At 70.4% G+C, this 110,505-nt stretch carries 117 protein-coding genes, 1 tRNA gene and 1 pseudogene (1 of these 119 only partly in view); 55 read left to right on the top strand and 64 right to left on the bottom strand.

Translation table 11 applies throughout. From position 1 onward, the window contains the following. On the bottom strand, positions 1-1,465 hold the 5' portion of the coding sequence (locus tag ACZ63J_RS21960) for an FAD/NAD(P)-binding protein (protein ID WP_465406477.1). Its footprint begins 413 nt before the window's first position; only the first 1,465 of its 1,878 coding nucleotides appear in the window; its start codon is at positions 1,463-1,465; the stop codon falls past the left edge of the window. Positions 1,466-1,649: 184 nt separating this feature from the next. Here ACZ63J_RS21960 and ACZ63J_RS21955 point away from each other — a divergent pair, with 184 nt between their 5' ends. From ACZ63J_RS21955 to ACZ63J_RS21945, 3 genes are all read left to right on the top strand, one after another. Further along, on the top strand, positions 1,650-1,940 hold the full coding sequence (locus ACZ63J_RS21955; protein WP_465406479.1) for a hypothetical protein: 291 nt from the start codon (positions 1,650-1,652) through the stop codon (positions 1,938-1,940). 312 nt (positions 1,941-2,252) lie between these two features. Then, the gene (locus ACZ63J_RS21950) at positions 2,253-3,512 is read left to right on the top strand and encodes an MFS transporter (protein WP_465406481.1); all 1,260 of its coding nucleotides are present in this window, start codon (positions 2,253-2,255) and stop codon (positions 3,510-3,512) included. Positions 3,513-3,830: 318 nt separating this feature from the next. Continuing rightward, the gene (locus ACZ63J_RS21945; protein WP_465313117.1) at positions 3,831-5,000 is read left to right on the top strand and encodes a sensor domain-containing diguanylate cyclase; all 1,170 of its coding nucleotides are present in this window, start codon (positions 3,831-3,833) and stop codon (positions 4,998-5,000) included. Here the strand turns inward: ACZ63J_RS21945 and ACZ63J_RS21940 are convergent. Both ACZ63J_RS21940 and ACZ63J_RS21935 read right to left on the bottom strand, forming a co-directional pair. Beyond that, the gene (locus tag ACZ63J_RS21940; RefSeq protein WP_465406483.1) at positions 4,997-5,641 is read right to left on the bottom strand and encodes a TetR/AcrR family transcriptional regulator; all 645 of its coding nucleotides are present in this window, start codon (positions 5,639-5,641) and stop codon (positions 4,997-4,999) included. The genes ACZ63J_RS21945 and ACZ63J_RS21940 overlap by 4 nt on opposite strands. A gap of 88 nt (positions 5,642-5,729) precedes the next feature. Continuing rightward, entirely contained in the window at positions 5,730-6,140 is a 411-nt protein-coding gene (locus ACZ63J_RS21935) for a DUF3151 domain-containing protein (protein ID WP_465312890.1), read from the bottom strand. A 235-nt stretch (positions 6,141-6,375) separates the two neighbouring features. Here ACZ63J_RS21935 and ACZ63J_RS21930 point away from each other — a divergent pair, with 235 nt between their 5' ends. Both ACZ63J_RS21930 and ACZ63J_RS21925 read left to right on the top strand, forming a co-directional pair. Next, complete coding sequence (locus tag ACZ63J_RS21930; protein ID WP_465406485.1) at positions 6,376-7,563, top strand: hypothetical protein; 1,188 nt, start codon at positions 6,376-6,378, stop codon at positions 7,561-7,563. 414 nt (positions 7,564-7,977) lie between these two features. Then, complete coding sequence (locus ACZ63J_RS21925) at positions 7,978-8,643, top strand: hypothetical protein (RefSeq protein WP_465406487.1); 666 nt, start codon at positions 7,978-7,980, stop codon at positions 8,641-8,643. Between the two features lie 48 nt (positions 8,644-8,691). Here ACZ63J_RS21925 and fbaA read toward each other — a convergent pair whose 3' ends face one another. Next, positions 8,692-9,723, bottom strand: coding sequence for a class II fructose-bisphosphate aldolase (fbaA, locus tag ACZ63J_RS21920; RefSeq protein WP_465406489.1), 1,032 nt, complete (start codon positions 9,721-9,723; stop codon positions 8,692-8,694). 118 nt (positions 9,724-9,841) lie between these two features. Beyond that, positions 9,842-10,666 (bottom strand): LLM class F420-dependent oxidoreductase, encoded by an 825-nt coding sequence (locus ACZ63J_RS21915; protein ID WP_465406491.1) that lies wholly within the window; start codon positions 10,664-10,666, stop codon positions 9,842-9,844. Positions 10,667-10,729: 63 nt separating this feature from the next. Here ACZ63J_RS21915 and ACZ63J_RS21910 point away from each other — a divergent pair, with 63 nt between their 5' ends. The 6 genes from ACZ63J_RS21910 to ACZ63J_RS21885 all read left to right on the top strand — a co-directional run bounded on the left by ACZ63J_RS21910 (position 10,730) and on the right by ACZ63J_RS21885 (position 16,498). Beyond that, the gene (locus ACZ63J_RS21910) at positions 10,730-11,641 is read left to right on the top strand and encodes an aldo/keto reductase (RefSeq protein ID WP_465406493.1); all 912 of its coding nucleotides are present in this window, start codon (positions 10,730-10,732) and stop codon (positions 11,639-11,641) included. A gap of 70 nt (positions 11,642-11,711) precedes the next feature. Next, positions 11,712-12,623 carry an SDR family oxidoreductase gene (locus ACZ63J_RS21905; RefSeq protein WP_465406495.1) on the top strand — a complete coding sequence of 304 codons (912 nt, stop codon included), beginning with the start codon at positions 11,712-11,714 and terminating at the stop codon, positions 12,621-12,623. 2 nt (positions 12,624-12,625) lie between these two features. Beyond that, the gene (locus ACZ63J_RS21900) at positions 12,626-13,099 is read left to right on the top strand and encodes a pyridoxamine 5'-phosphate oxidase family protein (protein WP_465333595.1); all 474 of its coding nucleotides are present in this window, start codon (positions 12,626-12,628) and stop codon (positions 13,097-13,099) included. Positions 13,100-13,182: 83 nt separating this feature from the next. Then, entirely contained in the window at positions 13,183-14,655 is a 1,473-nt protein-coding gene (locus tag ACZ63J_RS21895) for a flavin-containing monooxygenase (RefSeq protein ID WP_465406497.1), read from the top strand. Further along, positions 14,652-15,509, top strand: a complete 858-nt coding sequence (locus tag ACZ63J_RS21890; RefSeq protein WP_465406499.1) for a metal-dependent hydrolase — start codon at positions 14,652-14,654, stop codon at positions 15,507-15,509. Before ACZ63J_RS21895 ends, ACZ63J_RS21890 begins: the two co-directional genes overlap by 4 nt. Further along, a complete protein-coding gene (locus tag ACZ63J_RS21885) occupies positions 15,506-16,498 on the top strand; it encodes a PDR/VanB family oxidoreductase (RefSeq protein ID WP_465406501.1) in 993 nt (330 codons plus the stop codon). Before ACZ63J_RS21890 ends, ACZ63J_RS21885 begins: the two co-directional genes overlap by 4 nt. Here ACZ63J_RS21885 and ACZ63J_RS21880 read toward each other — a convergent pair. Next, positions 16,493-16,777 (bottom strand): YciI family protein, encoded by a 285-nt coding sequence (locus ACZ63J_RS21880; protein WP_465406503.1) that lies wholly within the window; start codon positions 16,775-16,777, stop codon positions 16,493-16,495. The two genes, ACZ63J_RS21885 and ACZ63J_RS21880, sit on opposite strands and share 6 nt — an antisense overlap. A gap of 201 nt (positions 16,778-16,978) precedes the next feature. On the opposite strand from ACZ63J_RS21880, the gene ACZ63J_RS21875 reads away from it, so the two are divergent. The 4 genes from ACZ63J_RS21875 (at position 16,979) to ACZ63J_RS21860 (ending at position 19,960) form a co-directional block, all read left to right on the top strand. Beyond that, positions 16,979-17,551, top strand: a complete 573-nt coding sequence (locus tag ACZ63J_RS21875) for an RNA polymerase sigma factor (RefSeq protein WP_308677894.1) — start codon at positions 16,979-16,981, stop codon at positions 17,549-17,551. A gap of 91 nt (positions 17,552-17,642) precedes the next feature. Next, entirely contained in the window at positions 17,643-18,794 is a 1,152-nt protein-coding gene (gene nagA, locus ACZ63J_RS21870; protein WP_465406606.1) for an N-acetylglucosamine-6-phosphate deacetylase, read from the top strand. Between the two features lie 23 nt (positions 18,795-18,817). Further along, positions 18,818-19,213, top strand: a complete 396-nt coding sequence (locus ACZ63J_RS21865) for a hypothetical protein (protein ID WP_465406505.1) — start codon at positions 18,818-18,820, stop codon at positions 19,211-19,213. Between the two features lie 45 nt (positions 19,214-19,258). Further along, entirely contained in the window at positions 19,259-19,960 is a 702-nt protein-coding gene (locus tag ACZ63J_RS21860; protein WP_465406507.1) for a DedA family protein, read from the top strand. 13 nt (positions 19,961-19,973) lie between these two features. On the opposite strand, the gene ACZ63J_RS21855 is transcribed toward ACZ63J_RS21860, so the two are convergent. Further along, positions 19,974-21,365 (bottom strand): FAD-binding oxidoreductase, encoded by a 1,392-nt coding sequence (locus ACZ63J_RS21855; protein ID WP_465406509.1) that lies wholly within the window; start codon positions 21,363-21,365, stop codon positions 19,974-19,976. Positions 21,366-21,424: 59 nt separating this feature from the next. Next, the gene (locus ACZ63J_RS21850) at positions 21,425-21,850 is read right to left on the bottom strand and encodes a PPOX class F420-dependent oxidoreductase (RefSeq protein ID WP_465406511.1); all 426 of its coding nucleotides are present in this window, start codon (positions 21,848-21,850) and stop codon (positions 21,425-21,427) included. Positions 21,851-22,044: 194 nt separating this feature from the next. On the opposite strand from ACZ63J_RS21850, the gene ACZ63J_RS21845 reads away from it, so the two are divergent. The 4 genes from ACZ63J_RS21845 to ACZ63J_RS21830 all read left to right on the top strand — a co-directional run bounded on the left by ACZ63J_RS21845 (position 22,045) and on the right by ACZ63J_RS21830 (position 26,791). Beyond that, positions 22,045-22,575: a MarR family winged helix-turn-helix transcriptional regulator gene (locus ACZ63J_RS21845; RefSeq protein WP_465333583.1), complete on the top strand. Its 531-nt coding sequence runs from the start codon at positions 22,045-22,047 to the stop codon at positions 22,573-22,575. Next, on the top strand, positions 22,572-25,172 hold the full coding sequence (locus ACZ63J_RS21840) for an MFS transporter (RefSeq protein ID WP_465406513.1): 2,601 nt from the start codon (positions 22,572-22,574) through the stop codon (positions 25,170-25,172). The genes ACZ63J_RS21845 and ACZ63J_RS21840 overlap by 4 nt, the downstream gene beginning before the upstream one ends. Then, complete coding sequence (locus ACZ63J_RS21835) at positions 25,169-25,990, top strand: YceI family protein (protein WP_465333579.1); 822 nt, start codon at positions 25,169-25,171, stop codon at positions 25,988-25,990. Before ACZ63J_RS21840 ends, ACZ63J_RS21835 begins: the two co-directional genes overlap by 4 nt. Positions 25,991-26,122: 132 nt before the next feature. After that, entirely contained in the window at positions 26,123-26,791 is a 669-nt protein-coding gene (locus ACZ63J_RS21830; protein ID WP_465406515.1) for a DedA family protein, read from the top strand. Between the two features lies 1 nt (position 26,792). On the opposite strand, the gene ACZ63J_RS21825 is transcribed toward ACZ63J_RS21830, so the two are convergent. From ACZ63J_RS21825 to ACZ63J_RS21795, 7 genes are all read right to left on the bottom strand, one after another. Next, the gene (locus ACZ63J_RS21825; protein WP_465439596.1) at positions 26,793-27,206 is read right to left on the bottom strand and encodes a VOC family protein; all 414 of its coding nucleotides are present in this window, start codon (positions 27,204-27,206) and stop codon (positions 26,793-26,795) included. A gap of 176 nt (positions 27,207-27,382) precedes the next feature. Beyond that, positions 27,383-28,111: an SDR family oxidoreductase gene (locus tag ACZ63J_RS21820; RefSeq protein ID WP_465439594.1), complete on the bottom strand. Its 729-nt coding sequence runs from the start codon at positions 28,109-28,111 to the stop codon at positions 27,383-27,385. Next, positions 28,108-28,743 carry a nucleoside/nucleotide kinase family protein gene (locus ACZ63J_RS21815; protein ID WP_465306954.1) on the bottom strand — a complete coding sequence of 212 codons (636 nt, stop codon included), beginning with the start codon at positions 28,741-28,743 and terminating at the stop codon, positions 28,108-28,110. The genes ACZ63J_RS21820 and ACZ63J_RS21815 overlap by 4 nt, the downstream gene beginning before the upstream one ends. After that, complete coding sequence (locus ACZ63J_RS21810; RefSeq protein WP_465439635.1) at positions 28,740-29,567, bottom strand: PfkB family carbohydrate kinase; 828 nt, start codon at positions 29,565-29,567, stop codon at positions 28,740-28,742. The genes ACZ63J_RS21815 and ACZ63J_RS21810 overlap by 4 nt, the downstream gene beginning before the upstream one ends. A gap of 2 nt (positions 29,568-29,569) precedes the next feature. After that, the gene (locus ACZ63J_RS21805; RefSeq protein ID WP_465439592.1) at positions 29,570-30,379 is read right to left on the bottom strand and encodes an ATP-binding cassette domain-containing protein; all 810 of its coding nucleotides are present in this window, start codon (positions 30,377-30,379) and stop codon (positions 29,570-29,572) included. Next, positions 30,376-31,371: an ABC transporter permease gene (locus ACZ63J_RS21800; protein ID WP_465406519.1), complete on the bottom strand. Its 996-nt coding sequence runs from the start codon at positions 31,369-31,371 to the stop codon at positions 30,376-30,378. Before ACZ63J_RS21800 ends, ACZ63J_RS21805 begins: the two co-directional genes overlap by 4 nt. Further along, entirely contained in the window at positions 31,368-32,384 is a 1,017-nt protein-coding gene (locus ACZ63J_RS21795; RefSeq protein WP_465439590.1) for a substrate-binding domain-containing protein, read from the bottom strand. Before ACZ63J_RS21795 ends, ACZ63J_RS21800 begins: the two co-directional genes overlap by 4 nt. Positions 32,385-32,491: 107 nt before the next feature. Here ACZ63J_RS21795 and ACZ63J_RS21790 point away from each other — a divergent pair, with 107 nt between their 5' ends. The 3 genes from ACZ63J_RS21790 to ACZ63J_RS21780 all read left to right on the top strand — a co-directional run bounded on the left by ACZ63J_RS21790 (position 32,492) and on the right by ACZ63J_RS21780 (position 35,008). Next, on the top strand, positions 32,492-33,529 hold the full coding sequence (locus tag ACZ63J_RS21790) for a LacI family DNA-binding transcriptional regulator (RefSeq protein ID WP_465306946.1): 1,038 nt from the start codon (positions 32,492-32,494) through the stop codon (positions 33,527-33,529). 69 nt (positions 33,530-33,598) lie between these two features. Next, entirely contained in the window at positions 33,599-34,465 is an 867-nt protein-coding gene (locus tag ACZ63J_RS21785) for a substrate-binding domain-containing protein (RefSeq protein ID WP_465439588.1), read from the top strand. 18 nt (positions 34,466-34,483) lie between these two features. After that, positions 34,484-35,008 (top strand): GNAT family N-acetyltransferase, encoded by a 525-nt coding sequence (locus tag ACZ63J_RS21780; RefSeq protein WP_465439586.1) that lies wholly within the window; start codon positions 34,484-34,486, stop codon positions 35,006-35,008. Here ACZ63J_RS21780 and ACZ63J_RS21775 read toward each other — a convergent pair. Continuing rightward, positions 34,973-35,995: a glycoside hydrolase family 76 protein gene (locus ACZ63J_RS21775; RefSeq protein WP_465439584.1), complete on the bottom strand. Its 1,023-nt coding sequence runs from the start codon at positions 35,993-35,995 to the stop codon at positions 34,973-34,975. The genes ACZ63J_RS21780 and ACZ63J_RS21775 overlap by 36 nt on opposite strands. 51 nt (positions 35,996-36,046) lie before the next feature. Between ACZ63J_RS21775 and ACZ63J_RS21770 the strand changes: the two genes are divergently transcribed. Next, positions 36,047-38,182: a molybdopterin-dependent oxidoreductase gene (locus ACZ63J_RS21770; protein WP_465439582.1), complete on the top strand. Its 2,136-nt coding sequence runs from the start codon at positions 36,047-36,049 to the stop codon at positions 38,180-38,182. Here ACZ63J_RS21770 and ACZ63J_RS21765 read toward each other — a convergent pair whose 3' ends face one another. The 12 genes from ACZ63J_RS21765 to ACZ63J_RS21710 form a co-directional block, all read right to left on the bottom strand. Beyond that, on the bottom strand, positions 38,183-38,839 hold the full coding sequence (locus ACZ63J_RS21765; RefSeq protein ID WP_465406534.1) for a TrmH family RNA methyltransferase: 657 nt from the start codon (positions 38,837-38,839) through the stop codon (positions 38,183-38,185). Between the two features lie 34 nt (positions 38,840-38,873). Beyond that, the gene (locus ACZ63J_RS21760; protein ID WP_465406536.1) at positions 38,874-39,227 is read right to left on the bottom strand and encodes a VOC family protein; all 354 of its coding nucleotides are present in this window, start codon (positions 39,225-39,227) and stop codon (positions 38,874-38,876) included. Positions 39,228-39,241: 14 nt separating this feature from the next. Then, positions 39,242-39,634, bottom strand: a complete 393-nt coding sequence (locus ACZ63J_RS21755) for a DUF2784 domain-containing protein (RefSeq protein WP_465406537.1) — start codon at positions 39,632-39,634, stop codon at positions 39,242-39,244. A gap of 292 nt (positions 39,635-39,926) precedes the next feature. After that, positions 39,927-40,484 carry an alkaline shock response membrane anchor protein AmaP gene (gene amaP, locus ACZ63J_RS21750; RefSeq protein ID WP_465406539.1) on the bottom strand — a complete coding sequence of 186 codons (558 nt, stop codon included), beginning with the start codon at positions 40,482-40,484 and terminating at the stop codon, positions 39,927-39,929. Further along, positions 40,481-40,981 carry a DUF6286 domain-containing protein gene (locus tag ACZ63J_RS21745; RefSeq protein WP_465406540.1) on the bottom strand — a complete coding sequence of 167 codons (501 nt, stop codon included), beginning with the start codon at positions 40,979-40,981 and terminating at the stop codon, positions 40,481-40,483. Before ACZ63J_RS21745 ends, amaP begins: the two co-directional genes overlap by 4 nt. Before the next feature lie 17 nt (positions 40,982-40,998). Beyond that, entirely contained in the window at positions 40,999-41,298 is a 300-nt protein-coding gene (locus ACZ63J_RS21740) for an Asp23/Gls24 family envelope stress response protein (RefSeq protein WP_465333551.1), read from the bottom strand. 3 nt (positions 41,299-41,301) lie between these two features. After that, positions 41,302-41,484: a hypothetical protein gene (locus tag ACZ63J_RS21735; protein ID WP_465333550.1), complete on the bottom strand. Its 183-nt coding sequence runs from the start codon at positions 41,482-41,484 to the stop codon at positions 41,302-41,304. A 2-nt stretch (positions 41,485-41,486) separates the two neighbouring features. Next, positions 41,487-41,930: an Asp23/Gls24 family envelope stress response protein gene (locus ACZ63J_RS21730; protein WP_465406542.1), complete on the bottom strand. Its 444-nt coding sequence runs from the start codon at positions 41,928-41,930 to the stop codon at positions 41,487-41,489. 109 nt (positions 41,931-42,039) lie between these two features. After that, positions 42,040-42,336: a hypothetical protein gene (locus ACZ63J_RS21725; protein WP_465306920.1), complete on the bottom strand. Its 297-nt coding sequence runs from the start codon at positions 42,334-42,336 to the stop codon at positions 42,040-42,042. After that, positions 42,333-42,695, bottom strand: a complete 363-nt coding sequence (locus ACZ63J_RS21720; protein ID WP_465306918.1) for an Asp23/Gls24 family envelope stress response protein — start codon at positions 42,693-42,695, stop codon at positions 42,333-42,335. The genes ACZ63J_RS21725 and ACZ63J_RS21720 overlap by 4 nt, the downstream gene beginning before the upstream one ends. After that, positions 42,692-43,258: an Asp23/Gls24 family envelope stress response protein gene (locus ACZ63J_RS21715; RefSeq protein ID WP_465406544.1), complete on the bottom strand. Its 567-nt coding sequence runs from the start codon at positions 43,256-43,258 to the stop codon at positions 42,692-42,694. The genes ACZ63J_RS21720 and ACZ63J_RS21715 overlap by 4 nt, the downstream gene beginning before the upstream one ends. Then, positions 43,249-43,803, bottom strand: a complete 555-nt coding sequence (locus ACZ63J_RS21710; protein WP_465306914.1) for an RNA polymerase sigma factor — start codon at positions 43,801-43,803, stop codon at positions 43,249-43,251. The genes ACZ63J_RS21715 and ACZ63J_RS21710 overlap by 10 nt, the downstream gene beginning before the upstream one ends. A 160-nt stretch (positions 43,804-43,963) precedes the next feature. Between ACZ63J_RS21710 and ACZ63J_RS21705 the strand changes: the two genes are divergently transcribed. Continuing rightward, on the top strand, positions 43,964-44,149 hold the full coding sequence (locus ACZ63J_RS21705) for a CsbD family protein (RefSeq protein WP_465306912.1): 186 nt from the start codon (positions 43,964-43,966) through the stop codon (positions 44,147-44,149). 42 nt (positions 44,150-44,191) lie between these two features. On the opposite strand, the gene pyrE is transcribed toward ACZ63J_RS21705, so the two are convergent. From pyrE to ACZ63J_RS21685, 4 genes are all read right to left on the bottom strand, one after another. Next, a complete protein-coding gene (gene pyrE, locus ACZ63J_RS21700) occupies positions 44,192-44,755 on the bottom strand; it encodes an orotate phosphoribosyltransferase (RefSeq protein WP_465306910.1) in 564 nt (187 codons plus the stop codon). 27 nt (positions 44,756-44,782) lie between these two features. After that, positions 44,783-47,230, bottom strand: a complete 2,448-nt coding sequence (locus ACZ63J_RS21695) for an ABC transporter permease (protein ID WP_465406610.1) — start codon at positions 47,228-47,230, stop codon at positions 44,783-44,785. Beyond that, on the bottom strand, positions 47,230-47,964 hold the full coding sequence (locus tag ACZ63J_RS21690) for an ABC transporter ATP-binding protein (protein WP_465306908.1): 735 nt from the start codon (positions 47,962-47,964) through the stop codon (positions 47,230-47,232). The genes ACZ63J_RS21695 and ACZ63J_RS21690 overlap by 1 nt, the downstream gene beginning before the upstream one ends. A 75-nt stretch (positions 47,965-48,039) precedes the next feature. Further along, entirely contained in the window at positions 48,040-48,798 is a 759-nt protein-coding gene (locus ACZ63J_RS21685) for an SDR family NAD(P)-dependent oxidoreductase (RefSeq protein ID WP_465333542.1), read from the bottom strand. Between the two features lie 71 nt (positions 48,799-48,869). Between ACZ63J_RS21685 and ACZ63J_RS21680 the strand changes: the two genes are divergently transcribed. Next, positions 48,870-49,457, top strand: coding sequence for a hypothetical protein (locus ACZ63J_RS21680; RefSeq protein ID WP_465406546.1), 588 nt, complete (start codon positions 48,870-48,872; stop codon positions 49,455-49,457). Here the strand turns inward: ACZ63J_RS21680 and ACZ63J_RS21675 are convergent. Next, positions 49,454-50,215 (bottom strand): hypothetical protein, encoded by a 762-nt coding sequence (locus ACZ63J_RS21675; RefSeq protein WP_465306902.1) that lies wholly within the window; start codon positions 50,213-50,215, stop codon positions 49,454-49,456. The two genes, ACZ63J_RS21680 and ACZ63J_RS21675, sit on opposite strands and share 4 nt — an antisense overlap. Before the next feature lie 101 nt (positions 50,216-50,316). Beyond that, on the bottom strand, positions 50,317-50,751 hold the full coding sequence (locus ACZ63J_RS21670) for a MarR family winged helix-turn-helix transcriptional regulator (protein ID WP_465333539.1): 435 nt from the start codon (positions 50,749-50,751) through the stop codon (positions 50,317-50,319). A gap of 57 nt (positions 50,752-50,808) precedes the next feature. Between ACZ63J_RS21670 and ACZ63J_RS21665 the strand changes: the two genes are divergently transcribed. Continuing rightward, positions 50,809-51,489 (top strand): SDR family oxidoreductase, encoded by a 681-nt coding sequence (locus ACZ63J_RS21665; protein ID WP_465406548.1) that lies wholly within the window; start codon positions 50,809-50,811, stop codon positions 51,487-51,489. 3 nt (positions 51,490-51,492) lie between these two features. Here the strand turns inward: ACZ63J_RS21665 and clpB are convergent, their stop codons facing one another. From clpB to ACZ63J_RS21650, 3 genes are all read right to left on the bottom strand, one after another. After that, positions 51,493-54,087, bottom strand: a complete 2,595-nt coding sequence (gene clpB / locus ACZ63J_RS21660; RefSeq protein ID WP_465406550.1) for an ATP-dependent chaperone ClpB — start codon at positions 54,085-54,087, stop codon at positions 51,493-51,495. Positions 54,088-54,196: 109 nt separating this feature from the next. After that, positions 54,197-55,384: an MFS transporter gene (locus ACZ63J_RS21655; RefSeq protein WP_465406552.1), complete on the bottom strand. Its 1,188-nt coding sequence runs from the start codon at positions 55,382-55,384 to the stop codon at positions 54,197-54,199. A gap of 99 nt (positions 55,385-55,483) precedes the next feature. Then, a complete protein-coding gene (locus tag ACZ63J_RS21650) occupies positions 55,484-55,966 on the bottom strand; it encodes a MarR family winged helix-turn-helix transcriptional regulator (RefSeq protein WP_465306892.1) in 483 nt (160 codons plus the stop codon). A 379-nt stretch (positions 55,967-56,345) separates the two neighbouring features. Here ACZ63J_RS21650 and ACZ63J_RS21645 point away from each other — a divergent pair, with 379 nt between their 5' ends. The 5 genes from ACZ63J_RS21645 (at position 56,346) to ACZ63J_RS21625 (ending at position 61,152) form a co-directional block, all read left to right on the top strand. Beyond that, on the top strand, positions 56,346-57,521 hold the full coding sequence (locus ACZ63J_RS21645) for a globin domain-containing protein (protein ID WP_465406553.1): 1,176 nt from the start codon (positions 56,346-56,348) through the stop codon (positions 57,519-57,521). Positions 57,522-57,876: 355 nt separating this feature from the next. Beyond that, positions 57,877-58,980, top strand: a complete 1,104-nt coding sequence (locus tag ACZ63J_RS21640; RefSeq protein WP_465406612.1) for a globin domain-containing protein — start codon at positions 57,877-57,879, stop codon at positions 58,978-58,980. A gap of 18 nt (positions 58,981-58,998) precedes the next feature. Next, the gene (locus ACZ63J_RS21635; protein ID WP_465406555.1) at positions 58,999-59,715 is read left to right on the top strand and encodes a dienelactone hydrolase family protein; all 717 of its coding nucleotides are present in this window, start codon (positions 58,999-59,001) and stop codon (positions 59,713-59,715) included. A 145-nt stretch (positions 59,716-59,860) separates the two neighbouring features. Then, positions 59,861-60,616, top strand: coding sequence for a lytic polysaccharide monooxygenase (locus tag ACZ63J_RS21630; RefSeq protein ID WP_465406557.1), 756 nt, complete (start codon positions 59,861-59,863; stop codon positions 60,614-60,616). Next, complete coding sequence (locus ACZ63J_RS21625; RefSeq protein ID WP_465333526.1) at positions 60,613-61,152, top strand: DUF305 domain-containing protein; 540 nt, start codon at positions 60,613-60,615, stop codon at positions 61,150-61,152. Before ACZ63J_RS21630 ends, ACZ63J_RS21625 begins: the two co-directional genes overlap by 4 nt. Positions 61,153-61,204: 52 nt before the next feature. Here the strand turns inward: ACZ63J_RS21625 and ACZ63J_RS21620 are convergent, their stop codons facing one another. The 6 genes from ACZ63J_RS21620 to ACZ63J_RS21595 form a co-directional block, all read right to left on the bottom strand. Further along, positions 61,205-61,630, bottom strand: coding sequence for a heat shock protein transcriptional repressor HspR (locus ACZ63J_RS21620; RefSeq protein ID WP_465306881.1), 426 nt, complete (start codon positions 61,628-61,630; stop codon positions 61,205-61,207). 5 nt (positions 61,631-61,635) lie between these two features. Further along, complete coding sequence (gene dnaJ / locus ACZ63J_RS21615; RefSeq protein WP_465306879.1) at positions 61,636-62,808, bottom strand: molecular chaperone DnaJ; 1,173 nt, start codon at positions 62,806-62,808, stop codon at positions 61,636-61,638. A gap of 36 nt (positions 62,809-62,844) precedes the next feature. After that, positions 62,845-63,552, bottom strand: coding sequence for a nucleotide exchange factor GrpE (gene grpE / locus ACZ63J_RS21610; RefSeq protein ID WP_465333523.1), 708 nt, complete (start codon positions 63,550-63,552; stop codon positions 62,845-62,847). Then, positions 63,549-65,423, bottom strand: a complete 1,875-nt coding sequence (dnaK, locus tag ACZ63J_RS21605; protein WP_465333521.1) for a molecular chaperone DnaK — start codon at positions 65,421-65,423, stop codon at positions 63,549-63,551. Before dnaK ends, grpE begins: the two co-directional genes overlap by 4 nt. Before the next feature lie 227 nt (positions 65,424-65,650). Then, the gene (locus ACZ63J_RS21600; protein ID WP_465306873.1) at positions 65,651-65,824 is read right to left on the bottom strand and encodes a hypothetical protein; all 174 of its coding nucleotides are present in this window, start codon (positions 65,822-65,824) and stop codon (positions 65,651-65,653) included. A gap of 30 nt (positions 65,825-65,854) precedes the next feature. After that, positions 65,855-66,625 carry a DUF4097 family beta strand repeat-containing protein gene (locus ACZ63J_RS21595; protein ID WP_465306871.1) on the bottom strand — a complete coding sequence of 257 codons (771 nt, stop codon included), beginning with the start codon at positions 66,623-66,625 and terminating at the stop codon, positions 65,855-65,857. 172 nt (positions 66,626-66,797) lie between these two features. Here ACZ63J_RS21595 and ACZ63J_RS21590 point away from each other — a divergent pair, with 172 nt between their 5' ends. From ACZ63J_RS21590 to ACZ63J_RS21570, 5 genes are all read left to right on the top strand, one after another. Next, positions 66,798-67,331: a YbhB/YbcL family Raf kinase inhibitor-like protein gene (locus ACZ63J_RS21590; protein ID WP_465406559.1), complete on the top strand. Its 534-nt coding sequence runs from the start codon at positions 66,798-66,800 to the stop codon at positions 67,329-67,331. A gap of 93 nt (positions 67,332-67,424) precedes the next feature. Next, positions 67,425-68,264: a helix-turn-helix domain-containing protein gene (locus ACZ63J_RS21585; RefSeq protein ID WP_465406561.1), complete on the top strand. Its 840-nt coding sequence runs from the start codon at positions 67,425-67,427 to the stop codon at positions 68,262-68,264. Beyond that, the gene (locus tag ACZ63J_RS21580; protein WP_465406563.1) at positions 68,265-68,426 is read left to right on the top strand and encodes a DUF397 domain-containing protein; all 162 of its coding nucleotides are present in this window, start codon (positions 68,265-68,267) and stop codon (positions 68,424-68,426) included. Next, positions 68,423-68,854 carry a GNAT family N-acetyltransferase gene (locus tag ACZ63J_RS21575; RefSeq protein WP_465406564.1) on the top strand — a complete coding sequence of 144 codons (432 nt, stop codon included), beginning with the start codon at positions 68,423-68,425 and terminating at the stop codon, positions 68,852-68,854. The genes ACZ63J_RS21580 and ACZ63J_RS21575 overlap by 4 nt, the downstream gene beginning before the upstream one ends. A gap of 59 nt (positions 68,855-68,913) precedes the next feature. Beyond that, the gene (locus ACZ63J_RS21570; protein ID WP_465406566.1) at positions 68,914-70,290 is read left to right on the top strand and encodes a purine-cytosine permease family protein; all 1,377 of its coding nucleotides are present in this window, start codon (positions 68,914-68,916) and stop codon (positions 70,288-70,290) included. On the opposite strand, the gene ACZ63J_RS21565 is transcribed toward ACZ63J_RS21570, so the two are convergent. The 4 genes from ACZ63J_RS21565 to ACZ63J_RS21550 form a co-directional block, all read right to left on the bottom strand. After that, entirely contained in the window at positions 70,248-70,682 is a 435-nt protein-coding gene (locus tag ACZ63J_RS21565) for a GNAT family N-acetyltransferase (RefSeq protein WP_465333511.1), read from the bottom strand. The genes ACZ63J_RS21570 and ACZ63J_RS21565 overlap by 43 nt on opposite strands. 28 nt (positions 70,683-70,710) lie before the next feature. Then, positions 70,711-70,857 carry a cyanase gene (locus ACZ63J_RS21560; protein ID WP_465406614.1) on the bottom strand — a complete coding sequence of 49 codons (147 nt, stop codon included), beginning with the start codon at positions 70,855-70,857 and terminating at the stop codon, positions 70,711-70,713. A 220-nt stretch (positions 70,858-71,077) separates the two neighbouring features. After that, complete coding sequence (locus ACZ63J_RS21555) at positions 71,078-71,638, bottom strand: TetR/AcrR family transcriptional regulator (protein ID WP_465333509.1); 561 nt, start codon at positions 71,636-71,638, stop codon at positions 71,078-71,080. Then, the gene (locus ACZ63J_RS21550; protein WP_465306857.1) at positions 71,635-71,964 is read right to left on the bottom strand and encodes a DMT family transporter; all 330 of its coding nucleotides are present in this window, start codon (positions 71,962-71,964) and stop codon (positions 71,635-71,637) included. The genes ACZ63J_RS21555 and ACZ63J_RS21550 overlap by 4 nt, the downstream gene beginning before the upstream one ends. A 153-nt stretch (positions 71,965-72,117) precedes the next feature. Between ACZ63J_RS21550 and ACZ63J_RS21545 the strand changes: the two genes are divergently transcribed. The 4 genes from ACZ63J_RS21545 to ACZ63J_RS21530 all read left to right on the top strand — a co-directional run bounded on the left by ACZ63J_RS21545 (position 72,118) and on the right by ACZ63J_RS21530 (position 76,991). Further along, on the top strand, positions 72,118-74,346 hold the full coding sequence (locus ACZ63J_RS21545) for a (Fe-S)-binding protein (protein ID WP_465406568.1): 2,229 nt from the start codon (positions 72,118-72,120) through the stop codon (positions 74,344-74,346). An 89-nt stretch (positions 74,347-74,435) separates the two neighbouring features. After that, positions 74,436-75,368 carry a hypothetical protein gene (locus ACZ63J_RS21540; RefSeq protein WP_465406569.1) on the top strand — a complete coding sequence of 311 codons (933 nt, stop codon included), beginning with the start codon at positions 74,436-74,438 and terminating at the stop codon, positions 75,366-75,368. Positions 75,369-75,642: 274 nt separating this feature from the next. Next, positions 75,643-75,969, top strand: a complete 327-nt coding sequence (locus ACZ63J_RS21535) for a DUF742 domain-containing protein (protein WP_465306851.1) — start codon at positions 75,643-75,645, stop codon at positions 75,967-75,969. A 17-nt stretch (positions 75,970-75,986) separates the two neighbouring features. Beyond that, complete coding sequence (locus tag ACZ63J_RS21530) at positions 75,987-76,991, top strand: cation diffusion facilitator family transporter (protein ID WP_465406571.1); 1,005 nt, start codon at positions 75,987-75,989, stop codon at positions 76,989-76,991. Between the two features lie 5 nt (positions 76,992-76,996). On the opposite strand, the gene ACZ63J_RS21525 is transcribed toward ACZ63J_RS21530, so the two are convergent. From ACZ63J_RS21525 to ACZ63J_RS21515, 3 genes are all read right to left on the bottom strand, one after another. Beyond that, the gene (locus tag ACZ63J_RS21525) at positions 76,997-77,686 is read right to left on the bottom strand and encodes a CAP domain-containing protein (RefSeq protein WP_465333501.1); all 690 of its coding nucleotides are present in this window, start codon (positions 77,684-77,686) and stop codon (positions 76,997-76,999) included. 154 nt (positions 77,687-77,840) lie between these two features. Then, positions 77,841-82,574, bottom strand: a complete 4,734-nt coding sequence (locus ACZ63J_RS21520) for a DUF7507 domain-containing protein (RefSeq protein WP_465406616.1) — start codon at positions 82,572-82,574, stop codon at positions 77,841-77,843. Between the two features lie 106 nt (positions 82,575-82,680). Continuing rightward, positions 82,681-83,151, bottom strand: coding sequence for a MarR family transcriptional regulator (locus ACZ63J_RS21515; RefSeq protein WP_465306844.1), 471 nt, complete (start codon positions 83,149-83,151; stop codon positions 82,681-82,683). Positions 83,152-83,224: 73 nt separating this feature from the next. On the opposite strand from ACZ63J_RS21515, the gene ACZ63J_RS21510 reads away from it, so the two are divergent. Further along, positions 83,225-84,421, top strand: coding sequence for an FAD-dependent oxidoreductase (locus ACZ63J_RS21510; RefSeq protein ID WP_465406618.1), 1,197 nt, complete (start codon positions 83,225-83,227; stop codon positions 84,419-84,421). Here the strand turns inward: ACZ63J_RS21510 and dcd are convergent. Together dcd and ACZ63J_RS21500 are read right to left on the bottom strand one after the other, a co-directional pair. After that, on the bottom strand, positions 84,418-84,999 hold the full coding sequence (gene dcd, locus ACZ63J_RS21505; protein ID WP_285477534.1) for a dCTP deaminase: 582 nt from the start codon (positions 84,997-84,999) through the stop codon (positions 84,418-84,420). The two genes, ACZ63J_RS21510 and dcd, sit on opposite strands and share 4 nt — an antisense overlap. 23 nt (positions 85,000-85,022) lie before the next feature. Next, the gene (locus ACZ63J_RS21500; RefSeq protein WP_465406574.1) at positions 85,023-86,216 is read right to left on the bottom strand and encodes an oxygenase MpaB family protein; all 1,194 of its coding nucleotides are present in this window, start codon (positions 86,214-86,216) and stop codon (positions 85,023-85,025) included. A gap of 110 nt (positions 86,217-86,326) precedes the next feature. Between ACZ63J_RS21500 and ACZ63J_RS21495 the strand changes: the two genes are divergently transcribed. Together ACZ63J_RS21495 and ACZ63J_RS21490 are read left to right on the top strand one after the other, a co-directional pair. Then, positions 86,327-86,397 (top strand) — tRNA-Gly (locus ACZ63J_RS21495). Between the two features lie 93 nt (positions 86,398-86,490). Further along, complete coding sequence (locus tag ACZ63J_RS21490; RefSeq protein WP_465406576.1) at positions 86,491-87,021, top strand: S1 RNA-binding domain-containing protein; 531 nt, start codon at positions 86,491-86,493, stop codon at positions 87,019-87,021. Here ACZ63J_RS21490 and ACZ63J_RS21485 read toward each other — a convergent pair. Further along, entirely contained in the window at positions 87,018-88,205 is a 1,188-nt protein-coding gene (locus ACZ63J_RS21485) for an RNA polymerase sigma factor (RefSeq protein WP_465406577.1), read from the bottom strand. The two genes, ACZ63J_RS21490 and ACZ63J_RS21485, sit on opposite strands and share 4 nt — an antisense overlap. After that, positions 88,202-88,552, bottom strand: a complete 351-nt coding sequence (locus ACZ63J_RS21480) for a YciI family protein (protein WP_465406579.1) — start codon at positions 88,550-88,552, stop codon at positions 88,202-88,204. The genes ACZ63J_RS21485 and ACZ63J_RS21480 overlap by 4 nt, the downstream gene beginning before the upstream one ends. Before the next feature lie 118 nt (positions 88,553-88,670). Between ACZ63J_RS21480 and ACZ63J_RS21475 the strand changes: the two genes are divergently transcribed. After that, the gene (locus ACZ63J_RS21475; protein WP_465406581.1) at positions 88,671-89,870 is read left to right on the top strand and encodes a cytochrome P450 family protein; all 1,200 of its coding nucleotides are present in this window, start codon (positions 88,671-88,673) and stop codon (positions 89,868-89,870) included. Here the strand turns inward: ACZ63J_RS21475 and ACZ63J_RS21470 are convergent. Further along, on the bottom strand, positions 89,867-90,517 hold the full coding sequence (locus ACZ63J_RS21470; protein ID WP_465406583.1) for a hypothetical protein: 651 nt from the start codon (positions 90,515-90,517) through the stop codon (positions 89,867-89,869). The two genes, ACZ63J_RS21475 and ACZ63J_RS21470, sit on opposite strands and share 4 nt — an antisense overlap. A gap of 87 nt (positions 90,518-90,604) precedes the next feature. Here ACZ63J_RS21470 and ACZ63J_RS21465 point away from each other — a divergent pair, with 87 nt between their 5' ends. Further along, positions 90,605-90,982, top strand: coding sequence for a nitroreductase family deazaflavin-dependent oxidoreductase (locus ACZ63J_RS21465; protein ID WP_465406585.1), 378 nt, complete (start codon positions 90,605-90,607; stop codon positions 90,980-90,982). An 8-nt stretch (positions 90,983-90,990) separates the two neighbouring features. Beyond that, on the top strand, positions 90,991-91,521 hold the full coding sequence (locus ACZ63J_RS21460) for a GNAT family N-acetyltransferase (RefSeq protein WP_465406586.1): 531 nt from the start codon (positions 90,991-90,993) through the stop codon (positions 91,519-91,521). On the opposite strand, the gene ACZ63J_RS21455 is transcribed toward ACZ63J_RS21460, so the two are convergent. The 4 genes from ACZ63J_RS21455 to ACZ63J_RS21440 form a co-directional block, all read right to left on the bottom strand. Further along, on the bottom strand, positions 91,514-91,840 hold the full coding sequence (locus tag ACZ63J_RS21455; RefSeq protein WP_465333487.1) for an MmcQ/YjbR family DNA-binding protein: 327 nt from the start codon (positions 91,838-91,840) through the stop codon (positions 91,514-91,516). The genes ACZ63J_RS21460 and ACZ63J_RS21455 overlap by 8 nt on opposite strands. 37 nt (positions 91,841-91,877) lie before the next feature. Then, on the bottom strand, positions 91,878-93,572 hold the full coding sequence (locus ACZ63J_RS21450; protein WP_465406588.1) for a bifunctional metallophosphatase/5'-nucleotidase: 1,695 nt from the start codon (positions 93,570-93,572) through the stop codon (positions 91,878-91,880). A gap of 114 nt (positions 93,573-93,686) precedes the next feature. Beyond that, positions 93,687-94,466, bottom strand: a complete 780-nt coding sequence (locus ACZ63J_RS21445) for an alpha/beta fold hydrolase (RefSeq protein WP_465406590.1) — start codon at positions 94,464-94,466, stop codon at positions 93,687-93,689. 51 nt (positions 94,467-94,517) lie between these two features. After that, entirely contained in the window at positions 94,518-95,597 is a 1,080-nt protein-coding gene (locus ACZ63J_RS21440; protein WP_465406592.1) for a Gfo/Idh/MocA family protein, read from the bottom strand. 394 nt (positions 95,598-95,991) lie between these two features. Here ACZ63J_RS21440 and ACZ63J_RS21435 point away from each other — a divergent pair, with 394 nt between their 5' ends. Then, a complete protein-coding gene (locus ACZ63J_RS21435) occupies positions 95,992-96,621 on the top strand; it encodes a VanZ family protein (protein ID WP_465406594.1) in 630 nt (209 codons plus the stop codon). Here ACZ63J_RS21435 and ACZ63J_RS21430 read toward each other — a convergent pair. Further along, positions 96,562-96,738: a hypothetical protein gene (locus ACZ63J_RS21430; RefSeq protein WP_465306816.1), complete on the bottom strand. Its 177-nt coding sequence runs from the start codon at positions 96,736-96,738 to the stop codon at positions 96,562-96,564. The genes ACZ63J_RS21435 and ACZ63J_RS21430 overlap by 60 nt on opposite strands. Positions 96,739-97,242: 504 nt before the next feature. Between ACZ63J_RS21430 and mug the strand changes: the two genes are divergently transcribed. The 5 genes from mug (at position 97,243) to ACZ63J_RS21405 (ending at position 101,815) form a co-directional block, all read left to right on the top strand. Then, complete coding sequence (gene mug / locus ACZ63J_RS21425; protein WP_465406596.1) at positions 97,243-97,794, top strand: G/U mismatch-specific DNA glycosylase; 552 nt, start codon at positions 97,243-97,245, stop codon at positions 97,792-97,794. A gap of 392 nt (positions 97,795-98,186) precedes the next feature. Then, complete coding sequence (locus ACZ63J_RS21420) at positions 98,187-98,972, top strand: response regulator transcription factor (protein ID WP_465333476.1); 786 nt, start codon at positions 98,187-98,189, stop codon at positions 98,970-98,972. Between the two features lie 158 nt (positions 98,973-99,130). Continuing rightward, the gene (locus tag ACZ63J_RS21415) at positions 99,131-100,966 is read left to right on the top strand and encodes an acyl-CoA dehydrogenase (protein ID WP_465406598.1); all 1,836 of its coding nucleotides are present in this window, start codon (positions 99,131-99,133) and stop codon (positions 100,964-100,966) included. A gap of 134 nt (positions 100,967-101,100) precedes the next feature. After that, on the top strand, positions 101,101-101,376 hold the full coding sequence (locus ACZ63J_RS21410) for a GlsB/YeaQ/YmgE family stress response membrane protein (RefSeq protein WP_465306806.1): 276 nt from the start codon (positions 101,101-101,103) through the stop codon (positions 101,374-101,376). A 145-nt stretch (positions 101,377-101,521) separates the two neighbouring features. Beyond that, positions 101,522-101,815 carry a GlsB/YeaQ/YmgE family stress response membrane protein gene (locus ACZ63J_RS21405; RefSeq protein ID WP_370969631.1) on the top strand — a complete coding sequence of 98 codons (294 nt, stop codon included), beginning with the start codon at positions 101,522-101,524 and terminating at the stop codon, positions 101,813-101,815. On the opposite strand, the gene ACZ63J_RS21400 is transcribed toward ACZ63J_RS21405, so the two are convergent. Further along, positions 101,805-103,184 carry an MFS transporter gene (locus ACZ63J_RS21400; RefSeq protein WP_465406600.1) on the bottom strand — a complete coding sequence of 460 codons (1,380 nt, stop codon included), beginning with the start codon at positions 103,182-103,184 and terminating at the stop codon, positions 101,805-101,807. The genes ACZ63J_RS21405 and ACZ63J_RS21400 overlap by 11 nt on opposite strands. Before the next feature lie 122 nt (positions 103,185-103,306). Here ACZ63J_RS21400 and ACZ63J_RS21395 point away from each other — a divergent pair, with 122 nt between their 5' ends. After that, positions 103,307-104,146 carry a helix-turn-helix transcriptional regulator gene (locus ACZ63J_RS21395; protein WP_465406602.1) on the top strand — a complete coding sequence of 280 codons (840 nt, stop codon included), beginning with the start codon at positions 103,307-103,309 and terminating at the stop codon, positions 104,144-104,146. Next, positions 104,143-104,849 (top strand): annotated as a pseudogene (locus ACZ63J_RS21390) (leucine-rich repeat domain-containing protein). Before ACZ63J_RS21395 ends, ACZ63J_RS21390 begins: the two are co-directional and overlap by 4 nt. Before the next feature lie 4 nt (positions 104,850-104,853). Here ACZ63J_RS21390 and ACZ63J_RS21385 read toward each other — a convergent pair. The 3 genes from ACZ63J_RS21385 to ACZ63J_RS21375 form a co-directional block, all read right to left on the bottom strand. Continuing rightward, on the bottom strand, positions 104,854-106,707 hold the full coding sequence (locus ACZ63J_RS21385) for a VanW family protein (protein WP_465406619.1): 1,854 nt from the start codon (positions 106,705-106,707) through the stop codon (positions 104,854-104,856). An 825-nt stretch (positions 106,708-107,532) separates the two neighbouring features. Then, on the bottom strand, positions 107,533-107,865 hold the full coding sequence (locus ACZ63J_RS21380; protein ID WP_465306795.1) for a GroES family chaperonin: 333 nt from the start codon (positions 107,863-107,865) through the stop codon (positions 107,533-107,535). Between the two features lies 1 nt (position 107,866). Next, on the bottom strand, positions 107,867-109,684 hold the full coding sequence (locus ACZ63J_RS21375) for an NHL domain-containing thioredoxin family protein (protein WP_465406621.1): 1,818 nt from the start codon (positions 109,682-109,684) through the stop codon (positions 107,867-107,869). A gap of 154 nt (positions 109,685-109,838) precedes the next feature. Here ACZ63J_RS21375 and ACZ63J_RS21370 point away from each other — a divergent pair, with 154 nt between their 5' ends. Further along, positions 109,839-110,414, top strand: a complete 576-nt coding sequence (locus tag ACZ63J_RS21370; RefSeq protein WP_465406604.1) for a hypothetical protein — start codon at positions 109,839-109,841, stop codon at positions 110,412-110,414. Positions 110,415-110,505: the final 91 nt, after the last annotated feature.

Genomic DNA, 110,505 nt, shown 5'->3' with positions numbered 1-110,505 from the left:
CGGCGAACGAGACCACACCGGCCTCGTGCAAAGCCAGCAGCTCCTCCAGGCGACGCGGCGGCGGACCGCTGGCGTAGTAGGAAAAGAACCCGTGGAACCAGCCGTCCATGTCGGACACCTGGGACGCCGCGTTCAACCGTCCTTTTTGGACCAACGTGGGCAGCTGGGCGTACACCGACAGCAACGCCATGAACGCGCCCAGGTCGGCGCTGAACTCCCGGTCGGCCCGCCGCGCCAGGTCGGCCTCGACGTACTCGCGCAGCTCCTTGCCGAACTCCTCCGCCGAGCCGAACTCGCGGCCCGCCATCGGCCGGTCCAGCCGGTCGAGGTCCAGGCGGTCCGCTTCGGCAGGCACCGCCCGCTGGACGAGGTCGCGCATGCCCGGCGAGTCCCAGTCCAGGTCCGCGAAGGCGTCGGCGAACACCGCGAAGTCCATCCGCACCCGGTCCGGGTGGCCGGTGAACAGCTCGCTGTAGAAGCCCCAGGCCAGCTCCTTCGCGACCAGTGGCCAGACGTCCGCGCGGAAGTCGAGCGCCGCGCCGGGGAGCTCGTCCATCGTGTACGCGTCGAAGAACCTGGGCAGCCGCAACGGTTTCCCGCGCAGCCGGTAGCCGATCTTCGCGTGGTAGGGCACCCCGCGCCGGGAGCCGACGTGCAGCACCGGCTCGGCTCCGCTCGGGTGGTAGCGGAGGCCGCCGCCGGCCAGCTCCTCGAACCGGCCGCCGCGGCCCTCGGTCAGCAGCAGCATCAGGTCGACGAACGCCAGCCCGAACCCGCGCACCAGCACGGTTTCGCCCGGGGTGATGCCGGAGTAGTCGACGTCGGCGGTGTACCCGGCCGGGTAGTAGGCCAGCCTGTGCCCCGCGGCGAACGCCGCCAGCTCCCGCTCCCGCTCGTCCGGGTCCGCGTCGAGGTGGCCGACGGTGAACACCACGGCGTCCGCGCGCAGCGTCGTGCCGTCGGACAGCTCCACCGCGCCACCGTCGACCCGCACCGCCCGCGCCGCGTGCTCGACGACGTCGACCTCGCCGGGCAGGTCGGCGACGACCTTGCGGTACACCCAGGTCAGGTAGGCGCTCTGCAGCCGCCGGGTCGGGAAGTCGAAGCTGTCCAGCGCGGTCAGCTCGGCGACGACGTCCGGGGGCACCTCGGCGTCGAGCGCGCCGTCACGCACCTGGCGCGCCCACTCCAGCAGCGACGGTCCGGGCAGCACCGGGCCGGCCATCTTCACCGAGTCGTCGGTGAACATCGTGACGTCCTCGGGCATGGAGTTCATCCGCAGCAGCGGCGACTGGTCGTGGCGCCAGACCCGGCCGGGCCCGGGCGGGAACGGGTCGATCAGGTGCACCTCGAGCCGGCGGCCGCCGAGCAGCTCCGCGGCGTTCGCGCCGAGCCGTTCGAGGACGCCGACCCCGCGGGGTCCGGCGCCCACGACGGCGAGGCTGAACGGCGGGAGATCGGCCACAAAACCGAAGCTACGCCCGCGTCTGAGCAGGAGAAGGGCGTCCCACAGGGCGGAATTCCGGGTGCGACCAATCAGCACCGGCACCGGCGCCGAATGCCTCCCGCACACCGGTGAAAGGAGTGGCTTTTGTCCTTCGTCCACCCAGGCGCCCGGGCCTTCGCAGCACGTCCCCGGCCGGGAAGACTTGGCCGGTGAGATCGGCCCGCCGCACCGCGTCCACACCGCGCAGGACGTCGTCGGCACCCTGCTCAGAGGGAACTGGGCGATCTTCGCCCACGAATGGGCCGATCCGGACGGGATCGACCCGAAGCACTGGCGTGACGTCGTCGAGGCCGCTTCGGAGGCGGCCGGGGTCGACGTCGAGTTCGTGGTCATCCCGCGCCGGTCCCTGACCGTCGTGTTCAACCGGGCGGCCCCGCCCACCTTCGAGCAGGTCCGCGCGTCGATCGAAGTGATCGAAAAGCACCGGCGCTAGTCCCGCCACCCCGGTAGCCACCTCACCCCGCGCGAGGTGGCTACTTTTGCCTCTGGTCCTGCGCCAACGGGTACGGAATGATCCATTGGTGACTCCTGGGCGACCGGTCAGACACTGCGGGCTATCGTCTGACCCGTTCGGGAAAGCTCCGTGACACCTTCGATACCGGCGAAAGAACCTAGGAATTCACCAACAGTCACGGGACACTGGCTGAGGTAACTCACGTACCGTGACTGCCTCATGACCGACTGGTCGTCTCGTCACCGGCGGTCATGAGAAGGGCGCGGTCTGCACGAGGTCGGGAGAAAACGCATGGCAGCACCGCCGGACCGGGTCACGTTCCGCGAGGTGTTCGGGATCGCCGAGTTCCGGGCACTGTGGTTCGGGGAACTGCTGTCGATCGCCGGTGACCAGCTGGCCCGGGTCGCGCTGTCCATCCTGGTGTTCACCGGGACCAACTCCGCCACGCTGACCGGCCTGACGTACGCCCTGACCTACGCGCCGTCCCTGCTCGGCGGCATCTTCCTCACCGGCTTCGCCGACCGCTTCCCCCGCCGTTCCGTGATGGTGCTGGTCGACGTCCTGCGCGCCGCGCTGATCCTGCTCGTCGCCCTGCCCGGGATGCCGTTCTGGCTGATGTGCGTGCTGGTCGGCGGCGTCTCGCTGGTGAACCCGCCGTTCAAGGCGTCCCAGCTCGCGCTGCTGCCGCAGGTGCTCGAAGGCGACCGGTTCGTCGTCGGCATGGGCATCCGCAGCATGACCGTGCAGAGCGCCCAGCTGCTCGGGTTCGCCGGCGGCGGCGCGCTGCTGATCGCGCTCGACCCGCACGTCGCGCTGGTCATCGACGCCGCGACGTTCGTCCTCTCCGCCCTGTTCATCCGCCTCGGTGTCCGCGCCCGGCCGGCCGCGGCGAGCGGTGAGCAGCGCAAGTCCTTCTTCGCGACGCTCGGCGGGGGCGGCCGGACGGCGTTCGCGAGCTCGCCGCTGCGCACGCTGGTGCTGTTCACCTGGCTGATGGGGCTCCTGCCGGTCTACGAGGGCATCGCGGCCCCGTACGTGGCGGCCTCGGGCGGTGGCCCGTCGGCGATCGGCCTGCTGCTCGCGGCCGACCCGATCGGCAGTGTCATCGCGACGTTCGTCTACACGCGCTGGGTGCCCGCCCGGCTGCGGCCGAAGCTGATCGCCCCGCTCTCGGCGTTGTGCGCGGTGCCGCTGGTGCTGTGCTTCCTGAACCCCGGGCCGGTCGCGTCGATCGTGCTGTTCATCGTCTCCGGCGGCTTCGGCACGGTCTGCCTGCTGCAGGCGACCGCGTCACTGACGCTGGCCGTGCCCGACGAGCAGCGGGCGCAGGTGATGGGGCTGTCCAACACCGGGCTGACCACGATGATGGGCATCAGCCCGCTGATCGGCGGCGTGCTCGCGGATCAGCTGAGCCCGCACGGCACCGTCGGGATATTCGGCATCGTCGGAGTGGTGCTCACCCTGCCGCTGGCGGCGCTGTGGGCGCGGGCCCTGGCGGGCGAGCCGGAGCGAGGGAACGACAAAGAAGCCGCACGCGCCGAACATGCTTGACATGCCCCGCGCGTGGGCTCGACCTGCGCGACCTTGCGGTGCGCTGTGCGGTCACTGTTCTTTGCCGCGCATCGCTGGCCACCTCTCGTTCCGGTGTCAAAGAAAAAGTACACACCGATTGCCCTTGTGGACAGCTGGCAAACGGTCTGAAACTGTCTGTGAGTACTTTGTCACCGAACATCCGCGCAAGGGGCTGGGGGAAAAATGGTCACATCGGGGGAACAGGGCGGCCAAGACTTGATTTCTCGCGTGCGGGGCTGGGCACTGTGGACACGCCCCCGCGACTGGATCATCGCCACGCTGACCGCCATCACGGTCATGCTCACGTGGACGGCCGTGTCCCTGTTGACCGTGCCGGTCACGCTCGCCCAGGTTGGCACGTTTGCGCTGCTCACAGCCTTGGCGGTGACCCAGACGGAGGTCAGCCGGCGGCTGGAGCGGCAGCGCCGCATCCTCAGCCAGGGGCCCTACATCTCGATGACTTCGGTGTGGCTGCTGCCCGCCGGCCTGCTGCTGCCGGCTCAGCTGGTCGCCGCGCTCGGGTTCGTGCTCTACGTCTATCTCGCGTTCCGTAGTTGGTCCGGCACCCGTCCGGGTGAATTTCACCGCGTCGCCGCCAACGCCACGACGATGATCTTGTCGGCGTTCGCCGGGGGTGTTGTGGGTCACATGACCCTCGGCAGCGGTGTCGCGACCGTGACGCTGGCCGGCCTCGCGTTCTTCACGGTCAACACCGCGCTCACCGGTCTCGGCCTCTACCTCGCCGACCCCGAGAACGCGACTCCCGCGTCGTGCCTGGGCACCATGGACGACAACCTGCTCGAACTGTCCACTTTGTGCGTCGGCGCGCTGCTGGTGATGGTGCTCAACGAGGAGCCGCTGCTGTCGGGGCTGGTCATCCTGCCGCTGTACGTGCTGCAGCGGTCCGTGCTGATCAAGCGGCTCGAGGAGCTCGCCACCACCGACCAGAAGACCCAGCTGCTCAACGCCACCACCTGGCAGGACGGCGCCCAGCGCGAGATCTCGCGCGCCGAGCGTGAGCAGGGCAGCTTCGGCGCGATGATGATCGACCTCGACCACTTCAAGCGGATCAACGACACCTACGGGCACCTCGCCGGGGACGACGTGCTCAAGGCGGTCGCCGCCGTCGTCAAGCAGGAGACCCGGGCGCACGACCTGGTCGGCCGGTTCGGCGGCGAGGAGTTCGTGGCGCTGCTGCCCGCGACCTCCAAAGAGGACGCCATCGTCACCGCGGAGCGGATCCGGCAACGGGTCAGCGAGCTGATCATCAGCACCACGACCAACGAAGGCGCGGCCGTCGACATCAAACGCCAGACGGCGTCGATCGGCGTCGCCGCGTACCCGCTCGACGGGGTGTCCATCGAGGCGGTGATGGCGTCCGCCGACGCGGCCGTCTACGCGGCCAAACACGGCGGCCGGAACCGGGTGGTCGGTTCGGTCGCCCTACCCGAGATGGCCGTCGTCTAGCGCAGCCGCTCGATGACGTCGCCCGCCTTGGCCTGCAGGCGGGCGACGCCCCCGACGGTGAACTCGGTGAGCAGGTCGATGAGGGCCTCCTGGTCCGGCGGCGCGCCGTCCCAAGTGGCCTGGACCAGTGACTCGGTCATCGCGAAGAAGAGCGTGACGAGCGCGCGGTCGGCGCGCCCGGAGTCGATGCCGTGCGCGGCCCACCGCTTGCGGCTGGCTTCGGTGTAAACGACGGCCAGCCGCTCCCTCAGGCGGGTGAGGGCGGGGTCGCCCGCGCGCTCGGCCGCGCGGAGCACCCCGTAGGCCTCCGGGCTGTCCGCGACGAAGGTGACCATGTTGGCGTAGTTGGCCCGCGCCCAGGCCCGCAGGCCGGGCTGCGGGTCGGCCACCGACGGGCCCGCGATGGCCGCGAAGGCCCGCTCCTCGGTTTCGGCCACGACCTCGGCGAACAGCGTCGCGCGGTCGCCGAACTGCTCGTAGACGGCCTGGCGCGAGACGCCGGCCTCCCGCGCGATCTGCTCGATCGTCGCGCCCTGCATCCCGTGCTGCCCGACGACCTTCGCCGTCGCCTGCAGCACGCGCGCCCGTTGCTCCCCGACGGGGAGCTTGCGCGGCCGCCCGCGCGGCGCGGGGCTTGCCATGGTGACCACCTCACGGTTTACGCCTGCCGCGGCTCTCGTGAGTGTTCCGGGCGGTTCTAACCGCCCGGAACACTCACGACGCCGGGTGTCACTTCAGGCCGGTGGCTTCCGCGGCGGCGGGGTCCGAGTCGGCGAGGAAGGTGCGGCAGCGGTCGTACTCCTCGGTCTCGCCGATCTTCCCGGCGGCCTTGCCGAGCACGGCCAGCGCGCGCAGGAACCCCTGGTTCGGCCGGTGCGCCCACGGCACCGGGCCGAAGCCCTTCCAGCCGGCGCGGCGCAGCTGGTCGAGACCCCGGTGGTAGCCGGTGCGGGCGTAGGCGTACGCGGCGACGGTCTCACCCGCGTCGAAGGCCTTCTCGGCCAGCGAGGCCCACGCCTCGCTGTAGTCGGGGTGTTCGGCGGCGACGGCGGCCGGGTCGTTCCCGGCGTCGAGCGCGGCCTGGGCGGCGGTGTGCTCGGGCAGCAGCGTCGGCTCGGGGCCGAGCAGGTTGTGCGTCATGCCGCCCATTCTGCACGGGGGTCAGAAGAACAGACCCGCGAGAACCCCACCGCCGGCCAGCACCAGCGCGCCGATCAGGACGGCGGCCACAAGTCGTTTCGGCATCATGGCGGCACACCCTGCCAAGCGACGCACGCCGAAGGCAAATCGTCCACCCTTAGGGGTGAATCCCCATTTTCGCGTCCTTCACCACGGTCTTGGCCCGCTCGTGACCATGACCGGCCATGATGTCCGCATGGCCAAGGCAGTCGACGTCCCCGTGGACGTGATCCCGCGCAGCCCGATCGGCAAGACGCGGCTGTTCTTCTCGCGGCACTGGCACCGCGGCGCCCCCGGGCAGCCGACGCCGGAGTGGGTGCTGCGGTTCTGCTACGGGATGTGGCTGGCCGCGTTCGCGTTCAAGCTGGTCGGGTCGTCGTGGGACATGTCGTGGCACTTCATGTGGCTGCGTGACGACCTGGCGCCGCCGCACCTGATCAACACCGTCGGCACGGTGATCATCGTCGTGCTGGTGGCGATCCACAGCTACACGGGCCTCGGCGCCGACAAGACGTCACTGCGCCTGATGCAGACCGGCCTGCTGGTGTTCCTCGTGGCGGCGCCGCTGGACGTCATCAACCACCGCGTCAACGGCCTCGACCTGACCGCGTGGAGCCCGTCCCACATGATGCTCTACCTGGGCACGGGCATCATGCAGGCGGGCGTGCTGCTGGGCTGGCTGCGGCTGTCGCCCCCGGGCCGCTTCCGCACCGGCGTGCTGCTCGCGCTGTGGGCGTTCTTCCTGGAGAACACGTTCTTCCCGAACGGCCAGCAGGAGTACGGCATCCTCGGCCTGCGGGCGTGGGAACGCGGCGCGCCGGAGGCCGAGCCGTCCCTGCTGTCGTTCGCGGCCAACCAGATCGGGCACCCGGTCGATCGGGCCGCGATCCTGCACTTCACGATGCCGATCCCGGAGTGGGTGTACCCGCTGTGGGGCATCGGCGTGATGGCCCTGATCCTCGTCCTGGCCCGCAAGACCCTGGGTTTCCGCTGGTCGGCGTCTGCGGTGGCGCTGGCGTACATCGCGTACCGCGGGGTGATGTGGCCGCTGCTGCTCGGGATGGGCTTCCCCGTGTCGACGATCCCGTTCTACCTGCTGGCGGTGGGGGTGGCGGTCGACCTGGCGTTCGCGATCGGCCGCGGTCACGGGCTGCTGACGGCGGGCGCCGGAGCGCTGCTGGTTACGGCGTTCGGCTACGGCGCGCTGTGGCTGCAGTCGCAGTTCCGGCCCTGGGTGCTGGGTGACGCGCACACGGAGTCGGCACCCCCGGTGGCGTACTGGACGGCGGCGGTGGTCCTGGCCGGGCTGTTCGTACTGTGGGCGGCGACCGGCCCGGCGTCGCGCCGCCTGGCGGCGCGACGAGCGACCCTCCCTGCCCAGTAACAAAGGGCCGGACGACGACGACTCCGAGTCACGCGTGATCCAACCGCGCCGACGTCGGAGGATGAGGACATGTGGCCCTTTTCGCGAAAGAACAAGGCGCCGCACACGCAGGGTTCTACGCAGCCCGGGACGCAGGGCTTCTTCCCGTCGACCAGGCAGGCTCCCGCGCCACGCCCGCCGGTGACCGTCACTCCGCCGAACCGAGCGCGGGCAGAACGTCCTCGGCAACCGACCTCCGGCCGAGATCAGCGGTCCGGTGGCCGCCCCCCGAGCCCCGGCGGGGCCCGCCTCGAGCTCGTCCCCCTTTCGAATGACGGCCGGCTCGCCGTCGTCGGCGAGAGTCACTACCAAGACGCACTTCGCCGCGCCGCCGACGGAAGGGCCTTCGGCACGCGGTTCGAAGACCACCTGCCCGTGACAGCCGTCCTCGTGCCGGAGCCTGAGAACCCGTGGGACGGCAACGCCGTCCGGGTCGACGTCCTGCTGGGCAACTGCCCGCTCAAGGTCGGCTACCTGTCCGCCAGCTGGGCCGAGGACTACCAACCTGAGCTGCTGAAACTCCGCACCGAGGGCGCGCTGGGTACCTGCCCGGCGCGCATCACCGGCGGCGGGGAGAAGTCCTACGGCATCTACCTCCACGTGGCCCGGCCCGACGAACTCCGGGTCCGCAAAGTGCCCGAAGACCCGGTCGTCGCGAAGCTGACGGACTCGGACGTGCTGCTCCGGAACGCCTGGTCGTGCACGGTGACCAAGGAAGAAAACCATCAGGACGTCCTTCGCCACTTCGCCCCCGCGGGCGAGCAGGAGTACCGCGAGGTCGTGGCGTCGTTGACGTTCTGCGCGATCGAGAGCGGCAAGTACCAGGGCCGACGGGCCATCGAAGTCCGCCTCGGCGACCAACGCGTCGGCCAGCTCACCTTTGCGATGACCGAACGGTACCGAGCGATGGTCGAGCGGTTCGCGGAACAGAACCTGGTCGTCCGGTGCGAGGCCTACACGACCAAAACGGCCAAAGGCGTCGAGGTGGAGCTTCTGATGCCGCGAGACCCGGGACGCGCGCTCCGGCGAGGCGAAGTCTGAACAGACGAAGGGGCCGCCACGAACTCGTGGCGGCCCCTTCGCGTGCGACTACTTGAGCTTCGTGCCCGCCGAGCCGAGGGCCTGGCAGGCCTCGACCACGCGCTGGGCCATGCCGGCCTCCGCGGCCTTCAGGTACGAGCGCGGGTCGTAGACCTTCTTGTTGCCGACCTCGCCGTCGATCTTCAAGACACCGTCGTAGTTCTTGAAGAAGTGGTCGACGATCGGGCGGGTGAACGCGTACTGCGTGTCGGTGTCGACGTTCATCTTCACCACGCCGTAGGACACCGCCTCGCGGATCTCCTCCGGCAGCGAACCCGAGCCGCCGTGGAAGACCAGCTCGAACGGCTTCGACCCGGCGTCCAGGCCGAGCTTCTTGGCCGCCGCTTCCTGGCCGCCCTTGAGCACGTCCGGGCGCAGCTTCACGTTGCCCGGCTTGTACACGCCGTGGACGTTGCCGAACGTCGCCGCCAGCAAGTAGCGGCCGCGGTCGCCGGAGCCCAGCGCGTCGATCGTCTTGAGGAAGTCGCCTTCGGCGGTGTAGAGCTTCTCGTTGATTTCGGCTTCGACGCCGTCCTCTTCGCCGCCGACGACGCCGATCTCGACCTCGAGGATGATCTTCGCGGCGGCGGTCTTGGCGAGCAGCTCCGTGGCGATCTCGAGGTTTTCGTCGAGGTCGATGGCCGAGCCGTCCCACATGTGGGACTGGAACAGCGGGTTCTGGCCGTTCTTGACCCGCTCGGCCGAGATCTCGATCAGCGGCCGGACGAACCCGTCGAGCTTGTCCTTGGGGCAGTGGTCGGTGTGCAGCGCGACGTTGACGTCGTAGTGCGCGGCGACGACCTGGGCGAACTCGGCGAGGGCGGTCGCGCCGACGACCATGTCCTTGACCTTCTGGCCCGAGGCGAACTCGGCGCCGCCGGTGGAGAACTGGATGATGCCGTCGCTCTCCGCCTCGGCGAACCCGCGGATGGCGGCGTTCACGGTCTCGGACGAGGTCACGTTGATGGCCGGGTAGGCGAACTCGTTCGCCTTGGCCCGGTCGAGCATCTCCGCGTAGACCTCGGGGGTGGCGATGGGCATCGTTACTCCTCCTTGGCACAGGGTGGTCCCGACCGCATCGTACGAGGTGGACCGCCGCCGCACACCGGTCCCCGGGGAGAAACTTCCCCGCACGTCGGATCGGTTCAGAAGGACCGCGTCACCGCAGTTCGGCAGCCAGCGCGCGGTAGGCGGGCCACGGGTCTTCGTTCAGCACCTGGACGACCACCTGGTCCGCGCCGGCGTCCAGGTGAGCGGACAAGCCCCGGGCGATCGTGGCCGCGTCGCCGTGCAACGCCAGTGCGTCGATCAGGCGGTCGCTGCCCTCGCCCTCCAGGTCGGCGTCCGTGAAGCCGAGTTTGCGCAGGTTGGCGACGTAGTTGGACAGTCCGAGGTAGTACTTCACCGTCTGACGGCCGATCGCGCGCGCCTCGGCGGGGTCCGTCGAGAGGACCACCTTGTGCTCCGGCGCCAGCAGCGGACCCTCGCCGAGGATCGAGCGGGCGTCGCGGGTGTGCTCCGGCGTGGTCAGGTACGGGTGCGCGCCCGCCGTACGCGAACCCGACAGCTCCACCACCTTCGGGCCCAGCGCCGCCAGGGCGCGGCCGGACACCGGGACGCCCGCCGCGTCCAGGCCGTCCAGGTACTCGACCAGGGCCGCGTACGGCTTCTTGTACTCCTTCGTCGCTTCGCGGTGGCCCGCGCCGACACCCAGCAGGAAGCGGTCCGGGTACTTGCCGGCGATGCGCTCGTACACCTTCGCGATCGACGCCGGGTCGTCCTGCCAGATGTTCACGATGCCGGTGGCGATGACCAGCGAGTCCGTCGCCGCGAGCAGGTCGTCGACCGGCGAAAGGTCGTCGCCGGTGGGTGAGCCGCCCAGCCAGATCGCGCCGTAGCCGAGCTTCTCCGCCTCCGCCGCGAACTTCGCGTCGACGTTCGCGTGGTACTTCCAGATCCCGAGCTTGCCCAGTTCGATAGCCATGGAACTCTCCAACGCGTGGGACGTCGATTTTCCTCCCGCCGGCGGCGAACTACCGTCGGAAGCATGACCAAGCTGGGAAACACCGACCTCGACGTCTACGGGCTCAACCTCGGCGGCAACGTCTTCGGCTGGACGGCGGACGAGGCGCAGTCCTTCGCCGTGCTCGACGCCTACACCGCGGCCGGCGGCAACTTCGTGGACACCGCCGACCTCTACGGCGGGGGCGGCGGCTCCGAGGAGATTCTCGGCAGCTGGCTCGCCGCGCGCGGCAACCGGGACGACGTCGTCGTCGCGACGAAGGCCGGCGCGTGGGACCGGCGGCCGGGCCTGTCGGCCAAGAACATCCAGGAGGCGGCCGAGGACTCGCTGCGCCGCCTCAAGACCGACCACATCGACCTCTACTACGCACACCGGGACGACCCGGACACCCCGCTCGAGGAGACGCTGGAAGCGTTCGACGCGCTGGTCCGCGCGGGCAAGGTCCGCCACCTCGGGGCGTCCAACTACAGCGCCGAGCGGCTCGCCGACGCACTGTCCATTTCGGACCGGAACGGCTTCGCGCGGTACGCCGTGCTGCAGCCGCACTACAACCTCGTCGAGCGCGACTACGAGCGTGACCTCGCGCCGCTCGTCGAACGCGAAGGCCTGGCGACGCTGCCGTACTTCGCCCTCGCGAAGGGCTTCCTCACCGGCAAGTACCGCACGAAAGGCGCCGAAAGCGACAGCCCGCGCGCCGGCCGGGCGGAGTCCTATTTGGACGGTACCGGCGAGCGCGTGCTGGCCAAGCTCGACGAAGTGGCCGCTGCCCACGGCGTCTCGGTCGCCACTGTGTCACTCGCCTGGCTGCGCGCGCAGCCGACGGTCGCCGCGCCGATCGCCAGCGCCCGCACGCCCGAGCAGCTCACCGACCTGATCGCGTCGGTCACGCTCGACCTGACTCCGGACGAAGTGGCGGAGCTTTCCCGCGAAAGCTAACTTACTACGGGGTAGCTTACTGCGGGTAAGGTGAGGTACGGTGCCCTCAAGCGACGTCTAGGAGGGCACCGTGGCCAACCCGTTTTCGCTGCTCAGCGGCACCAAGAAGGTCGACGGCAAGGTGGTCCTCATCACCGGGGCGGCCCGCGGCATCGGTGCCGGTCTGGCCGAACGGCTCGCCGCGCGCGGCGCGAAGGTCGCCCTCGTCGGACTCGAAGCCGAGGAGCAGAAGAAGGTCGCCGACCGCATCGGCGCGAACGCCAAGTCCTGGGAAGCCGACGTCACCAGCTGGGACGCCCTCGAAGCGGCCACAGCCGGCGTCGTCGAGCACTTCGGCGGCATCGACATCGTCATCGCCAACGCCGGCATCGCGACCGCGGGCTTCGTCCGCTCGGTCGACCGGGCCGCGTTCGAGAAGGTCATCGAGGTCGACCTGCTCGGCGTCTGGCGCACGTTCCGCGTCACGCTCCCGCACGTGATCAACCGCAAGGGTTACCTGCTCGCCATCTCCAGCCTCGCCGCGATCACGCACGCGCCGGGCATGGCGAACTACGCCGCCGCCAAGGCCGGCGTCGAAGCGTTCTCCAACAGCCTCCGCGCCGAGGTCGCGCACCTGGGTGTCAAGGTCGGCGTCGCGCACCCGACGTGGATCCGCACCGACCTGGTCGAAAGCGCCGACGCGCACCCGGTGTTCGGCAAGCTCCGCTCGTCCATGCCCGGCCTGATCGGCAAGACCTACCCGCTGGACGTCGCCCTCGACGACCTCGAAGCGGGCATCCTCAAGCGCGCCCGGACCATCCACGTGCCGCGCTGGGTCGGCGGCCTCAAGCTGCTCCGCGCGTTCCTCCCGCCGATCATCGAAATCGGGTCCCGCAGCCGGGTACCTTCGGCGGACAAGGCCGCGCTGGCCGACATCGAGGCGCGCGGCGCGTTCGAGTCGGCGGTCACCGGCCACGGTGGGCGAGCCGCCACCAAGGGGTGAAGATGTCCCGTCGTGACCAGATCCGGATGACCGAGGACGAGGTGCGCGCGTACCTCGGCGAGCAGAAGGTCATCAACGTCGCGAGCGTCGGCCCGAACGGCCGCCCGCACCTCGCGCCGCTCTGGTACTTCCCACACGAGGACGGCGTCGCGACCTGGACGTACGGCACGTCGCAGAAGGCGAAGAACCTCCGGCGGCTGCCGGAGGCGACCGTGCTCATCGAGGACGGCGACAGCTACGAGAAGCTCCGCGGCGTCTCGCTCGAGGCCGACGTCCAGCTCGTCGAAGACACCGACGAGGTCACCCGGATGGGCATCACGCTCATGCAGCGGTACGCGGGCGCGAAGCCGGGCGACCCCGTACCGTCCGAACTGAGCGCCTTCATCGCAGGTCAGGCCCCCAAGCGGATCGGGCTGGTCTTCCACCCGACGAAGATCGTCAGCTGGGACCACACGAAGCTCGGCGGGACGTACTAGTCGGTAGGTAGTACTTCCAAGTAACTGTTACTTGAGGTAACGTCATCTCCGCAGTTTCCTCGAAGCAGCGGAGGCCGAGACAGATGACCGAGCGGTTCAAGGTCGTGATCGTGGGCACCGGGTTCTCCGGGCTCGGCCAGGCGATCCAGCTCGAAAAGGCCGGCATCCGGGACTACGTGATCCTGGAGAAGGCCGCGGAGGTGGGCGGCACCTGGCGCGACAACTCGTACCCCGGGTGCGCCTGTGACGTGCAGTCGCACATGTACTCGTTCTCGTACGAGCAGAACCCCGCCTGGTCGCGGTCGTTCTCGCCGCAGCCGGAGATCTTCGACTACCTCAAGGGGGTCGCGGACAAGTACCGGCTGCGCGAGAAGATCCGCTTCGGCGTCGAGCTCACCGGCGCGCACTGGGACGAGAAGGAACGCCGCTGGACGGCGACCACCAAGGACGGCCGCGAGTTCTCCGCGCAGTTCCTCGTCTCCGGGGTCGGCGGCCTGCACATCCCGCAGGTCCCCGAGCTGCCCGGGATCAAGAAGTTCAAGGGCCAGACCTGGCACTCCGCGCAGTGGAACCACGAGTACGACCTGCGCGGCAAGAAGGTCGCCGTCGTCGGCACCGGCGCCAGCGCGGTCCAGTTCGTCCCGAAGATCGCCCCGGACGTCGCCGAGCTGACGCTCTTCCAGCGCACCCCGCCGTGGATCATGCCCAAGCCCGACCACGCGATGCCGGACTGGGCGCAGACGCTGTTCAAGCGCGTCCCCGGCACCCAGCGCCTCTACCGCAACGCGCTCTACTGGCTGCTCGAGGTCCGCGCGGTCGGCTTCAACGGCCACCCGGGGATCATGAAGGCCGGCGAGCTGATCGCGAAGCGCAACATCGCCAAGGGCATCAAAGACTCCGCGCTGCGCAAGAAGGTCACGCCGGACTACACCATGGGCTGCAAGCGCGTCCTGATCTCCAACGACTACTACCCGGCGCTGAGCCGGCCGAACGTCGACGTGAACACGGCCGGGATCAAGGAGGTCAAGGCGCACTCGATCGTCGACTCCGCCGGGGTCGAGCACGAGGTCGACGCGATCATCTACGGCACCGGCTTCAAGGTGACCGACGCGCTGGAGTACCTCGACATCACCGGCGCCGACGGCCGCAACCTCGCCAAGGAGTGGGCGGTCGAAGGGATGCGGACGCACAAGGGCATCACCGTCTCCGGCTTCCCGAACCTGTTCTTCCTGCTCGGCCCGAACACCGCGCTGGGCCACAACTCCGTGGTCTTCATGATCGAGTCGCAGTCGAAGTACGTCGTCGACGCCATCAAGCTCGCCGACTCGCGCGGCGCCGCGGCGGTCGACGTCCGGCCCGGTGTGCAGGACAAGTTCCAGCAGGACATCCAGGACAAGCTCGTCAAGGGCGTCTGGACGCAGGGCGGCTGCAAGAGCTGGTACCTCGACGCCAAGGGCGTGAACCGGACGATCTGGCCGGGCTTCACCTGGCGCTACTGGCTGGAGACGCGGAAGGTGGACCCCGCCGACTACGAGCTTTCCGGGCGCGCGTCGTGACGGCCGAGGACGAGCAGCTCGTCCTGCACGCCCGGGACGTCAAGTTCGACTGGGCGAGCCTGCCGATGCACTGGATCCCCGGCGAGCCGCAGGCGACGCACACGATCAACGTCCTGCACCTGGCGCTGCCCGAGGGCGAGCGCTGGTTCGTCGAGGTGTTCAAGCAGGCCGTGCCGCTGATCCGCGACGAGCGGCTCAAGGCGGACGTCCTCGGGTTCATCGGCCAGGAGGCCGTGCACGCCGAGGCCCACGACGGCGCCGCGACGCACCTCGAGGCCGCGGGCGTGCCCGTGCGGCCGTTCATCGCGCAGATGGAGTGGCTGTTCCGGAAGCTGCTCGGCGACCGGGACCTGACCGGCCGGGCCGCCGAGGAGTGGCTCGTCGAACGGCTCGGGATCGTCGCCGCGATCGAGCACTACACCGCGTTCCTCGGCCAGTGGGTGCTCGACGCGCCCCTGGAGCGGGCCGGCGCCGACCCGGTGATGCTCGACCTGCTGCGCTGGCACGGCGCCGAGGAGGTCGAACACCGGTCGGTCGCCTTCGACCTGTTCATGCACCTCGACGGCCGGTACACCCGCCGCGTCCGCAGCATGGCCGCGGTGACACCGGTGCTCGCCTGGGTCTTCGCCCGTGGCACGCGATATCTGATGCGTAACGATCCGACCCGGCCCGGCCGCGCGTCGCTGCGGGGCTACCGCCGGGCGGCGAAACGCGGGTTGCTGCCGACCGGGCGTCAGCTGGCGCGTGAGATCCGGCCGTACTTCCGAAAGCGCTATCACCCGACCGAGACCGGGAGCACCGAGCAGGCGGTGGCCTACCTGGCGAGCTCTCCCGCCGCACGGGCGGCGGAGTGACGCTCGGCCGGCCCACCCGGCTCGACGGCAGCACGCGGACCGACCACCTGTTGTCCACTTTGGTCGGTGTCGTGGGGGTTTACCGCCGGTTGTCCACCTTCAGCGGCCGCCGTCGGCCGCCGGTGCGGGCCGTCGACCGGGACCTGCCGCTGGTGGTCGAGGACATTCGCGCCGAAGCCGAGGACGTCGTCAGCCTGCGCCTCGCGAACGGCGGGCCGCTCCCCGGCTGGCGGCCGGGCGCGCACCTCGACCTCGTGCTGCCGTCCGGGCTCGTGCGGCAGTACTCGCTGTGCGGCGACCCGACCGAAAACTCGTGTTACCGCATCGCCGTGCGCAAGATCGGCGTCGCATCGAGCGAGGTCCACGCGCTGCGCCCCGGGACACGCGTCACCGTGCGCGGCCCGCGGACGGCGTTCCCGTTCGTCGGCGACGGGCCGTTCCTGTTCGTCGCGGGCGGCATCGGGATCACGCCGATCCTGCCGATGGTCCGCCGCGCGAAGGCCCTCGGCGCGGACTGGCGGCTGGTCTACACCGGTCGCAGCCGCGCGTCGATGCCGTTCCTCGACGAGCTGGAGGGCGACGAGCGCGTCCGGATCCGCCCGGACACCGACTACGGCATCCCGGCGTCCGGCGCCGAGCTCCTCGAAGGCGTCCCGGACGGTGCGTCGGTGTACTGCTGCGGCCCGGCGCCGATGATCACCGGGGTCCGCGTCGACCTGGCGCTGACCGCGGCCAAGGCTGTCCACTTCGAGCGGTTCGCACCGCCGCCGATCGTGTCCGGCGAGCCGTTCCGGCTGACTCTTCGCAGGTCAGGGCGAGTCCTGGAGGTGCCGGGCGACCGTTCGGCGCTCGACGTCGTCCTCGAAGCGCGGCCCGGTACGGCGTACTCGTGCCGCCAGGGTTTCTGCGGGACCTGCGCGGTGCCGACGGCCGATGGCGAGCCGATGCGGCTCTGCGTCGACCGCGGCACCGCCGTGCTCGACCTATGACGCGTCGGGCACCCAGGCGCCGATGACCGGCTTGTACTCGCGGATCGACCGCTCCGCGACCACGCCCTCCACGAAGTACGGGTCCTGGTCGATCGTCTCCTTGAGGTGCGCCTCGTCGTCGGCCTGGTAGAGCGTGATGCCGCCGGAGCCGTCGCCCAGCGGCCCGGCGACCGCGACACGCCCGTCCGCGGCCAGGTTCCGCAGGAACTCGCGGTGCCGGGGCCGGACCTCCGGCATCTTCTCCTGGACGTAGGTGATTTCGACGAGGTACCAGGCCATGTGGATCTCCGGGGTCGGGCGGGGGCGGGACGGGACCGACGCTACCCGGGTCACCGTCGTGTCCCAGCATCCGATCTGTGGCGGCGGCAGGCCAACCCGATAGGCTGGGCGTGCGTCAGTACCTGTGTGAGCGCTGTGAATACCGTGAACCTGCTGACGCGGCACACCGTGCAAACCGGGGTCGAGGACAGGCAGGGGTTCATGCTCGAGGGCAATGCGGAACGCAGTGTCGAGGCAACCCTCGGCCACCTGCGGGTCATGGACGGTCCGGCCCCGGCTCAGACGCCGGCGCCGCTGACCCTCGAAGACCTCTACCGCCAGCACCGCATGCGGCTGGTCCGGCTGGCGATCCTGCTGGTCGACGAGCCCGCGACCGCGGAAGACGTCGTCCAGGAGGCCTTCACCGGCCTGCATCGCAACTGGGGACGGCTCCGGGACGCCGCGGCCGCCGTCGGCTACCTGCGCACCGCGGTGGTCAACGGGTCGCGCAGCGTGCTGCGCCGGCGCAAGACCGCGCGGGAGTACGTGCCCCCGCACGCGGTCAACGCCCGGTCGGCGGAGAGCCTCGCGATGCTCTCCAGCGAGCACCAGGCCGTGGTCAGCGCGCTGTCCAAGCTGCCGCCGCGCCAGCGCGAGGTGCTGGTGCTGCGTTACTACGGTGGGCTGAGCGAGGCCGAAATCTCTGAGGCCGCGGGCATCTCCAAGGGTACCGTTAAGTCGACCGCCAGCCGGGCTCTCGAGGCACTCCAGAAGGCCATGCAGGCCCCACAGTGACCCGGGTGGACCATTCCGATCACTGAGTCGTATCACCATGCTTGGTCCAGACCAATATATGCTGGGGTGCGTGAGAGGCGCCGGAGATTTTGTGATCATGGGCGGCCGGGTCGCCGCCCCGGACCGTGTACTCGACGACGGCTGGGTAGCCGTCTCCGACGGGCGGATCGCCGGCGTGGGTTCGGGGACCCCGCCGTCCGGCGAACACGTGGACGTCGGCGGGGCACTGGTCGTGCCAGGATTCGTCGACACCCACTGCCACGGCGGGGGAGGTGCTTCGTTCACCTCCCTCGATCCCGAGGAGCTCTTGACGGCGGTGCGGGCGCACCGCCGTCACGGCACCACGACCATGCTCGCCAGCCTGGTCTCCGATCCGGTGGACATCCTGCGTGAGCAGGTCGCCGCGCTGCGTGAGCTCGTCCAGGACGGCGAGGTCGCGGGCATCCACCTGGAGGGGCCGTTCATCTCGAAGGCCCGGTGCGGGGCGCACGATCCGGAAACCCTGCTCGAACCGGACACCGGGACGGTCGAGAAGCTCCTGCGCGCCGGCCAGGGCGCGATCCGGATGGTCACCATCGCCCCGGAGCTGCACGGCGGGATCAAGGCCGTCCGGCAGCTGGCCGAATCGGGCGTCATCGCCGCGATCGGGCACACCGACGGCGTCGAGGAGCAGCTGCTGCCGGCGATCGACGCGGGCGCGACGGTCGCGACCCACCTGTTCAACGGCATGCGGCCGCTGCACCACCGCGAGCCGGGGCCGGTCGGGGCCCTGCTCGACGACGAGCGCATCACGATCGAGCTCATCTGCGACCTGGTGCACCTGCACCCGACGGTCGTGCGGCTGGCCGCGAAGCACGCCGGCCGCAACCGGACGGTGCTGATCACCGACGCGATGTCGGCCACCGACGCCGCCGACGGCCGCTACACGCTGGGCCGCCTCGAGGTCGACGTGCACGACGGCGTCGCCACCCTCGCCGACAACGGTTCGCTGGCCGGCAGCACCCTGACGATGGACACCGCCTTCCGCAACCTCGTCCGGGGTGCCAAACTCGGGATCCTCGACGCGGTGCACGCGACGTCGCAACGGCCCGCCGAGCTGCTCGGCATCGCCGACCGCACCGGGATGCTGTGCCCCGGGTACGCGGCCGACATCGTCGTCCTCGACCAGGACCTGCGGCCGGCGAAGGTGCTGCGCCGGGGTGAATGGGTCGCCGAGGTGGGTACGGCTACCTTGAGCACGTAGCTTCCTACGACGGACGGGCGGAGATGAGCGAGCCGAAGGACCCCGAGCAACTGCTGGCGGACGCCCTTCGCGCGCAAGCCGTCTTCGCCCCGCAGGCGTCGCCGCCGCCTTCGGAGGCGTCGTCTTCGTCTTCGCCGCCGTCGCCGCCGCCGGAGCCGGGCACCGACGCGGTCCCGACGAGCGCGATCAACGAGCTGCCCTCGGCGTACGGGCTGCTCTCGGGCGCCGGCGCGGACTCCCTGGAGCGCGAGCGGGCGGCCCTCGACGCGGCCGCCGACGCCCCGACCGCCTACGCACCGCGCCCGGAACCGCTCCCGGTCCGGCAGGCGGCGCAGCTGCCGGTGTACTGGATCCTGATGCTCGCGGTGCTGCTGGGCCTCGCGGCGGGGTCCGTCGTGGGGCTGCTCACGCTGGTCTGACCGGGTCTCAGTAACGACTCAGGGTGACCCTGTACCGTTTTTGAGGTGATTCTCGCCCAGAGCACGGTCAACACGATGTCCCTGCTGCCGTCATGGCTGGACCCGCAGCACCTGCTGAGCGGCCTGACCACACCGGTCATCGCGGTGCTCTGCCTGATCATCTTCATCGAGAGCAGCATCTTCCCGGTGCTGCCCGGCGACTCCCTCCTGTTCACGGCGGGCCTCTTCATCGCGAACGGCACGCTCGACGCGCCGTTGTGGCTGGTCTGTGTGCTGGTGACGGTCGCGGCCCTGCTCGGCAACGTCGTCGGGTACTACATCGGCTACTTCGTCGGGCCCAAGCTGTTCAACCGGCCGGATTCGAAGTTCTTCAAGCGCGAGTACGTCGACAAGACCCACGAGTTCCTGGAGAAGCACGGCCCGAAGGCGGTCGTCCTGGCCCGGTTCGTCCCGTTCGTCCGGACGTTCATCACGTGGATCGCGGGCATCGGCCGCATGGACCCGAAGCGCTACTTCACGTACACGATCATCGGCGGCATCCTCTGGGCCGCGGGCATCACGGTGCTGGGGTCCCTGCTCGGCAACATCGGCTTCATCCGCGACAACGTCGACGCGATCTTCGTGCTCATCGTCCTGGTGTCGGTGGTGCCGATCGCACTGGAGTTCCTGAAGTCCCGCCGCGAGAAGAAGGCGCTGGCCGAGGCGGACCCCGAGGTCACCCAGCGCATCCCCCGCATCAAGGACTGAGCACCCGGCCGCCTCAGGTCATCGAGAACATCGACCCCGGGTTGAAGAGGTTCTCCGGGTCCAGCGCCTGCTTGATCTGCCGGTGCACGCGCATCCCGATCGGCCCGATCTCCCGCTCCAGCCACTCGCGCTTGATCTTGCCGACCCCGTGCTCACCGGTCACCGTGCCGCCGAGGGACAGACCGACCTCGAGGATCTCGTCGAACGCGCGCTGGGCCCGGGCGAACTCGTCCGGGTCGTCGGGCTGGTAGACGATCGTCGGGTGCATGTTGCCGTCGCCGGCGTGGCCGACCACCGCGATGCGCAGACCGACCTCGGAGCTCACCTTTTCGCAGCCGCGGATGAGCTCGGCGATGCGGGTGCGCGGGACGCAGACGTCGTCGGTCAGCCAGAGGCCGTACGTCTCCAGGGCCGTCAGCACCACCCGGCGGGCCTGCAGCAGCATCCGGCCCTCTTCGAGGTCCTCGGTCGTGTACGCGAGGTCCGCGCCGCAGTCGACGCAGATCTGCTCCAGCGCCGCCAGCTCGCGGCGGGCGACCTCGCCGCCGGCGTCGGACTGGCCGAGCAGCAGCGCCTGGCAGTCCGAGCCCGCTCCGAGGTCCGTCTTCAGGTACGTCTCGGACGCCTTGATCGACGACGCGTCCATGATCTCCAGCAACGACGGCACGAGCCCTTCGCGCACCACCCGGGCGACGGCCTCACCAGCGGCTTCCGTGGTCGTGAAGCCCGCGACGAACGTCGCCGGGGCCTGGGGCAGGGGCTTGAGCTGCACCGTCGCCTGGGTGATGACGCCGAGCGTGCCCTCGCTGCCGACGAACAGGCGGGCCAGGTCGTACCCGGCGACGCCCTTGACCGTGCGCCGTCCCGTCTTGAGGAGTGAGCCGTCGGCCAGGACGACTTCGAGACCGAGGACCGAGTCCGTGGTCACGCCGTACTTCACGCAGCAGAGCCCGCCGGCGTTGGTGGAGAGGTTGCCGCCGATCGTGCACCAGTCGTAGCTGGACGGGTCCGGCGGATAGAACAGCCCGTCCTTCTCGACGGCGTTGCGGAAGTCGAGGTTGACGACGCCGGGCTGCACGACGGCCAGCCGGTTCCCGGCGTCGATCTCGACGATCTGGTCGAGCTTGACGAGCGAGAGCACCACACAGCCGTCGATGGCGTTCGCGGCGCCGGACAGGCCGCTGCCCGCGCCGCGCGGCACGATCGGCACCCGCGCTTCGGCGCACGCCCTGACGACGGCCTGCACCTCCTCGGTGCTCGACGGCAGCACCACGGCGAGCGGCTCGCCGGACGGCGCGAGCGGCATCATGTCGCGCGAGTAGGAGGCGGTGACGTCGGCGTCGGTGAGCACGGCGCTCTTGCCGACGAGGTCGCGGAGCCGGGTGACCAGTGCATCGTTGCCCATGCCCTCATGGTAAGCCCGGATAGTCCGCACTGCGGAAATTTTGTTTCGATTCCGCCGGTTCAGCGGATCAGGCCGTGCATCTTGTCGATGTGCACCGTCAGCAGCACCCGCTGGTCGGTCACCATCGCGTCGCGGTATTCGTCCCAGTCCGGGTGCTCCCCCGAGGCCCGGCGGTAGTAGTCGACGAGGCCCTCCACCGTCTCGTCGTCCCGGGCCGCGGCCGGCGGCGTGAGCGTGGCCCGCCCTTCGGCGACGACGTAGCTCCAGCCGTCCTCGCTGCCGACGTGGTAGCTGACCCGCGGGTCGCGGCGCATGTTCTTCGTCTTCGCCCGGGTCTCGGTGATCGACGCGGTGATCGTGTCCGTCTCCGCGTTGTAGAGGTGCGTGATCGTGGACAGCTGGGGCCGCCCGTCCCGGCGGATCGTGGCCAGGACGCCGTGGCGGTGACTGGCGAGGAAGTCCCTCAGCGCTGTGTCGTCGGTCATACCCCTTTCCAACCGGCGACGGCGGCCGTTGTTCCCCACGCAACCCGGGAGAAATCTGCTTGCATACGGCAACTAAAGTGTGTTCCGACACATCGGCCACGCTCCGCTTGCACAACCGCTGATGAAGGCACATCCTTGCCTGAGGCAACTAGTTGCAGCCGCCAACCAACGCCGCCCGCGTGTTAAGGATCGCCATGGCACCGAACAGCTCCGCCACCCGGCCGACCGCCGAGCTCGACCTCGCCGACCAGCTCGGCCACGAGCTGGTGCGCCTGGTCCGCCTGATCAACAAGGCGAAGTCGCAGGTGTCCAAGCAGGGTCCGGACGGCATCGAACGGGCGGCCTACGCGATCCTCTTCACCCTCATCCACGAGGGCCCGCAGCGCACCAGCCGGCTCGCCGACTCGCTCCACTCCGAGATCTCCACGATCAGCAGGCAGTCGAGCTCCCTCGTCCAGCACGGCCTGGTCGAGCGCCAGGCCGATCCCGAGGACGGGCGGGCCTGCCTGCTCGCGCCGACGGCGGAGGGCATGCGGGTGTTCGAAGAGAACCGCAAGCAGCGCAACCAGTGGCTGGCCGAAGTGCTCGGGGACTGGACCGACGGGGAGATCCAGACCCTCAACCGGCTCTTCGGCCGGCTCAACACAGGTATCGAGAACCACTCTCCACAGCTGGCCGACGCCGCAGCGTCCGCCGGTGCACCGGCCAAGGGGGCCAACGCATGAGTTCCACCACCGAAGCAGTCGCTCAACCCGAGGTGGGTCAGCCGCCCCGGCTGAGCCACCGCCAGATCGTCACGATCCTGAGCGGCCTGATGTGCGGCATGTTCCTCGCCGCGCTCGACCAGACCATTGTCGGCACGTCGATCGTCAAGATCGCCAACGACCTGCACGGCTTCGACCTGCAGGCCTGGGCGACCACGGCGTACCTGATCACCTCGACGATCGTCACGCCGATCTACGGCAAGCTGTCCGACATCTACGGCCGCAAGCCGTTCTACCTGGCCGCGATCACGATCTTCGTCGCCGGTTCGCTGGCCTCGGCCTTCGCGCAGTCCATGTACGAGCTGGCCGCGTTCCGCGCGGTCCAGGGCCTCGGCGCCGGCGGTCTGATGTCGCTGGCCATGACGATCCTCGGCGACATCGTGCCGCCGCGTGAACGGGCGAAGTACCAGGGTTACATCCTCGCGGTGTTCGGCCTGTCGACCGTGCTCGGCCCGGTGCTGGGCGGGTTCTTCGCGGGCATCGACCACGCCGGCAGCATCTTCGGCTACGACATCCACGGCTGGCGCTGGGTCTTCCTGATCAACGTCCCGATCGGCATCCTCGCGTTGTTCGTCGTCGCGCGGGTCCTGAACGTGCCGCACACCCCGCAGAAGCACAAGATCGACTGGTGGGGCGCCCTCGCTCTGGTCGTCGCGGTCGTGCCGTTCCTGATCGTCGCCGAGCAGGGCCAGAAGTGGGGCTGGGGCGACGGCAAGTCGATCCTTTGCTACGTCGTCGGCGGCGTCGGCGTGATCGCGTTCATCGCCATCGAACGGTGGATGCAGGACGCCGCGCTGATCCCGCTGCGGCTGTTCAAGAACTCGACGTTCACCGTGGCGATCATCGGCGGCATCATCGTCGGTGTCGCGATGTTCGGCGCGATCACGATGATCCCGCAGTTCCTGCAGGTCGTGCAGGGCAAGACGCCGACCGAGTCCGGTCTGCTGATGCTGCCGCTGATGGCCGGCATCATGCTCAGCTCGATCGTGTCCGGCCGGCTCACCGGGAAGACCGGGCGCTACAAGATCTTCCCGATCGTCGGCACCATCCTGATCGCCGCCGGCGCGTTCTTCTTCGCGCAGGTCGAGTACAACTCGCCGCTGTGGCACCCGCTGGTCGCGGCCGCCATCATCGGTCTCGGCCTCGGCCAGTGCATGCAGACGCTGATCATCGCGGTGCAGAACGCGGGCCCGCGCAGCGACATGGGTGTCTCGACCGCGTCGGCGACGTTCTTCCGCCAGATCGGTGGCACCGCCGGTGTCGCGATCTTCCTGACCGTCCTGTTCAACACCCTGCTGCCGAACATCACGAAGGCGTTCGGCGGCAAGCTGCCGGAAGGCGCGGGCGCCGGCATCGGCAGCCTGTCCGGGGACACCAGCGGCATCCAGAACCTGCCGGAGGCGATCAAGACCCCGGTGCTGATCGGCTTCACCGACTCGATCACCACGGTGTTCTACATCGCCGGCGCGGTGGCGCTGCTGGCCACGATCGTCCTGCTGTTCATGAAGGAGATCCCGCTGACCAACGCGGCCCCGGCCGCGGCGGCCATGGAGGGCGGCGAGGCGCTGCTCGACGCGGACGAGCACGACTTCGCCGACGCGCCGACCGAGATCGTCGAGCCGGTGCACCCGGTCGACCGCGAACCGGCCCTGGTCGGTGGTGGGAAGCACGCGCTGAGCACCAACGGCCACGGTGACTACCAGGCCGTGTCGGGCGCGCTGCCGATCACGAACTCCGTCGCGGACTCCGAGATCGACGTCCCCCTCGGCGCGGGTGGCGTGCCGGTGACCGGGCACGTCCGCCGCCAGGACGGCAGCCACGTCTCGGGCGCCGCGCTGACCCTGATCGACCAGCGCGGCCGCCAGGTCGCGCGGGCCACCGGCGCCCCGGACGGCAGCTACTCGGTGCCGAGCCAGGGCCCGGGCGCGTACGTCCTGATCGTCGCGGCCCACGGCCACCAGCCGCAGGCCTCCAGCGTCGTGATCAGCAACGGGCCGGCGACGGTCGACGTCACGCTCACCGGGTCCGGCGAGCTGACCGGCACCGTGCGGGCGGCCTCGACCGGCTCCCCGCTGGCGAGCGTGACCGTGACGCTGACCGACGGCCGGGGCGAGGTGAACGGCGCGTTCATCACGACCGCGGACGGCACCTACGCCTTCGTCGGGGTCGGCGCCGGGGCCTACACCCTGGTCGCCAGCGGCGCGGGCTACCGGCCCGTCGCGGTGACGCTGACCGTGCCGGACAGCGGCGTGCTGCGCCACGACCTGGAGCTCTCCAGCTCGGTGCAGCTCACCGGTGTCGCGCGGACCGAAGGCGACAAGGTCGTCCCGGACGCGCGGATCACCGTGCTCGACCCCGAGGGCAACGTCGCGGCGGTCGCGCGGACCGACGGTGAAGGCCGGTACGTCGTGAGCGACCTGCCCGCGGGCGCGTACACCGTGGTCGCGAGCGGGTACCCGCCGGCGACCAGCCAGGTGGAGCTGACCGGCGGCGAGGCGGGCCACGACGTCAAGCTGAGCTACGACCAGGCCTTCGACGAGCTGGTCGACCGGTCATGACGGGCCTGCGCGCGACCTTCCGCACGGCCGAGGGCTGGGCGGTGGAGCACGCGGTGCTCACCGTCACCGACCCGGCCGGGCGGCAGGTCACCCGCCAGGCGGCGGACGTCCGCGGCGAGGTCGTCACCGACGCGCTCGCGCCGGGCAGCTACACCGCGGTCGTCACGGCGGCCGGGTACACCCCGGTCGCCCGGATGGCGCAGGTCGCCTCGGACGGCTCCGGCTCGCTCGGCGACGTCGTGCTGGCCCCGGTCGCCGAGGCGATCGACCTGCCGCCGGCCGGGCCGTGGGTGATCGACCCGATGCACACGTCGGTCGTCGCGACCGCGCGGCACCTGGGCATCGCGAGCATCAAGGCGCGGTTCCCGGACGTGTCCGGCCGGATCGAGATCGGCCGCCCGGCCGAGCGCTCGACGGTGCACGCCGAGATCAAGGCGGCGAGCATCGACACCGGCATCCGGATGCGGGACGACCACCTGCGCTCGCCGGACTTCCTCGACGTCGACGTCCACCCGGTGATCACGTTCACCAGCTCCGGGCTGCGCCAGCGCGGCGCGGACTCGTGGACGCTGGTCGGCGACCTGACGCTGCACGGCGAGCGCCGCGAGATCGAGCTCGAGCTGACCTACGGCGGCTGGGGCCCGGACCCGTGGGGCGGTGTGCGGGCGGCGTTCCACGCCGAGACGACGCTGCACCGGAACGACTTCGCGATCAACTACAGCGCGATGGTCCGGGCCGGGGTCGCGGCGGTCGGCACGACCGTGAAGGTCGAGCTGGACATCGAAGCGGTGCAGGGCGAGTCGCTGCCGCAGTTCTGAGTCACCTGGTTCCGGAAGGCCCTCTCACCGCTGGTGAGGGGGCCTTCACGGTTCGTGGGGGCGGAATCTTCCAGGCGGCTCGATTCGGCCGTTGGCCGCGGGGAGTTCACCTGCGCCCCGTAGGCTCGGGGGGTGAACGTCGTGAGCATCGAGGCCGCGGGCGTCGGCGTGAGCTGGCTGGACACGGCCGGCCCGCTGCTCGTCTGGGTGATCGTGCTGAGCTTCGTGCTGGTCGAGTGCGCGCTGATCATCGGGCTGTTCCTGCCCGGCGACTCGCTGCTGTTCGGCGCGGGTGTGGTGCTGGCCCAGCACGGTTCGGACCTGAACGCGTGGCTGCTGTCGGGCGCCGCGCTGATCGTCGCCGTGCTCGGCAACCAGATCGGCTACTACATCGGGCGCACCAGCGGCACCAAGCTGATCGCCCGCCGCGACGGCAAGGTGCTCAACCGCCAGGCCCTCGACCGCGCCCAGCGGTTCCTGGACCGGCGCGGGTTCTTCGCGATCGTGGCGGCCCGCTGGATCCCGTGGATCCGCACGCTGGCGCCGCTGATCGCGGGCGCGGCCCGCATGGACCCCCGCCGGTTCATGGCGGCGACGGCGCTGGGCGGGCTGCTGTGGGTCCCGACGCTGGTCCTGCTCGGCTACTACGGCGCCGGCCTGCTGGACGCGCTGCCGTGGCTGAAGACGGCGGCGCTGTGGATCAGCATCGTGTTCTTCGTGTTCGGGACCGGCTATGGCGTGCTGCGCTACCGCCAGGAGATGCGCCGCCCGGTCGAAGAGACGGACGACGCCCGAGCCTGACTCACAGCTCGGGGTCGGCCCAGATCTCGAGCTGGATGCCGTCCGGGTCGCGAAAGATCACCACGTACGAGCCCTCGAAGGTGCGGGACGGCGCCGTCGGGAGGTACGAGACGCCGAACTCCGCGAGGCGCTCCTCCCACTCGGCCAGCTCGGCCGTCGAGCCGACCTTGAAGGCGACGTGGTCGAGGCCGGCTCGGCGTTCGTCGAACCCGCGTCTGCCGGTGTCGGCGTGCTGCACCAGCACCACGGAGAACTCGTCACCCGCGGACCGCAGCACCACCTTCCGCAGACCCGTGTCCGACTCTTCGCGCCGGGTGACCTCCTCGAGGTCGAGGACCCGGGCGTACCACGGAACGCTGCGGTCCACATCGGTCACGGTGAGCGCGAGGTGGTGCACGGACATGAGTTTTGCCATGGCTTTCGAAGCCGTCCTTTCGCGTGGCGGCTCCCCAGAGTTGCACAGCGTTCGCTCGCCTAAACGGCGGTGACCAAGTTCCCCATCCGATCGTGATCTCGCCGTCTCCGGACGTCTCAGCAGGCGGACGCCGGTGACCGAAGGTCATTCACGTTGCACGAAAAGTGGTCGAGTGGTCACCGCCCGCCACCGACGTCCAGCACCGCGCCCGTCGTGAACGACGACGCCGTCGACAGCAGGAACAGCACCGCTTCGGCGATTTCGGCGGGCTGCCCGGCGCGGCCCATCGGGATCCGCGGCGCGTACTTCGCCATCCGGTCCGGCAGGCCGGCGGCCTCGTGCAGCCCGGTGTGGATCATCCCGGGCGCGACGGCGTTGACCCGGATCCCCGCCGCCGCCACCTCCTGTGCCAGGCCGAACGTCAGCGTGTCCACCGCCGCCTTCGACGCCGCGTAGTGCACCCACTCGCCCGCCGAGCCCGTGCGGGCCGCCGTCGAGGAGATGTTGACGATCGCGCCGCCGTCGGTCATGCGGCGGACCGCCTCGCGGCAGCACAGGAACACCCCCGTGACGTTCACCTCGAACGTCCGGCGGACGACGTCGACCTCGTAGTCCGAGAGCCGTCCGGGAGTGTTCCCGGTGATGGCGGCGTTGTTGACCAGCCCGGTCACCGGGCCCAGCTCCGCGGCCGCGTCGAACAGCGCGCGGACGTCGGACTCCACCGAGACGTCCGCGCGGACCGCGACCGCCTGCCGCCCCGACGCACGCACCCGCGCGGCGACGTCCGCGGCGGGCGCGGGATCACCGGAGTAGTTCACGACGACGTCGTAGCCGCGCGAGCCCGCCAGGGTGCAGATGGCCGCGCCGATCCCCCGGCTGCCGCCGGTGACGACCAGGACGCTCACAGCGCGAAGTTGACCAGCGGCAGGTTCTCCAGCACCAGGTCCGCGCGGTCCCGCGTCTGCGAGATGAGGTCGGCGTTGCGCTGGTCGGAGCCGAGCGCGCGCTGGCGGGCCTCGACCAGCGAGCGGCCGTACCGGCGGTGGCGCGACACCAGGCGTTCGATGCGCTCGGGCTCGTCCGGCGCGAGGAACCAGGCCTCGGTGAGCAGCGGCCGGATCCCGCTCCACGGGTCGTCCGGCAGCAGCAGGTAGTTGCCCTCGGTGATGACGAGCTGGACCTCGGGCGCGACCGGGACCGCGCCGGCGATCGGCTCCTCGATCTCGCGGCGGAACTCCGGCGCGTAGACCGTCTCGCGGCCTTCGGCGAGCCGTCGGATCAGGTGGTAGTAACCGGCCGCGTCGAACGTGTCCGGCGCGCCCTTGCGCTCGGCGCGCCCGAGCCGGCGCAGCTCGACCTGCGCCAGGTGGAAGCCGTCCATGCCGACCACGGCGGCGCGCGAGCCGAGCGCGTTGGCCAGCGCCCAGGCCAGCGTGGTCTTGCCGGACGCGGGCGCGCCGATGATGCCCAGCACGTTGCGCTGCCCGCGCACGGTCAGGCCCTCGGCCCGGGCCAGCAGGTCGTCGAACGCCGTCATGTCCTGTTCCTTCCTGCGATCGCGGTCGTCCACGACCGCGGTCCCACATGCCGCACCCGTTCGGCGGCCACCTCGTTGGCGAAGCGGATCCGGTCCGTCACCGTCGGTTCGCGCGTCACGGCCACGGCGAGCGCGCCGTGCCAGACGTCTCCCGCACCTAGTGTGTCTCGCGCTTCCACGTCGGCGACAGGCACCTCACCCGAGCGTCCGTCCGCAGTGGACCACCGCACCGGGCCGGGCCCCGCGGTGGTGATGACGGTCGGCACGCCCCGCTCGTGGAGGCCCGGTCCAGGCGCGGTGAAGTGCGCGGAGCAGGCGGCGACGTCGACCAGCGGGAGGAGCTCGTCGAGCACGGGTTTCCAGCTCCCGGCGTCGAGCACGACCGGCGCCTTCGCCGCCCGGGCGACCGCCAGCGCCAGTTCCGGATAGTGCCCGTCCAGCAGCACGACGTCCGCGTCCAAGACCGGAGCTTTCACGGGAAAGCTCCGGTCCGCGGCGTTGCGGGCGACGACCGTGCGTTCGCCGTCGCGGTCGCGGACGGCCACCGCGCTGACCGGCGGTGGGTCGGTGAGTGAGGGGGCCAGGTCGACGACGCGCACGCCGTGCGCTTCGAGGTCGGCGCGGGCGAGCGCGGCCAGCGGGTGTGCGCCGAGGACGGTCAGCAAGGTCGCCTCGGCGCCGAGCGCGGCGGCCGTCACCGCGGCGTTCGTCGCGGGCCCACCGGCCGCGACGTCCACCCGCAACGACTGCACCTTCTCACCCGGCGCCGGAAGCTCGGTGACCCGCTGGACGACGTCCACGGTGCACAAACCCGCCAGCAGCACTCTCACTGCAAACCGGCCACGTGGGTCGCGGCCGCCGCCTCTTCGATCTCGCCGTTCTCGTTGAGCCGCAACGCACCCGTGAGCAGGCCGACGACCTGGTTCATCGAGTGCGTCTTCGGCGAGACGACCGCGACGCGCTTGCCGAGGCGGTGCACGTGGATGCGGTCGGCGATGTCGAACACGTGCGGCATGTTGTGGCTGATCAGCACCACCGGCAGGCCGCGGTCGCGGATCCGGCCGATCAGGTCGAGCACCTTGCCGGACTCGGCGACGCCGAGCGCGGCGGTGGGCTCGTCCATGATCACGGCCTTGGTGCCGAACGCCGCGGCGCGCGCGACGGCGACACCCTGGCGCTGACCGCCGGAGAGCGTCTCGACCGGCTGGGTGATCGACTTGATGTTGATGCCCAGCTCGTCGAGAATCCGTTGCGCCTCCGACCGCATGGTCGCCGTGTCGAGCTTCCGGAACAACCCGAACGGGCCGCTCAGCCGCTTTTCCCGGCCCAGGAACATGTTCGACGCGATGTCGAGCGCGGGTGCGACGGCGAGGTCCTGGTACACCGTCTCGATCCCGTAGTGCCGGGCGTCCAAAGGGGACTTGAAGTGGACGGTCTCACCGTCCACTTTGATCTCGCCCTCGTCCGGGATCACCGCTCCGGAAAGGGTTTTGATCAGGGACGACTTCCCGGCGCCGTTGTCGCCGACCACGGCGAGCACCTCGCCGGGCAGCAGGTCGAAGTCGGCGCCGTCGATGGCGGTCACCCGGCCGTAGCGTTTCACCAGGCCACGGGCCTGCAGGATCGGTTCGGTCATGACTGCTGCTGCCTCCTCGCGATCCGGTCCACCACAACGGCGGCGATCAGCAGGGCGCCGGTGGCGAGGTCCTGGTAGTTGCCGTCGACGTTCATCTGCGTCAGCCCCGACCGCAGCACCGCCACGACCAGCGCGCCCATCAGCGTCCCGAGCACCGAGCCGCGGCCGCCGAAGAGGCTCGTCCCGCCGAGGACGACGGCGGTGATCGAGTCGAGGTTGCCGAGCTGGAACTGGTTCGGGTCGGCGTTCGGCGTCCGCCCGAGCGCCTGCCACGCGGCGAGCCCGAAGGCCAGCCCGGCCACGATGTACACCGAGAGGACCGTGCGGTTGACCTTGATGCCGGACAGCCGTGCGGACTCCGGCGCGTTGCCGACCGCGTAGACGTGCTTGCCCCACGCGGTTTTCGTGAGCGCGTACCAGACGCCGAGGTACATCAGCAGCGCCAGCGTCATGCCGTAGGTGATCGGGATGCCGCCGAAGAGGTAGCGCTTGGTGCCGAGCCACTGCAGCAGCCCGTCGGTCACCGGCACGGCCTGGCCGCCGGCGATCAGCTTGGACACCGCGGTGAGCATGGTGAACGTGCCGAGCGTGATGATGAACGCCGGGAGCTTGACGCGCGTCGCGAGCCCGCCGATGAACATGCCGACGATGACCGTCAGCACGATCCCGGCCAGCAGCGCGACAAACCCGTTCGTGCCGGCCGCGGCGAGCTTCGCCATGATCAACGTCGCGACGACCATCGACGACGCGTTCGACAGGTCGATGCCCGCGATGAGGATGACGAGCGTCTGGCCCAGCGCGAGGGTCCCGACGACCAGCGACTGCTGGACGACCGTGGACAGGTTGTCGAGGTCGAAGAACGTGTCCGTGGCCAGCGAGAACACCACGATCGCGACGACCAGCGCGAGCGCCGGGCCGACCGCGGGCGCGCGGAGGAGGAACTCGCCGAGCGACTCGCGTTCCTTTGTGGACACTGCGGTTGCCGTGGTCACTTCGTGCCTCCCCAGCAGTTCTGCAGGCCCCACGCGGTGTCGTGGCTTTCGACCCCGGGCATCGGCTTGTCGGTGATCACGGCGGAACCGGTGTTGAGGAAGCCCGTAGGCTTCTTCCCGGTCTTCGCGTACTCGACGGCGGCGAGCACACCCTGCTCGGCCATCTTCTTCGGGAACTGCATGACGGTCGCCGCGTACTGGCCGTCCTTGACGTTCTGGACGCCTTCGCAGCCGCCGTCGATCGAGCCCATCACGATCTGCCCGGTGAGCCCGCGGGCCTGCAGCGCCGCGTAGGAGCCGCGGCCCATCGGCTCGTTCATCGAGTAGACGGCGTTGATGTCGGTGCTGCGCTGCAGCAGGTTCTCCATGCCCTGCTGGGCGAGGCTCTGGTCGCCGTTGGCGGCGGTGTGCCCCTTGATCTCGGGTGAGCCGTCGGTCAGCCCGATGCCCTTGAGGAACCCGCCGTGGCGCTGGGTGTCGACCGAGCTGCCCGCGGTGCCGTCGACCATCAGCAGCTTGGGCGGGGTGCCCTTGAGCGCGGCCTTGACGTACGCGCCCTGCTGCTCGCCGGCCGCGAAGTTGTCGGTGGCGAAGGTGGCGTCGACGGCGTCCGACGGTTCGGTGGCGGTGTCGAGGGCGATGACCAGGACACCGGCGTCACGCGCGTCCTTGATGGCCTTCAGCACGCCGGTCGACGAGCTGGGCGTGATCAGGATCGTGTTCACGCCCTGCTGCATGAGGTTCTCGATGGCGCGGACCTGGCCATCGTTGTCCCCGTCGAACTGCCCGGCGAGGGCGTTGAAGTCGGCGCCGTTGGCCTGCGCGGTGGCTCTCGCGGAATCGCGAAGCGCCACGAAGTAGGGGTTCGTGTCGGTCTTGGTGACCAAGCCGACCTTGGCCTTGCCGCTCCCGCCGGTGTTGGTGTTGCCGCCCCAGTGGCGTTCGACCGTGCACCCGGTCGTCGCGGCGAGGACGGCGGCCAGCACGACGGCGGTGAGACTGCGCTGTCTCATGGGTTCCCACCCTTTGTTCGTGTCGAAGCTTGCCGATGGTCGGGAAGGTAGACAGACTGCACCTCGGACGCAAGCGTTTGCGCAAACGCTTGCCGGAAAGGATTGGCATGCCCCAGCCGAGATCGTCGCGGCCGACCCAACGCGACATCGCCGAGCTCGCCGGCGTCTCGATCACCACCGTGTCGCACGTCGTGAACGGGACCCGCGCGGTCGCCGAGGACACGAAGGCCGCGGTGCTGCGGGCGATCGAGACGACCGGCTACACCGGCGACGCCATCGCGCGCTCGCTGGTCACCGGCGGGACCCGGTCGATCGGCATGGCGATCTCGCTGGTGGCGAACCCGTACTTCGCGACGCTGATGCAGGCGATCGAGCGGGAGGCGTCCACGCACGGGTACACGGTGCTGCTGGCCGACACGCACGACACCGCGGACACGGAGCGTGACACAGTGCGCGCGCTGCGCTCCCGCCGGGTGGACGGCCTGCTCATCACCCCGGCGCCCGGCGACGCGCCGGTGATCGGCGAGCTCGTGTCGCTCGACGTCCCGACCGTGCTGATCGACCGGCTGACCACCCGCGCCGACGTCGACCAGGTGGGCACGGAGAACATCCAGGCGACGTCGGCGCTGACCGCGCACCTGGCGACGCTCGGGCACCGGCGGATCGGGATGATCAGCGGCGCGCCCGGGCTGTCGACGAGCGAGGAGCGGGTGCTCGGGTACCGGCTGGGGCTCGGCCGGTCCGGGCTCACGTGGTCGTCCGAGCTCGTGGCCTGCGGAAACTCCTCGGGCGATGGCGGCTCGCTGGCGCTGAGCACGCTGCTGGCGCTGCCCGAGCCACCGACCGCGCTGGTGGTCGGGAACGACAGCATGATGGTCGGGGTGCTGCACGAGGCGCGCCGGCGGGGGCTGCGCATCGGGCGTGACCTGCCGGTCGTGGTCTACGACGACGTCGAGTGGGCGGACCTGGTCGACCCGCCGTTGACCACGATGGCCCAGCCGATCGAGGAGATCGGGCGGCAGGCCGTGCGGCTGCTCCTGGCCCGGATCAACGACCCGGCCCGCAAGGCCGAGACGGTGCGGCTCGCGCCCACCCTGCGTCACCGTGAGTCGTGCGGCTGCCCGCCGGTTCACTCACATCAGTGATTAATCAGGATAGGGGTCTCGCGCGGAGCGTTCAGCGGATACCTTTCGGCTGAGCGTCTGCGAGGCCTGATGACCGCACTTTCGCCAGAGCTCCGGTTGTGGGACCCCCCGGTCACCTACCGGATCGGCGTCGCCATGGGGGTGCACGCCAACCCGTACTCAGGGGCGCTGCTGCGCTCGATCCGCGGCGCGGCCGCCCAGGCGGGCTGTGACGTCATGCTGGCCGACACCGAAGACAGCGTCACCGAAGAGGCCGCCATCGTGCGCGCGCTGCGGGCGGACCTGGTGGACGGCGTGCTGCTGGTCCCGTCCCCCGGCGACGAAGCGGTGGTCAACGGCCTGGTCCGGATGGGTGTGCCGACGGTGCTGGTCGACCGCGTCGCCGCGCGCAACGACGTCGACCAGGTGGGCACGGAGAACGTGCACGCGGTGGCGTCGCTGGTCCGGCACCTGACGTCGGGGCGGCACCGCAAGATCGGGTTGATCTCGGGCGAGGAGAGCCTGGAGGTCAGCCGCGAGCGCGTCCGCGGGTACCGGCTGGGTCTGGAGCAGGCGGGCCTGCGCTTCAACCGCGAGCTGGTGGAGTGCGGTTTGTCGACGTCAGGCGGAGCGGCCCGCGCGACGGCCAAGCTCCTCGACGGCTGGCCCTCCCCGACGGCGCTGGTGGTCGCGGACGAGTCGATGCTGGTCGGCGTCCAGTACGAGGCTCACCGCCGCGGCATCCGCATCGGCTCGGAGCTGGCGGTGGTCGGCTACGGCGACATGGAGTGGGCCCGCCGCGTCAGCCCGGCGGTGACAACGGTGGCTCAGCCGGTCGCGGACCTCGGCCAACGAGCGGTGCGGCTGCTGATGTCCCGCATGGCGGACCCGGACCGGCCCCCGGAGTCGGTCCACCTGACGCCGAAGTTTTTGCACGGCGCCTCCTGCGGCTGCTGAAGCGGCAGGATGGGTGCGGTGATCCGACTCGCGCACACCGCCCAGCTGCCGCCCGCCGAGCTCGGCGCGGTTCGCGACCTGCTCGAAGGCGCCTACCGGGACTTCGACCTCCCGGGCTGGGAAAACACGCTCGGCGGAATGCACGCGCTGGCGTTCTCCGGCGCCGAGCTGGTCGGCCACGCGTCCCTGGTGCAACGCCGCCTGATGCATGACGGCCGCATCCTGAACACGGGCTACGTCGAGGGCGTCGCGGTCCACCCCGCCCACCGGCGGCGGGGGATCGCGAGTGAGCTGATGGTTGTGATGGAGCAGCTGCTGCCGGGGTACGAGGTGGGAGCGTTGAGCGCGTCCTCGGCGGGGGCACCGCTGTACGCGGGCCGCGGCTGGCAGCTGTGGCGCGGGCCGACCTTCGCGTTGACGCCGAGCGGGATCCGGCGCACCGAGGAGGACGACAGCGTGTACGTGTTCCCGGGCCGGACGCCCCTCGACTTGAACCTGGACGGCGAGTTAACCGCCGACTGGCGAGCCGGCGACGTCTGGTGACAGCGTCGCCGCGGCTTCCAGGAGCATCCAGCCGCCCACCTGCACCGACATGTCTCGCTCAGGCGCGTCCGAAGGCAAGGGCAACGGCGGTGCCGGGCGGTCCCAGAAAGCGCTGAACACCAGCCCCTCCGCAGCTCCCGACCAGCACGCCTCGGCGGAGCGGAGCACCAGCGACCGCGCCACCGCCGCCTCCGGGCCGGGCAACACTCCGGCCGCCAACGCCAAGTACCGGGCCAAGATCGCCGCGAACAACCCTCCGTCTCCGCCGCTCTGGCCGCGGATCACGCCACCCGGTGCGCAGTGCTCGGCCACCGCTCGCACCGTGCGCGCCGCATTGTCCAGTTCGGACAGTTCCAGGCACGCTCCGAGGTAAACCCCTTGGCAGTACGTGTAAATGTGCTTCACCAGCTCGCCCGTGTCCGCGTGGATGCCGTCCCACACCAGGCCGGACGCGGGATCGACCAAAGTGGACGTCAGCCACGCGGTCATCTCGCGGGCGCGGGACAGGTTTCCCGATCGCGCGTGGAAGATCGCCGCCGGGCCGTTGGCCGGGGTGTTCTTGAAGTCGTCGCCTCGGCGCCACCAGATTCCGCCGCCCGCCGCCTCCGTCCAGCCGGACAGCAGCTGGGTGTCGATGGCCGCCAGGGCCGGGCCGACGTCGATTCCGAGGTGCTGGACCCGTTGCAGCGCAAGGCCGAGCCACGCGATGTCGTCGTAGTAGTCGTTGGTCCAGCGGCCGAAGTTGCGCAACCGCACGGAACGCACGAACGACCGGATCACCGCCAGGCGCGACGCAGTGGGCGAACGCAGCTGCGCGTCCACGAGGGTGTCCAGCAGGTGCGCCTGCCACCAGTAGTTCCAATGCCAGTGCACCCGCTGCCCGGCCGAAGCCGGCCAGCCGCTGCGGCCCAGCACCGTCGCCGGGAGCGCCCAGACGCGGCGCAGGTGGCGGGCGGTCACCGCGCGTTCGGCGGCCGAGACGTCCATGACGCAATCCTGCCTTGCTCACCGACATACCGCTCGGTATGTTCAGCTGTTATGACCACGGCTCACGTCACCTGCCCGCTGTGCGAAGCGACCTGCGGGCTCGAGGTGACGCTCGACGAGAACCAGCAGGTCACGCGCGTAAAGGGCGACGAGAACGACGTCTTCTCGAAGGGTTACATCTGCCCGAAGGGCGCGTCGCTCGGGGCGCTGCACCACGACCCCGATCGGCTGACCGCGCCGCTGCTTAAGCGAGACGGCGAGTTCGTTGAGGTCAGCTGGCAGGAGGCCTACGACGAGATCGACCGCCGCCTCCCGCCGATCCTCGAGGAGCACGGCCGGGACGCCGTCGCCGTGTACGCGGGCAACCCCGGTGTGCACAACATCGCGCTCACGCTCTACGGCCGGGTGCTCTACAAAGCCTTGGGCACCAAGAACTTCTACAGCGCGACGTCGGTCGACCAGATGCCGAAGCACTACTCGTCCGGCACGATGTTCGGCGACCCGCTCGCCATCCCCGTGCCCGACCTCGACCGCACGCGGCACCTGCTGATCCTCGGCGCCAACCCGCTCGTCTCGAACGGCAGCCTGATGACCGCGCCGGACGTCCGCGGCCGGCTGCGCGGGATCCGCGACCGCGGCGGCAAGATCGTCGTGGTCGACCCGCGCCGCACGCGCACCGCGCAGTTCGCCGACGAGCACCACGCCATCCGGCCCGGCACCGACGCGCTGCTGCTGTTCGCGCTGGTCAATGTCCTGTTCGCGGAAAACCGGGTACGCCCCGGCCGGCTCGAACCCCACCTCAACGGCCTCGACGACGTCCGCACGCTGGCCCGCCCGTTCACCCCCGAAGCCGTCGCGCCGCGCACCGGCATCCCCGCCGCCGAGATCCGCCGGATGGCGCTCGAACTCGCCACCGAGAACGCCGTCGTCTACGGCCGGATCGGCACCACGACCCAGCGGTTCGGCACGGTCGCGAGCTGGCTGGTCGACGTCCTCAACGTGCTCACCGGCAACCTCGACGAGCCGGGCGGCGCGATGTTCCCGCTGGCCGCGTGCCAGCCCACCGGCAACCGGCGCCCGTTCGCCGTCGGCCGCTGGCACAGCCGCGTGCGCGGGTACCCCGAGGTGGTCGGCGAGCTGCCGGTCGCGACGCTCGCCGACGAGATCGAAACCCCGGGCGAGGGCCAGGTCCGCGCGCTGGTCACCGTCAGCGGCAACCCGTGCCTGAGCACGCCGAACGCCGGGCGCCTGAGCGAAGCGCTGAAGAAGCTCGACTTCATGATCTCCGTCGACGTCTACCTGAACGAGACGTCACGCCAGGCGGACGTCATCCTGCCCGGGCCGTCGCCGCTCGAACGGCCGCACTTCGACCTGGCCTTCTACCAGCTCTCGGTGCGCAACGTCGCCAACTGGACCCCGCCGACGCTGCCGTCGAAGCTGCCGCAGGAGTGGGAGACGATGCTGCGGCTCACCGGCATCGTCACCGGTCAGGGCCCCGAAGCGGACGTCGAGGCGCTCGACGGCTTCGTCGCCGCGGACGTCGCGCGCCGCGCCAAGCTCGAGGTCACCCACGACCGGACGGGCCCGGCGCGGCTGGTCGACCTGATGCTGCGTGCCGGGCCCTACGACGTCACGCTGGCCGACCTCGAAGCCGCGCCGCACGGGATGGACTTCGGGCCGCTGAAGCCGCGGATCCCGGAGGTGCTGTGCACGGCGTCCGGGCGGATCGAGCTGGCGCCGGAGACGATCGTCGCGGACGTCCCGAGGCTGCGCGCCGAGCTCGCCAAGCCCGAAGAAGACGGTCTTGTGCTGATCGGGCGACGGCACCTGAGCTCGAACAACTCCTGGATGCACAACCTGAAACCGCTGGTCCGCGGCGGCAACCGGTGCACGGTGCAGGTGCACCCGGCCGACGCGACGCGGCTGGGCCTCACCGACGGCGCGCTCGCGTCGGTGACTTCCCGCGCCGGCAAGCTGGAGGTGCCGGTGGAGGTGACCGACGAGGTCCGCGAAGGCGTGGTCAGCATCCCGCACGGCTGGGGTCACGACGTCGACGGCTCGCGCACCCGGGTGGCGCGCGCGAACCCCGGCGTCAACTCGAACCTGGTCGCCGACGAGACGCTGCTGGACCTGCCGTCCGGGACGTCGGTGCTGAACGGCATCCCGGTCGAGGTCGCGCCGGCGTAGTCACCAGGCGGTGGTCAGGTCGGCGTGCTGCCGGACCCAGGCGTGCATGACGATCCCGGCGGCGACCCCGGCGTTGATCGAGCGGGTGGTGCCGAACTGGGCGATCGACACCACGAGGGACGCCGCTTCCTGCGCGCCCGCCGACAGCCCTGGGCCCTCCTGACCGAACAGCAGGACGCACTCGCGCGGGATTTCGGCCGTCTCGACCGGCTGCGAACCGGGCGTGTTGTCGACCGCGACGAGCGCGAGGCTGTTTTCCGCGGCGAAGGCGAGCAGCCCGTCGACGTCTTCGTGGTGGCGGAGGTGCTGGTAGCGGTCGGTCACCATGGCGCCGCGCCGGTTCCAGCGGCGGCGGCCGACGATGTGCACCTCGGCCGCGGCGAACGCGTTGGCCGTGCGGACCACCGTGCCGATGTTGTGGTCGTGCTGGAAGTTCTCGATGGCGACGTGGAACGGGTGCCGCCGGCTGTCCACATCGGACACTATTGCTTCACGCCGCCAGTAGCGGTAGGCGTCGACGACATTGCGGCGGTCGCCGTCCCGCAGCAGGTCCGGGTCGTACCGCTCGTCGGACGGCCACTCACCCGGCCACGGACCGACGCCGACCTCTTCGCGGCTCACCCACTCGGTGGGTCCGACGTCGTGCGATGCGCTCACAGCGTCGATTGTCGCCCCACCCGCGGCCGCGGCTCTAGGCGGACTGCCAAAGCTCGATGCGGTTGCCCTCGGGATCGGTGACCCAGCCGAACCGGCCGACCCCGGCCATGTCCTGCGTCTCCTCGGCGACGTCGGCGCCCTGGGCGCGGAGCTGGGCGAGCATCGCGTCGAGGTCGCGGACCCGGAAGTTCAGCATGGTCTGCTGGGTGGGCGAGCCGAAGTAGTCGGTGCCGTCCTCGAACGGCGCGAAGACCGTCGGGCCCGCCGCCTGCTGCCACAGGCCGTGTTCGTCGGCGTCGAGGCCGAGGCAGTCGCGGTACCAGGCGCCCAGGGCCGCCGGGTCCGCGGCGCGGAGGAAGTAACCACCGATGCCGAGCACACGTTCCATGCGCTGATAGTGCCTCAGCCGAGGTGGACCGCGCGGGGCTGGGTGTCTTCGGGGTGGTGGCGGTGGCGCCAGCGCTGGTAGACGCCGACGTAGGAGTAGGCGACCACGGCGATCGCGATGATGCCGATCGCCGGCAGCCACGACCGGGGGAAGACCGTGTCGTACAGGTAGTACGCGTTGAAGCCGCCGGGCAGGTCACCGAGGCCCTGCTGGTGGCGGAAGAAGTTCTCCAGCGCGGTGAACGGGCACGGCACCGGGGTGACGTTGACGAGGATGCCCCAGGCCGCCGCGAATATGTGGACGAAGATCAGCTTCGGCCAGCGCCAGGCGATGAACCCGCCGAACCCGATGAGCAGCAGGGCGAGCATGTGCACCGCGACGGTCACTTCGGCCAGGAACTTCGCCACCACACGCCCCCTTCACCGAACCCCCTACCAGCGACTTTACTCCGCTGATCGAGATCGGCCGCCCTCCAGGATGCCCAGAGCTGTGATGTTCAACCCACCGGAGCAACTTCTTCACCTGGGCGGTGACGGAGGCGTTACGCCCGGTGGAAATTCCGGCGGCCGCTTGGCGGGATAGGTGGTCGGTTCCTCGTGTGGGTACTGGTCGGGCGCGCCGTCCGGTTTCTTCCGGTTCGGATCGGACGGCCGCGGCGGCTCACGGGGCTCTTCCATACCGGGCGACGCTACGCCCGGCTCACCGCGCCCGGACCCCGGATTTCGCCGTCAGCCGAATTTCCAGCCGGACCGGGAGCTCGTCGACCTCCAGGGCCTGCTTGAGCCGAGGAACGGCGTGCTCGGCGATCCGCTCCCGGACGGCGGTGGCGCCGGCGTCGCGGTCCGTGGTGACGACGAGCAGCAGCTCAGGCGCGTCCCGCGTCCCCGACAGCCAGGCCGACGCGGACCGGACGCCTTCGTAGGTCTCGACGTCCTCGGCCAGGGGCGCGGCCGCGGTGGCGGAGTCGAGCACGGTGTCCCCTGCGGTGTCCTCGGACCGCCAGGCGACGGACTTCGGCCGCCTGAACGCCTGCGCGGCCAGCCACCGCAGGCACAACAGCCCGAGGACGACCGCGACGGCGATCGCCACCCAGAACACCCAGGTCGGCGGGGGTGCGTTGCCGGGCACAAGGGGTGCGGCCGGGTCGAGGACGTGGAGACGACCGAAGTGGGTCGCGAGCGCGAACCCGCCCGCAGCGAGGAGAAGCAGGCCGATCAGCGCGAGGAGAGTCCGGTTGAGAGCGGCGGGCCGGTTCATCGTGTTCCCCTCACTCGGACTCGCACCTTCGGCGGCCGGGCCAGCCCGACGTCGTCCAGCCTCTGCCGCACCGCGGCGTCGACCGCTTCCGCCAGGCCGTCCCGGTTCGTCCGGTTGGTCTTCACCCGCACCTTCACCTTCCGCCGTCCCAGCTTCAGCGCGGCCGACGAGACGCCGTCGACCCCGGCCGCCGTGGCTCGCAACGACGTGCGCAGGCCGTGGCGTGAAGTCCCCGTGGCGAATCCCGGCGCCGCAACCAGCGGCACGACCAACGGCCGTCCGCGGAGCACGGCCGCCGCCAGCAGCACGAATCCCGCCAGAACCGCTGCCCCGCCCCCGACGAGCACGGGCAGTTCGTTCCAGGAGGTCTCGTGCACGCGGGCGGCGACCGCGTCGTAGGACACCAGCGGCCGCTCGCCGAGCAGGCGCTGGACCAGCGCCGTCACGACGAGCGCGCACACCGCGAGCAGGACCAGCGCCGTCAGAACCGCGGGCACGCTCCGCCTGGGCCGCCTCACTGGACCCTCCGACGGGGCTGCTCCGGCCGCGCGAGCGCGACCGTGATGTCCACCCGGCTCGTGGTGAGCCCGGTCAGTTCCGTCGTGCGGCCGAGCAGGTGCGCCCGGACCTTCTCGACGGTCGCCGTGATCGGGGCCGGGTAGGCGAGCGGGAGCCGGACGTCCACTGTGGCCGATGAACCGTCCACTGTGGCCTCGGCGGTGACGTCCCCCGCGACGCCGTCCACCTCGCGGGCGGCGCGCGCGGCGATCCGCCGCACCGCCCGCGGGTCCACAGTGGTCACTCCGCGTTCCACGCGTCACCTCCGATCGCGCGCGGCGCCGACGAGCGCCGAGAGGTCGAGCTTGCCGTCGAGCCAGCGGCCGGCCAGCAGGCCGAGCCCGCCGAGCACCAGCACCGCGATGAACGCGCCGAACCCGCCGAACCCGGCGGCGAAACCCAGCGCCAGCCCGTAAAGCAGGCCGAGCAGCGTCGCGTTCATCGTCACTGCACCCGGTCGCTGGTGGCGGACTCGTCATCGTCACCGGGGATGTGGACGTCGTTGACGTTGATGTTCACCTCGACGACCTCCAGCCCGGTCATCTGCTCGATCGCGGTGATCACGTTGCGGCGCACGGCCCGCGCGAGGTCCGCGATGGCCACGCCGTACTCGACGAGGATCTGCAGGTCGACGGCGGCCTGCTTCTCCCCGACCTCGACGGACACGCCCTGGCCGGCACTGGCGGACGCACCCGGGATGCGGTCGCGGATGGCGCTCAGCGCCCGAGCCGCGCCACCACCGAGGGCGTGGACACCGGCAACCTCACGCGCGGCGAGCCCGGCGATCTTCTGGACCACGGTGTCGGCGATGGTCGTGGTGCCCTGCGTGCTGACGAGAGCCGTCTCGGCCTTGGTGGCCACGGTGTTCTTCTCGGCGGTCGCGGTCATGGGGTCCTCCCGGATGTCCTGTCCCTCAAGGCTTTCTGCCTCGTGTGTAGGTAAGACCCAGCGGGAGGGAGATCGTCACTCGCTCGATCGTGTGACGTGGCTCTCGACCTCAGACGAAGGCGGCGCCGTCGATGTCCGTGACGACCAACCGCAGCTTGGCCTGCGACCACTCCGTCCCCGCCAGCACCGGCCGCACGAGCTCCGCGGCCAGGTCCAGCAACGGCGGGATCGGCAGCCGGGTCGCGATCAGGCGGATCTGCACCAGCTCCGGCGTCAGGTCGACCGCCATCCCTTCCCAGTCCACCGGCAGCCACGTCGTCTCGGGGGACACCGGGGTCGCCGGCCGCAGGCCGTCCACTCCCGACAGTGCGCCGACGATCTTCTCGACGGCTTCGCGCGCGGTCACCGGGGCGCCGGCTCGATGTCCATGATGGACACCGAGACCTCGTCGACGGCCAGCCCGGTCTGCTCGGCCACGTACCGGCCGACCGCGCGCTGGACCGCGCGGCCCACCGCCCCGGCCTGGTCGGCGGACGCCGTCACCAGGTCGATCTGCACGCTCACCCGGCCGTCGGCCGTGCGGACGCGGATGCCGTCCGCCGGGGCCGGGTCGAGGCCCTTCCAGCGCTGGCGGGCCGCCCGCGTCCACGCCGTCACCAGGCCGCGCAGGCCCGGCTCGAGCCGCACCACGCCCGGCGTGGTGATCGCCGCCCTCGCCGCCACGCTGGCGATCACCGGATCGGCGATGACGTACTCCACGCTCATTCCCCTGGCTCCCCATGAACTTCATAAACGTCGTCGACCAGCAGGTCGAGCTTCGCCAGCGTCAGGCCCACCCGGGCCGCGGCCGCCGCGGTCACCCGCTCCCGCACCTTCGCCAACGCTTCACCGCCGGTAGCGTTCCGCAAACTCACCGCGAGGGTGAGGTCGACTTCGACCACGCCGTCCTCGCCGGTGCGCACCCGGCAGCGTCGCGCGCGGACGCCGTCGACGGTGTCCGCCGCGTAGCGCAGCACCGCCGCCACCGCCTGCTCGCTGATCTCGACGAACCCGGGTTCCGGGGTCGGCAGCCGCACCATCCGGTCGCGCCGCACCTCGGCCCGCACCGCCGACATGATCCGGCCGAACAGGTCGGGCGACGGCACGTCGTCCTCGAGAGCCAGTTCCGTCGTGGCCTCGCGCAGCGCCAGCAGGCTTTCGCGCGCGGCGCGGCAGTGCGGGCAGGTCAGCTCGTGCTCGTCGGCCAGCCCGGCGCCGACCGCGTCCAGTCGCTCCCACACCTGCTCGACATCCCGTTCGCAGGGCAGCTCGTAGTCCGTCATCGCCATGGCTTCATCACCTCCGCCAGCTGGGCCCGCGCCCGCGCGATCCGGCCGCGGACCGCGGTCGTGTTCGCGCCGACGACTTCGCCGATCTCTTCGTAGGACCGGCCGTGCACTTCCCGCAGCAGCCAGCACGCCCGCTGCTCGGGCGTGAGCTCGGCCAGTGCCGCGTTCAACGCCGCGAGCTGGCCGCTCACCTGCGCGGCCCGCTCCGGCTGGAGGTCCGCCCGCGGCGATTCCGCGGTGTCCAGGTCGACGTCGGCCTGCGGCCGCCGCGCCCGGATCGTGTTGAGGCAGCGGTTCGTGGTGGCCCGGTAGAGCCAGCCGACGAAGGCCGCGTCCTCGCCGAGCTGGTCGAGCTTGCGCCAGGCGTTGAGGAACACCTCCTGCACGACGTCCTCGGCGTCGCCGCGGTGGGCGAGCATCTTCACCGCGAGCCGGAACATCGGGCCCTGGTAGCGCAGCACGAGCTGCTCGTACGCCCGGACGTCGCCGTCCCGCGCGCGGCCCACGAGGGTCGCGTCGTCGAGCGGCGTGGCGGTGGTCGTCACGGCACCTCCTCGGACAGAGGACACGGGGAGCCGGAAAACGTCACGGCTTGATTGTGGGTGACGGTGGTCACCGGGGCGAGTCCGTGACGATCACGCGCCTCGGTGGTCCTTCCGGCACGAGCGCGCCCCGCCGGGGCGCCGCCGGAGGAGGAGGTGCCCCATGTCGCTGGGCGACAAGATCAGCAACAAGGCCGAAGAGCTGGGTGGCAAGGCCAAGGAGACGGCCGGGAAGGCCACCGGCGACGAGCAGCTGCAGGCCGAGGGCCAGGCCGACCAGGCGAAGGCCGGGCTCAAGGGCGCCGTGGAGAACGTCAAGGACGCGGCGAAGGACCTGTTCAAGAAGTGAGCCGGGCGGCCCCGGGGACCGCGTGGTCCCCGGGGTCCGGCGTCAGTCCAGGCCGAGGTCGTCCTTGCCGAGGACGTACCGGTACTCGAGGCCTTCCTTCTCGATGGCCTCCCGCGCCCCGGTGTCGCGGTCGACGACCGTGACCACGCCGATCACGTTCGCGCCGGCTTCACGCAGGGCCGCGACGGCGTCGAGCACACTGCCGCCGGTCGTGGAGGTGTCCTCCACCGCCAGCACGCGCTGCCCGCGGACCTCCATGCCCTCGATGCGGCGCTGCATGCCGTGTTCCTTGACGGACTTCCGGACCACGAACGCGTCGAGCACCACCCCGTCGGTGGCCGCCGAGTGCAGCATCGCCAGCGCCACCGGGTCGGCGCCGAGCGTCAGGCCGCCGGCCGCCACGTAGTCCCAGTCCGCCGTGAGCTGGCGCAGGAGCTTGCCGATCAGCGGCGCGGCCGCGTGGTGCAGCGTCGCCCGCCGGAGGTCGATGTAGTAGTCGGCTTCCTTGCCGGACGCCAGGGTCACTTTTCCGTGCACCACGGAAAGATCGGTGACCAGCCTGGCCAGTTCGAGTTTCGCCGCTTGATCCAACCCGGGGTTCGCCACGGCCGAGAGTCTTACACACGGCCGTCGTCACTCCCCGATGGATGTGGCGTCGACCGCACGCCCGCGCGTCGCCGCCCAGGCCGGGACCAGGATCGCCACCAGCGAGAGGGTCACGGCGAGCGCGAGCACCACCAGGTAGACGGCCAGTGGCCCGGACGGCAGCACCGTGCCGGTCACGACCAGGCAGAACGGCACGATCGCGCCGGCCGCCGTCGCCGTGCCGAGCAGGACCGCGATGGTCGCGATCAGCCCGCCTTCGACCCCGGCCATCCGCAGCACCTGGCCGCGGGTGAACCCGCTCAGCCGCTGCAGGCCGAACTCACGGCGTCGCTTGCCGGTGGCCATCACGAGCGTGTTCACCACCGAAATCACCGTGTACGCGATGATCATCCCGACGAGCAGGTAGTTGACCCAGGCGCCGATCTCGTTGCCCTTGGCGTGCGCCGCGATGAGGTCGTCGCGGTCGCCGACCTGCACCGGCAACCCCGCTGTCGCCTCGCGAAGGTGCGAAGTCAGCGTCGCCGTGTCGACGCCGGGAGCGGCGCTGACCAGCAGCTGCGGCGCGAGGCCGGTTGTCGTGTGCGGGGCCAGCAGCGACGCGGGCAGCACGAGCCGTTCGAACCCGGGCCGCTGGCTCACGACGGCGGACACCCGCACGTCCACCGGCGCGCCGTCGCCGAGCCGCAGCGACAGGGTGTCGCCGACCTGACGGCCGAGCGTGGTCGGCACCTCGACGGCGGTCCCGGTCAGCTCGCTGACGCCGAGCGCGGGCCAGCCGTCCTGGTCGTTGTTCGAGTCGTACGGCTTTTCGACGAACACCGTGCTCGTGACGTACTCCGAAGCGCCCGCGACCCCCGGCGCCGAGCGCACGCGCCCCAGCACCGACGGGTCGAGCCCGCCCGGGCCGGCCACCACGGCGTCCGCGCGCAGGTCCGCGGTGTACGCCTCGTTCGAGACGGCTTCCTGCGTGGTCTGCAGGTAGATGTTGGCGGTCGCGATGCCGACCGCGAGCATGATCGGGGTGACCGCGCCGGCCGTCCGGACCGCGCCGACGCGCGTGTTGAGCAGCGCGACCCGGCCCGTGACACCGCTGAAGGCCTGGACCGGCCAGCGCAGCAGCATCGCCATCACCTTCGTGACGCCGGGGCTGATCGCCGCGAGGCCGAACGCCCACAGCATCACCGCCGGGCCGGCCGTGCTGGCCGCGACCGGGCCGGTCATCACGGCGACCGTGACGATGGCCAGCGCCGTCCCGCCGGCGAAGCACAGGACCGCGGTGACCAGCCGGATCGGCGTCAGCCAGCGCCGCTCGACGGCGGCTTCGGCGAGCGCCTCGGTCGGGCGGACCTTCGAGGCACGGCGGCCGGCGACGAAGGCCGCGGCCACGGTGGCCAGCAGCGACGCGCCCGCGGCCACCGTCGCCGGCAGCCAGCCCTGCTCGTACCGCAGCACTTCGGGGACCACGTGGTTGGCCGCGAGCTGGTCGAACAGCCAGTTGCCCAGCACCGGACCGAGCACCACCGCGGCCGCGACCGCCAGCAGCCCGACCACCAGCGCCTCGCCGAGCACCATCCGCCGCAGCTGACGCGGGGTCGTGCCGATCGCCCGCAGCAGCGCGAGCTCACGCTGACGCTGCTGGGTCGACAGCGAGAGCGTGCCCGCGACGACAAAAACCATCACCATCGCCGACAGCCCACCGGAGACGGCGGCCAGGACGATCAGGTTTTCGCCGCTCTGGTTCACCTCGGGGAACTCCAGGACCCCGCGGTCGGCGCCGGTCGTCACGACCCCGGCGTCGCCGACGACCGACGTCACCGCGGCGACGTCACCGCCGAAGACGCCGATGGTGTCGAAGGTTCCCGGGTGTCCCGAAAGCTTTTCAGCGTCCGAAGGCGCGAAGAACAGCGCCGAGTCCCGCATGGCCTGCGGCGCTTCCGCGATTCCCGAGACGCGGTACTGGCCGACCACACCGTGCGCCGCGACCGGCAGCGTGCCCCCGACGGCGATCCCGAGCCCGGCGTCGACGACGACTTCGCCCGGCTTCGGCGGTTCGCCCTTCAGCGTGTACGGCGTGAGCACGGCGGAGTCCCACGCGTGCCCGAGCGCACTCGCCGTGCCGATCTGCGCCGGAAAACTGATCTCCCCGACGACGTTCGTGACGCCCGGGACCGCGCGCAGGCGGTCGGCCAGCGCCGCGTCGACCCGGACGCGCTCGGGCAGGGTCGCGTTCTTGACCTTGTGCTTGTCCTCGGGGTCGAGGGTCGCCGGGTCGTCCTCCGGCAGCGCCAGCGTCTGCTGCCCGCCGACGACGATCGGCGCCGCGGCCAGCCGCTGCACCGGCGTCTCGGACCGGATGCCCGTCTCCATCAGGCCACCGCACGCCGAGACGATCAGCGCGCCGAAGAACACGGCGACGAACGTCGCCAGGAACCCGCCCTTGCGCAGGCGCAGGGTCCGCATCGCGAGGGAGAACATCACGCCGCCACCCGGCCCCAGGCGCCGAGGTGGGTCATCCGCTCGGCGACGGCTTCCGCGGTCGGCCGGGCGAGGCGGCCGGCGATCCGGCCGTCGGCGAGGAACACGACCTCGTCGGCGTAGGACGCGGCGACCGGGTCGTGCGTCACCATGATCACCGTCTGGCCCGACGACCGGACGGAGTCGCGCAGCAGGCCGAGCACGTCAGCGGCGGTGCGGGTGTCGAGCGCGCCGGTCGGTTCGTCGGCGAAGAGCACGGCCGGGTCGGTGACCAGCGCCCGCGCGATCGCGACGCGCTGCGCCTGGCCGCCGGAGAGCTGCCCGGGCAGGTGCTTGCGGCGGCCGTCGAGCCCGACGTGGGTGAGGATCCGCGCCACGAGCCGCTTGTCCGGGCGCTTCCCGGCCAGCTGCAGCGGCAGCACGACGTTCTGCTCGACCGTCAACGCCGGGAGCAGGTTGAACGCCTGGAAGACGAAGCCGACGCGGTCGCGCCGCAGCTTCGTCAGGTAGGTCTCGCTCTTGCCGTCGAGGTCCTGGCCGTCGAGCACGACCCGGCCCGCCGTCGGCCGGTCGAGGCCGGCCGCGCAGTGGAGGAAGGTGCTCTTGCCCGAGCCGGACGGGCCCATCACCGCGGTGAACCCGCCGCGCGGGAACGAGATCGAGACCCCGTCCAGCGCGACCACGCCGTTGTACTCCTTGCGCACGGCCTCGAGCCGAACCGCCTCATTCGTCATGCGTAAGACGCTAGGGAGACAGCCCTTCGATGACCCTGGTGCGCACGCGCGTCTTCGGGGTAGGGACAGCCCTACTCAGGTCCGGCCGCGGCCGCCGCTGATCCGGCGCAGCACCGCGCGGGGCAGCAGGCCACCGATCGCGACGACGGCCTTGTACTGCAGGCTCGGCACCGAGATCACCTTGCCGCGGCGCAGGTCCGCGAGCGCTTCGCCGACCACCTGTTCGACACCCAGCCAGGCGATTTTCGGGCCGGGCTTGCCGATGCCCGCGCGCTCGTGGAACTCGGTCGCGGTGAAACCCGGGCACAGCGCCATCATCCGGACACCCTTCGGCAGCGACGCGGCGATGCCTTCGGTGAACGACGTGACCCAGTTCTTGCTGGCCGTGTAGGTCGAGCCGCGGCCGCTGAAGAAGCCCGCGACGCTGCTGACCTGGATGATCTCGCCGTGGCCGCGCTCGATCATGCCGGGCAATACCGCGCGGGTCAGCCGCAGCACGGCGGTGACGTTGACGTCGAGCTGGCGCTGCAGCGCGTCCGGCGGGATGGTCCAGAAGTCGCCGTTCAGCCCGAACCCGGCGTTGTTCACCAGCAGGTCGACCGGGCCGGCGGCGAGCCGCTCTTCGACGGCCGTTCGTCCGTCCACTTCGGACAGGTCGGCGGGCAGCACCTCGACGGCGACACCGTGCTTTTCCCGCAGCTCAGCGGCATACGCCTCCAGGCGCGCGGTGTCCCGGGCGACGAGCACCAGGTCGTACTTCTCGGCGGCGAGCGTGCGCGCGAACTGCGCGCCGATGCCCGCGGTGGCTCCGGTGATCACAGCGGTGGTGGTCATGTGAGTGAACGATACCCACAGGTCAGGGCCTCGGGGTGCAGCCGTTTCGGCCTCGGGTTATCGTCCCGATCATGGGTAAGCACAGCAGGCGCAAGAGCGGCTACCTGCCCATGGTCGCCGCCGGCGCGGCGCCCGTGGCCCTGCTCTTCGCGGCCCCCGCCACCGCGCTCGCCGCCCCGGCCGAGAGCACCCTGCCGATCGACTACCGCCACCAGGACGGGCGCGAGCTGCGCCTGGGCGAGCTGACCACCATCACGACCGGCGAACAGCGCCTCACCCAAGCCGGAGCGGCCGAGACCCGCCACACCGGGGTGTGGCTGCCGAACGGCGTCGACGTGCTCAGCGAAAACGCGGAGCAGGTCGACGTCACCACCGGCGGGGTGAGCGTGCACCGGTCGGCGGGCCAGGGCGTCGACCTCGGCACGCTGGGCGCCATCGGCGCGACGTCCGAGCAGCACGGCAGCTTCACCGGCGTCCTCGACGTCGAGCAGAAGCACGAGCTGGGCGGCCAGCTCGGCCCGGCATCCGGCCTGGTCAAGACGACATCAGGCTCGTTCAGCGGCGACCTCGGCGTCGACCACGTGGTCCACGTCCAGGGCGGCACGACGTCACTGCGCGGCACGCTGGCGGTCAGCGTGCTGGACCAGCGGGTGCTCTAGTCCTGCGAGGCCGGCGGCTCCGCGGGGGGTTGCTGGGCCGGGATCCCCGCGGCCGGGGTCGGCGGAGTGCTCCCGGTGGACGGGATCGGCGCGCTCGCCTGGTGGCGGCCGGCGTCGTAGTCCTCGTCGAACGGGTCGACGATGTCCGCGATCTCCCCGAGGTCGCGCAGCAGGCGCTCGAGCCGCGACGGCCCGGCGGTCGGGACGACGCTGGCGAGCACCCACTCGTTCTCCAGCCACGCCACGCCGACGTCGCCGCCGAGCTGGTCCGCGGCGTCGACGAGCTCCTGGGTGATCACGACGCGGGCGCCGTCGGCGTCGTCCGCGAAGGCGTAGCGGGAGCCGATCGGGCCGAGCATCTCGGGCATGTCGGCGCGCTGGAACGGCACGCTGGACAGCCACATCTCGATCGGGATCTTGTGCTTCTTGTTGCAGCGCACGGCGACGACGACCGCGGGGATCTGCCCCTCGGACTCGATGTCGAAGATGAACACCGGGCGGCGGCCGTCGGAGGTGAAGGTCGACCCCGCGACGACGTTGACGGCGGCGTCCGCGCCGAAGTAGCCGATCGCGCCGCCGGACCACTGCTGCGGCAGCCGTTCGTCCTCTTCGACGAACTGCCAGCCGCGCAACTGCGCCCAGCGCATTCGCTCGCGGTTGCGCGAGCCCTCCTTCGCCCGGTCGGCCGCGAGCAGCCCGAGGCCCGCCACCAGGGCGACGGCCGCGATGACGAACCAGATCCACGCCGGAATACCCACGACGGTGAGGGTATCGCCTGCTACGCCGAAGAGATGATCGCCGGTACCCGTGTCGCCGGGCCCGTTCGGACCATTTAGCCGCTGCCGGGTCGACAAATCGTCTAATCGCGCGATTCGGCCAGGGCTTCAAGACCGGCGAGGAACGTGGCGCGGCCGGCTTTTCCCAGCGGTTCGACCAGGTGGGCCCGCACGGCGGCGGCGTGCACCGGCCGAGCCCGCGCGACCTCCACGCGGCCGGCCTCGGTGATGAGCACTTCGACCCCGCCGTCGACGGCCCGCCGCGTCACCAGGCCGCGCTGCTCCATGCGGGTCAGGTGGTGCGACAACCGGCTGCGGTGCCAGCCCATGGAGTCGGCGAGCAGGTTCTGCCGCAGCCGTCCCCGCCCGTCTTCGGCGACGCGGGTGAGCACGCCGAAGTCCGGATCGGACAGTCCGGTCGCGGCGGCGACGTCTTCGACGACCCGCGCGCGCACGGTTTCGGCCGCGCGCTTCCACGCGTGCCACAACGCCTGGTCGTCCTTGCTCAGCCGTTCCACGAGCTGCACTCTACGGCGCTGTTGTCATGACAACAAACTTCGGCGTACGCTGTTGTCATGACAACAGCATTGGTGACGGGCGGCAACAAGGGCATCGGCAAGGCGATCGCGGCCGGGCTCGTCCGGCGGGGATTCACCGTCTACTTGGGAGCGCGCGACGACCGGCGCGGGAAAGCCGCGGCCGAGGAGGTCGGGGCGCGCTTCGTCCGGCTCGACGTCCTTTCCGACGAGGACGTCGAAAACGCCGTGGCGGAAATCGGTGAACTGGACGTGCTGGTGAACAACGCGGGGATCAGCGCGGGCGGCTACGGGAAGCCGTCGGAAGAGTCCGCGGAAACGCTGCGCCGGGTTTACGAGACCAACGTGTTCGCGGTCGTCCGCGTGACCAACGCGTTCCTGCCACTGCTGCGGCGCTCACCCGCGGGCCGGATCGTGAACGTGACCAGCAAACGCGGCTCCCTCGGCGAAGAAGGCGCCTGGGTGGGTCAGCCGTCCATGCCCTACTCGTCCTCGAAGACCGCGCTCAACGCGCTGACCGTCCACTACGCGCGCGAGCTCGCGGACACGAAGATCAAGGTGAACGGCGCCGCCCCCGGTCACGTCGCCACGGACTTCAACGGTTTCCGCGGCACCCGCACCCCTGACGAAGGCGCCGAAGTGGCCATCCGGCTGGCCACTGTGGACGAAAACGGGCCAACCGGCGTCGTCTGCGAAGACGAGCGCCGGTTGGCCTGGTGAATCTCAGACGCGGGTGACCGTCAACGCGTCGCCCGCTTCCAGGTCCGGGATGTCGACCCGGACCGTGTCGCCGTCGCGGATTTCGCCGGACAGCAGCTCCTTGGCCAGCTTGTCGCCGATCGCCGACTGGACCAGCCGCCGGAGCGGGCGGGCGCCGTAGATCGGGTCGAAGCCGTTGAGCGCGAGCCACTCGCGGGCGCCTTCGGTGACGTCGAGGTGCAGGCGCCGCTGGGCCAGCCGGGCCGCCAGGCGCGCCACCTGGATGTCCACAATGGACGTCAGCTGCTCGGTGCCGAGCGCGTGGAACACCACGATGTCGTCGAGCCGGTTGAGGAACTCCGGCTTGAACTGCCGCTGGACCACCTGCAGCACCGCGTCCCGCCGCTGCCGCTCGTCGAGCGACGGGTCGGCGATGGCCTGCGAGCCGAGGTTCGACGTCAGGATCAGGATGGTGTTCCGGAAGTCCACCGTCCGGCCCTGGCCGTCGGTCAGCCGCCCGTCGTCGAGGACCTGCAGCAGCGCGTCGAAGACGTCCGGGTGGGCCTTCTCGACCTCGTCGAGCAGCACCACCGAGTACGGCCGGCGCCGGACGGCCTCGGTCAGCTGCCCGCCCTGGTCGTACCCGACGTAGCCCGGCGGGGCGCCGACCAGGCGCGCCACCGAGTGCTTCTCGGCGTACTCGCTCATGTCGATCCGCTGGATCGCCCGCTCGTCGTCGAACAGGAACTCCGCCAGCGCTTTGGCCAGCTCGGTCTTGCCGACGCCGGTCGGGCCGAGGAACAGGAACGAGCCGGTCGGCCGGTCGGGGTCGGCGACGCCGGCCCGGGCGCGGCGCACCGCGTCGGACACGACCTGCACGGCCTCGGCCTGCCCGATGACCCGGCGGCCCAGCTCCTCCTCCATCCGGAGCAGCTTGCCGGTCTCGCCTTCGAGCAGCCGGCCGGCCGGGATGCCGGTCCACGCGCTCACGACGTCGGCGACGTCGTCCGCGCCCACCTCTTCCTTCAGCATGACGTTCTGCTGGCTGGCCTCGTTCGCCGCGGTGGCCGCTTCGAACTCCTTCTCCAGCGCCGGGATCCGGCCGTAGCGCAGCTCGGCGGCCTTGCCCAGGTCACCGTCGCGCTCGGCGCGTTCGGACTCGCCGCGCAGCTGCTCGAGCTCTTCCTTCAGCTCGCGGACCTTCTCGATGGAGCCCTTCTCGTTCTGCCAGCGCGCGGTCAACGCGGTCAGCGTCTCGCGCTTCTCGGCCAGCTCGGCGCGCAACGCCGACAGCCGGTCCTTCGAAGCCGCGTCGCTCTCCTTGGCGAGCGCCATCTCCTCGATCTCGAGCCGCCGGACGGCACGCTCGACCTCGTCGATCTCCACCGGCCGCGAGTCGATCTCCATGCGCAGCTTGGACGCGGCCTCGTCGACCAGGTCGATGGCCTTGTCCGGCAGGAAGCGCGCGGTGATGTAGCGGTCGGACAGCGTCGCGGCGGCGACCAGCGCGGCGTCCGTGATGCGGACACCGTGGTGGACCTCGTAACGCTCCTTCAGCCCGCGCAGGATCGCGATGGTGTCTTCGGGGGACGGCTCGCCGACCAGCACCTGCTGGAAGCGCCGCTCCAGGGCGGCGTCCTTCTCGATGTGCTGGCGGTACTCGTCGAGCGTGGTCGCGCCGACCATCCGCAGCTCACCGCGGGCGAGCATCGGCTTGATCATGTTGCCCGCGTCCATCGCGCCCTCGCCGGTCGCGCCGGCGCCGACGATCGTGTGGAGCTCGTCGATGAACGTGACGACCTCGCCCGCGGAGTCGGTGATCTCCTTGAGCACGGCCTTCAGCCGCTCCTCGAACTCGCCGCGGAACTTCGCGCCGGCCACCATCGACCCCAGGTCGAGGGCGACGACGCGCTTGCCGCGCAGCGACTCGGGCACGTCCCCGGCGACGATCCGCTGGGCCAGCCCCTCGACGATCGCCGTCTTGCCGACGCCGGGCTCGCCGATCAGGACCGGGTTGTTCTTCGTGCGCCGCGACAGCACCTGCACCACACGGCGGATCTCGGTGTCCCGCCCGATGACCGGGTCGAGCTCGCCGTTGCGGGCGCGCGCGGTGAGGTCGACGCCGTACTTCTCGAGCGCCTTGAACGTGCTCTCCGGGTCCTCGCTGGTGATCCGGGCGGAGCCGCGGACCTTGACGAACGCGTCGCGCAGCGCGTCCGGCGTGGCGCCGTGGCGCTTGAGCAGGTCGGCGACCTGGCCGCCCTCGGTCGCGAGCCCGACGAGCAGGTGCTCGGTCGAGACGTACTCGTCGCCCAGCTCGGTCGCGAGCTTCTGCGCGTGCGTCAGCGACTTGACGGCGAAGGTGTCGAACTGCGGGCTCGACACGGTCGCGCCGGTCGCCGACGGCAGCGCCGCGATGATCGGCTCGAGCTCCTTGTGCACCACCCCCGGGTCGGCCCCGACCGCGGTCAGCAGCGGTGCGGTCAGCCCCTCACCCTGCGCCAGCAGGGCGCCCAGCAGGTGGGCGGCCGACACGTGCGGGTTGCCGGCCATGGTGGCCGCCTGCGCCGCGGACGAGATCGCCTGCTGGGTCTTCGTGGTCGGGTTGAAAGCGTCCATCCCTCACCTCATGCTCGATGCTTCGCTGAAATACTCAAAACCCCCTGGTGACAGGCCTGACCGAGACCTGACACTATCCTTAACGCACGAAAACTTGAGTCTGTTCCGCTCAACTCTGACCGGGTGCGACGGCGTCGGCCGGCAACCGGCTGCCGAGCATCCCGAGCCCGGCCACGGCGAGGGCGGCGCACGCGCCGACCAGCACCCAGGGTAACCAGTCGGCCACCGAAAACAACGCGACCACGGCGGGCGCGATCACCTGCGCCACCGTGAACGCGTACTGGTACGCAGCCAGATAACGCCCGCGGGCGACCGGAGGTGCCGCGGCCTCGGCCAGCGCGCCCGACCGCGGTCCGAACACGAGGTCACCCGCGGCGAACACCAGCGTCGCCGCCAGCAGGTAGGCGACGCGCCAGCCGTCCGGCACGAGCAGCACGCCCAGGCTGACCAGGCACCACGCGGCGAACAACGCCGAGCCCGCCCGCATCGCGGCGATCCGGGTCAGCTTCGCGGTGAGCCGCAGCGCGAGCGTGCCGCCGAGGCTGGTCACCACGGTCAGCAGGGCGAGGATCGCGCCGGGCAGCCAGGCCGGGCCGTGCATCCGGTCGAGCACGAACACCGGCGTGCCGATCAGGAAGAACTCGAGGGAGAGGCCGAACAGGGCGCTGAAGAGGATCAGGGCGAGGTACGGCCGGTCGCGCAGCACCTTGACCGACCGTTCACGTTGCGGCTCGTGCGGCCGCGCGAGCCGGACGGACACCGCGAGGACCAGGGCGGCGACGAGGAACGTCACGACGTCCACCAGGAGCGCGATCCGGTACCCGGCCGCGCCGAGCCAGGTCAGCAGCGCGCCCGCGACGAGCCCGCCGAGGCCGAAGCAGCCGGCCCGCACCATCCCCGCCTCGGCGAACGGCCGATCCTTCGGGACGTCGCCCGCGACGTCGGCGATGAGCACGAACAACGAGCTGTAGAACAGCTGCTGCCCGGAGGCGAGCAGCACGGCGGCGGCGACCACCAGGCCCACGCTGTCGGCGACGAGGTACGCGCCGGCCCCCGCGGCCTGCAGCAGCTGGGCGCCGATCACCACCGCGCGCGGCCCGACGCGGTCCACGAGCCGGCCGGCCAGCGGCGGCACGACGAGCCCGACGACGGTGCCGAGCGTGACGGCGGTGCCCGCCACGGCGAGCGGCACCCCGACGACCTGCGTCACGTAGACCAGGGCCAACGGGAGGAAAAGACCCGAGCCGAAGTTGTCGACCCCCAACGCGCACAGCAGTGCGACCCGGCTACGCGCCACCCACCGAAGGTAACCCTGGGGCGCACCCCCGAGTCAGGCCCGAACGGACAATTTCCGGAGTGCAAAATGCCACTCCGGGTGTGACTGGTTCACCGGAGGTCACTTGGTCGTGTCAGCGAGACACGCGGCGCTGCCGAGGGCACGGCGGAGGTCGGCGTTCATCTCGGCGAGCCGGCCGATGAGGTCGGTGACGCGCTCGTCGTCCCAGTCACCGAGCGCCTTCTCCATGAACTCGAGGTAGTTGGCGCGCCAGCGGGCGAGCTCGGCCCGGCCCTTCTCGGACACGCTCACCAGCGACGCCCGGCCGTCCTCGGGCGCGGGACGGCGGTCGACCAGCCCGGCGGCGGAGAGCTGGGTGATCTGCCTGCTGACCACCGAGAGGTCGACGAACCGGCGTTTCGCCAGCTCGGACGGCCGCGCCTCGCCGTTCTTCGCCAGGTCGGACAGCAGCATCGCGGCCGCCGGGTGCAGCCCCGGCTGGTCCTGCCAGGCCTGCATGATCCAGGCGTGCTGGAGCTGGGACGCGGTCTTCAGCTCGCGCATGAGCTCGACCCGGACGTCGTCGGTGTCGTCGAAGCCCATCGGACCCTCCTCCGCCAGTGCTGCACCGGGGCTTCGCCCCGGGCCGGGGGCTCCGCCACCCGGAACCCCCGAACAGCCATTACTTGTGCAATACAAGTTTATTGTCCATCGCTTGCGCGGGCAAGGAACGCCTCCGGTGAGGTCCCCCACGCCGTCCGTGGTGGTGATACACCCGGTCGGAGCAACAATGCGGGCAAAGGGCCGCCCGGCGGATACCCTGCGGACGAGCGGCGCGCGACGCGTGGCGAGTGACGAGGTGGAAGCAGTGGCGATGGACCCAGGAGGCGGCGTTGAGCGGAAGTGCGTTCGCCGCGCCCGGGCCGGCGGTGAATGACCGGGTGCCCCCGCTCAGCCGTCCCCGACCAGCGAACACCGAGACATGACCGCCGACTCCGTCAGCCCCTTCCCGCGGTCGTCGGCCCCGCGTGAAGCACCGGCGGCCGTCACCGCGATGGTCCAGCTCATCCGCGACAGCTGGGCGCAGGCCGAGCCGTACATCGCGGAGGTCTCCCAGTTCTTCTACGGGATGCTGTTCACCCTGGCGCCGACCACGCGCGACTTCTTCCCGATCAACATGGAGATCCAGCGCGGCCGGCTCGTGCGCGCGCTCGTGCACATCGTCCAGATGGTCGACCGGCCCGACGACCTCGCGCCGTTCCTGCGGCAGCTGGGGCGCGACCACCGCAAGTTCGGCGTGGTCCCGCGCCACTACGAAGCCGTCGGCACCGCGCTGCTGGCGTCGCTGAAGAACCACCTCGGCCGGGAGTGGACGCCCGAGGTCGAGCGCGCGTGGGCCGAGGCGTTCACCATCGCCGCGCGGGCCATGCAGGACGCCGCCGCCTCCGACACGAACCCGCCGTCGTGGCAGGCCACCGTGGTCGAGCACCGGCGGCTGACCTGGGACCTCGCCCTGGTCCGGCTGCTGCCCGACCAGCCGGTGCCCTACCACCCCGGCCAGTACATGAGCATCGAAGTCCCGCAGCGGCCACGGCTGTGGCGGTACCTCTCACCGGCCAACGCGCCGCGCGAGGACGGCGGCATCGAGTTCCACGTCCGCGCGATCGACGGCGGCTGGGTCTCCCGCGCCATCGTCAGCCACACCCAGCCCGGTGACGTCTGGCGGCTCGGCCCGCCGCTGGGCCGGCTGACGGTCGACCGGGAGTCCTCCCGGGGTGTGCTGATGGTCGCCGGCGGCACCGGCGTCGCCCCGCTGCGGTCGATCCTCGACCACCTCGCGCTGTGGGGTGAGAACCCCAAGGTGCGGCTGTTCTACGGCGGGCCGTCCCGCGAGGACCTCTACGACCTCGAAGAACTGCGCTCGCTCGCCTCGGTCAACCCCTGGCTGAACATCACGCCGGTGGTCGAGCGCGGTGGCGAAGTCCCCGGGTTCGAGCAGGGCACGCTGGCCGAAGCGGTCACCCGGTACGGCCCCTGGCCGGACCACGACATCCTGGTGGCCGGCTCGCCGGCGATGATCCGCGCGACGGTGTCGCGCATGCTCGTGGCGGGCAGCGCGCTGGACCAGATCCAGTACGACCCGTTCACGATCGACTAGTTCCGGAAAATCGCGCCCGACACTCCTACCGTGAAAGAGTCGGCCGAACTCCGGGAATTGTTACCGGGTCCGCCGAATCCGTTCGGGTGATCGTTTTTACGCTGCGCCAGGCGAGGTTTACCGCGCGTGGTGAAATTGCTCCGTTCGAGCGGGAACGCGCGGAATCACGCGCATCTGCACGGGAATGCGCCTACAGTCGGGAACCCTCGGGGGCGGCACAGCGACAGCGACGCCGCATGCATACGTGGAAAATCCTTGGCACGACTGGAGATCACCGTTCCCGATGAGTGCTGAATCCGTAAAGGTCTTCGAACCGCCCGAAGCCGTTCCCGTTTCGGCCGTCGAAGGCCGCGAGCTGGCCCGGTTGATCCGCGAAAGCTTTGCGGCGGTCGAGCCGAAAGCCGACGAACTGGCGCAGTACTTCTACGGCGCGTTGTTCGTGGTCGCCCCCGATTGCCGCGATCTTTTCCCGGTCACCATGACGACGCAGCGGAGCAGGCTGCTGCGCGCGATCGTGTACGTGGTGCAGATGGTCGACCGGCCCGACGAGCTGGTCACCTTCCTCGGCCAGCTGGGCCGCGACCACCGCAAGTTCGCCGTGGTCGCCCGGCACTACGACGCCGTCGGGATCGCGCTGCTGGCCGCCCTCAAGCGGTTCCTCAAGGAGAAGTGGACCCCGGAGGTCGAGTCCGCGTGGACCACGGCGTACGGGATCATCGCCAAGACCATGCGCGAGGCCGCCCAGGCGGAGACCGGGCCGGCGGCGTGGGCGGCCACCGTCCTGGAGCACCGCAAGCTCAACCGCGACGTCGCACTGGTGCGCGTGCAGACCGAGGGCCTGCTCCCGTACCGCGCCGGCAGCTACGTGAGCGTCGAGGTGCCGCAGCGCCCCCGCATGTGGCGGTACCTCTCGCCGGCGGGCGCCCCGCGCGGCGACGGTCAGATGAGCTTCCACGTCCGCACGGTGCCCGGCGGCTGGGTCAGCGGCAGCATCGTCAACCACACCAAACCGGGTGACGTCTGGCGCCTCGGCCCGGCGATGGGCAACCTCTTCGTCCGGCCGACGACCACCCGACGGCGGCTCCTGATGATCGCCGGCGGCACCGGTGTCACCCCGTTCGTGTCGATCCTCGACGACCTGGCGCACTGGAAGCGGAACCCGCCGGTCCACCTCTTCTTCGGCGGCCGAAGACCGGAAGACCTCTACGCGCTGGACGACCTGCGGCGCATCTCCGCGGTGTCGAAGTGGCTGACCGTCACCCCGGTCACCGAGGAGGGCGCGGTGACCGGCGGTGACCGCGGCACGCTCGCGCACGCGGTGACCCAGCGCGGGAAGTGGAAGAACCACGACGTTCTCGTGTCGGGCTCACCGCCGATGATCCAGGCGACGATCGCGAAGCTGCTGGCCGCCGGGATCGACCTCGAGCGCATCTCCTACGACCCGTTCACCTTGGACTGAACGCGCTATCGTCGCTATATGGAGACGACGATTCCGGTTTCGGACGGCACCATCGGCGGTTACCTGGCGGAGCCCGCCGGCGAGGGCCCGCACCCGGGCGTGGTGCTCATCCACGACGCGTTCGGGCTGAGCCAGGACACGAAGAACATCACCGACCGCTTCGCCGGCGAGGGGTACCTCGCGCTCAGCCCGGACCTGTACGCGCGGGGCGGCTTCCGCCGGTGCGTGCGCCGGGTGTTCTCGGACATGTTCGCGAACCAGGGCCGGACGTTCGACGACATCGAGGCGTCGCGCGCGCTCCTGGCCGCGCACCCGGACTCCTCGGGCCGAATCGGCATCGCCGGGTTCTGCATGGGCGGCGGCTTCGCGCTCGTCGCGGCGTCTCGCGGCTTCGAGGCGTCGGCGCCGTACTACGGACAGCTGCCGAAGAACCTCTCGGTGCTCGACGACGCGTGCCCGATCGTCGCGAGCTTCGGCAAGAAGGACTTCTCGCTGCGCGGGGCCGCGGCCAAGCTGGAGACGGCGCTGACCGAGCGGGAGATCCCGCACGACGTCGAGGAGTACGACGGCGCCAGCCACGGGTTCGCCAACAAGGTCGAGGTCAAGCCGCCGCTGAACCTGCTGCTCAAGGTCGTCGGGTTCACCTACCACCACGAAGCGTCCGAGGACGCATGGCGCCGAGTGACGTCTTTCTTCGGCGAACACCTGCAGCAACCGGCCCGACCTTCGCACTGAGCCGAGCGGGCTACCGAAGTCGCCGGATGGCGGTAGTTGATTGACCGTTGTGCCCGAATCATCTTATGGTCTAGACCACGTCTTCCCCGGACGTGCTCGTTCGTCCTCCCTCCGGAACACCGCCGTTCCCCCACGAGGAGCCGAAATGACCCTGAAGCGAAAGCTCTTCGCGGCCGCCGCCGGTGCGATCCTCGCGCCGGTGCTGGTCGTCGTCCTCCCCGCCACCTCCGCGAGTGCCCACGGGTACGTCTCCGACCCGCCCAGCCGCCAGGCCAACTGCGCGGCCGGGAAGGTGCCGAACTGCGGGCAGATCGTCTACGAACCGCAGAGCGTCGAAGGTCCCAAGGGCCTGCGCAGCTGCAACGCCGGCCTGGCGCAGTTCGCCGAGCTGGCCGACGAGTCGAAGCCGTGGCCGGCCAAGTCGGTCGGTTCTTCGGTGACGTTCAACTGGGTGTTCACCGCCCGGCACGCCACGAAGAGCTACGAGTACTACGTCGGCAACACGCTCGTCGCGTCGTTCAACGGCAACGGCCAGCAGCCGCCCGCGACCGTGCAGCACACGGTGAACCTGTCCGGGTATTCCGGCCGGGTGAAGGTGCTGGCGATCTGGAACATCTCCGACACGGCCAACGCCTTCTACAGCTGCATCGACCTGCAGGTCGGTGGCGGTGGCACCCCGCCGCCCACCACCACGCCGCCCCCGACCACCACGCCGCCGCCCACCACGACCCCGCCCCCGACGACGACCCCGCCGTCGAGCGGGACGTGGAAGGCCGGCACGGCGTACAAGGCGGGTGACGTCGTGACGTACAACGGCGTGAGCTACCGCTGCCTCCAGCCGCACACGGCGATCGCGGGCTGGGAGCCGCCGAACACCCCGGCCCTCTGGCAGCGTCAGTGAGGCTGGTCCTGGTCGTCGTCGCGCTGCTGCTGGCCGGTTGCGGCAGCGGCGCGACGTGGACCCCGGCGAAGTTCAACGACGCCGACGTGATGTTCCTGCAGATGCTGATCACCCAGAACCAGCAGGGCATCGACATCGTCCGGCTGGCGAAGCAGCGCCCGCTCCCGGCGCCGGTGAAGGAGCTGTCGGCGGCGATCGAGGTGACGCAGCAGACCGAAGTCGACAACATGAAGAGCTGGCTGCGCACCTGGAACCGGCCCGAGAGCATGGACATGAACCCGCACGTCCACGCCGGCCACGGCGGCATGAAGATGACCGCGCCCGACCTCGTCGGCACGCTGAAGTCCACGAACGACACGGACTTCACGCGCAAGTACCTGGATGTGCTGACCGGCCAGCAACAGGGTGCGGTCGAGCTGGCCCAGACCGAGAACGGCACCGCCGGCGGGATCAACGCCGACGCCCGTGACCTGGCCCGCCGCGTCATCGAGTCGCGGACCGCCGAGGTCCAGCAGCTGCTGAACTTCAAGGCCTGAAACGCAAAAGCCCTCCCCGGAGACTCGGGGAGGGCTTTGCGTGCTCAGGACGTCAGCGGCGCTTCGGCCGCCAGACCACCATCGCGGTCTGCGGGTTCAGCGGAACCAGGTCCCGGCGGTAGGACGCGTGCGCCGCCGCCGCGGCCTGTTCCCCGGCCGCGTACGCCGCGGCCAGTTCTTCGGTCAGCTCCTGCAGGCGGGCCCGCAGCGCGTCGACCTGGTTCTCCAGCTCGATGATGCGCTTGATGCCGGCCAGGTTGACGCCGTCTTCCTGCGACAGCCGCTGGACTTCGCGCAGCAGCGCGATGTCCCGCATCGAGTAGCGCCGCCCGCCACCGGACGTGCGGCCCGGTGACACCAGGCCCTGCCGGTCGTAGGTGCGCAACGTCTGCGCGTGCATCCCCGCCAGCTGGGCCGCCACCGAGATGACGAACACCGGGGTCTCTTCGTCCCCCTCCTGGGGAATCCCGCCGAACATCCCACTCACCTGCCTTCGAGCAGCTCAGTGATCTCGGGCCGGGGGTCGTGCCCGGCCATCGCTTCGGCGTACGCCTGCAGAGCTTCGCGCGCCTTGTCGTCCAGTTTGGCGGGAATCGCCGCGGTGAGGGTGACGAGCAGGTCACCCTGCGCGCCGTCACGCTTGGCGATGCCCTTGCCGCGCACGCGCAGCACCCGCCCGCTCGCGGTGCCCGGCGGCACCTTGAGCGACACCTTGCCTTCGAGGGTCGGCACCGTGATCGTGGTGCCGAGCGTGAGCTCGGTGAAGTCCACCGGCACGGAGATCGTCAGGTCGAGCCCCTTGCGCCCGAACAGCGCGTGGGGAGCCACGTGCACCCGGACGTAGAGGTCGCCCGCCTGCGCGCCACCCCGGCCCGGCTCGCCCTGGCCGGCCAGCCGGATCCGCTGGTCGTCGTCGACGCCCGACGGGATCCGGACGGTCAGCGTGCGGGTCCGCGTGCTGACACCTTCGCCGCCGCACTCGGGGCACGGGTCGTCGATGATCTGCCCGCGGCCGCGGCAGTCGCGGCACGGCTCCGAGAACGCGAACGCGCCCTGGCTGCGGCTGACCAGGCCCGACCCGGAACAGGTCGGGCAGGTCCGCGGCGAGGTGCCCGGCTTCGCGCCGTTGCCGCCGCACGTCGAACAGGTCGCCGGGCTCGACAGCCGCAGCGGCAGGGTCGCGCCCTTGACCGCCTCGGTGAAGTCGATCCGGACGTCCGTCTCGACGTCGGCCCCGCGCTGGGGCCGGTTCGCCGTCGCGCCCGCCGTCGTCCGGCCGCGGCCGAACAGCCCGCCGAGGATGTCGCCGAGCCCGCCGAAACCGCCCTGCTGGCCGGCGCCGGCCTGGCCGAAGATGTCCCCGACGTCGAAGCTGCCGGTGCCGCCGCCACCGGGGAAGTTGAACCCGCCCCCGCCGCCGCCGAACAGCCGCCGCGCCTCGTCGTACTCCTTGCGCTTGGCCGTGTCGGACAGCACGCCGTACGCCTCGGAGACGGCCTTGAACTTCTGCTCCGCCTCGGCGTTGCCGGCGTTCGCGTCCGGGTGGTTCTCCTTGGCCAGCTTCCGGTAGGCCTTCTTGATCTCGTCGGCTGTGGCGTCGGAGGAGACGCCCAGTTCACGGTAGAAGTCCTTGCCGATCCATTCCCGCGCACTCATCGGGCGTCTCCTCCTCCCACTGGAACCGGATACTGCTTACTGCTGCTGGTCATCGAGGCGCCCGTCGAGTGGCAGCTCGCCACCGACGGACGGGTCCACCGGGGCCGCGCCGGGCTCGTGGTCGGTCACGCCGACCAGCGCCGCCCGCAGCACGCGGTCCCCGAAGCGGTACCCGCGGCGCATGACCACGGTGACCGTCGGGCCCGCCACGTCCGGCGAGGTGTTGTGCTGCACGGCTTCGTGCACGCTCGGGTCGAAGGCCTCGCCCTCGGCGCCGAACGACTCGAGCCCCGCGCGCTGCAGCCCGCTGATCAGCTTGTCGCCGACGGCCTTGAACGCCCCGGTGAGGTCACCGTGCTGCTCGGCCCGCTCGAGGTCGTCGAGCAGCGGCAGCAGGTCGTTCACCACCGTCGCCTTCGCGCCGAGGACGACCGCCTCGCGGTCACGCTCGACACGCTTGCGGTAGTTGGCGTACTCGGCCTGCAGGCGCTGGAGGTCGGCGGTGCGCTCGGCCAGCTCCTTCTCCACGCCGGAGACCACCGCGACCGAGTCGTCCACAATGGACTCGCCCAGCGAGGGGCCCGCGTGCTCCACGGGCTCCTCGTCGGGGTCCGGCGCGGCGTGGGCCGGACCGGGCGGGCGGACCTGCCCGGTCTGGGGGTCCACCCGGCGCCGGTCCCGCACGACCACCGGCTCCTCGGGGCCGCGGCCCTGGTTCTCGGATTCGTCGTAGCTGTGGGTCACTTCTTTTCGTCCTCTTCGACGATCTCGGCGTCCACCACGTCATCGGCCTTGGCGCCCGTCGCGCCGGCCGCACCGGCGTCGCCACCGGCCGCGCCCGAAGCACCGGCCGCACCCGCGGCCGCGTCGGCGTTCGCGTTGGCGTACAGGGCGGTGCCCAGCTCCTGCGAAGCGGTGTTCAGCTTCTCGATCGACTCGCGGATCTTCGCCGAGTCAGTGCCCTTGAGCGCCTCGTTCGACTCGTCGATCGCGGACTTGACCTTGCCCTTGAGGTCCTCGGGCAGCTTGTCGTCGTTGTCCTTGAGGAACTTCTCGGTCTGGTAGACCAGCGTCTCGGCCTGGTTGCGCGTCTCGGCCTCTTCGCGGCGGGTCTTGTCTTCCTCGGCGTGCGCCTCGGCGTCCTTGACCATCCGCTCGATGTCGTCCTTCGGCAGCGCGGAGCCACCGGTGATCGTCATCGACTGCTCCTTGTTCGTGCCGAGGTCCTTGGCCAGGACGTGCACGATGCCGTTCGCGTCGATGTCGAAGGTGACCTCGATCTGCGGCACGCCACGCGGGGCGGGCGGGAGACCGGTCAGCTCGAACATGCCGAGCTTCTTGTTGTGCGCCGCGATCTCGCGCTCACCCTGGAACACCTGGATCTGCACCGACGGCTGGTTGTCGTCCGCGGTGGAGAAGATCTCCGAGCGCTTGGTCGGGATCGTGGTGTTGCGCTCGATGAGCTTGGTGAACACGCCACCCTTGGTCTCGATGCCCAGCGACAGCGGCGTGACGTCCAGCAGCAGGACGTCCTTGACCTCGCCCTTCAGCACACCGGCCTGCAGCGCCGCGCCGACCGCGACGACCTCGTCCGGGTTCACGCCCTTGTTCGGCTCGCGGCCGCCGGTCAGCTCCTTGACCAGCTCGGACACGGCCGGCATGCGGGTGGAACCACCGACGAGCACGACGTGGTCGATGTCGCCGACGGCGATGTTCGCGTCGCGGATCACGTTGTTGAACGGGTTGCGGGTGCGCTCGAGCAGGTCCGAGGTGATCTTCTGGAACTCGGCGCGCGAAAGCTGCTCGTCGAGGAACAGCGGGTTCTTGTCGGCGTCGACCGTGATGTAGGGCAGGTTGATGCCGGCCGAGTTCGAGCTGGACAGCTCGATCTTCGCCTTCTCCGCCGCCTCACGGATGCGCTGCAGCGCCATCTTGTCCTTGGTCAGGTCGATGCCGTTCGTGGCCTTGAACTTGTCGACCAGCCACTTGACGATGCGCTCGTCCCAGTCGTCGCCACCGAGGTGGTTGTCACCGGAGGTCGCGCGGACCTCGACGACGCCCTCGCCGATCTCCAGCAGCGAGACGTCGAAGGTGCCGCCACCGAGGTCGAAGACCAGGATGGTCTGTTCCTTCTCGCCCTTGTCCAGGCCGTACGCCAGCGCGGCGGCGGTCGGCTCGTTGACGATGCGGAGCACGTTCAGGCCGGCGATCTGGCCGGCTTCCTTGGTGGCCTGCCGCTGCGCGTCCTCGAAGTACGCCGGGACGGTGATCACCGCGTCGGTGATCGTCTCGCCCAGGTACGCCTCGGCGTCGCGCTTCAGCTTCATCAGCACTCGCGCGCTGATCTCCTGCGACGTGTAGTTCTTCCCGTCGATCTCGGTCTTCCAGTCGGTGCCGATGTGCCGCTTCACGGACCGGATCGTCCGGTCGACGTTCGTCACGGCCTGGTTCTTGGCCGGCTGGCCCGTCAGCACTTCGCCGTTCTTGGCGAAGGCGACGATCGAGGGGGTGGTCCGGGACCCTTCAGAGTTGGCGATGACCGTCGGCTCGCCGCCCTCAAGGACGGCGACGACCGAGTTGGTCGTGCCGAGGTCGATGCCGACCGCTCGCGCCATGGTGCTTTCCTCCTGTGTAAGCCTGCTTCGTCCGTGACCTGCACGTTCGCCCCCGCCTTGAGCGGGGCCTTGGCAAGTTCTATCGGGCCTTCGCGTGTCGCGTCAAGCTGGACTTGAGTCGACTGCGCTCAACCTCTACGTCCAGCCTAACGACCGGCTCCGGGTTCTTGTTCCCGGCCTCGGTGCCCGAACTCGCCCCGAACGGGTGTGACCCCGCTCACGGGGTCTCACCGGACGTGCACGACGGCCAGCTTCGCCAGGTGCGGGGACGTGACGCTGACCGGAACGCCCTGCGCGGGAGCAGGGCGTTCCGGTTCACTGCGGAGGAAGCCGACGACGCCGAACATCGTGATGGCGCCGGCCAGTGCGGCGGCCAGGACCCGCCGTTCGATCTTGCCCATGGTGAAGGAAGCTCCAGTGGTGAGAGAAGGTCAGGCGGCGCGGACGGTCACGCTGCCGCTGTCGGTCGTGAGGTCGAGGGTGTGCGGCGCGGAGCCGTCGGTCGGGACGTCGATCTCGCGGTGCCCGCTGTCGCTGTCCCCGAGGACGCGGTAGGGCCCGCCCGGCACGGCGACCTCGACGCTGCCGCTGTCGGCCTTCACCTTGACGTTGTTCGGCTCGGCGAGGGTGAACTCGACGCTCCCGCTCGACGACGTCACGTCGACCGGGCCGCGCACGTCGGTGCCGCTGATGCTGCCGGAGTCGGCGTGCAGCTGGACCTCCCCGACGTTCCGCAGGTCGATGCCCCCGCTGTCGAGCCGCAGCTTCACCAGGCCGGGCACGTCCTCGACCCGGGCGTGCCCGGAGTCGGCCTGGACGTCCACGCTCGCCATCCCGGCGATGTCGAGGCCGCCGGAGTCGACCTTCCCGGTGACGGGGATGTTCGCCGGCACGACGACCTCGAAGTCGACCGAGCAGTTCGTCCCGCAGTCGGTGAGCACGAGCTGGTCACCCTCGACGCGGTAGAAGGTGTCACCGGGGTTGCCGCGCCAGTGGTAGTTCACCTCTTGGTGCACCGTCGCGGGCCCCGACCCCGCGCGGATCTTCACCGAGCCCGAGTCGCCTTCCAGCTTCACGCTGCGGATCGACTCCGAAAGCGTCTTTGTGTTCTCGAAGTCCGATCCCCAGCCCCAGCCGAACGCGGTCGCCAGGCCGACGCCGATCAGGACGATGCCACCTACGGCAAGAAGCGGGCGCGCCATGGTCGTTGGTCCCCTCAGTTGTTTCCTCTGCTGCGAAAACGGTATTGGCGACGGGATGGTCGGCACATGGGGGTAACCCCCCGAAAGACCCTGAGATCCGTCCCTGACACGCGGGGGTGGCGGGAGGGGCCTAACCTGGCGCAAGACTCCAGTTCCATGATCAGGAGGATCCATGCCGCAAGCACCCGGCCCGTACGAATCCCTGCCCGACGTGCCGTCCTTCACCGTCCGGAGCACCGACGTCGCCGACGGCGAAACCCTGGCCACGCCCCACTTGTCCGGCATCTTCGGCGCCGGCGGCGAAGACCGCTCGCCGCACCTGGCCTGGGAAGGCTTCCCCGCGGAGACGAAGAGCTTCGCCATCACGTGTTACGACCCGGACGCCCCCACTGGCAGCGGCTTCTGGCACTGGGCGGTGTTCAACGTCCCGGCCTCGGTGACGGAGCTGGCTTCGGGCGCGGGCGACGGCTCCGGCCTCCCCGACGGAGCGGTGACGTTGAAGGGCGACGGCGGCGTCAAGCAGTTCCTCGGCGCGGCGCCCCCGCCCGGCCACGGCCCGCACCGGTACTACTTCGCGGTGCACGCGCTCGACGTCGACAAGCTCGAGGTCGACAGTGAGGCGACCCCGGCGTTCCTGGGCTTCAACATGTTCGGCCACACGCTGGCGCGCGCGGTGATCACGCCGGTGTACGAGAACAAGGGTTAGGTTTCACGGGTCAGGTTTCAGGGCCCGGCACTGTCGCGGATCGGCGACAGTGCCGGGCACTTTTTTGTCGGTGGCCGATGACACACTGCGGTCATGTCACCACCGATAGCGACACCCCGGTCGCGAGCACTGGGGTTCGGGCTGAGGAAGGCGCGCCAGGCGCGCGGCATCGGCCTGCGCGAACTGGCTCGCGGCGCGGACGTCCGCCCGGGCGACCTGTCCAACTGGGAGCTCGGGCTGCGGGTGCCCAAGGTCGAGGAGGTCGCGCTCCTGCTCGGGCGGATGCAGGTCAGTGTCGAGGAGCGGACGCGGCTGCTCGAGCTGGCGGAGAACGCCCGCGAGCCCAACTGGCTCGAGCGCGACATGCCGGATGCCCCACCGGTCCTGACCACGCTGGCCGAGTACGAGCGCACCGCCGCCTCGATCTTCAGCTGGCAGCCGATGCTGGTGCACGGGTTGTTGCAGACCCCGGACTACGCCGAGGCCATCCTCGCGCACGGCGGCGCTCCCGCGGCCTTGGTCGAGCAGCGGCTGCGGGTGCGCATGATCCGCCAGGCCGCCCTCCGCGACCGCGGCGCAGCGGACTGTTCCATCCTGCTCGGCGAAATCGCGCTGCGGCAGCAGATCGGCGGTCCGGAGGTCCTGCTCGACCAGCTCCGCCACCTCCTCGCTCTCCCACCGCGGCTCGCCGTGCGGGTGATCCCCTTCGGCGGCGATTTCCACCCCGGCCTCAACGGGTCGTTCAGCGTCTTCGAGTACTCCGACCTGCCCGCCATCGTCTTCTTGGACCAGCATCGCGGCAGCGCCTACATCTACGATGAGGAGCAGGTGGCGGACTACAAGTCCGCCGCGCAGACCGTGACCTCCCTCGCCATGGACTCGGCGCGATCCCACGAGTTCATCGAGGGGGTGATCGCCGAACTGGAGGCCTGAGTGACCTGGCGGAAGTCCAGCTACAGCGGGCAAGAGGCCGAGTGCGTCGAAGTGGCGCTCGCGGAAGTGGTGCAGATCCGCGACACCAAGGACCGCCCGGGCGGCACCCTCCGGATTTCCACCCGATCGTGGGAAGCACTCCGCACCGACCTCACGCGGTGATCCGGCCCGTCACCCCCGACGACTGGCGGGAGTGGCGCGACCTCCGCCTGGCCGCCCTGCGCGACGCCCCCGAAGCCTTCAGCGCGACCCTCGCCGACTGGGAGAACGCCCCCGAGCACCGCTGGCGGGCGCGTCTCGACGGCACCTTCAACGTGCTCGCGGACCTCGACCACGAGCCCGCGGGGATGGCGACCGGCTTCCCGCGTGACGACCACGTCGAGCTGGGCACGATGTGGGTCGCCCCGCGAGCGCGTCGCCGAGGCGTGGGCGAGGCGCTGGTGCGCGCGGTCATCGGCTGGGCGGCCGGCAAGCGCGTGACGCTGCAGGTCGCCGAGGGCAACACCGCCGCCGTCGCGCTCTACCGGCGTCTCGGCTTCACCGGCGACCACCGTCTGGAATACCAGACGAAATCGCCCCGACAGGCCTAGGACCGGCCCGCCGGGCGACGGTTAATACCTCCCGAAGCACGATCAGCAGGAGGCACACCGTGGCGGCGACGCTCGAACGCAGGTCCATCGACCCGGTCCCGGAGACCGAACGGCACGGCCACCCGCGCAGCCTCTTCACGCTCTGGTTCGCGGCGAACATGCAGATCACGTCGGCCGTCACGGGGGCGCTGACCGTGCTCGTCGGGGTGCACCCGCTGTGGGCGCTGGTCGCCGTCCTGGGCGGGAACGTCCTCGGCGGCATCCCGATGGCGTTGCACGCCGCCCAGGGCCCGAAGCTGGGCATCCCGCAGATGATCCAGTCGCGCGCGCAGTTCGGCGTGTACGGCGCGGTCCTGCCGCTGGTCCTGGTCGTCGTGATGTACCTCGGGTACTTCGCCAGCGGGAACGTCCTGGGCGGACAGGCCGTCGCGGAGATCACCGGCCTCCCGACCGACGCCGCGATCGGCGTGTACGCCGCTCTTTCCGCGCTGATCGCGATCGTCGGGTACCGGCTGATCCACCGGTTCGGCTGGGTGGCGTCCGCGCTGTCGGTCGTCGTCTTCGTGTACCTCACGATCCGCCTGGTCGGTGGCCACGACCTCGGCGCCGTCCTCAGCACGCCGACGCTCGACTTCCCGAAGTTCCTGCTCGCCCTCTCCCTGACGGCGTCGTGGCAGCTGACGTTCGGCCCGTACGTCGCGGACACCTCGCGCTACCTCCCGTCGGCGACGTCGGTGCGCGCGACCTTCTGGTGGACCTACGGCGGCACGGTCCTCGGCGCCACGTGGGCGATGTCGTTCGGCGCGCTCGCGTACGCCGTCGCCGGGAAGGCGTTCAAGGGCCACGAAGTCGCGTACGTCGTCGGCCTCGGCGGTGAGGCGCTGCTCATCCCGCTGCTGCTGGCGATCGCGCTCGGCAAGTTCACGGTGAACGTCCTGAACATCTACGGCGGGTACATGACGGTCGCGACCGCGCTCACCGCGTTCAGCCGCAAAGCCGCGCTGTCGCAGCAGGCCCGCGTCGGGTACATCGCGATCGTCGGGGTGCTCGGCGGCGTCATCGCGATACTCGGGCGCGGCGAGTTCCTCGGGAACTTCGTGCTGTTCCTGGACTTCCTGCTGTACTTCCTGACGCCGTGGAGCTCGATCAACCTGGTCGACTTCTACCTGGTGCGCAAGGAGTCCTACGACCTCGAGGCGATGTACGACCCGAACGGCCGCTACGGCCGCTGGGCGGCGCCGGCGCTGATCGCGTACTTCGCCGGGATCGCCGTGCAGATCCCGTTTTCGAACGTCGAAGGCATCTTCGTCGGCCCGATGGCCCCCCTGCTCGGCGGCGCCGACATCTCGTGGCTGATCGGCCTGGCCGTCCCGGGCGCGCTGTACTTCGCCCTTCAGCGCAGGGCTTCCTTGTTGACGCCTTCGCGTTCGAGGTAGCGGCCCTTGGTGTGCTCACCGAAGCCGAACTGCCGGTAGAGCCCGTGCGCGTCGGCGGTGTGCAGCATCCAGCGGAAGCCGGCGCCGGGCCCGTTGTCGATCATCTCGCGCACGATCTCCTTGCCGAGCCCGCTGCCGCGCGCGGAGTCCACCACGAAGACGTCGGCGAGATAGGCGCTGCTGACGCCGTCCGAGAAGGCGCGCGCGAAGCCGACCATCTCCCCATCGCGGTACGCGCCGACGACCCGCCACGACCCTTCGATGGCGGCTTCGACCTGTTCGCGCGTGCGCCAGCGGCCCCAGTAGGCCTCGGTGGAGAGGAACTTCCACACCACTTCGAGGTCCAGCCGCGTCCGGTCGTCGTCGAGCTCGTAAGCACCGAAAGTCCGCATGATCGGCAAGCTAACCGACGGACCCCGCTCAGCCCCACTGATATTTCAGGAACTTCCCGTCGAGCGTGACGACCACGCGCTCACCACCCGGGTCTTCGCGGCGCGAGACGTCGAGCTTGAAGTTGATCGCGCTCATGATCCCGTCGCCGAACTGCTCGTGGATGAGCTCCTTGATCGTCGGCCCATCGCCCCGACGTTATCGAGCGTGCCCCGCGTCGACCGCAGGACCAAACGCCGCCTCCGCGTCGACATCCAGCTCCAGGCTTGCCTTCGCAGTGCCGTGGACGATCGAGGCCGCCGCCCCACGCTGAAGCCGCCGCGTCCACGTGAAAGCTACGCGATGTCGACGAACACCCGATGCCGGTGAAGCAACGCGGATATCGCCACGCTGTGCTTCACCGAGGTTTCAGGAGGTAGTCCACCACCGGCCGCAGCTCGTCCGCGGACGGCGGGCCGTCGTCGATCAAACCCTGGATCAGCAGCCCGTCAATGCCCGCGAGGAACACCCGGAACGCCACCTCGTCGTCATGCCGGACCATCGACGTCAGAACGTCCAGCCAACGCCGCGCGGCCGGGCGCAGCTCCGGCTTCCGCGCGGCCAGCAGGTACAGCTCGTACTCGGCCATCGTCCGGCCGCGCCGCGGCCCGAGCGCCTCCGCGAGCAGGCCCGCGACCTCCTCGGCGCCGCGGGAGCCGCGCGAGCGGGCGCGGTCGATCATCCAGTAGACCTCGGTCGCCATGTCGCGGGCGCACGAGATGAGCGTCGCGATCAGCAGGTCGTCCAGCGACGAGAAGTGGTACGTCGTGGACGTCGTGGGCACGCCGGCCTCGGCCGCGACCGTCCGGTGCGTCACGCCCGCGACGCCGTCTCGCTCGATCACGCGCAGCGCGGCCGCGATGATCTCCGCGCGCCGCTTCTCCCCGCGGGCCTTCCGGCCGTCGACCTGCAGTTTCACGACGACGCACTCCCCAGCTCGATCAGCACCACCCCGCCGATCACCAGCGCCAGCCCGGCGATCATGGCGGCGTTGACCGGCTCCTTGAGGAACACCACGCCGATGATCGCGACCAGCGCGACCCCGGCCGCGGCCCAGATCGCGTACGCGACGCCGACGGACAGCCCCAGCTTCAGCACCTGCGAAAGCGCGACGAACGCGATCGCGTACCCGATCACCACGACGATCGACGGCCCGAGCTTGGAGAAGCCTTCGGAGAGCTTCAGCGAGACCGTCGCGGAGACCTCGGCGGCGATCGCCAGCGCAAGCAGAAGGTACGCACCCATAGGGTGAAAACTACCTGAACGATCGTCCCGAAACAAAGAGCGACGTACACCACATCGGTGGGACTTAGGCCCACTCAACGGGTTACTCATCAGTAAGGACGGTTAGTCTCCCGGCACCACCACTGATCCATCCGGACGAAAGGCACCCGAACGATGGGCGCTCTGCAACTGACGCTCGGCGGGATCTCCGTCGTGCTCGGCCTCGTCGCCTGGGGCATGTTCGCCGCGACGATCGCCCGTTTTGTGCGGGTCATCCGCCTCGGGCAGCCCGACGCGACCCGCAACGGCCCCTTCATGCCGCGCATGAAGACGCTGATCAAGGAGTTCGCGGCCCACACCCGGATGAACCGGAAGCGCAGCGTCGGACCGGCCCACTGGCTGGTGATGTGGGGCTTCCTGCTCGGCTCGCTCGCCCTGTTCGAGGCCTACGGCGAGGTCTTCGTCCCGCACTGGGGCTGGCCGGTCCTCGACGACTTCCCGCCGTTCCAGCTGCTCATGGAGCTGCTCGGGGTCGGCACGATCGTCGGCATCCTGGTGCTGATGGCGATCCGCCAGCGCAACCACCCGCGCCGCGCCGACCGCCAGTCGCGCTTCCAGGGCTCCAACTTCAAGTGGGCCTACTTCATCGAGGCCGTCGTCCTGATCGAGGGCATCGGCATCATCGGCGTCCGCGCCGCGAAGGCCGCGCTCGGCGCGCACGAGACGCCGACCTGGGCCGCCTTCGTCTCGAACCCGCTCGGCGAGCTGCTGCCGGCCAGCCCGAACCTCGTCACGGTCTTCGCGTTCGTCAAGCTGATGAGCGCCACGGTCTGGCTAATCGTCGTCGCCCGCACGATGACCATGGGCATCGCCTGGCACCGCTTCAGCGCGTTCTTCAACATCTACTTCAAGCGCGAGGCCGACGGCGGCGTCGCCCTCGGCGCGCTCAAGCCGATGATGAGCGGCGGCAAGGTCCTCGACCTCGAGGAAGCCGACCCGGACGAGGACACCTTCGGCGTCGGCAAGATCGAGGACTTCAGCTGGAAGGGCTGGCTGGACTTCTCGACGTGCACCGAGTGCGGCCGCTGCCAGGAGCAGTGCCCCGCGTGGAACACCGGCAAGCCGCTGTCGCCGAAGCTCGTCATCACGCAGCTGCGTGACCACGCGTACGCGAAGGCGCCGTACCTGATGGCCGGCGGCAAGCGCGACATGGCCGGCGACGAGGTCGGCCTGTCCGGCGACAACATGTACGCGGGCATCGACGTCCTCGCCATCGCCGAGTCCCAGAAGGCGCTGATCGGCGACGACGGCGGTGTCATCGACCCCGACGTCCTCTGGTCCTGCACCAGCTGCGGCGCCTGCGTCGAGCAGTGCCCGGTGGACATCGAGCACGTCGACCACATCGTCGACATGCGGCGTTACCAGGTGATGATCGAGTCGTCGTTCCCCAGCGAGCTGAACGGCATGTTCAAGAACCTGGAGAACAAGGGCAACCCCTGGGGCCAGAACGCCAAGGACCGGCTGGCCTGGACCGAGGACCTGGACTTCGAGGTCCCGGTGTTCGACGGCGACATGGGCGACGCCGAGTACCTCTTCTGGGTAGGCTGCGCCGGCGCGTTCGAAGACCGCGCGAAGAAGACGACCCGCGCGGTCGCCGAGCTGCTGCACATGGCCGACGTCAAGTACAAGGTGCTCGGCTCGGAGGAGTCCTGCACCGGTGACCCGGCCCGCCGCGCGGGCAACGAGTTCCTGTTCCAGATGCTGGCGCAGCAGAACGTCGAGGTGCTGAACACGGTGTTCGAGGGCCGCGAGCGCAAGGCCCGCAAGGTCGTCGTGACCTGCGCGCACTGCTTCAACACCCTCGCCAACGAGTACCCGGAGCTGGGCGGCCAGTTCGACGTCGTGCACCACACGCAGCTGCTGAACCGCCTGGTGCGGGAGAAGCAGCTGGTCCCGGTGGCGCCGGTCGCCGAAGACGTCACCTACCACGACCCGTGTTACCTCGGCCGCCACAACAAGGTCTACGAGGCGCCGCGCGAGCTGGTCGGCGCGACCGGCGCGCGGCTGCGCGAGATGCCGCGGCACGGCGACAAGTCGATGTGCTGCGGCGCCGGCGGCGCCCGCATGTGGATGGAAGAGAAGATCGGCAAGCGGATCAACGTCGAGCGCGTCGACGAGGCGCTCGGCACCGCGCCGTCGAAGATCGCGACCGGCTGCCCGTTCTGCAAGGTGATGCTGAACGACGGCCTGACGGCCCGCCAGAGCGACGGCAGCGCGAGCGAGAAGGTCGAGATCGTCGACGTTGCGCAGATGCTGCTGGAGTCGGTCAAGCGCAAGCCGGAGCCGAAGCCGATCGCCCTCGGGGCGCCGTCGCTCGCGGCGGAGCCCGTCGAAGAAGCCTGACGACCCGCGGCCCGGCCATGACATTCGTCCTGGCCGGGTCGTGATCGACGGCCCAGACGCCGCCCCGCCGTCCGCCCGACGATGGGGGAATGCGAAAGTCCGCGGCCCTCACCCTGGCGATCTTCGCCCCGTTCACGGCCGAGTTCCTGCTCGCCGACCAGTACCTCGCCGGTCCGCCCGAGCTGGGGCAGCAGCTCGGCATGTTCGCCCTCTACGTCGCCTTCTACGGCGCGGCGGCGCTGCTGATCCGCGAAGCCGCCCGGCGCCGGGGCCGCGGCTGGCCCACGATCCTCACGCTCGCCCTCGCGTTCGGCGTCTTCGAAGAAGGCCTGCTGACGCAGACGCTGTTCAACCCGCACTACCTCGGCCTGGACCTGCTGACGCCCGGGCACATCGCCTGGCTCGGCATCGGCGCGCCGTGGACGGTCTACGTGCTGACCCTGCACGTCGTGTGGAGCATCGGCGCGCCGATCGCGGTCGCCGAGGCGCTCTTCGGCCGTGAACCTTGGCTGAAGAAGGTCGGCCTGAGCCTCTGGAGCGTGTCGCTGGTCGTCGGCGCCGTCGCCACCTTCGCCATCACCTACTCCTTCGCGCCCTTCGTCGCACCCGTCGCGCAGCTCGCCGGGGCCGCCGTGGTCGTCGCCGCGCTGGTCGTCGCGGCGTTCCGGTTCCGCTCTCCGGTCTGGACGTCGACGCCGGGGAACCCCTGGGTCGCGCTCGCCCTGGGCGCCGGCGCGAGCAGCGCGTTCCAGATCCTGCGCGGCCTGGACGTCGACCCGTGGCTGCTCGTCGGACTGCTCTTGGCGCTCGAAGCGATCACCGCCGTCGTGGTCCTGCGGCTGCGCCCGCCCGCGTTTCCGCTGGCCGCGGGAGCTGTGGTGACCTATTGCTGGCTGGGCATGAAAACGACCATTCCCTACGGCACGATCGCCATTGTCGAGCAGTCGGTCCTCATTCTCGTAGCCGTGGCACTACTGGTTGTCACCAGTCGATCAAGGCGTCCACTAGCTGGGAATTCGTAGCGGCAATCGATTACTGCCACAATGTCCGCGATATTCACTGAAATGGCCTATCAGGCAAAGGACAAACAGTGGCCTGAAGACTGGACAACGGGCGTATCCTGGCCTTTCCTCGCCGCCAACGCTGCCAGCGAGGCAAATTCGGCGATCACGGAATCAGGGGGCAGCGAGGATGGGCGAGGACCTGCGGACCGGGGAAGATTCCCGCCCCGCCACCGGCCGGCACGCCCTTCGCGGCACCCCAGCCCTCGATCACGTTCCCAGCCAGCGGACACTCGTGCGTCCCTACGTGCTGACGCGCGGCCGCACGCAGTCGCGGCGCCACCTGGCGATCGAAGCCATGGTGTCGACGCGGGCCGGCGCCCACTGGAACGGCGCCCGGCTGACCGGTGAGTTCCGCTCGGTCCGCTCGATCTGCCACCACCCGCGCTCGGTCGCCGAGGTCGCCGCGCGGCTGAGCGTCCCGCTCGGCGTCGCCCGGGTGCTGCTCGACGACATGGCCGACCAGGGCCTGGTGACGATCCACGACACGCGCGTGAACACCGACGGCCGCCCGGCCGTGGCGCTCATGGAGCGCGTGCTGCACGGCCTGCGCCGCCTCTGACCATTACGCTCACCACCGTGAGCGAGGAACCCGAAAAGCCCGGTGGCGAAAGCACGCTGACCGTCCTGCTCGCCGGCGGGGTGAACCTGGCGATCGCGATCATGAAGCTGATCGCGGGCATCATCACCGGCTCGGGCGCGATGCTGTCGGAAGCGGCCCACTCCGTGGCGGACACCTTCACCGAGGTCCTGCTGCTGACGGCGTTGAAGCGCTCCGACCGCCCGGCCGACCGCGTGCACCCCTTCGGGTACGGCAAGGAGCGGTACTTCTGGTCGCTGCTCGCCGCGGTGTCGATCTTCGCGTCGGGTTCGATGTTCGCGCTCTACGAGGGCGTTTCGACGCTGTTCGGGCACGGTGAGGCGCAGAGCACGTCGATCCTCAGCTACATCGTGCTGGCCGTGGCGTTCCTGCTCGAAGGCACGTCGTGGGTGCAGGCGGTGCGCCAGACCGTGCGGGAGTCGAAGGCGGAAAACCGGTCATTCTGGGCGTATCTCCGCCTGATCGACGACCCGACACCGAAGACCGTGCTCTTCGAGGACTCCGCGGCGCTGATCGGCCTCATCGTCGCGTTCGCCGGCATCGGCCTGCACCAGCTCACCGGCTCGGAGGTCTGGGACGGCCTCGCGTCGATCATCATCGGCGTGCTGCTCGCCTTCGTCGCCTACCTGCTCGGGCGGACCAACCGCGGCCTGCTCATCGGCCGCCAGGCCAACCCGGAGATCGTCCGCGGCGTCCGTGACCACCTCTCGTCCGCGCCGGAGATCGAGGCCGTCGTCGACCTGCAGACGATGCTGATGGGCACCGACCAGGTCCTGGTCTGCACGCGCGTCGACTTCGACGACTCGCTCGGCGCCGCCGACGTCGAACGCGCCTGCGTCCGGATCGCGGCCGAGCTGACCCGGAAGTTCAACGACGTCACCGAGGTGTTCATCGAGCCGGTGCCGCGGTCGGATCCCGACCTGCGGGCGACCGTGCTGGCTCGGTACGGCGACATCGCGGAGCGGTGGAACAACCCGGCTTAGGCGCCTCAGTACCCGAAGTCCTGCACCCAGTAGTTGCCCGCCTTGGTGAAGCCGACGCCGATCTTCGTGAGCGAGCAGTTCAGGATGTTCGCGCGGTGGCCCTCGGAGTTCATCCAGGAGTCCATGACCTGCGCCGCGGACGTCTGGCCCTTCGCGATGTTCTCCGCGCCCGGCTTCGGGTTGCCGGCGTTCTTGATGCGCTGGTCGAAGGTGACGCCCTCGGGGTTGGTGTGGGAGAAGAAGTTGCGCGCCGACATGTCGTCGCTGTAGTCCTGCGCGGCCTTCGTCAGGTGTGACTCTTCGGCCAGCGCCTTGCAGCCGGCCTGGGCGCGCTCGTCGTTGACGAGGTTGATCACCTGCTCGGCGACCGAAGAGGCAACCCGCGCGGCGGCCTTGGTGCTCGGCGGCGGCGCGGCTTCGGAGGTCGTCGGCGGGGGCGCGGAGGTCTCGGTCGGGGTCGGCGTCGGCGTCGCGCTGGACGACGGCGCCGGCGTTTCGGCCGAAGGCTGCTTCGTCGTGGAGGCCTGGCCACCGGCGAGGTCGGTGCCGCTGCCGCCACCGGAGGCGCCGGGCGCGTCGGGGAGCACCAGGGCCGCGGCGCCGAGCTCAGCGGTGTTTCCTTCGGCGGTGGCCATCCAGGTGCCTGTCGCGGCGGAGAAAACGCCGAGCAGCACACTGAGTGACACCATCACCACGCGAGCACGTTCACCAATGGGGGACACGGCGCGAGAACGTATCACGGAACGATTACAGCGAGAACCCTACGAACGCACTGGTCACATTCTTCGGCCCGCCGTTCGCCGACGGACACGGAACCCGCGGCAATCGGACGCTCCAGCGTTACTCCGTTCAGCCGCTCCGGACTTTGAAGGTCGCCTCGCCGGAGGCGCTCACGGGGCGCCCGGTCGGATCTTGCCCGGTGACGGTCGCCCTGCTCGTGAAGCCTTCCTGACCGGCGATCATCGTGCAGGTGTAGGCGATTTCCCCGTCCGCGGCCAGCTCGGGCGTGGCGCGCCCACAGGAGGGCGTGTGGTCGTCCACGACGGACACGGCGGTGAGCGGCACGTCGCCGGTGTTCTTGACCAGAACGCTGAAGGTGACGGTTTCGCCCGGGCGGACTTCGAAGGGAGTCGCGTCCTTCATGACCGCGATCTCGGGGTGGACAACGTCGATTTTGGTGACGACGGTCGATTGCACTGAGCGACCGGTCGGATCCATTCCGGTCACTTCGGCGGCGGTCGAGAAATCGTCGTCCGGCGCTTTGCGGGTGCAGGTGTAGGTCTGCGCTTGGCGGGTTTCGAGTTTGTCGAAGCTCTTCGCGCAGGCGGGCTCGTCGGTGACCTGGACGGCGGTCAAGGGGACGTCGCCGCTGTTCGTGACGGTGATGGTGAAGGTGACTTCGTCGCCTACGCGGACTGTGGCGGGCTTCGCGTCCTTCGTTATTTCTACATTCGGGTGGATGACGTCGATTTTCGCGTCACCTTTCGCGGTGACCGGTGGTCCGATCGGCGCTTCCGCTGTTGCTTCGGCGGTGCTGGTGACGTCGTCCTTCGGGGCTGTGGTCTTGCAGTCGTACTTCTGGGATTCCCGGACTTCGAGTTTGTCGAAGGTCTTGGCGCAGGCGGGCTCGTCGGCGATTTTGACGGCGGTCAGGGGGACGTCACCGGTGTTGGTGACAGTGATCGTGAAGGTGACTTCGTCGCCTTCACGGACTGTGCCGGGCTTCGCGTCCTTGGTGATCCCGAGGCTCGGGTGCTGGACGGTGAAGGCGGCGTCGTCGGTCGCGCTGACCTGGCGTTTTGTCGGATCGGTGCCGGTTGCGGTGGCCGAGCTCACGAAATTGTCGGTGCCCGCGTTTACCGTGCAGGAGTGGCGCTGGAGGGCGCCGGGAGGGAGGGTGCCGATGGTCAGAGCGCACGCCGGAGTGCGGCTGTCCACAAGGGACACATCGGTCAGTGGGACGTCCCCGGTGTTGGTGACGACGAGGCTGAAGGTGACGGTGTCACCCACCCGAACCTGAGCGGGCGCGGCGTCGTCCGTGACGGCGATTGCCGGGTGGATGACGTCCACGGGTACCTGTGCAGCGTTGGTCACCGTCCGGTTCGTGGCATCAGTGCCGGTGACCCGCGCGGCGGCGACGAAGTCGGCTCCGCCGGCGGTCTGGGTGCAGGTGTAGGTCTGCTTTGCTTGCGGTTCGAAGGTGCCGAGAGCTTTGGCGCATGCCGGTGCGCCTTGGTCGGCAACGGAGACGTCGCGGAGCGGGCTGTCGCCGGTGTTGGTGACGGTGATCGTCGAGGTGACGGTGTCGCCCTCGCGCACCATCGCGGGGTTAACCGTCCTGCCGATCGTGATGGCGGGATGGATGACGTCGATGCCGGCAGTCCCAGTGGCGGCTACCACGGGTCCGACGGGCGGAGTGGCGGTGACTTGCACGGCGGCGGTCACGTCGTCGGCGGGAGCGGTGAAGCTGCAGGCGAAGTCCTTGGTGGCGCCGGGCTCGAGGGAGCCGTCGAGGAGCTGGGCGCAGCCGGTGGCCCGTGCCTGCGGACCGGTGGCTCGTGGGTTTGAGCCTCCTGCGCCTGGGGTCAGGACGCTGAGGGCCGGTGCGGAAAGTGCCGACCCGTTGGTGGCTGGCGTGCTCGCGGCCTGCCCACCGGTGGCCGGAGTGCCCGAGGTTCCCGCACCGGGAACCTCCCCGCCATCGGCAGGCCCGCGCACCGCCGACCCAACAGCGGCTGGCCTGCCCGCGGCCCGCCCGCCGGTTCCAGGAGTGCCCGCACCGGGAGCAACCGTGCCGTCGGCCGGCGCGCCCACCGCCGACCCGTCGGCGACCGGCCCATCAGCGACCCGCGCAGCCTGCCCACCGCCGGCCCGCGACCCCGCCACCGGAGCCACGTCCGCGACCCGCAGCCCCGCCAACGGCACATCACCGGCATTGCGCACCGCAATCCGCAGCGGCACCACGTCGCCCTCGCGGAACGGGCCGCCCGTCACCGTGGCCGTGATCGCCACCGCCGGGTGCTGCACCACGAACGCAGCCTCCGCGGTCGCCGTCACCGGCCGGTCGGTCGGATCCGTCCCGGTCACCGCCGGACGGTTCGTCAGCCCGGCCGCGCCCGCGACAGTCGTGCACGTGTACGCCTGCGTCGCCTGCGGCGCCAACGCACCCAGCGGCTTCGCGCACCCAGCGACGCCATCCGCGACCGCCACCCCGGTCAGCGGCACGTCGCCCGTGTTGGTCGCGGTGATCGTCCAGGTCACCGTGTCGCCTTCGCGGACCTGCGCGGGCGAAGCCTGCGCGGCGAGCGCCACCCCCGGGTGGATCACGTCGACCACGGCGTCGTCGGTCACCTTCACCGTCCGGCCGAGCTGGTCCTGGCCCGAGGCCACCGCGGTGTTGGTGAAGTCGTCGGCCGGGGCGGGCATGGTGCAGGTGTACGTCTGCCTGCCCCGCGGCGGCAGCGCGCCGAGCGTCTTGGCGCACGCCGGCGTGTGGTCGTCCGTGACCGCGACCTCCGTCAGCGGCGCGTCACCGGCGTTGGCGACCGTGATCGTGAACGTGATCAGGTCGCCGGCGCGCACGACGCCGGGCGTGGCGTCCTTCGTGAGCGTCAGCGCCGGGGTGATCACCGTGACGGTCGCCGACGCGCTCGCGCTCACGGGCCGGCCGGCCAGGTCGGTGCCGGTCGCGGTCACGCGGGACGTCGTTGTCGACGACGGGTTCGCCGTGCACGTGTACGTATGCGTCGCGCCCGCGGCCAGGCCGTCGAACGTGCGCGAGCACGACGTTGTCGTGTCGTCGGTGACCTTGACCGGCGCGAGCGGGCTGTCGCCGGTGTTCTTCACCGCGACGGTGAACGTGACGGCGTCACCCGCGTGGACCACCGGCGGCGCCGCGGTCTTGGTGACCTCGACCGCGGGGGCGATCGTCGGCGCCGGCGCGTCCGCGGTCGCGCTCACCTGCTTGCCGAGCTCGTCGGTGCCCGCGACACCGGCGGTGTTGACGCCATCGGCGATCGGGGCGCGCGCCGTACACGTCAGCCTGCGGCTTTCGCCGGGCGCAAGCGATCCGGCCAACGGCTGCGCGCACGACGGCGTCTTCGTGTCGGTCACCTGGAGGCCGCCGAGACCGGTGTCGCCGGTGTTCGTGGCCTTGATCGTGAACGTCGCGGTGTCGCCCGCGCGGTAGGCGGGCTTGTCGGCCGTCTTCGTGAGGCCGAGCGCCGGGTGGATGACGTCGACGTGCGCCGACGCGACGCCGTCGAGCGGCTCGCCGGGTCCGCTCGTGCCGGTGACCTTCGCGGTGTTCGTGAAGTCGTCGGCGGGCGCGGGGCCGGTGCAGGTGTAGTCGACCGTCTGGCCCGGGGCGAGCGTCCCGAGCGGCTTCGCGCACCCCGGGACGGCGTCGTCGGCCACCCGCACGTCGGACGCCGGGACGCCCGCGGGGTTCGCCACGGTGACGGCGAAGGTCACCGGGTCGCCGGCGTGCGCCTTCGGCTGCTTCGTGTGCAACGCGATCTGGAGCTCGGGCACCGGCACAGAGAACGCGAGGTTCTGCGCGAGATACGTGTCACCACTGGTCACGAAGCCGAGCTTCGCGCTCGTCGCGCCGGCGGGGATGGTGTCGACGTTGAACGCCTTCGCGTCCACGCTGAAGTTGTTCTTCACGCCCGGCGCCGCGGCGTTGTCGGCGTTCGAGACGAAGAAGTTCGACGTCCCGCCGGTCGCCGGCTCGGCGGCCGGGACACCGTCGACGAGGAACTGGTCGCCGGAGCCGCCCCAGTCGCCGTCGTACGCGGTGACGCCGATGTGCGCGTCGGCGGCCGCGGCGCGGAAGCCGGTGACCGTCGTTTCGGTGGGGACGTCGGTGGGCTGGACGTGCCCGTCGTAGACGACCACCTTGCGCTTGTTGGGCGCGAAGTCGGCGTTGCGCTCCGGGTAGGCGTAGACGAGCGCGAGCGACCAGCCGCCCGCGCAGTCGAAACCCTTGGGGGCCCAGACATTGCCGACCGTCACGGCGAGCGCCGCCCCGGTCGGCGCGGCGGCGAACTGGCCGGTCACGTCGGCGTGCGCCGAGTAGTACTGCCCCGGCTCTTCGGCGAACCCCGTCGGCGCGACGTCGACGGGGTTCGCGCTGCCGACCGAAAGCCGGACGTTCTGCGTGGCGGGTGTCCCCGGCGGCAGCACCGCGGGCGCGCCCTCGCGCGAGCCGCACGTCTTCCCGGTGGTGTTGCCCGCCCAGTTCAGCCGGGCGAAAACGATCTTGGCACCGGGCGGGATGCGCACCGACGCGCTGGCCGAGTCGAACGTCGCCGCGTCCGTGTCGACGTCCGCCCACTGCATGAAGAAGTCGTCGTTGGCCAGGGTGTCCTTGCGGTCCGCGGTGTTCGCGCACGCGGCCGGCGTGGCCACCGCGGCGCCCGCCGGCGCGCCGTCGGCCGCGACGGGGCAGCGCAGGACGCCGTTGCCCGCGTACAGGAAGTCTCCGTAGACGACGCCGTCGTAGCCCACCTTGAACGGCGGATCGACGGCCGCTCCCGCCGACGGCACGAGGGCCGAGGCCAAGAAGACCAGTGCCAGCACGAGAACCAGGCGAAGCGGTCTTGCGGGCAACAGCACTCCTTGCCACCTCCGGGGCCGAGACGACCTTCCGGAGCCTGGCACGAGAGCGGGCCGGGCGCCTCTACCTTCACCCGTCCGTGGAGCCGGTCAGCCTCGCCGTCGACTCGTGGGTGATGGCCGTGGCCGTCTCGACGAACCCGATCACCGTGCGGAGCTCGTCGTCGCTGTAGCGGTCGCAGAGCTCGTACATGCGCTTGACGAGGTGGTCCCACAGGTGGATGCCGCTCGCGATGGCCTGTTCGTCCAGCGCGATCAGGACCCGGCGGCGGTCGTCCGGGTGCGGACGGCGGTTGACGATGCCCTTGCGCTCCAGCCGGTCGATCATCGCCGTCACCGACGCCGGCGCCAGGCCGGACAGCCGCGTCAGCTCCTTCGGCGTCTGCGGCCCGAACCGCGCGAGGTAGTCCAGCACCTTGCTGTCGACCGCCGACAGGCCCCGCGTCTCGGAGATCGCGGTGTGGAACATGACCGTCTCCGTCGACAGCTCACGGGACCTGAGCAGGACTTCTTCGACCAGGTGCGCTCGCTCACTTGACACAGCGCCCAGCCTAGCCCACTCTTTAGTTCGACAGAACGAATTAGTTTCTAAGAGTTTCGATGGGATGAACGAGATGACCAAGGCGCTGATCATCGGGGGCGGCATCGCGGGCACGATCACGGCCATCGCGCTGCACGAAGCCGGGCACGAGCCGGTGCTGTTCGAGGCGTACGACCGCGGGGCCGAGGGGGTCGGCGCGTTCCTCACGCTGGCGGTCAACGGCCTGGACGCGCTGCTGCCGCTCGGCCTGAAGGACGTCGTCAAGAGCACCGGCTTCGACTCACCACGCATGTCGATCGGCCTCGGCAACGGCACCCGGCTGGCCGAGTTCCCGCTCGGCGGCGCACTGCCGGACGGCACCGTGAGCCAGACCGTGCTGCGCTCCGACCTCTACGTCGCCCTCCGCGACGAGGCCGCGCGACGCGGGATCCACGCCGAGTACGGCAAACGCCTGATCGGCGCGAGCCAGACGTCTTCGCAGGTCAGAGCCGACTTCTCGGACGGCTCACACGCCGACGGCGACCTGCTGATCGGTGCCGACGGCCTCCGTTCGCGGGTCCGCACGATCATCGACCCGGACGCGCCGTCGCCGCGGTACGTGCCGCTGCTCAACACCGGCGGCTTCGCCGAAGGCCTGTCCCTGCCGGACGAGCCGGGCGTGCTGAACATGGTCTTCGGCAAGCGTGTGTTCTTCTGCCACGTCGTCAGCCCGATGGACGGCCGCGTCTGGTGGTTCGCGAACCCGGCCCGCAAGACCGAACCGACGGCGTCCGAACTGGCCATGCTCGCCGGCGAGAAGCTGCGCGCGGAGCTGCTGCACCTGGTGGCGCGCGACCGGACGCCGGCGGCGGAGATCATCCGCGCGACCCGCGAGGTCTACCCGGCGTGGCCGACGTTCGACTTCCCGACGGTCCCGGTCTGGCACCGCGGCCGCATGGTGATCATCGGCGACGCGGCGCATGCGACGTCACCGGCGGCCGGCCAGGGTGCGTCGATGGCCATCGAAGACGCCGTCACGCTGGGCAAATGCCTGCGGGACGTGCCGGACATCGAGCGCGCGCTGAGCACGTACGAGGGTCTGCGGCGCGAGCGCGTCGAGGCCGTTGTCGCGGCGGGGAAGCGCAACGGCGACGACAAGGTAATCGGCCCGGTCGGGCGCGTCGTCCGCGACTTCTTCATCAAGCGGGCGTTCTCGAAGCCGTTCGACGAGGACCCGAACGCCTTCATGTGGCAGCACCGGATCGACTGGGACGAGAAGATCGCGGCCTAGCGCCAGGTGTCGACGCGGTGGAAGTTCTTGTACGCCCGGCTCGGGGTCGGGCCGCGCTGCCCCTGGTAGCGGGACCCGGCCTCACTCGAGCCGTACGGGAACTCGGCCGCGCTCGACAGGCGGAAGATGCACAGCTGGCCGATCTTCATGCCCGGCCAGAGCGTGATCGGCAGGTTCGCGACGTTCGACAGTTCCAGGGTGATGTGCCCGGAGAAGCCGGGGTCGATGAACCCGGCGGTCGAGTGCGTGAGCAGCCCGAGGCGCCCGAGCGAGGACTTGCCTTCGAGGCGGCCGGCGAGGTCGTCGGCCAGGGTGACGAGCTCGAACGTCGAGCCGAGGACGAACTCACCCGGGTGCAGCACGAAGGGCTCGTCGCCCTCCTTCTCGACCAGTGACGTCAGGTCGTCCTGCTGCAGCTGCGGGTCGATGTGGGTGTACTTGCTGTTGTTGAAGACGCGGAAGTACCGGTCAAGCCGGACGTCGACACTGGACGGCTGGACCATGCCGGCGTCGAAGGGGTCGATGCCGAGCCGGCCGGCTTCGAGCTCTTTGCGGAGGTCACGGTCACTGAGCAGCACGCCGCGAAGCCTATCCGGTGGGTTCAGGCGGCCCGCATGTGCTGCGCGTAGGTGGTGTCGGGCGCGAAGAGCTTCTCGAGCCGCTTCACGTACCCGCGGCGCCCGGCCTCACCGATCCGTTCCTGCAGCGCGGTGGCCCCGGGAATGAACCGCCGCACGGTCTCGGCGGCGAAGTTCACCCCGGCGACGGCGACGATCGCGGCCTGCGCGACGGGATCGTTCGGCAGCCCGAGGAAGTCCGCGTTGGTCTTCCCGAGCACCAGCCGGCTGATCGACGAGTGCACGGCGACGGAAACGTGGGAAAGCACCTTCCCGACGGCGCCGCGCCCTTCGCCGACGGCGGCGTTGGCCTCGATCAGCGCCTTGGCGAGCCGCTTCGAGTCGTCGTCCGGGATGAACTCGGTGGCGGCGAGCAGCCAGAGCAGCCGCCAAGCGTCCTCTTCGGAGGTGGGCAGCAGCTCGTCGTCGACGCCCATGAGCCAGCCGATGTAGCGCCAGAGGTGCAGGATGTCGCCGCGTTCGCGCGCGGAGTAGCGGAGGCCGAGCAGCTGCGTGCCGAAGACGTAGACGAGCGAGAAGAGCAGAAGCGTGCCGGCGGTCTGCACCTGGTTGACGGGCTTGTCCCAGGAGGCGTAGTCCCAGTCGTCCCGCCGGTTCATGGCGGCGCGCACGTGGGCGTGCACAAGCCGGATCCGCAGCGCGGAGGCGTACCCCTGCGCGCCGTGCTTGAGGGCGCCGGGGGTGGTGACGTCGATCCACCAGGCAGCGGTCTCGACGAGGCGGCGCGTGGCCTTGTACTCGATCTCACCGGTCCCGACCAGGGATTTTGTCGCGCGCGAGGCGAGGTAGCCGCCCATGAGCGACATGTCCCCGAGCGGAAAGAGCCCGAGCAACCCGGCCCGGGTGATCGCTTTGGCGCCCCGCTCGATCCGCTCGTCGTCGACCCAGTAGGGCTTGGCGTTGACCTCGTCGAAGAAGGCCTTGAGCGGCCCTTCCGCGGGAGCGCCACCCTTCAGCGCGTCTTCGAAAAGTGTCCGCCCCTGCCCTTTGGGCTGCTGCGCCATCCAGGCGACAACGTCGTCGGCGAGCCGGTCCTCGACCTGGGCGAACTCCCGGAGCCGGGCGACCTGCCGCTCGTCACCCCGGATGTCCCCGTCGATGAACAGCCGCTGGGCCAGCCGGAACCCGCCTTGCCGGAACAGCTCGGGCTCGTCCATGGCACTCACCTCCGAGGTCGACAACAAGTGTTGTCACTTGACGCGCCGACGTCAAGGAGGGAGGGTCCTGGACAAGGGGATCACGCCGCCGTGTATGCTTGCGGCGCACTGCGGATGTAGTTCAATGGTAGAACATCAGCTTCCCAAGCTGAATACGCGGGTTCGATTCCCGTCATCCGCTCTCATAGAAAAGCCCAGGTCACACGGTGTCTACTGTGGACCTGGGCTTTTCTTTGCGCTCGACCGCGGTCGTTTCGCTGCCATAGTGGACTTCATGGCGGAGCGGGCCGGCGTCGGCGAAGTCGTTCGGCGGTTCCCGATCGGCGACGACGTTTCCGGGCGCGTTCGCAGCGTCCGGCCCTTCGGGCTGTTCGTCGACATCGGCCCTGGAGTGCTGGGCTTCGTCGACAGCGAACACCTGCGCGAGGCCGAGAACCGGCCGCCGGTCGGGAGTGTCTCCCGGTTCGAGGTCATCGGTCAGCTCCACCTGCGTCTCCAGGACCGTTACCAGGTGCGGCTCTGGCCTCTCGAGGAGCGGTGGCTCAACCCACGGGCCACCCGCGCTTTCGATGACGAACGGTGGGCCGGAATCCGGGCCCGGTACCCGGTCGGCACCACCGTGACCGCGACGGCGAGCCCGTCGCGCGGGAACAACCCGTGGCGCTTCGTGCGGTTCGACGACGTCTGGGCCGTCGTGGCCTGGACCGGCGCGCCACCCGACGCCGGAACGACCGGCCGGTACACCGTGACCCGGCTACTGGACGGCGCTCGCCGGATCCTCGTCGAGTCCCTTGTGGACGTCTAAAGTGGACCCAATCGGCGACGCAGGTGGTCCGCGTGGGCCTCCGGCAACCCGGTTTCCACCGCACGTGCCAACGCGTCGACAGCCTCAGCGGAACCCAAGCGGTGCAACAACTCCGCCCGCGACGCGTGCCACCACGGGTAGTCCTCCAGCCCCGGCAAGGCATCCACCAAAGCCAACCCCACCGCGGGCCCATCCCTCTCCGCCACCGCCGCCGCGCGGTTCAGGCGGACCACCGAGGTGTCCTGGATCGACAACAACACGTCGTACCAGGAGATCACCGCGTCCCAGTTCGTCTCCGGGTACGAGGGGGCCAAGTCGTGGCACGCCGCGATCGCCGCCTGGACCACGTACGGGTTCGGGATCGACGGCGTCCTCCGCAGGCCGACGCCCACCAGCGCCACACCTTCCTTGATCAGCTCGAAGTCCCACGCCGAACGGTCCTGGTCGGCCAGCAGCACCGGCGCCCCCGACGAGAACCGGGCCGCGCGGCGGGCGTCCTGCAGCAGCACCAGCGCCAGCAACCCCAGCGCCGTCGGCTCGTCCGGCATCAGCGACGCCAGCAGCCGGGCCAGGCGGACTGCCTCCGCCAGCAGGGAAACGCGGCCCGTGTAACCCTCGTTGAAGATCAGGTACACCGTCGACGCGACGCCGGCCAGCCGCGCGGGTAGTTCCTCCGCCGAGGGCACGCGGTACGGGATCCGGGCCTGCGCGATCTTCTGCTTCGCGCGCGTCAGGCGCTTCGCCATCGTCGCTTCCGGGACCAGCAGGGCCCGGGCCACTTCCGCCGTCGACAGGCCGCCCAACGTCCGGAGCGCCAACGCCACCTGGGCGTCCAGCGACAACGCCGGGTGACAGCACGTGAAGACGAGCCGCAACAAGTCGTCGCGGACCGAGACCGGGTCCGGGCGCGGGTCGAACGCCGGCATCGCGTCCGCCTCCTTCCCGAGGCGCTTCGCCTCGCGGCGGACGACGTCGAGCGCGCGGCGGCGGGCCGCGACCAGCAGCCAGCCGCGCGGGTTGCCGGGGACGCCGTCGCGCGGCCACGTCTCCAACGCGCGCACGACGGCGTCCTGGACCGCGTCTTCGGCCAGGTCGACGCTGCCGGTGACGCGGACCAGCGTGGCCAGTACCCGGGTGCCCTCGTCCCGGACCAGCCGCGCGACCGCGTCCCCGGCGTGTGTCACCGGCCGAAGTCGACGACCGGCCGGACCTCGATGGCGCCGTCCCAGGCGCCCGGGATCTGCGACGCGACCTTGACGGCTTCGTCGAGGTCGGCGCATTCCAGCAGGTAGAAGCCGGTCAGGGCTTCCTTCGTCTCCGCGTACGGGCCGTCGCTGGTGACGACGTCGCCGCCCTTGCCGCCGGTGACGCGGACCGTCGTCGCGGTCGCCGTCGGGTAGAGGGCCGCGCCGCCGCGGATCACGGCCTGCGCGGCCGAGCCGAACTCGTCGTAGTCCTTCATCATGTCCACGGCCTCGGGCTTGGTCGGGTCGATGTCGGAGGCGTAGATGATCGCGGCGTACTTGGGCATTGCTGCTCCTCACGGGTCCTGACCGGCGCCGATCGCCGGCTTTTACTGTAAGGACGAACGGGCGGTGTCGCGCCAGGACACTTGTCGCGGGGAAAGTTTGCCGGGCAGGGTGGGACGCATGGGAGAGCCCGCGCTGTTCGGTCCGGACTTCGATCGTGACCCGTCACCCGCGTACGCGTGGCTGCGCGAACGGCCACCGCATCGGCTCGACTTCCCGACCGGCACGTGGGCCTGGCTGGTCACACGGTACGAGGACGCTGTGCTGGCGCTCAACCACCCCGCCCTGTTCAAGAGCCCGTTCGCCGGCAACGAGGCGTGGCAGCGCTCGGGTATGGGCCTGCCGCTCGACCACCGGCCGTCGCTCGCTTCCAACATGATCAACACCGATCCGCCGGACCACCTCCGGTTGCGCCGCGCCTGCGCCGGCGCGTTCGGCCCGCGCCGGATGGAGAGCCTGCGCGAGCGCGCCCAGCAGGTGACCGACGAGCTGGTCGGCGCCATCGAGGAACGCGGGCGCGGCGACCTCGTCACCGACCTCGCCTACCCGCTGCCGATCGCGATCATCTGCGACCTGCTCGGCGTGCCCGAGCGCTACCGCGAGGACGTCCACGAGTGGTCGCTGGTCATCGACTCGGCCGACGACACCGACGGCTCCAAGGTCTGCGAAGCCACCGACGTGCTGGAACGGCTGGTCACCGAGGTCGTCGACGCCAAGCGCGCTACCCCCGGCACCGACCTGATCAGCGACCTCGTCGCCCAGGAAACCGCGGGCTCGCTCACCTCCGACGAGGTGACGTCGACGGCCTTCCTCATCCTCATCGGCGGCCACGAAACGACCGTCGGGCTCATCTCGACCGGCGCCCTCGCGCTGCTGACCCACCCGGACGAGGCCGCGAAAGCGCGCCGGGACCCCGGCCACCTCGCCGCCGTCATCGAGGAGACGCTCCGGCTGCACGCGCCGCTGCAGAACGCGACCTGGCGGTTTCCCACCGAGGACGTCGAAATCGGCGGGCAGACGATGCGGCCCGGCGATCCGATCCTCGTCTCGGTCCTGGCGGCCAACCGCGATCCCGCGGCGTTCGAAGACCCCGACGCCTTCCGGCCGGGACGACGTCAGGCCGATCGGCGCCACCTCGCGTTCGGCGCCGGTCCGCACCTGTGCATCGGCGCGGCCTTGGCCCGGCTGCAGGCCGACATCGCCTTCGAAACCGTGCTCCGCCGGCTGCCGACAGCCCGGCTCGCCGTGCCCGAACCCGACCTCACCTGGTGGCCGAGCCCGATCACGCGCGGGCTCTTCCACCTGCCGATCGAGCTCTAACCCTCGACGAGCTCCCACTCGGAGTCCGGCGTCTCGCGGTCGTACACCTGGCCCGGCGCGGCCTTCAGCACGGTCCGGACGTCCGGGTACAGGTTCGCGACGTGCTCCAGCTCCAGACCCTCGACCTCGAAGTCCTCCGCCTCCGGGACCTCGAAGCCGACGAACAGCCACGTGCCGTCCTGCTCGCGGACGACCTGGCGGACCGCGCGGGGCGGGGCGCCCGAGCCGGTCGGGATCTCCGTCAGGCCGGTGCTGATCTGGGCTTCGTCGTCCGGGGAGCCCTCGAACTTCCAGGCCGCGCGGCGCTGCGAGAGCAGCCGGATGTCCTCGTCCTCGTCGTCGGAACCCGTCACCGAGGAGAGCAGCCACGTGCGGCGCTCGGGGTCCCAGTCGGCGGCCATGCCCGTCGGCAGCTCGGCCAGCGCCGCCAGTTGCGGGAGCAGCTCGAACGCCTCGCGCACCGACATCTTGCCGAAGCTTTCGCGGTTGACGAGCACGTCGTCGGACAGCTCGGTGCCGTCGCTGATGAACCAGTCGTCCTCGTCGTCGAGCACGACGAAGCCCAGCGCGGCCGGATCGTTGACCAGGGCCAGGGCGATGATCACCGGCGCTTCCGGGTCCTGGCGCAGCGGCCATTCGGTCGACATGCGCCATATCCCACCATCGGCGCGGTGCGCGCCGGGAGCCGGGGTCACCCGATCGATTAATTCATCGCTTGTTGATATCGTGGGTCCATGGTGCTGCCCAAGGGACTCGCCCGCTTCAACCGCGTGGTGACCAACCGGATCAACAAGTACGTCGTGAACTGGGCGCCGGGCTTCGGCCTGCTGGTCCACAAAGGACGCAAGTCCGGCAAGGAGTACCGCACGCCGTTGAACGTCTTCCGCACGGACGACGGCTTTGTCGTCGCGCTCACCTACGGACCTGACACCGACTGGGTGAAGAACGTGCTGGCCGCGGAGAGTTGCACCATCGTCACCCAGCGGAAAAATTACCGCGTGCACTCACCGCGGCTCGTGCATGATGAGTCGCGGCAGGCCATGCCGACCCCGGTCCGGCAGTTCCTCGGCCTGCTCAACGTCGACGACTTCCTGCTGCTGAAGCGGGACTAGGGGGAGAAGTGCTCGAGGGGGAGCTCGTCCGGCTGCGCGCGCTGGAGCCGGAAGACGCCGACAAGATCCACTTGTGGGGGAACGACCCCGAGGTCGGCCGGTGGATGAACAACGGCTACCCGCGGTCGCTCGCGCAGTACCGCAAGCGCGCCGAGGAACGCCCGGTCAACTCCTACGAGCTGGTCGTCCTGGGCATCGAAACGGTTGCCGACGGCATGCTCATCGGCATCGTCGACCTCCGCGACGCCGAGCCCGAGGTCGGCAACGCCGAGCTGGACATCTACATCGGCGACGGCGACCACCGGGGCGGCGGCGGGTACGGCACCGAGGCGCTGCGCCTGATGTGCCGCTACGGCTTCAACACGATGCGGCTGCACATGATCACGCTCTGGGTCGTCGCCGAAAACGAGCGCGCCCGGCACGTCTACCGCAAGGTCGGGTTCTCCGAAGACGGCCGTCACCGCGAAGCGTTCGTCGCCGACGACGGCACGCGCCACGACATGATCCTGATGAGCATGCTCAAGGGCGAGCTCACGTGAGAAGCCGGCGAGGCGCCTTCAGCCGCCACGCCTCTTCGAGCAGCTCGCGCAGCTGATCGACGTCCACCCGATCGAGGTCGACGATGATCGAGCCGTACCCGTCGTAGTGCGGGGTCGTGAAGAAGGCCGCGTCGCCGGAATCCAGCAACGCGGCCTTCTCGTCTTGCCCGCACATCACGACCAGGCCGCCCTCGGCCTCGGTGCGCAGCCGCGCGAACCCCTTGCCCGCCACCTTCAGGGCGGGCGTGCGGTACCAGGTCGACGCCTCGACCTCGGGCAGTTCCGAGGCCAGGCGCACGACGTCTTCCCAAGTCGTCATGGCTCCATTGTCACCACGGCGTCTTGGAAAAACCGGATCACGGCAACTGCGTGATCCGGTCGGCCGCGGGCGGGGCCAGGTTCGGGTGGGCGCCCAGGTACGCGGTCAGCGCGTCCAGGTCCACCGGTCCGCCGGCCAGGTTGGTGCCCTTGGTGAACTCGGTGAAGCCGTCCCCGCCGGCGGCGAGGAAGTTGTTCACCGACACGCGGAACGTCGCCGCCGGGTCGACCGGCGTGCCGTTCACCGTGATGTTCGAGACCCGCGAACCCTGCGCCGCGGACGCCGAGTAGCTGTAGTGCAGCGAGCTCGAGATCTGCAGGAACTTCGGGTTCACGCCCGGCGCCCACTGCTGCTCCAGCACGTTCTTGAGGTTCGCGCCGGTCAGCGTGATCGTCTGCATGATGTTCGAGAACGGCTGGACGGTGAACGCTTCGCCGTAGGTCACCACGCCGTCGCCTTCGCCCGCCGGGGACGACGCGTACGTCAGGTCGGCGCGGATGCCGCCCGGGTTGGTCATCGCGATGACGGCGTTGTTCGACGTCGTGCCCGCGAGCTGCGCGTCGGCGATGACGTCGCCGAGCGTCGACTCACCGGCCGCGTTCCCCGCCGCCTTCAGGTCCTGGGTGATCGTGCCGACCTGCTTGTTCGCGATCGGGCCCGACTTCGCCGTCGCGTCGGCGACCAGCGCCGCCACGGCCGGGTCCGGGGTGACCGTGCGCGTGACGATCTCGTTGTGGGCCTGCGTCGCCGACCGGATGACGTCGCGCGTCTTCAGGTTGATCTTCAGGTCCACGACGGACAGCAGGCGGCCGAACGACGCGCCCTGGATGACCGGGCGCGGCTGGCCGGCCGGGTCGTTGATCACGCAGTTGTACTGCTGGTGGCTGTGGCCGGTGAAGATCGCGTCGACCTTCGGGGTCACGGCCTTCGCGATCGCGGTGGCCGGGCCCGGCAGGACCCGGCAGTCGTTCGGGCCCTCGAGCTCGGTGCTGTCGCCCTGGTGCATGAGCACGACCTGGGCCTTGACGCCGAAGAAGTCGAGCAGGTTCGCGGTGCGGTTGATCGCCTCGACCTCGTCGCCGAACTTCAGGCCCTTGATCGCCTCCGGCGTGACGACCGACGGCAGGTCCTTCAGCGTCGCGCCGATGACCCCGATCGGCACGCCACCTTCGAACTTGACGGTGAACGGCAACAGCGCGGGCAGCCCGTTGGTGAAGTACACATTGGACCCGAGGAACGGGAAGTTCGCACCCTTGAACGTCTTGTCGAACTGGCAACCGTCCGTCGGGTGGCAGCCGCCGAACTGCATGCGCTGCAGTTCCTTGTAGCCCTCGTCGAACTCGTGGTTCCCGACGACGGACGAGCTGACGCCCAGCATGTTCAGGAAGTCGATGGTCGGCTCGTCGTGGAACAGCGCCGAGGTCAGCGGCGACGCGCCGATGTTGTCGCCGGCGGACACGACGAACGAGTTGCGCACCTGCGCCCGCAGCTGCTTCACGTGCGTGGCCAGGTAAGCGGCACCACCGGCGTCCACAGTGGTCCCGTCGGACTGCGTGACGCGGCCGCTGGAGCCGGTCGGGGGCGCCAGGTTGCCGTGCAGGTCGTTGAACCCGATGATCCGGACGTCGGTGGTGGGGTCCGGGCGCTGACCCGCGGACGCGGGCGCGGTGGTGACCGCGGTCGTCGCCAGCGCGGCCGCGGCGAGCACCACGAGCCGGGTGGAAAGCCTCATGCGTGTTTCCTCCGATTCGCGCCCAAGGTCCCCAAACGGGCGCACGGCGGAGGATTCTGCCTCGCGAAGCAGTCAGCTACCAGGGTCAAAAGACGGACGTAAAGCGAATGTCACCTACTGGCTGCCTTCGAGCAGCACCCGCGAGACCAGCGCCGGATCGTCGTTCATCGGCACGTGCCCGCAGCCGGGAAGCAGCCGGAACGTCCCGTTCGGAGCGACGTTCCGCAGGTCGGCGACGCGCGGCCGGGCGAGGATCCGGTCGTGCTCGGCCCAGGCGATCGTCACCGGGACGCCGGTGACCGGACCGGTGAAGCGGAAGTCCCCGCGGGACTGCGCGGCGGTCGGCTCGAACCCCGGCGCGGTCGCGAGCGCGTGGGCGTCCTCGACCACGGCGTCCGGCGTCAGCAGTGCCGGCTTCCCGACGATCATGCCGGTCAGCGCCTTGCGCCCGGCCGCCGTCGCGGCAATGCGGCGCACGACGTGCGGCGGTGTGCGCTGGGCGAGCGCGCGGTGGGCCTTGAGCGTGGCGATCGCGTACATCTTCTGCGTCCGGTTCCACAGCCCGGCCGGCGACAACGCCGTGACGCTGCGGACGAGCCCGGCCTGGCCGAGTGCCAGCGACAGGAGGCCGCCGAGCGAGTTCCCCGCGACGTGCGGGCGGTCCAGGCCCAGCTCGGTGAAGAGCTCCTTGAACATCACCAGCGCGGGCTCGACGCCGTACCCGCCGGCCGGCTCGGGTGACTCGCCGAAGCCGGGCAGGTCGACGGTGATGACGTCACGATGCGGCGTGAGCAGCGGAACCACCGGCGCCCAGGCCTGCCGGCGATGGCCGATGCCGTGGATCAGCACCAGCGGCTCGCCCCGGCCCGCGCGGTCGTAGACAACGTCGTCCATTACCCGAGAGTAAGTCGGGCGTGGGCGAAAATCTACTACCGCCGGTAACAGTTACTCTGCGTCCGGGTGAACCCGCGTCCCGGTGTCGGCCGACCGCTGGACGGCGTCCAGCACCCGGTGCACGCGCACGGCGTGCGCGAAGTCCGGCAGGTCGCCCTTGAGGTGGCGCGCGTAGGCGTGCGCGACGTTGTACGACGGCTCGGCGCTGCGCCCGGCCAGCTGCGGCAGCTCGTAGCGCGTCGGCACGGAGAGCCGCTCCAGCGTGCCGGTGCGGCTGCCGCGCAAGGTCAGCTTCGCGATCCAGAACAGCGGATCCGCGGCGTTGACGACCAGCATGCCCTCGGTGCCGTTGATCTCCCAGAGGAAGTCGGTCGCGGGCGACGTCCCGCCACGCAGGTGCAGCGACGCGACCGCACCGCCGGCCAGCACCCCGGTGACGCCGATCTGGTCCGGCGCGGTCATCGGCACCGGCTCGCCGGTGACCTCGTCGCGCACCCGCGTCCGGACGGTCGCCATGGTCGCGGACAGCTCGGTGAAGCCGCCGAGCACCATGTGGAGCGCGTCGGCGGTGTGCGCGAACGGGATGGTCAGCATCGTCGCCCCGCCTTCGGGGTGCAGCTGGTAGTCCCGCCCGGCCCGGACCGACGGCCCCCAGTTCCCGCCGGAGGCGATCAGCGACGTCGAAAGCACGCGGCCGACGTAGCCGTCCTTGATGAGGTCACGCAGGTAGCGCAACGCCGGCGCGGACCGCCCCTGCAGCCCGACCGCCGTCTGCCCGCTCTTCGCGGCTTCGGCCAGCGCCTGGCTCTCGGCGAGGCTCACGCCGAGCGGCCACTCGCTGAGCACCTGCTTGCCCGCGGCCAGCGCGGGCTCGATCAGCGCCCGGTGCTCGGACACCCGCACCGCGACGACCACCAGGTCGACCTCCGGGTGCCGGGCCAGCTCCCCGGCGTCGCCGAAGGTCAGCGGCACGCCGTACTTCTCCCCGGCCACGCGCGCCGACTCGGCGCTGCTCGCGCTCAGCGCGCGGAGTTCGTAGCCCTCCACCGCGGCCAGCGCGGGCACGTGCGCGGTCGCGGCCCAGCCGCCGTTCGCGCTGAGCCCGACGATGCCGACCCGGACCGGTGCCATGAGCTTTCCTTTCGTTGCCCCGCACAAGACTTCGACGTGCCGAGCGTCGTGGGCATTCCCGCGTGAGCGCAAGCCGCATCCGGTTACGACTGCTTCGTCCCGGCATGACATCGATCACCGCCGTAACAACGCTTCACGCGGTCACGATGTGCCGGGCACTACGACATGTGGGGGAAGAAATGGGCATCGAGGTCGTCCTCGTCGTGCTGGCCGTAGTGGTGCTGCTCATCGTCGGCACGCTGGTCAGCGCGACGCGCGCGGACCGCTCCGAGGACACCGAGGACGACTGACCGATCGGCCCGGCCGCGGGTCGGCCAAGTGGCCGAGGGGCGACCCGGCCGTCCGGCCCTTCGACCGAAGCAGTGCCCCGGTCAAGATCCATAACGTCGAGGGCATGACGAACGCACAGGTCACCGCCCTGCAGTACGGCTTCATCGGCTTCCTCGCGCTGTGGACCGTGGTGCTGGTGCCGCAGCTGCTGACGCAGCTCGCCCGCCACGGCGGCCTCCGGCTGCGGAGCATCGCCACCACCGCGGCGGTGCTGCTCTACGGGTGCATGACCCTCGCGGTCGTCTTCCTGCCGCTGCCCGGCCCGGGCACGCGCCGGCTGAGCCAGGTCGTGCAGCTGCACCCGTTCCAGTGGATCACCGACATCCACACGGAAATGCTCAAGCACGGGTCGCAGTGGTTCATGACGCAGACGTTCCAGCAGGCGTGCCTGAACGTCCTGTTGTTCGTCCCGCTCGGCGTGTTCGCCCGGATCCTGTGGCGGCGCGGCCTCGTCGGCACGGCGCTGATCGGCTTCACGGCGTCACTGCTCATCGAGATCACGCAGGTCACGGCCAACTTCGGCACGGCACCGTACGTCTACCGCATCTTCGACGTCGACGACCTCATGAACAACACGTTCGGCGCCGGAGCCGGCTGGGTGTTCGGCGCGCTGCTGCTGGCTTTGGTCCGGCGTTCACCGGTCGAGGTGCAGCCGGCCCGGCGCGAGCGGATCCACCTCGCCCAGACGCGCTAGCCGCGCCTTCCGCTGCAGAGCCGCCCGCTTGGCGGCCCGCCGATCCTCGAGGACAACAACAAAAGCCGCGACGGCCAGGATCAGCGCGACCAGCCCGAGGACGATCGGGAGCTGCACAAAATCCTCCTCGGTACGGCGCTGTGCGGGAGATCACACAGGGTACGCAGGTTCGTGGTGAATCCGCTACCCCCAGCGACGGGGATGGGAGGTGAAGATCAGGTTCGCCGAGGTCAGGACGGCTCACGCGCGGCTGCCGACGCAATGGCGCGTGCGGCGAACCGGGTCCGGTCGGCCGCAAGTCAGCCGTCGAAGGCCAAGCCGGCCGAGGTCAGGACCTCCTCGATCACCAAACGGCGGCGGGTGAACTCCTGCTCCTACCGCTGCCCCCGAGCCGAATACCGGACCGTCGCCGAGTCGTCCACAGCGACAACGTCGTGCCCCAGCCCCAGCAGCGCGTGCGTAACCCGTCCAGCACCACAACCAAGCTCGAGAACCGACGCCCCGGCCGGAGCCGCCGCGTGCACGATCTCCACCTCCCCAGCCGGGGGCAACAGCAGATAAACCTCAACGTGACAGCCGTCCGCGGTGACCATCCCCCGAGCGTGCCGGAAACTGGGCCGAGTGAGCACCCGACCCACGAAGGACCAGCTGGCCGCCGCGCACGACAAGACCATCCCGGACGTCCTCACCGCCAACCTCGACGTCCTCTTCTGCGGCATCAACCCCGGCCTCTACTCCGGCGCGCTCGGGCAGCACTTCGCCCGCCCCGGCAACCGCTTCTGGCCCGCTCTCCACAACGGCGGCTTCACGCCGCGGCTCTTCAAGCCCAGCGAGCAGGACGAGCTCCTCGACCTCAAGCTCGGCATCACCAACGTCGTCGCCCGGACCACCGCCCGCGCCGACGAGCTCTCCGACGACGAACTGCGCGAAGGCGGGAAGCTCCTCCAGGCCAAAGTCGAGCAGTTCCGGCCGCGGTGGCTCGCCGTAGTCGGGATCACGGCGTACCGGACCGCGTTTGGCTTCCCGAAGGCACGCGTGGGGCGGCAGGAACACCGGATCGGCGACACCGGCGTCTGGGTGCTGCCGAACCCGAGCGGGCTCAACGCGCACTGGACGCCGGCCGGGCTCGCGGTGGAGTTCGCCGCACTGCGGGATGCCGTTGTGACCCGCTGACCAGTAATGATCCGCACCCAACCGGCGTCTGACCCGTTAGACGCAACGAGGCCGGGAGGAAGGGGAGGCACGGCCGGTTCCGGCGTCCGGACCGACGGCACGGCACCCCGTCGGCGCGGGCCACCCTCAGTAGCACCCACCGCCCCGTCCGGGCATTCCCGTGCCCGTCGAGCCGATGTCGCGACGGGGTTTTCTACCCAGAGTTTGCTGTGACCGGACGGTTGGGCCATGAGGGGGAACTGGCGTCATGAGCTGCGCAATCGCGACTCGTACCAAGCAGGAGGAGTCACTTCTGGCCGGTCCCGCAGGGGGGACCGGACGGTGCCGAACGCGTGAACCGAGGGGACGCGTCCGGCGTCCCAGCAGCGACGGCGCAGAGACGGAGGCCCACGATGCACGGCATCGAGCCCACCCGCAGGCCCAGCGGGCCGATCGGACCCGGCGGCCGCAGTCTCGGCGTGGCGGTCGTCGACCCGGTCCCGATCTACCGAGACGGCCTCGCCGCGCTCGTCCACCGCAGCCAGGGGCTGCACTGGGCCGGGCAGGCAGCCAGCCACCACGCCGCTTTGCAGCTGTGCGAACAGGTCAAACCGGACGTCGTGGTGCTCGATTCGGCACTGGACCCGAACTGCCACCTGACGAAGCTGCTCAACGCCGGCGACCCGGCGCTGATCATCGTCACGCTCATCCGTGACGCGAATCGCACCCAGCAGTACCTCGCGGCCGCGATCGCGGCGGGCTCGCACGCGATCGTGCCGCGGTCGATCGATTCACGACGGCTCGCCGAAGCGATCCGGCGGGCGCACAGCGAGCGCCGGTACATCGACCCGGCGCTGGCCGCGCTCACCGCGCGGCCGAAGCGCTCGACCGTGCCGAAGGGGGACCTCGCGCACGACAGTCCGCCATCGCCGCGCGGCGGGATGCCGCTGTCCAGGCGCGAGTACCAGGTGCTGCAGCTCGTCGCCGAAGGGCTCGAGAACTCGGCGATCGCGAAGCTGCTCTTCCTGTCCGTCGAGACGGTCCGGACGCACGTCAAGAGCATCCTCCGGAAGCTCTCCGCGCGGGACCGGACACACGCGGTGACCATCGCCTTCCGCGGCGGGATACTGGTCGCCCGGACCGAGGACGGCCACGTGCCGGTGACCGCCGACACAACGGCGCTGCCGGGCGGCCGCTGAGCCGCTCAAGCAGCTAGAGGGCCACTTTTCGGTAGATTTCCGTTACTCGGAAGTGCGGATCTGCTTGCTCCAGTTACCCGCAGGTAATATCCTGAAGTTACCGGCGAGTAAGGCGAACATGTGCCCGGCCGGGGAGCCGAACACATTGGAGTGACGACATGGGCCACTACAAGAGCAACGTCCGAGACCTGGAGTTCAACCTCTTCGAGGTGCTCGGCGTCCAGGAACGCCTGGGCAAGGGTGTGCTCGCCGAGTCCGACGAGGAGACCGCCCGCGGGGTGCTGTCCGAGCTGAACAAGCTCGCGACCGGCCCGCTCGCCGAGTCCTTCGCCGACGCCGACCGCAACCCGCCCGTGTACGACCCGAAGACCTTCAGCGTCAAGATCCCCGAGTCGTTCAAGAAGAGCTACCAGCAGCTCCTCGACGGCGAGTGGTGGCGCCTCGGCCTCACCAACGACCTCGGCGGCTTCGGCCTGCCCCCCACGGTGCAGTGGGCCGCGTCCGAGCTGATCCTCGGCGCCAACGCCCCGCTGTTCATGTACATGGCGGGCCCGAACTTCGCGATGATCGTGAACAAGAACGGCACCGAAGAGCAGAAGCACTGGGCCCAGCTGATGATCGACCGGGCCTGGGGCGCCACGATGGTGCTGACCGAGCCGGACGCCGGCTCCGACGTCGGCGCGGGCCGCACCAAGGCCGTCCAGCAGGAGGACGGCTCCTGGCACATCGACGGCGTGAAGCGGTTCATCACCTCGGCCGAGCACGACATGAGCGAAAACATCATGCACCTTGTGCTGGCGCGCCCCGAGGGTCCCGGCATCGAGACGAAGCCCGGCACCAAGGGCCTGTCACTGTTCCTCGTGCCGAAGTTCCACTTCGACTCGAAGACCGGTGAGCTGGGCGAGCGCAACGGCGCCTACGTCACGAACGTCGAGCACAAGATGGGCATCAAGGCCTCGACGACGTGCGAGCTGACCTTCGGCCAGCACGGCACCCCGGCCAAGGGCTGGCTGCTCGGCGAGGTCCACGACGGCATCGCGCAGATGTTCCAGGTCATCGAGTACGCCCGGATGATGGTCGGCACGAAGGCCATCGCGACGCTGTCGACCGGTTACCTCAACGCGCTCGAGTACGCCAAGGAGCGCGTCCAGGGCGCCGACCTGCCGAACATGCTGAACAAGGCCGCCCCGCGCGTCACCATCACCCACCACCCGGACGTCCGCCGCTCGCTGATGCTCCAGAAGGCGTACGCCGAGGGCCTCCGCGCGGTGTACCTCTACACGGCGTCGTTCCAGGACCAGCTGTGGACCGGCGAGGGTGACCAGAAGGTCGCGCACGGCGTCAACGACCTGCTGCTGCCGATCGTCAAGGGTGTCGGCTCCGAGCGCGCCACCGAGCAGCTCGTGCAGTCGCTGCAGACCCTCGGCGGGTCCGGCTTCCTGCAGGACTACCCGATCGAGCAGTACATCCGCGACGCCAAGATCGACTCGCTCTACGAGGGCACCACGGCGATCCAGTCGCTGGACTTCTTCTTCCGCAAGATCGTCCGCGACAAGGGCGCGTCCCTGGCCTTCGTCGCCGGCGAGATCACCAAGTTCATCGAGTCCGAGGCGGGCAACGGCCGGCTCAAGAACGAGCGCGGGCTGCTCAAGCAGGCCCTCGAGGACACCCAGGGCATGCTGGGCTCGCTGATCGGCTACCTGACGACGTCGCAGGAAGACCCGCAGAACATCAACAAGGTCGGCCAGCACACGGTCCGGCTGCTGATGTCGGTCGGCGACCTGCTCATCGGCTGGCAGCTGCTCAAGCACGCCGAGGTCGCCATCGGCAAGCTCGACGCGGGCGCGTCCGCCAAGGACGTCCCGTTCTACGAGGGCAAGATCGCCGTAGCGTCGTTCTTCTCGAAGCAGGTGCTGCCGGAGCTGACCGCCCGCCGCGCGATCGTCGAGGCTGCCGACAACGCGCTGATGGAGCTCGACGAAGCCGCCTTCTGATGGTCACGAAAAGGGCTCTCCTCACGTGAGGAGGGCCCTTTTCGCGTTTCGGGGTCACCCGATGCGGGCACTCCGCTCTCCGAGTCCGACGAACCCGAATGGCCGGGTTCGCGGATCCTTGAGAGGAGAAAGTGATGACTGTCGCCGGCATCGTCAGCGCACTCATCGTCGGGCTGATCATCGGTGTTCTCGGCCGCCTGGTCGCTCCCGGCAAGCAGAGCATCCCGATCTGGCTGACCATCGTGATCGGCATCATCGCCGCCTTCATCGGCACGGCCATCGCGCGCGGTCTCGGGTACGCCGACACCAACGGCATCGACTGGCTGGAGATCCTGACGCAGGTCGTCCTCGCCGCCATCGGTGTCAGCATCGCCGCCGGCGCTTACGGACGCCGTGGTGTGAGCAGGTAACACCCCCGTATCTCGGCCCGGTCCGGCGCAGCCCTCGAGGCGCGCCGGACCGGGTCTTTTTCTGTCACCCCATCGAGGGGCAAAGCGGGCGGTCCGCGGGGATCGGTGTCACGGTGGCCCTTATTGGACGATCCGAGGAGGGACCGTGCTCGGCGGACTTTGGGGCATCATCTCGACGATCATCGTGGGCCTGATCCTGGGCGTGCTCGGCCGGCTGTTCGCGCCCGGCGACCAGAAGATCCCGATCTGGCTGACCATCGTCGTCGGCATCGTGGCCGCGTTCATCGGCAACTGGCTGGCCGGGGTGTTCGGCGTCCGCGACACGAACGGCATCGACTGGATCCGGCACATCTTCCAGATCGCCGCCGCCGTCGTCGGGGTCATCGCGGCCTCGGCGATCTACGCCAGGGTCAAGGGCGGCAGCCGCACTAGCGCCTGACGGCCAGACCTGCGCCGACGAGCAGCAGCACGGCGGCGCAGGTCATCGTCGTGGTGAGGGCGTGCGCGGACGACGTCGTGGCGAGCGTCAGGAACAGGCTGCCGAACGTGGCCACGCCGACGACCTGGCCCAGCTGCAGCGTGGTGGTCAGCAGACCGCTGACGTCCGACGCGCGGTCGAGCGGGACGTGCGTCAGCGCGTTCACCATCAGGGAGCCGAACGCGGGTCCCATCGACAGGCCGAACAGCAGCAGCGCGGCGAAGAACAGCGCGCCGCCGTCCGCACCCAGCGCGAGCAGGGCGTACGCGAGCGCCGAACCGACGTAACCGCACGGCGTCAGCCACCGGTGCACCCGCTGCGGCAGCCGGTTCCAGAAGAACCCGCAGAGGCCGAAGACCACGCCGCCCGGCGCCATCGCCAGGCCGGCGGCCAGTGCCGTCTTGCCGAGGCCGGACTGCAGGTGCAGGGCCACGCAGAAGAGGAACCCGCCGTAGGACGCAACGCCCGCCCCGAGCGTCGCCAGCCCAGGCGCGACACCACGGATCTTGAGCACGGCCAGATCGACGAGCGGGTCGCGCACCCGGCGTTCCACCAAGACGAACAGCACGGCCAGCAGCACGCCGACGGCGAGCGAGCCGAACGTCCAGGCGGGCCAGCCGGTTTCGTGCCCGAGCACCAGCGGCAGCACGACGAGCACCACCGCCGGCACGGCGATCGCGAGCCCGCCGACGTCGAGCCGACGGCCCGCTTTCGCGGCTCCGGCGGGCACCAGCTTGACCGCGAGCGCGGCCACGAGCACACCGATCGGGACGTTCACCAGGAAGATCGGCCGCCAGCCCGCGCCGAACAGGTCGGCGCCGACAAGCACACCACCGACAACCTGGCCCGCGACGAACGCGACCGAGATGACGGCGGTGTACGCGCTGAGCGCCTTCGCCCGCGCGGCGCCGGTGAACCGAGCCTGGATGACGCTGATGACCTGCGGCATCATCAACGCGGCGCCGGCGCCCTGGGCGATCCGGGCGACGATCAGCGTGGCGGGGTTCGGCGCGAGCCCGCACAGCAGCGAGCAGACGGTGAAGGTGACAACGCCGGTGACGAACAGCCGTCGCCGTCCGAACAGCTCGCCGAGGCGGGCGCCGGTGATCAGCAGCATCGCGTAACCCACGGTGTAACCGGAGACGACCAGCTGCAGCGCGGCGCCGGACGCGTGCAGGTCGGTGCGGATGTCGGTCATGGCGACGTTCACGACGGTGACGTCGAGCAGCGCCATGAACTGGCCGAGCAGCAGGACGGCCAGCATGAACCACGGCCGCCGGTCCGGCCGGGCTTCCCGGTCCGCGGCCGGGGCAGGGGTGGTCAGTGTCATGCCGTCGACTCTGGGTTTTTTGGCGCTGGGGCTGGGAGAGCCTGGTGATGCTGGTACTGGGAGCACCCGCTTCGCCCGCTGAATCTCCTAAAACTGTCGTACCCCTCGGGCACCATGTCCTCATGACCCAGACGCAGGTCCCCACGAGCCGCCGGGAGGAGCTCGGCCGGTTCCTCAAGGCGTGCCGGGCGCGGATCGGCCCGGCCGAGGTCGGGCTCGCGCCCGGCCCTCGCCGTCGGCTCAGCGGCCTGCGGCGGGAGGAGGTGGCGCTGCTCGCCGGGGTCGGCGTCACCTGGTACACGTGGCTGGAGCAGGGGCGGCCGATCAACGCGAGCGCGCAGGTGCTCGACGCCGTGGCGCGCACGCTGCGGATGGACCACCCCGAGCGGGAGCACCTCTACCGGCTGGCGGAGCTGACGCCGTCGCGGCTGCCTTCCTCGGACGAAGCGGTGCCGGACGTGGTGCGCGAGGTGCTGCGCGCGCTGGATCCGTTGCCCGCCACGGTGGTCAACGGCCGCTTCGACGTGCTGGCGTCGAACGCGGCGCAGGAGGAGCTGTTCTGGGAGTGGCACAGCCTGCCGTGCCTGCACAAGAACCTGCTGTGGTGCTGCGTGACCGAGCCGAGCGCGCGGGGGTTCCTGCTGAACTACGACGAGGAGGTCCCGCACATGGTCGCGCGGATGCGGGCCGAGTACGGCCGGCACCTCGGCGACCCGGCCTGGGAGGAGGACATCCGGCGGCTTTCGGCGCTGAGCCCGGAGTTCACCGAGCTGTGGGCGCGCCACGAGGTCGCCGAACCGCGGGCGCGGCTGCGGCGGCTGCACCACCCGCGGGCCGGGCGGATGGACTTCCGGCTGACCGAGCTGGCGGTGTCGGAGGCGCCGGGGCTGCGGATCCAGGTGTCCACACCGGAAGACGCGCACACGTGGGCGTTGCTGCCGTCGACGCGGAGGTCGTCGTGACGGCACTGAATCTGAGCGGCCAGGAGCTGGCTTCGGTGCCGTCGCTGCCTGCGGGTCTGACGCGGCTCGACCTCTACCGGAACTCGCTCACGGCGGTGCCCGCGTCACTGTGGGAGCACACCGGGCTGGAGGTGCTCAACCTGGCGGCGAACCGGCTTTCCTCGCTGCCGCCGGAATCTCGGCGCTGACGTCGGTGCACACGCTCGACCTGGGGCACAACCGGTTCCCGTCGCTGCCCGACGAGCTGGGTGATCTGGCCGGGCTCACGGAGTACCTGTACGTCAGCGACAACCAGCTGACGGAGTTTCCCGCGGCGTGGTGCCGGCTGGGGAGGCTGAAGTACCTGGGCTGCACGGACAACCGGATCCGTGCACTGCCCGCGGACCTCTCGGGTTTGGCTTCGCTGCGGGAACTCCGGCTCTACCGCAACGAGCTGACGCAGCTGCCGTCGTCGATCGGCACGCTGGGAGCGTTGCGGGAGCTGCATCTCCGGGGCAACGGGCTGACTTCGCTGCCGGAGTCGATCGGCTCGCTGAGCGAGCTTCGCCAGCTTGACCTACGGGAGAACGCGTTGGTCTCGCTGCCGGAATCGGTCGCTCAGCTGTCCAAATTGGACAAGCTGGATCTGCGGTGGAACAAGCACTTCCGCGAGCCGGCGTGGTTGCGCTCGTTCGAAGAGGAGGGGTGCATGGTCCTTCGCTGACAACTCAACACAGGATGGTCGGACGCGGACCGTAGGTCGCGGTGTGCGACGTCCGCCGGACTTCGGCGCCGCTGCCGACGTCGTAGAGCACGCGGGTGTCGGTGATGCTGAAGCCGGGTGTGCCGATGGACGCCTGGCAGGGGCTGACGCCCCCGAACTGGACGGGGGGCGGGTCGCCGGGGACCTGGGCGCCGGTCTGGCTCTCGACGCGGTAGTGGCGGGTGCCCCAGATCCGGACGGTGACGGAGTCGCCGGAAACCGTGGCCTGGACGGCAATCCCGGTCGGCGAGTCGTTGGTCAGCTTGAGCTCGACGGGGCTGCCGTCGGCGTTGACGGCCTTGGCGTCGCGGGCGGCCGGGTAGCGGTCGAGGTAGTGGTCGTGCTCGAGGTGGCCGCCGTCGGTCAGGCCCGCGAGGTAGCCGGCGTTGTACAAAGTGGACGCCAGCTGCGAGACCCCACCACCGACGACGGTGGGGCCGGTGCCGTCTTCGTCGGCCGGGGCGGGCACGTAACCGGCGTCCGCGGTGCGCGGGCCGGAGCGGGCGCCGAGGCTGAACGTCTCGCCGGGCTTGACGATCGTGCCGGACACGCGGTCGGCGAGGGTGCGGTTGTTCGTCGCGGCCGGGCCGGTGAGGCCGGCGGTGGTGAACTCGCCGATCACGGCGGTGATGCCGAGCGCCCCGGCGGCTTCGGTGGTCACGCCGGGCTTCGTCGCGTTGTAGACGACCGGGAGGTCCCGTCCGCCGGTCTTCTTCAGGACGTCGATCAGCGGCAGGAAGGTCTTCTCCCAGTTGATCTTCCGCGCGTCTTCGGACGGCTCGACGCTCGGCTGGTCGCCGGTGAAGACGATCTGGGCGTCCTTGCCGTCGGTCTCGGTGCTCGCGAGCCCGTCGGTGAGCGCGGCCTGCAGCTTGCCCTGGTCGATGCGGACCTCGACGGCCCCGCCCTCGACCGCGGCGAACTGGAAGGACGCGGCGATGGCGTCCGGCTTGAGCGGGACGTCCTTGCCCTGCCCGTGCACGACGACGGGCGTCGCCACCGCGGGCACCACGATCTGCCGGAAGGCGGCTTGGACGCCCGCGGCGGTCGCCTTCACCGGCGTGATCGCCATGGTCAGCTTGACCCCGGCGGGGTCGAGCCAGTGGTCGGTGACGGTGTGCACGGCGGCGTCGAGATCGGTCAACTGCTGGCCCTGCCTGGGCAGGACGGGGTAGGGCGTGACACCGCCATCGCTGCCTTGGAGCGGCATGAACCCGACGGCGCCTTCGGTGGCGGCGTGGTTGAGCTTGCCCTCGGCGAGCGCGCGCACGGCCTGGCTGATCTGGTTGGGATCGGTCCGCGTGGCGACGCCGACCTCGCGGCTGCTGAAGAAGGACATGATCCGCGTGATCGGACTCAATGGCTGGTGCCCGGCGAGGCCGAGGGTGTTCGGCCAGTCGAGCCCCAGCCCGGAGCTCGAGGGAACGAGCTCGGCCTGGACATCCCCGCCGTGGATGACAACGGGCCGAGTCAGTCGCGGCTCGAGTTCTTTGCGCAGCTTGGCTTCCGCGTCGGCGTGGGAAAGGCCGCCGACATCGATGCCCGCGACGGTGACACCCCGCGGAACGTCCCCGGCGCTGGCGATGAGGTCGATGGCGTAGAGGATGACGAAGAGCCCGAGAGCGAGCCCAATGGCCATCATGGTGTGGGCAACGCCCTTGCGCAGCTTCCGCGCGGGAGTCTCGGGAACGGGTGGCGCGGGGTTTTCGAGCAGCTCCCCGAGGAGATCATCGGCAAAGAGATCGGTGGCGGCGGTAGCCCCACCGACGGCGGTCGCTTCGGCGGTCGCCTCCGCGGGAGGCGCTTCGGCGGCTGCGATCTCGGCTTGGACGGTCGCAGGCTCATCCGGCCACTCGGGCGCATCCGGCTCGGGAAGCGGCGCGGCCACGTCGGCAGGCGCGGCCACTTCGGCAAGCGCGGCCACTTCGGCAGGCGCGGCCGGTGGCTCGGTTTCGGCGGTCAGCTCCGCAGCCTCGGCCGCCGGGGTTTCCCCGGCGGGCGCAGACGCTGCCTCCAAGGGTTCCCCGGCGGGCGCGGCCACCCCAAACTCGACCGTCGCGGTCTCCCCGGCGGGCGCAGGCTCGGCCGCCTCCGCTTTCTCCTCGGGCTTGGCCGATGGCTCCGCCACCTCGGGCTTTACGGTTTCGGCCGTCGCAGGTTCCCCCGCGGCCGCGGTCGCGGGCTCCTCCACGCTGGCTGGCTCCGCGGGCTCGATCCTCTCCGCGGGCGCCGAACCGGCGGCGCTGGTCGGCACGATCGCCTCGGGCCCGGTGGCGACCCCTGCGAACTCAGCTGTCGCGGTTTCTCCAGCGAGCTCGGGAGGCAGCTCAGGCTCGGCAGGCGGCTCCGCGAGCTCGGCCGCCGCGGTTTCCCCGGCGGTCGCGGGCTCGACCGTCGCGGTCTTCCCGGCGGTCGCGGGCTCGGCCGCCGCGGTTTCCCCGGCGGGCGCAGGCTCGACCGTCGCGGTCTTCCCGGCGGTCGCGGGCTCGACCGTCGCGGTCTTCCCGGCGGTCGCGGGCTCGACCGTCGCGGTCTTCCCGGTGGTCGCGGGCTCGACCGGCGCCGACTCGCCGTCGGCCTTGGTCGGGTCGGCGCGCTTGCGCACGTCGTCGTCTGACACGCCCCCGCCCTCCGCCGGCTCGCCCTAGAGGTAGAGCCCCGTGCCGTGCTCGGTTCGCTCTGTCGCCACCGCGTGGATGTCGCGTTCGCGCATCACCAGGTGGGCGTCGCCCTGGATTTCCACCTCGAGCTGGTCGTCCGGGTTGAAGAGCACTCGGTCGCCGATCTTGACGTTGCGGACGCTGTTCCCCACGCCCAGTACATCACCCCACGCGAGCCGGCGCGCGACCTGCGCGGTCGCGGGGATCACGATGCCGCCGCTGCTGCGGCGCTCGCCCTCTTCCGGCGACAGCCGCACGAGCACCCGGTCGTGCAGCATCTGGATCTCGAGTTTCGGCCCGGCAGACACGGGCAGCATGTTACCCGCCGGAGCGCGGCTCACCCGCCATGACCAGGCTCAGCTCCCGCGCCCCGTCCGGCGACAGCCGCACCGGGACGCCCCAGTCCTGCCGCGTGATGCGGCACGCCGGGTGCTCACCACCCTCGTCGCAGCTCGCGGCCTGCGCCACCACCTGCAGCACACCCTCACCGACACCCGAAGCCAGCCGGATCTTGCGCGTCAGATCCGTGCCGGCACCAACACCGTCGGCCAGCAGGGACGGCGGCGAAGCGCTGATCTCCAGCCGGGTCGACGGGCCGAAACGGTCGTCCAGCTTCTCGCCGGGCGGCGCCGCGAAGACCACCGAAAAGTCGATCTCACCCGGGGCCAGCACCGTCGGCGGACGGCGAACCGCGTGCGCGTCGCCGCTGACGACCGTCGGCTCGGTCGTGGGCAGCGGGCCGACGCGGTTGCCCGCGGACTCGACGACCAGCAGGTTCCCGTCGTGCAGCAGCAGCCCCTGCGGCTCCAGAAGCCCGGTCGCGATCGTGGTCACTTCGCGCGTGAAGACGTCGAAGCGGCGTACGGCGCCGTTGTAGGTGTCCGCGATCGCGATCTTGTCGCCGGGCAGCACGGCGAGGCCGAGCGGGTGCTGCAGCAGCGCCTGATCCGCCGGGCCGTCGGTGTGGCCGAAGGAGAAGAGGTCGATCCCGATCGCCGTGTGCACGGTGAAGGAGTCGCCGTCGGGCTCGATCCAGCGCAGGGCCGACGTCTCCGCGTCGGCGAGCCACAGCTTCTCGCCGTCCACTGCGAGGCCGGACGTCTGCGCGAAGAACGCTTCGGTGACGTCGCCGTCTCGGAGGCCTTCGACAGTCGTCCCGGCGAAACGGCGGATCGTGCCGCCGATCGGGTCGAACACGCTCAGGGTGTGGTTGCCGGCCATCGCGACGACGATCCCGCCGGCCGGGCCGTACCAAGCGACGTCCCACGGGCTCGTGAGGTCGACCTCGATGCCCTTGCCCGAGTCCGGCCCGCTGCGCCACTGCGCGCCGGTGCCGGCGACCGTGGTCACCTCGCCGGTGATCAGGTCGAGGCCGCGCAGCCGGTGCCCGGCGGTGTCGGCGACCACGGCGTGGTACCCGGCGCGCTCGGCGACGTCGTAGGGCAGCAGCGCGATGCCGGACGGCTCGGTGAAGGTCGCGACGTCGAACGGCCCGTCCTGGGCGCCGCGCTCACCGCTGCCGAAGCGGCGGATGACGGTCTCGCCGTCCGAAGCGAACTCGACGATCGCGTGGTGCCCGGTGTCCGCGACCAGCACGCGCCCCTCGGCGGTGGCGACGGCCTTGCTCGGGAACCGCAGCTCGCCGTTCTGCTCCTCGGCCGGCACGTACAGGCTGCCGCCGCGGCGAAGCGTCCCCTTCGCTTCGTGCTTCGTCACGAGCTCCGCGATGACGCGGCGAAGCGCCTCTTCGTGCCCTTCACCAGCGGCGACGTGCACGACGTACCCCTCGGGGTCGACGACGGCCAGCGTCGGCCACGCGCGGACCGCGTACTGCGACCACAGCTCCATCTTCGGGTCGTTGACCACGGGGTGGTGCACCTCGTAACGACGGACCGCGGCCTCGATCGACGCGGGCTCACCCTCGTGCAGGAACTTCGGCGAGTGGACGCCGATCGTGACCAGCACGTCCGCGAACTCGGCTTCGAGGGGACGCAGCTCGTCGAGCACGTGGAGGCAGTTGACGCAGCCGCTGGTCCAGAAGTCCAGCAGCACGACGCGCCCGCGCAGCTCGGCGAGGGTGAGCGGGCGGCCGCCGGTGTTCAGCCAGGTGTCGCCGCGCAGTTCGGGGGCGCGCACGCGGCTCTGCGGTCGTGGTGAGGTCACGGCAAGAGTGAACTACACCCGCTCACGCTCTGTTCCCCCCATCCAGCTGATGAGAGAACAAACTCACGCCCGTGAAGACGGCGGAAAAGAACGCGCGGCGGGGTGAGCCGCCGCTTAGGCTCGGGTCATGACCCCAGTCCAGCCGGCCGGCGCCCTCACCCCGGAGGAGGCACGGCACCTGCAGGAGAACCTCCGGGAACCGGTGCGTCCCGGGCTGAGCGAAGCCGAGCTCGACGACGTCGAGCGCCGGTTCGGCTTCAGCTTCGCCGCGGACCACCGCACGTTCCTGTCCGCCGGCGTGCCGATCGGCGACCGCTGGCCCGACTGGCGCTGCGGCAACCCCGAGCAGCTGCGCAAACGTTTGGCGTGGCCGGTCGACGGCGTGCTGTACGACGTCGAGCACAACGGCTTCTGGCTGCCCGACTGGGGCACCCGCCCGGTCGGCCCGGAGGACGCGGTCCGCGAGGCCCGTCGGCGCCTGGCCGACGTGCCGCAGCTGGTGCCGGTCTGCGGGCACCGCTACCTGCCCGGCATCCGCGGGTCGATGGGGTGTCCGGTGCTCTCGGTGTACCAGACCGACATCATCGTTTATGGCTGTGACCTGCGGGATTACCTGCACCGCGAGTTCTCGACGGGCGGCATCAGCACGGCCCCGCCGGACGGCCCGCGGTACATCCCGTTCTGGTCCCGCTTCCTCGACTAGGGCGTGTCCTGTAAGCGGTTGAGCTGGACCTCTGGTAGTTGTGCTGGGTGGTTGGTCGCGGTGAGCTCACGGACAAAGCGTGGGCGGTGAT

This window comes from Amycolatopsis sp. NPDC104863, from assembly GCF_055582965.1.
This window is presented reverse-complemented; position numbering and strand designations above follow the sequence as displayed.

Coding starts and splice junctions, on each gene's coding strand:
- amaP (WP_465406539.1), bottom strand. CDS start 40,484: ATGAACCGGCCCGCCGCTCTCAACCGGACTCTCCTCGCGCTGATCGGC.
- ACZ63J_RS21395 (WP_465406602.1), top strand. CDS start 103,307: ATGACCCAGACGCAGGTCCCCACGAGCCGCCGGGAGGAGCTCGGCCGG.
- ACZ63J_RS21450 (WP_465406588.1), bottom strand. CDS start 93,572: ATGAGGCTTTCCACCCGGCTCGTGGTGCTCGCCGCGGCCGCGCTGGCG.
- ACZ63J_RS21680 (WP_465406546.1), top strand. CDS start 48,870: ATGGGTAAGCACAGCAGGCGCAAGAGCGGCTACCTGCCCATGGTCGCC.
- ACZ63J_RS21935 (WP_465312890.1), bottom strand. CDS start 6,140: ATGACGCACAACCTGCTCGGCCCCGAGCCGACGCTGCTGCCCGAGCAC.
- ACZ63J_RS21845 (WP_465333583.1), top strand. CDS start 22,045: ATGGCACCGAACAGCTCCGCCACCCGGCCGACCGCCGAGCTCGACCTC.
- ACZ63J_RS21825 (WP_465439596.1), bottom strand. CDS start 27,206: ATGGCAAAACTCATGTCCGTGCACCACCTCGCGCTCACCGTGACCGAT.
- ACZ63J_RS21585 (WP_465406561.1), top strand. CDS start 67,425: ATGTCACCACCGATAGCGACACCCCGGTCGCGAGCACTGGGGTTCGGG.
- ACZ63J_RS21785 (WP_465439588.1), top strand. CDS start 33,599: ATGACCGCACTTTCGCCAGAGCTCCGGTTGTGGGACCCCCCGGTCACC.
- ACZ63J_RS21945 (WP_465313117.1), top strand. CDS start 3,831: ATGCTCACGTGGACGGCCGTGTCCCTGTTGACCGTGCCGGTCACGCTC.
- ACZ63J_RS21685 (WP_465333542.1), bottom strand. CDS start 48,798: ATGACCACCACCGCTGTGATCACCGGAGCCACCGCGGGCATCGGCGCG.
- ACZ63J_RS21815 (WP_465306954.1), bottom strand. CDS start 28,743: ATGACGGCGTTCGACGACCTGCTGGCCCGGGCCGAGGGCCTGACCGTG.
- ACZ63J_RS21550 (WP_465306857.1), bottom strand. CDS start 71,964: ATGGGTGCGTACCTTCTGCTTGCGCTGGCGATCGCCGCCGAGGTCTCC.
- ACZ63J_RS21400 (WP_465406600.1), bottom strand. CDS start 103,184: ATGACACTGACCACCCCTGCCCCGGCCGCGGACCGGGAAGCCCGGCCG.
- ACZ63J_RS21465 (WP_465406585.1), top strand. CDS start 90,605: ATGGTGCTGCCCAAGGGACTCGCCCGCTTCAACCGCGTGGTGACCAAC.
- ACZ63J_RS21480 (WP_465406579.1), bottom strand. CDS start 88,552: ATGCCCAAGTACGCCGCGATCATCTACGCCTCCGACATCGACCCGACC.
- ACZ63J_RS21500 (WP_465406574.1), bottom strand. CDS start 86,216: ATGGACGAGCCCGAGCTGTTCCGGCAAGGCGGGTTCCGGCTGGCCCAG.
- ACZ63J_RS21775 (WP_465439584.1), bottom strand. CDS start 35,995: ATGGACGTCTCGGCCGCCGAACGCGCGGTGACCGCCCGCCACCTGCGC.
- ACZ63J_RS21650 (WP_465306892.1), bottom strand. CDS start 55,966: ATGGGCTTCGACGACACCGACGACGTCCGGGTCGAGCTCATGCGCGAG.
- ACZ63J_RS21445 (WP_465406590.1), bottom strand. CDS start 94,466: ATGGACGACGTTGTCTACGACCGCGCGGGCCGGGGCGAGCCGCTGGTG.
- ACZ63J_RS21620 (WP_465306881.1), bottom strand. CDS start 61,630: ATGTTCGGCGGGATTCCCCAGGAGGGGGACGAAGAGACCCCGGTGTTC.
- ACZ63J_RS21795 (WP_465439590.1), bottom strand. CDS start 32,384: ATGAGACAGCGCAGTCTCACCGCCGTCGTGCTGGCCGCCGTCCTCGCC.
- ACZ63J_RS21855 (WP_465406509.1), bottom strand. CDS start 21,365: ATGGGCAACGATGCACTGGTCACCCGGCTCCGCGACCTCGTCGGCAAG.
- ACZ63J_RS21565 (WP_465333511.1), bottom strand. CDS start 70,682: ATGCGGACTTTCGGTGCTTACGAGCTCGACGACGACCGGACGCGGCTG.
- ACZ63J_RS21790 (WP_465306946.1), top strand. CDS start 32,492: ATGCCCCAGCCGAGATCGTCGCGGCCGACCCAACGCGACATCGCCGAG.
- ACZ63J_RS21475 (WP_465406581.1), top strand. CDS start 88,671: ATGGGAGAGCCCGCGCTGTTCGGTCCGGACTTCGATCGTGACCCGTCA.
- ACZ63J_RS21840 (WP_465406513.1), top strand. CDS start 22,572: ATGAGTTCCACCACCGAAGCAGTCGCTCAACCCGAGGTGGGTCAGCCG.
- ACZ63J_RS21630 (WP_465406557.1), top strand. CDS start 59,861: ATGACCCTGAAGCGAAAGCTCTTCGCGGCCGCCGCCGGTGCGATCCTC.
- ACZ63J_RS21545 (WP_465406568.1), top strand. CDS start 72,118: ATGGGCGCTCTGCAACTGACGCTCGGCGGGATCTCCGTCGTGCTCGGC.
- ACZ63J_RS21910 (WP_465406493.1), top strand. CDS start 10,730: ATGACCAAGCTGGGAAACACCGACCTCGACGTCTACGGGCTCAACCTC.
- ACZ63J_RS21705 (WP_465306912.1), top strand. CDS start 43,964: ATGTCGCTGGGCGACAAGATCAGCAACAAGGCCGAAGAGCTGGGTGGC.
- ACZ63J_RS21510 (WP_465406618.1), top strand. CDS start 83,225: ATGACCAAGGCGCTGATCATCGGGGGCGGCATCGCGGGCACGATCACG.
- ACZ63J_RS21410 (WP_465306806.1), top strand. CDS start 101,101: ATGACTGTCGCCGGCATCGTCAGCGCACTCATCGTCGGGCTGATCATC.
- ACZ63J_RS21380 (WP_465306795.1), bottom strand. CDS start 107,865: ATGCTGCCCGTGTCTGCCGGGCCGAAACTCGAGATCCAGATGCTGCAC.
- clpB (WP_465406550.1), bottom strand. CDS start 54,087: ATGGACGCTTTCAACCCGACCACGAAGACCCAGCAGGCGATCTCGTCC.
- dnaJ (WP_465306879.1), bottom strand. CDS start 62,808: ATGAGTGCGCGGGAATGGATCGGCAAGGACTTCTACCGTGAACTGGGC.
- ACZ63J_RS21835 (WP_465333579.1), top strand. CDS start 25,169: ATGACGGGCCTGCGCGCGACCTTCCGCACGGCCGAGGGCTGGGCGGTG.
- ACZ63J_RS21865 (WP_465406505.1), top strand. CDS start 18,818: ATGAGCGAGCCGAAGGACCCCGAGCAACTGCTGGCGGACGCCCTTCGC.
- ACZ63J_RS21415 (WP_465406598.1), top strand. CDS start 99,131: ATGGGCCACTACAAGAGCAACGTCCGAGACCTGGAGTTCAACCTCTTC.
- fbaA (WP_465406489.1), bottom strand. CDS start 9,723: ATGCCCATCGCCACCCCCGAGGTCTACGCGGAGATGCTCGACCGGGCC.
- ACZ63J_RS21720 (WP_465306918.1), bottom strand. CDS start 42,695: ATGAGCGTGGAGTACGTCATCGCCGATCCGGTGATCGCCAGCGTGGCG.
- ACZ63J_RS21600 (WP_465306873.1), bottom strand. CDS start 65,824: ATGGGCAAGATCGAACGGCGGGTCCTGGCCGCCGCACTGGCCGGCGCC.
- ACZ63J_RS21715 (WP_465406544.1), bottom strand. CDS start 43,258: ATGGCGATGACGGACTACGAGCTGCCCTGCGAACGGGATGTCGAGCAG.
- ACZ63J_RS21805 (WP_465439592.1), bottom strand. CDS start 30,379: ATGACCGAACCGATCCTGCAGGCCCGTGGCCTGGTGAAACGCTACGGC.
- ACZ63J_RS21895 (WP_465406497.1), top strand. CDS start 13,183: ATGACCGAGCGGTTCAAGGTCGTGATCGTGGGCACCGGGTTCTCCGGG.
- ACZ63J_RS21370 (WP_465406604.1), top strand. CDS start 109,839: ATGACCCCAGTCCAGCCGGCCGGCGCCCTCACCCCGGAGGAGGCACGG.
- ACZ63J_RS21590 (WP_465406559.1), top strand. CDS start 66,798: ATGCCGCAAGCACCCGGCCCGTACGAATCCCTGCCCGACGTGCCGTCC.
- ACZ63J_RS21665 (WP_465406548.1), top strand. CDS start 50,809: ATGACAACAGCATTGGTGACGGGCGGCAACAAGGGCATCGGCAAGGCG.
- ACZ63J_RS21850 (WP_465406511.1), bottom strand. CDS start 21,850: ATGACCGACGACACAGCGCTGAGGGACTTCCTCGCCAGTCACCGCCAC.
- ACZ63J_RS21595 (WP_465306871.1), bottom strand. CDS start 66,625: ATGGCGCGCCCGCTTCTTGCCGTAGGTGGCATCGTCCTGATCGGCGTC.
- ACZ63J_RS21695 (WP_465406610.1), bottom strand. CDS start 47,230: ATGTTCTCCCTCGCGATGCGGACCCTGCGCCTGCGCAAGGGCGGGTTC.
- ACZ63J_RS21440 (WP_465406592.1), bottom strand. CDS start 95,597: ATGGCACCGGTCCGGGTCGGCATCGTCGGGCTCAGCGCGAACGGCGGC.
- ACZ63J_RS21470 (WP_465406583.1), bottom strand. CDS start 90,517: ATGTCGACCGAATGGCCGCTGCGCCAGGACCCGGAAGCGCCGGTGATC.
- ACZ63J_RS21435 (WP_465406594.1), top strand. CDS start 95,992: ATGACGAACGCACAGGTCACCGCCCTGCAGTACGGCTTCATCGGCTTC.
- ACZ63J_RS21880 (WP_465406503.1), bottom strand. CDS start 16,777: ATGGCCTGGTACCTCGTCGAAATCACCTACGTCCAGGAGAAGATGCCG.
- ACZ63J_RS21420 (WP_465333476.1), top strand. CDS start 98,187: ATGCACGGCATCGAGCCCACCCGCAGGCCCAGCGGGCCGATCGGACCC.
- ACZ63J_RS21690 (WP_465306908.1), bottom strand. CDS start 47,964: ATGACGAATGAGGCGGTTCGGCTCGAGGCCGTGCGCAAGGAGTACAAC.
- ACZ63J_RS21490 (WP_465406576.1), top strand. CDS start 86,491: ATGGCGGAGCGGGCCGGCGTCGGCGAAGTCGTTCGGCGGTTCCCGATC.
- ACZ63J_RS21645 (WP_465406553.1), top strand. CDS start 56,346: ATGACCGCCGACTCCGTCAGCCCCTTCCCGCGGTCGTCGGCCCCGCGT.
- ACZ63J_RS21875 (WP_308677894.1), top strand. CDS start 16,979: ATGCTCGAGGGCAATGCGGAACGCAGTGTCGAGGCAACCCTCGGCCAC.
- ACZ63J_RS21950 (WP_465406481.1), top strand. CDS start 2,253: ATGGCAGCACCGCCGGACCGGGTCACGTTCCGCGAGGTGTTCGGGATC.
- ACZ63J_RS21900 (WP_465333595.1), top strand. CDS start 12,626: ATGTCCCGTCGTGACCAGATCCGGATGACCGAGGACGAGGTGCGCGCG.
- ACZ63J_RS21915 (WP_465406491.1), bottom strand. CDS start 10,666: ATGGCTATCGAACTGGGCAAGCTCGGGATCTGGAAGTACCACGCGAAC.
- ACZ63J_RS21455 (WP_465333487.1), bottom strand. CDS start 91,840: ATGACGACTTGGGAAGACGTCGTGCGCCTGGCCTCGGAACTGCCCGAG.
- ACZ63J_RS21760 (WP_465406536.1), bottom strand. CDS start 39,227: ATGGAACGTGTGCTCGGCATCGGTGGTTACTTCCTCCGCGCCGCGGAC.
- ACZ63J_RS21770 (WP_465439582.1), top strand. CDS start 36,047: ATGACCACGGCTCACGTCACCTGCCCGCTGTGCGAAGCGACCTGCGGG.
- ACZ63J_RS21930 (WP_465406485.1), top strand. CDS start 6,376: ATGGCCAAGGCAGTCGACGTCCCCGTGGACGTGATCCCGCGCAGCCCG.
- ACZ63J_RS21940 (WP_465406483.1), bottom strand. CDS start 5,641: ATGGCAAGCCCCGCGCCGCGCGGGCGGCCGCGCAAGCTCCCCGTCGGG.
- ACZ63J_RS21540 (WP_465406569.1), top strand. CDS start 74,436: ATGCGAAAGTCCGCGGCCCTCACCCTGGCGATCTTCGCCCCGTTCACG.
- ACZ63J_RS21730 (WP_465406542.1), bottom strand. CDS start 41,930: ATGACCGCGACCGCCGAGAAGAACACCGTGGCCACCAAGGCCGAGACG.
- dnaK (WP_465333521.1), bottom strand. CDS start 65,423: ATGGCGCGAGCGGTCGGCATCGACCTCGGCACGACCAACTCGGTCGTC.
- ACZ63J_RS21735 (WP_465333550.1), bottom strand. CDS start 41,484: ATGAACGCGACGCTGCTCGGCCTGCTTTACGGGCTGGCGCTGGGTTTC.
- ACZ63J_RS21635 (WP_465406555.1), top strand. CDS start 58,999: ATGGAGACGACGATTCCGGTTTCGGACGGCACCATCGGCGGTTACCTG.